The organism is Actinomadura sp. NBRC 104412, from assembly GCF_030269515.1.
GTDB lineage: Bacteria > Actinomycetota > Actinomycetes > Streptosporangiales > Streptosporangiaceae > Spirillospora.
This window is the reverse complement of the sequence record NZ_BSTM01000029.1, coordinates 1-86,661: the sequence shown is the minus strand read 5'-3', so window position 1 is coordinate 86,661 and position 86,661 is coordinate 1. Positions and strand designations below refer to the sequence as shown.

Genomic DNA, 86,661 nt, shown 5'->3' with positions numbered 1-86,661 from the left:
GCGAAACCCTTCATCTGGACCGCCAAACCCAAAGAGATCATCGCCAAGGTCCGCGTTCTCCAACGCGACTACAAGAAACTGCTTGCCAACAACTTCAAGTAAGCGATCTTCAGTTACAAGACACTAGCACGCTGATGCCGGTGACCTCGGTCTGGCCGGCGGTGTACCGCGTGCAGTTGCAGGCTGTGGCCATGGGTGAACGAGTGCCGGCGTCGAGGGCGCCCGGATGTGATCGAAGGCCACGCCACCGTGCCATGCCGCAGCCGGTCGCTGTCGGCGCCCGCGCACATCAAGTCGCGTCCCAAGCCCTATGACGCGATCGTCCCGTCGGGGCGGCCCGCGCGCCTGGACGTACGCGAGCGGCGCCGCGGAGTTGGCCTGCGCGGCCGCGGTCGCCCTCCCGCAGGCCAGGCGTGCCGGGGCTCTCGCCACCGCGGCCCTGTTCTTCGCAGTCTTCCCGTGAAGATGGTTTACACCTGGCGACGGCGTCCTCTCCCGCAGCGCGCGACCGCCTACGGACGACTCCCGCTGCAGGCGCCGCTGGTGCTCTGGGCGGATCGCGCCGATCAGATGTTGTCCGTACACCTCGACATGCTGGATGGGGACGGCAGCGCGGTCGAAGTCGATGCCGGAGGCGCCGCCCACCAGGAAAGATGCCGCGTTCGTCTTGGACGTGCCTTCGCTCCCATTGCGGCCCGGACGCTACGAGTGGCGTCTGCGGCTTGCTGACCTTGAGATCAGTTCTTCGTTCCAGGGCGGTGAGGTGTCCAGGATCAGCGAATGGTGATGATGGCGGAGCCGTGGCCGAAGAGGCCCTGGTTTACGGCTATGCCGGTGCGGGCGTTCTCGACTTGGCGGCCTTCGGCCTGGCCGCGGAGTTGCCAGGTCAGCTCGCAGACCTGCGCGATCGCCTGGGCGGGTATCGCCTCGCCGAACGAGGCCAGGCCGCCCGAGGGGTTCACCGGGATGCGGCCGCCCAGGGCGGTGTCGCCGGAGCGCAGCAGTTTTTCCGCGCCGCCCGGCTCGCACAGCCCGATGTCCTCGTACCAGTCCAGTTCGAGGGCGGTGGACAGGTCGTACACCTCGGCAAGGGACAGGTCGTCGGGGCCGATGCCCGCCTCCTCGTAGGCGGCGCGCGCGATGGCGGAGCGGAACGGCACGTCGGGCGGCTCCACCGCCATGGCCGAGTCGGTCGCGAAGTCCGGCAGGTCGAGGACGGTCTTGGGGAAGGTCGGGGTGACCGTCGAGAGTCCGGCGACCCGGACCGGATTCCGGACGCCGCGGGCACGCGCGAACTCCATGGACGACAGCACCAGCGCGGCGCCGCCGTCGCTGGTGGCGCAGATGTCCAGGAGCCGCAGCGGGTCGGCCACGACCGCGGACTCGCGCACGTCCTCAAGGGTCACTTCCTTGCGGTAGCGCGCGTTGGGGTTGGCCAGGCCGTGCCTGGCGTTCTTGACCTTCACGGCCGCGAAGTCGTCCAGCGTGGCCCCGTACATGGCCATCCGGCGCCGCGCGTACAGGGCGAAGTAGATCGGGTTGGTTGCGCCGAGCAGGCGGAACCGCAGCCAGTCGGGGTCATTGGGACGGTCGCCGCCGACGGGTTTGAAGAAGCCCTTGGGCGCCGCGTCCGCGCCCAGCACCAGGGCGACGTCGCACAGCCCGGCGAGGATCTGCGCGCGCGCCGCGTTGATCGCCTGCGCTCCGGACGCGCAGGCCGCGTAGCTGCTGGAGATCCGGGCGCCCGACCAGCCCAGCGCCTGCGCGAACGTGGCGCCGGCGATGAACCCCGGGTACCCGTTGCGGATGGTGTCGGCGCCGGCCACGTACTGGATCTCGGGCCAGGACAGCCCGGCGTCCGCCAGCGCCGCCCGCGCCGCCGCGAGCCCGTACTCGACGAAGTTCCGCCCCCACTTGCCCCACGGATGCATCCCGGCGCCCAGGACGGCGATGTCAGTGCTCATTCGGCTCGCTCCGCTCGCCGGGTCATTTCACGGGCCTCCACATCCAGACGGTGTACTCGGCGTCGTCGTCCTCGTAGAGCGTGCCCTCGGTCAGCTCGACCTCCATGCCCACCTCGAGGTCGGCGACGCCCACCTCCGGGACGACCTGGCCGAGGACCACCATGCGTTCGGTTTCGAGCTCGACGGCCGCCACCGCGTAGGGGCGGAACGGCTCGGCCGCGACGTACGGGGGCGGTGGCTTGTAGCGGGCATCGGCGTAGGACCAGACGCGGCCCCGGTTGGAGAAGGCGTAGTCCTCCAGTTCCGAGCCGTCCTTGGGGCCCGTGCAGCCGGGGTTGCGGCAGGCGAGGTCGTTGCGCGGGAAGTACGGCGTGCCGCAGGACGTGCAACGCGTCCCCAGGAGCCGGACGCCCTCTCCGCCGGACCCGGTGGAGAACCAGCCGTCCACCGCGGGCCGCCGTTCCTTGATCGTGCTCAACCGCCACCTCCGGGACCGCGCCGCCGACATCCGCAGCATACCAACCAAGCGCACGTTCAAATCAAGACAGGTCTGGACATCTCGCCATTCCTCCGGCCTACCTAACTGACGCGTCAGTCACTTCGGTACAGTGAGCCGAGCGGGATTCTGCTCAGCGGCAAGGAGTGCGCATGCGGACTGGACTGGAGGGCAAGACCGCCCTCATCACAGGGGCCTCCCGGGGCATCGGCAAGGCGATCGCGTTCGCGCTGGCGGCCGAAGGCGCGAACGTCGTGCTGTCCTCCCGGAAGCAGGAGGGCCTCGACGCGGCGGCCAAGGAGATCGAGGCCGCCCACCCCGGGGCGGGGGTGCTGGCCAAGGCCGCCCATGTCGGCGACGCGGACGCCGCCGCGGCCTGCGTGGAGGCCGCCGTGGACACCTTCGGCGCCGTGGACGTGCTGGTCAACAACGCCGGGACCAGCCCGCACTTCGGGCCCATGGTCGACATCACGCCCGCGGCGGCCGAGAAGACCGTCCAGGTCAACCAGTTCGCGGTGGTGCTGTGGACGCAGCTCGCCTGGAAGCGGTCGATGAAGGAGCGCGGCGGCTCGATCATCAACATCGCCTCCGTCGGCGGCATGATCACCGAGCACGGTATCGGCTACTACAACACGACCAAGGCCGCGGTCATCCATCTGACCCGCCAGTTCGCGATGGAGCTCGCCCCCCGCGTCCGGGTCAACTGCATCGCGCCCGGCCTCGTCAAGACGGCCCTGGCCCGCGCGCTGTGGGAGAACAACGAGGAGCAGATCGGCAAGCACATGCCGCTGGGACGGCTGGGTGAGCCGGAGGACATCGCCGGCACCGCGGTGTTCCTGGCCGGCGAGGCCGCGTCCTGGATGACCGGGCAGACCCTGGTGGTGGACGGCGGCGCGACCATCCGTCCCTCGATCGCGTGAGCGCACGGCGTTAGGAGCATGCCCATGAACCGCTGGGGAATGACCGTGCCGCTGACCGGCGTGCCGCTGACGGAACAGCGGAAGATCATCGAAGAGCTGCCGGGGCTCGGCTACACCGACGCCTGGTCCGCCGAGACCAACGGCACCGACGCCTTCACACCGCTGGCGCTGGCCTCGCAGTGGGCGCCCGGGCTGCGCCTGGGCACCGCGATCGTGCCCGTCTACACGCGCGGCCCCGCCCTGCTCGCCCAGCAGGCCGCCACCCTGGCCAACCTCGCGCCGGAACGGTTCGTGCTGGGCATCGGCACCTCGTCCGACACCATCGTCGAACGCTGGAACGGCATCCCGTTCACGGAGCCCTACAAGCGCACCCGCGACACCCTCCGCTTCCTCCGCAGGGCGCTGGCGGGGGAGAAGGTCACCGAGGAGTACGAGACCTTCGCCGTGCGCGGCTTCAAGATCGATGGGGCGCCCGGGACGCCCCCGCCGATCGTGCTGGCGGCGCTGCGCCCCGGCATGCTCCGGCTGGCGGCCCGCGAGGCGGACGGCGCGATCACCAACTGGCTGGCGCCCACGGACGTCAGGACGGTGCGGGGCGAGCTGGGCGAGGAGCCCGAGCTGATCGCCCGCCTGTTCGTCTGCCCCACCGGCGACGCCGAGAAGGCCAGGTCGATCGGCCGGTGGATGATCGCCGCGTATATGAACGTGCCCGTGTACCAGGCGTTCCATCAGTGGCTCGGCCGCGGCGAGGCGCTGCGCCCGATGAACGAGGCGTGGGCCGCCGGCGACCGCAAGAAGGCCCTTGAGGTGATCCCCGACGAGGTCGTGGACGACCTGGTCGTGCACGGCACGCCGGAGGCGTGCCGCGCCCGCATCCGCGAGTACGTGGCCAACGGGCTCACCACGCCGGTGCTGGCGATCGTCCCCGGCGGCGGGCTCTCCCCGGCCGAGGCGGTGCGCGCGCTTGCGCCCGACGCCTGACCCCGGTGGTTTGCCGAGCCCGGTGCGGTCACGGTTCGTTCCATGATTTCTCGTGGATCGAGGTTTACCGGCTGTGGGTCCGGGGAGGGTGGGGCGAACGGGTCCACCGGGCGGCGGGGACACGTGGCTCTCCGCCCGAGGGGTCCGGGAACTGCACCCTAGAGACGAGGAGCCGATAGTGCTCACCCTGACCAGCGGCGCCGTCCAGGTGATCCGCACCGTGACGGCCAATCCCGAGATGCCGCCCGAGACCGGCATCCGCATCGAGGCCGGGGTCGACGGTTCCGACGCGCTGCGGCTGTCGGTGGCCCCGGCGCCCGAGGCGGGAGACCAGGTCGTGGAGTCCGAGGGGGCCCGCGTCTACCTCGCGCCGACCGTCGCTTTGATGCTCGACGACAAGACCCTGGACGCCCAGGTCGACCCGCAGGGCGACGTGGCGTTCACCATCGCCGAGGTCGCCGGGGGGCCGGGCCTCTGACCGGCGCCTGACCAGCGCCCGACCGGCGAGACCGGACCGGGACGCCGGCCCGAGCCAGGTGCCGGCGTCCCGGTCTTCGCATGTCGAGCGGGCTTCTCTCTGGGAGACTGAGGCATGTGACATCCTCGTCCGGGCCGGGAGAGCCGCACGAGCCGCGCTCGTCCAGTGACCCCGCCGACCCGCCCTCGCGGGAGGAGCTGGACCGGCAGGTGCGCGACCACTACGGGACGTGGCGCGACCAGCCGCGCGGGCTGGCCTGCGCCGTGATCGCGGGGTTCCTGGTGCTCACCACGGTCGCGTTCGGCCTCGGCCTGCTGTGGGTGATCATGATGGCCGGGCGGTGAGCCGGACCCACCCCTCAATCCCTGAACGAGGGATGCGGCCCCAGCGCCCAGTACTCGTACAGCCCGTAGCCCGTGTCGTGGGACGTCGGCGCGGCGCCGTCCAGGTACTCGTAACGCCCCACCGCGTCCACCATCCCCCACATGCGGGCCGCGTCCTCCTCCTTGCGCGTGTCGTACGAGACGCCCTGCACCTTGAGGTCGGGCCCCTGGTACATGCCGTGCCTCCAGTCGGTCTCCAAGCCGTACCCGGTGCCCACCATCATGTGGACGGGCAGGATCGGTGTGGCCCGTACCGCGAACGGACGCCCGCCGGGAGGGCTGAACCCGATCGTGGCCGTGCTGACCTCCCGCGTGCCGCCCACATAGACCGGGCGGTACTCGGGACGCCCCAGGTACTCGGGCTCGCGTGACTCGTCCTGCCACACCCGCGTCGCCTCTTCGAGCAGCCGCCGGCCCTTCTCGTCCTCCTGGACGATGCACAGGATCGCGTGGTCCTCGAACTGCATGGGCGCGTAGAGCCAGTAGAACGTGCCCGCGTTCTTGGACTGGATACCGGGCGGCTCGGGCTCGCCGACCGGGCGGATGCCCCAGGACCGGTCCCGCGACCCCCACCACCGGTCCGGTGTGACGTCGATCCGCTCGCCGTCCACCGTGATCGTTCCGGACCAGCGGCCGGTCTGCGCCAGCCGCCGCGAGTCGAACATCACGCGCTCCTGCCAGCGCAGGTAGTGCGGCGGCTCAAGCTGGGCCGGGATGGCGCCCTCCCAGTCCAGGTCGAACGACAGCCCGTGCTCGTTGTCGTCCAGAACGACCCGCAGCCGCCGCAGGCCCTCGACGACCTCCACCCGGAACGGCCCGACCCTGGTGTCCATCCGGTCCAGCCCCAGCTCCCGCGAGGCTCGCACGACCTTGTGCGCGGGACCCCTGCGGACCAGCGCGAAGGCGTCCATCACGCCCAGGTTGGGGTACTGCCCGAGCCCGACGATCAGCATCAGCTCGTCGGAGCAGCCGTGCAGGTTGAAGTAGTACCGGTCGTAGAAGTTGCGGTCGGAGGTGGTGACGTGCCGCATCACCTCGGGTGCCTGGTGGATCGGGTAGTCGTCGAGCGGCGAGAGCGTCATGTGAGGAGGCCCCTTTCTGTGCTGTTCCCGGGGACGGCGCCGGACGCCCCGGGCTCGCGCCCGATCACAGGATCGTGGCCAGCAGGCGGGTGCAGTTGTTGTCGTGCGGGAAGGGGTTGTCGGGTTCGATCCAGCCGAAATCGATCATCGCCTGCCCGATCCGGGCCATGATCACGGAGAACTTGAAGCCGGACAGGATCTCGTAGTAGGCGAGGTCGCGCATTGGCCGCCCCAGCAGCTCCTCGTAGCGCGCGATCGTCTCCTCGTAGGAGGGGAACCCCGTGAGCCTGGGCACGCCCATGCCCTCGCTGTGGTGGCGATCGAGGAACATGAACCAGGCCAGGTCCTCCTCGGGCGCGCCCAGCACCGCCATCTCCCAGTCCAGGACCGCCTTGGGCATGCCGTCCTGGAAGATGACGTTGCCGATGCGCGAGTCGCCCCACAGCAGGACCGGAGGCTCGGGTTCCTCCGGCAGGTTGGCCTTCAGCCAGGTGAGCGCTTTCGCCACCACGTCCTGCGGCCCGTTGTACCCCCAGTGCATGAAGTGCTCGTAGTAGGCGAGGCGCTGCGGCAGCCCGGTCGGACCCCAGGCGGGCTGGTCGAGGAAACCCAGGCCCAGGGCGAGGGGGTCGAGCCTGTGGATGCGGGCGAGGATCTCCAAGGCGGACCACCACATCGCGGCCCGTTCCTCCGGCGGCACCTCGGTCACCCAGCCGTCGGTGTGGTACGGGGGCATGTCCGTGGGAACGCGGCCCTCGACATGCTCCATCACGAAGAACGGAGCGCCGAGCGGATCCGAGGACGCCTCGTACCAGAGGATGGGCGGGACCGGGATGTCGGTGCGCTCATCCAGGATCCGTATCAGCCGGTACTGCTCCTCGAAGCGCGGCTCGGGGAAGACCTGGTACCGGACGGGGGCGACCCTGGCGACATAGGTGCCGTGGCGGTCGGCGCCGTCTTCCGGGTCGGTCCAGTTCGCCTCGAACATCAGCGTCTCGTTGGAGAAGCCGCTGGTCGCCGGGGTCTCCAGGGTGGTAATGCGGGCGCCGGGCAACCGCCCGTCCAGCCAGCCCGCCAGGCCGCGCAGGGTGATCTCCGGATCGCGCTGGTCGGGTACGGGCATGCCGGCTCCCTCGTGCCGCCGGGTCGGGGGGTGGTCCGCCCCCGGACAGCGAAGTAGAACGTGTTCTATCAATGCCCCGGGTGGCGGTCAATGCCCGGCGTGAAAAGATCGAGGGATGCGACTGACCAAGCTCGGACACGCCTGCGTGCGGCTGCAGAAGGACGATCGGACCCTGGTCATCGACCCCGGGGCGTTCACCCCCGAGGAGGACGAGCCACTGGCCGGCGCGGACGCCGTCCTGATCACGCACGAGCACGTCGACCACTTCGTCCCCGACCGGATCCGCAAGGCGATGGCGGAGAACCCGGCGCTGGAGGTGTGGACCTCGCGCGTCGTCGCCCAGACCCTGGCCGACCTGGGCGGGCGGGTACACGAGGTCGGGCACGAGGACACCTTCACCGTCGCCGGGTTCGACGTGCACGTCTACGGGGAGTCCCACGAGATCCTGCATCCGGACGTGCCGCCGATCCCCAACACCGGCTTCCTGATCGACGGCGAGGTGTTCCACCCGGGCGACGCGCTGACCGTGCCGTCCGAGCCCGTCCGGACGCTGTGCCTGCCCGGCAACGCGCCGTGGATGAAGGTCCCCGAGCTGTACCAGTACACCCGGGAGGTGCGTCCCGAACGGGCGTTCGTGGTCCACGACGGGCTGCTGAACGACAACGGCCTGGGCGTGATGATCAAGCATGTCGAGGCCGCGGGCGAGGAGCTGGGCAAGGACTTCCGGCGGCTCACGCCCGGCGAGTCGGTCGACCTCGGATGACGGCGGGCACGGAGGACGCCGGGGCGCCGCGGATCCGCGCGGTCTTCCTCGACATCGGCGAGACCCTGATCAACGAGGGCGAGATCTACGGCCGGTGGGCGGACTGGCTCGGCGTCCCCCGGCACACCTTCCTGGCCAAGCTGGGCGCGGTCCTGGCGGGCGGCGGCACCAACCGGGACGTGCTGGAGTACTTCCGTCCCGGGTTCGACCTGGCGCTGGAGCGGAGGCGGCGGGCCGAGGCGGGCCTGCCGAACGGCTTCGGCCCGTCCGACCTCTACCCGGATGTCCGGGACTGCCTGGCGGGCCTGCGCGACCTGGGCCTGTTCATCGGCATCGCGGGCAACCAGCCGATGGAGGCCGAGGCGCAGCTCGCCGCGCTGGACCTGGACGCGGACGCGGTCGGGATCTCCGAGGTGTGGGGCGTGGAGAAGCCCGCTCCGGAGTTCTTCGCCCGCTGCGCCGAGCTGGCGGGCCGCCCGCCCGGCGAGATCCTCTACGTGGGCGACCGCATCGACAACGACGTGCGCGCGCCGCTCGGTTTCGGCATGCAGGCGGCGTTCCTGCGGCGCGGCCCCTGGGGCGTGATCCAGGAGGAGGAAGGGGTGCCGGCGAGCGCCACGTTCGTCCTGGACGACCTCGCGGGCCTGCCCGCCCTGATCGCCGCGCACAACAAGAACCCCGGTGGCCGAGGCGGCCGGAACCCCTAAGGGATCTCCCCTAATCCGCGAGTAGGGTCCAAAACCGGTCCCGAGGGCGATCCGGTGCGTGTTTCCGGTTCCTAGCGTGGGTGATGAATCCAAGAACCCGATCGGGGAGACATCACCATGAACGGAATCTACCGCCCCCGCGAGGGGCGGGTCATCGCGGGCGTGTGCGCCGCGCTCGCCCGGCGGTTCGGGATGGCCCCCTGGACCGTCCGGATGCTGGCGCTGCTCTCCTGCCTGCTGCCCGGACCGCAGTTCGTGGTCTACATCGTCCTATGGATCATGCTCCCGGACGAGGGACGCCACCCGGCGCACTCGCGCTGACGCCGCGCGCCCCGAGCCCCTTGGACGGCGGGTCCGCACGGTGTTAGATCGGGCTGGTGACCCGGTGCGTTTCTCGTCAGTCGTCGGAGGGGAGCCGCGGTGCCTGAGGTGGTCCCAGGGCTCGACGGGGCACGGGCGCTCCTCGGGTACCTGCGCGACCTGGCCGCGGCGCGCCGCGAGACCGGCCGCGAGCGTGCCGCCAACGACGAGGTGCACTGGCTGGCCGACCTGCCCGGCGAGGTCTACGTGGAGACCGACGCGGGCCCCGGCGACGCGCTGTTCAGCGTCCCGGTGATCCCGCTGACGCCGCCCGCGGTGCTGGAGGAGTTCGACGGCTGGCTCGCGATGCGGCACTGGTACCGGACCCTGCGCGGCATGGCCGGCCGGGCGGCCGCGCACGGCGCCGAGGTGTCGCTGGTCACGGGCCTGCTGACGTGGCGTCCCGCCAGCGGCCGTCCCGTCCGGGACCACCTGCTGTCCACCCCCGTCCGGATCGTGGTGGACGAACGGTCCGGCCGCGTGGACGTGGTGCTCGCCGGGCCCGCCGCGCCCAGGGACCGGCCGCTGCCCGCGGCCCTGCCCGGATACAGCGCCGACCGCGCCGACTGGGTGTGGGACGCCGTCCGGTCGGGACAGGCGATCGGACTGCGGCCCTCGGTGTCGGACGTCCTGCGCAAATGGTGCTCGGCCGCGTTCGGCGACCGTGGCGAGACGGTCGGCTTCCGCGAGGACTGGGCGCCGGTCCCGCCGGACGCGCCCGCGCCGTCCGTCCCGCAACTGAGGCTGGCGCCCGCGCTCGTGCTGCGTGCGCCGGGACGCGCCGCCGTGGCGGGCCACTACGAGACCTTGCTGGCCCATCTCGGGGACGGGCCAGTGCCGGGAGGCGTCGCGGCCTTCCTCGAACCCGGGCCGCGCTCACCCCTCCTGCACGTCGCGGAAAGCGGTCCGGCGACGATCGCCGACATGATCGGCGGGATGCTCACCCGGGGCCGCCGGGTGCTGGTCGCCGTCCCGGACGGCGCGGCGGCGCGCGACTTGCACGCCACCCTGCCGGAGGGCATCGCGGGGCTGTGCGCGGCCGTCACCGACGCCGAACCGGCGGGCGAGGCGGGCGACCCCGACCGCGTCGTGGCCGGGCTGCTCGCGCGGGCCGCCGACCACGACGCCTACGGGCACGCGCAGCACGTGGACGACCTCGCGGCACGCGAGGCCCGCGCGCGGGAGACGGCCGCCGGGCTCGCCGACCGGCTGCGCGACGCCGAGGGCGCCGGCTCCCACGATCTCGGCTCCGGGTACGGAGGCGGCCGCTCCGACCTGGACCTGCGGCTGCGCGCCGAGGCCGCCGACCACGGCTGGCTGCCGCCACGGCACGGGCTGCCCGAACGGCCCCCGATCTCCGGTGCCGAGGCCGCCGAGCTCGTCCGCCTCCTGGCCACGGCGACACCGTCCCGCCGTGCCCGCACGGCCCAGCGGGACGTGGACCCGGCCACCCTGCCGACCCCGCCGTACCTGCGGACGCTGATCGAGGCGGAGGCGACCGCCAACGCCCGCGCCGAACGCGCCGAGACCACCCTCTCCCGCCGGTTGCGCCGCTGCGATCCGCGCCTGCTCGCCCGCCTCGACGGCTGCGCCGACACCATCGGCGCCGCGCTGCGCGAGCTCGGCCTCGAAGGGCATCCGGGCGGCTGGGACCAGGCGGACCACGCCGTGCGCGCGTTCGAGGACGCGCTCGCCCGGCGCCGCCCGGCCGTCTGGGACCGGGTCGCGGAGATGACGTCCCGCGCCGGTTGGGCCGAGCGCGCCATGCGGTCGCTCGCCGGGCACCGCGTCGTGCTGCCACCCAGCGAACCGAACCTTCGCAAGGTCGCGGGCGCCGCGCAGCAGCTCCGTCACTACCTCGCGGACGGCGGGACGCTGAAGCGCGGGCCGCTGCGGTCCGCCACCCAGCGCCAGACCGAGCCTCTGTTGCAGGGCATCACCGTCGACGGCGGGGCGCCCGTCACGCCCGAACAGCTCGACGTCCTGTTCACCCACCTCATGGTGCTGATCGCGTGCCGCGAACTGCAATATGTGTGGGAGGCCGCGGGCGTGTCGTTCCCCGCCGACGTCCCCCTGGAAGACCGGGTCGCCCGCTTCGCACGCGCGCATGCCCGCCTCAGCCGGATTCGGAATGTCCTGCCCGCCATCAACGAGACCGCCGAACTGCTCAGCCGCGCCGGGCTCGGCATCCAGCTCACCCACCCCGTCCAATGGCACGGATACGTGACCGCCTTGGAGAGCGCCCTGCTCGGCATCGGCGCGGGACGCGCAACGGCCGACATCACCACTCTCCGTGACGCGATCGCCGTCGCCGATCACGCCCCACCCGAGCTGGACGCCGCCCTCGCCGCGATCGACGCCCGCGACGCCGACGCCTACGCCCGCGCCCTGCGCGGCCTGGCCGAGGCACGGCACGAGCGCGCACTCCAAGCACGCTGTGACCAACTGCTGGCCCGCCTGCGCGCAGCCCACCCCGAACTCGCCGACCTCCTCGTGGCGACCGCCGGTGAAACCGCCTGGCCCGAACGCCTGGAACGCTGGGAAGAGGCGTGGGCCTGGGCGCGCGCCATGGCCGGTCTTGCCGAACTGCCCCGCTCCGCCACCGAACTACGCCTGCGCGCGGAGTTGGAGAAAGCGGGTGAACGCCTACGCGAGGCCAGTGCCCGCCTGGCCGCCGCGCAGGCATGGGGCGAATGCCTGGCGCGTATCAACCGTGCCTCCACCGAACCCACCGAGATAGTGCCGGTGTGGATCGTCCCCCTATGGCGCATCCCGGACGTTCTCCCGTCCACCCCGGACGCCTTCGACGTGGTCATCGTGGACGGCGAGCACGGCGCGGGCGCGGAAGCCCTGTTCCTGCTCTGGTACGCGCCGCGCACGATCCTCGTCGGTCACGGCGGCCCCGCGCTCCCGGCGCCCGGCACCGAGCCGCCCACGGCACCACCCCGAGACCTGGCCGACATCGTCACCCCCACCGCCACCCTCTTCGAGATCCTGCTGACCCGCTTCACCAACGAGACCCGCCCGAAGCAACCCCCACCACCCGAGCCCGAACCCGCACCCGCACCCGAGCCTGAACCCGCACCAGAGCCCGAACCCGAACAGGCGCCCTCGCCTCCGGAATCCATCCACCAGGGGCGCTCCATCGTCACCTACAAACGCGAGGAACTGGTCGCCCTGGTGGGACAGGTGGCCGCACGCGAGCCCGACCTCAGCGACGACCAACTGGTCGAAGTGGTGAGCAGGCTCCTGGACTGCCCCGCGGACGAGGCCCTTCTGGTCAGCGCCCGCATCCGCTACGCACTGGAATCGCATCGCGGCACCGGGATTCCATGACATCGCCACAGGTGTCGGTCGGCTTCTGTATATAGGACGTGTGGTCGATTGGGACGGGGACGCGCTGAGGCGGTTGCGTGTCGCCGTGAACCGGCGGGATGGACGTGCCGGACTGGATCTGCTGGCCGAGCGCCCGGCGTCGCCGGTACTGCAACTCGCGGGGGACGTTCTGATCGCGGCGTTGGGGGAGGGGATCGCAGGGGCGGAGCCGGTCGCGCGACGGTGCGTCGACGAGCTGACGAAACGCGGACGGGACGGCGACGCGGAATTGGCCGCCGAACTGGTCGCCGCCCTGGACGGAACGCACACCGGGTTAGTGGAGGTACCCGTCGACCTGGGTGTGCTGGGCGCCCGGTTGGCGGCCGACCCGTCCGAGGGGGTCCAGGTGGTGGACCTGCGGACGGGCGACATCGACGATCCGGGGCCGGAGTTCGACCCCGGATCCGAACATTACGACGCGGAGCGCTGGCTGACGTTCGTGCCGCACGGTGAGCCGCCGGACGAGGACGCGCAGCGTGGGCGGGCACGGCAATGGCTCGCCTCGCACGGCTACCGGCCGGGGCCGCGACCCTTCCTCTGAAGCCCTCCAGGACCTCCAGGAAGGGTCTCCTATTGGCCGGGGCGTACGAGGGGGAACGGGACGGTCTCCCTGATGCCGCGGCCGGTGAGCGTGATGAGCAGGCGGTCGATGCCCATCCCCATCCCGCCGGCGGGTGGCATGGCGTACTCCAGCGCGCGCAGGAAGTCCTCGTCCAGCTCCATGGCCTCGGGGTCGCCGCCCGCCGCTTGCAGGGACTGCTCGGTGAGGCGTTCCCGTTGCAGGATCGGGTCGATGAGCTCGGAGTACGCGGTGCCCAGTTCGAGACCGAAGACGATGAGGTCCCACTTCTCCGCCAGCCGGGGGTCGGCGCGGTGCGGGCGGGTGAGCGGCGAGGTCTCCGCCGGGTAGTCGCGGACGAACGTGGGCGCCGTGATGCCGTCCTCGACCAGCGCCTCGAACAGTTCCTGGATGAGGCGCCCCCTGCTCCAGCCGGGGTCGGTGGCGACCCCGGCGCGTTCCGCCATCTTGCGGATGGCGTCGGGTTCGGTGGCGGGCGTCACCTCCTCGCCGAGCGCGTCCGACACCGATCCGTACACGGTGATCTCGCGCCACGGCTCGGCCAGGTCGTACTCGGCGCCGTCGCGGACGACCACCGTGGTGCCGAGCGCCGCCCGCGCCGCGGCCGTCACCAGTTCGCGGGTGAGGGCGGCCATGGTGTCGTAGTCGCCGTACGGCTCGTACGCCTCCAGCATCGTGAACTCGGGGTTGTGCTTCGGGGAGACGCCTTCGTTGCGGAAGTTGCGGTTCAGCTCGAAGACCTTGCCGATGCCGCCGACCAGCAGCCGTTTGAGGTAGAGCTCCGGCGCGATCCGCAGGTAGAGCTGAAGGTTGTAGGCGTTCATGCGGGTGGTGAACGGGCGCGCGGCGGCCCCGCCGTGGATCGGCTGGAGCATCGGCGTCTCGACCTCCAGGTAGCCGCGGTCGCGCAGGCACTCGCGGACGGCGGCGATCGCGTCGCCGCGCATCCGCAGCATCCGCCGCGCCTCGTCGTTGACGATGTAGTCGACGTACCGCTGCCGCACGCGCGCCTCGGGGTCGGCGAGGCCGGTCCTCTTGTTGGGCAGCGGGCGCAGGCACTTGGACGTCAGCGTCCAGGACGCGGCCAGCACCGACAGCTCACCGGTCCTGGACGCGACGATCTCGCCGGTCACGCCGACCTGGTCGCCGAGGTCGACGAGCTTCTTCCAGCGCCGCAGGGACTCGGTGCCGAGCACGTCGGCGGTCAGCATGACCTGGAGGTCCCCGGTCTCGTCCCGCAGCGTCACGAAGACGAGACGGCCGTGCTCGCGGGCCAGCACGACACGCCCGGCGACGGCGGCGCGCTCACCGGTGTGGGCGCCGGGCGCCAGACCGGCGAACCGTTCGCGGACGCCCGCGGCGTCGTCGGTGCGGTCGAAGCCGAGCGGGTACGGGTCCATCCCGGCCGCGCGAATCTCGGCGAGCTTGGCGTGCCTGACCCGTTCCTGCTCCGACAGCCGCCGCTGCGGCGCGCGCCTGGACTCGGCCTCCCGCTCGATCTCCTCGAACCTGCGCACCAGGTCCGAGGACGGGACGAGCCGCGCCGCCCGGTCGAGCTTGGGACGGTTGAGGTTCGGCAGGAAGCCCTCGGCACGCGCGTAGGCGAGGCCGAGGCGGATGATGTCGCGGTTCTGCCGGTAGCAGATGAACCGGGGCCGCCAGTCGGGGTTGTACTTGGCGTTCGCCAGGTAGAGGGACTCCAACTGCCAGAACCGCGACGCGAACGACAGCAGGCGGTAGTAGAGCCGCGCCACCGGTCCCGCGCCGATCTGCGAGCCGCGTTCGAACGACGAGCGCAGCATCGCGAAGTTCAGCGACAGTTTCTGCGCGCCGATGGTGGCGGCCTTCTCCGCCAGTTTCGCCACCATGAACTCGTTGAGCCCGTTCTCGGCCGCGCGGTCGCGCCGCATCAGGTCCAGCGACAGGCCGGTGCGTCCCCACGGGACGAAGCTCAGCATCCCCCGCAGCTCACCGCGTGCGTCGAACGCCTCCACCATCACGCAGCGGCCGTCGGTGGGGTCGCCGAGACGGCCCAGCGCCATGGAGAAGCCGCGTTCGGCGGCCTCGCCGCGCCAGGCGTCCGCGCTGCGGATCAGCGTGGCCATCTCCCACTCGGGTATCTGCGCGTGCCGCCTGACCCGTACGGTGTAGCCGGCCCGCTCCACCCGCCGCACGGCCTGCCTGACCTGCCGCATCTCCCGTCCGTCGAGGTTGAAGTCGGACAGGTCCAGGATGGCCTCGTCGCCGAGCTCCAGCGCGTCGAACCCGTGCCTGCGGTAGATGTGCGCGGCGCGTTCGCCGACGCTGACCGCGCCGGGGATCCAGGCGTGCGCGCGGCACTCGCCGAGCCACGCCTCGATCGCCTGGTCCCATGACTCGGGGTCGCCCAGCGGATCGCCGCTGGCGAGGGAGACCGAACCTTCCACCCGGTAGGCGATGGCCGCCTTACCGTTGGGCGCGACGATGACGTCCTTGTCGCGGCGCAGCGCGAAGTAGCCGAGGGAGTCCTGGTCGCCGTACTCGGCGAGGAGCGTGCGCGCCGCGATCTCCTCGTCCGGCTCCAGCACCGCGTCCCGCCGCCCGGGACGGAACAGCGCCCAGAACGTGACGATCAGGAGCCCGGTGCCGAGCACGCCGATGATGGTGTCGACCCAGCCGGGCACGCGCACGCCGATCGGCTCGCCGGTGACGCCGGCGCCCAGGACCGTCTGCGCCGCCACGTACCAGGGATCGGCCCAGAACCCGCCGGACGGGTCCTCGTCGGTGAGGGTGACCAGGACCGTTCCGACGCCGCCGCTGACCACCACCAGACCGGCGAACACCATCGCGGCGACCCGCCGGTTGGCACGGTCGGGCAGCGTGGTGAACTCGCCGCGCGCCGCGACCAGCAGGCACAGCACCGCGAGGAACACGGCGGTGGTGATGCACTCGCCGATCGGCGTGGGCTCGTCCGGGTCGAGGATCAGCGCGACCAGCAGCGTCGTGGACGTGGCCGAGTACAGCCCGAACAGCAGCACCAGGATCCGCCAGGCCGCCTTCTTGCGCCGCCGCACCCCCATCGACAGCAGGATCAGCAGCAGGCCGAACGGCACGCTCGCGGTGAAGCCCAGGTAGTAGATCCAGCGCAGCGCCCAGATGTCGGCGACGCGCAGGATCAGGTCGGACGACAGCCACGCCAGGATCGACAGGACGCCCGACAGCCGGGTGTACCAGAAGAAGACCGCGGGCATCGCCTGGATCAGGCTGCGCCAGCCGCCGGTGAGGCCGCCTCCGGGGGCGGGCGGCCTGCTCGCTGTACCGGGTGTCACGTCCTCCACGTTCCTGATCTTCTGCGTTCCGGCGGCGTTCGCACGCGAACCTCCGCGACACGGTGGGCGTCGTACGGGTAGGGGTCGTGCCCGCAGGGGGATGATGTCGTATGGCGGGCGTCCCCGGTCGACGTCGGTCCCAAGGTTGTCAGCAAAAGTCGATATGGTCGCGGATATGCCAAATGAGACCACCGGGGAGCGGTTGCTCGCCCACCGCTACCGACTGGTGAGACAGGTCGGCCGCGGCGGTATGGGCACGGTCTGGCAGGCACACGATGAGGTCCTCGGTCGAGACGTCGCGGTGAAAGAGGTCATCCTGCCGCATGGTCTCACCGATGAGGAACGCGCCGTCCACCACAAGCGCACGTTCCGTGAGGCGCGCACCGCCGCGCGCCTCGGCCACCCCGGCGTGGTCACCGTGTACGACGTGGTCGAGGAGGACGACCGGCCCTGGATCATCATGGAGCTGATCCATGCCCGCTCGCTCGACCAGGTCATCAAGCAGGAGGGCCCGCTGGAGCCCAGGCGGGCCGCCGAGATCGGCCGGCAGATGCTGGCCGCGCTGCACGCCGCGCACGAGGCCGGCGTGCTGCACCGCGACGTCAAGCCCAGCAACGTGCTGCTGACCCGCGGCGACCGCGCGGTGCTCACCGACTTCGGCATCGCCATCGCGGCCGGCGACGCCACCCTCACCCAGACCGGGCTGGTCATGGGCTCGCCCGCGTACATCGCCCCCGAACGCGCACGCGGCCGCACCGCCGGGCCCGCCTCCGACCTGTGGTCCCTGGGCGTCACGCTGTACGCGATGACGCACGGCAAGTCCCCCTTCGAACGATCCGAGCCGATGGCCGCGCTGGTCGCCGTCATCTCCGAGGACCCCGACCCGCCCGAGAACGCCGGCCCGCTCGCCCCGGTGATCCGCGGGCTGCTGCGCAAGGACCCCGACCGCCGGATGGACGCCATCGAGGCCGGCGCGCTGCTCGACGACCTGGTGAGGCAGCAGACGATCGACAGCCAGCGCACGCTGGCGGTCGAGGTGCCGCCGCAGCTCCAGGGCCCCGCCGACGCGACCGTCCAGGACGAGGCGTACCCGCTCGCGGAACCGACGCGGTCGGAGGCGCCGCCCGTCCCGCTCGGCGACCCCGAGCGCACCGGTGACACCGATCCCACGTCGCGGTCGCGCGGCCGCCTTCCCAGCGTGCTGGCCCGGCGTCCGGGCCCGCCCACGGAGCCGGCGCGCGGCCTCGGCGGGCCGGGTCCGGCCGGCAACCGCAACGCGCTGGTCATCGGCGTGGTCGTGCTGATCCTCCTGGCGTCCGTCGTCCTGATCCTGCTGACCAGGGACGATGACGGCAGCCCCGCCCAGACGCGCGCCGGCACCGCCTCGCCGGGCGGCACCACGTCGGCCCGGCCCAGTTCGACCCGGTCGAGAGCGGAGCGCGGGAACGACGGCATACCCGCCGGCTTCCGCCTGCACAGGGATCCCACCGGCTTCTCGATCGCGATCCCGAGCGACTGGAAGGGCCCGAGCAAGCGCAGCTCGTCCCCGTCCAGCGTGTTCTTCGAGCCGCCGGACGGCGAGGGCTACATCCAGGTCGACCAGACCGACGAGCCCAGCGACAGCGCCATCGGCGACTGGCGCCGCTACGAGCCCTCCGCGCGCGGCCGGTTCCCCGGCTACCGGCTGATCAAGATCGCGCCGGTCGCCGAGGGCGAGCCGGTCCACGACGAGGACGGCGAGAAGGCCGCGGACTGGGAGTGGACCTACGACGGCAGGTCCGGCCGGCTGCACGCGCTCAACCGCGGCTTCGTCATGAAGGACACCGGCTACGCCATCGTCCTGGTCGCCCCCGACAAGGACTGGTCCAGGACGCTGAGCGAGATGGCCCCGATCTACGAGCACTTCGAGCCGAAGGATGACTGAGCCCGGCTCCGCCGTCCCCGACCCCGACGGGCGGCGGATCGCCGGACGCTACCGGCTGCTGTCCCAGGTCGGGCGGGGCGGCATGGGGATCGTCTGGCGCGCCAGAGACGAGATGCTCGACCGCGAGGTGGCCGTCAAGGAGGTGCTGCCGCGCCCCGAGCTCAGCGACGCCGAACGCGAGGACCGGCACAAGCGGACGCTGCGCGAGGCGCGGGCGTCGGCACGGCTCAACCACCCCGGCGTGGTCACCGTCCACGACGTCGTGGACGAGGACGACCGGCCGTGGATCGTCATGGAGCTGGTCCGGGCCCGATCGTTACAGGAGATCGTGAACGCCGACGGGCCGCTGCCGCCCGCGCGTGCGGCGGAGATCGGACGGCAGGTCGTGGCCGCGCTGCGGGCGGCGCACGCGATCGGCATCCTGCACCGCGACGTGAAGCCCGCGAACGTGCTCATCACCGGCGAGGGCCGCGCGGTCCTCACCGACTTCGGCATCGCGCAGGTCGCCGGTGACGCCACCCTCACCAAGACGGGACTGCTCGTCGGCTCGCCCGCGTACATGTCGCCCGAGCGGGTGCGGGGCGATGGCGCGATACCCGCGTCCGACCTGTGGGCGCTGGGCGCGACACTGTACGCGGCGTGCGAGGGCAGGCCGCCGCACCATCGCGGCGACACCATGGCCGTGCTCGCCGCCATCATGACGCAGGACCCGGACCCGCCCCGGAACGCGGGCGGGCTGACCCCCGTCCTGTACGGGTTGCTGGAGCGCGATCCCGTGCGGCGGCTCACGGCCGAGCAGGCGGAGGAGATGCTCGGCGCGATCGCGTCGGGGGACGAGCGCCGCACGCTCGGCATACCGGCGTCCATGCCCTTGCCCCTTCCGGACCCGCCTGGGCCGCCCGGCCTCAGCGGTCCGCCGGTCACGCCTCCGCCCTCCGGCGGCAAGAAGGGCGTCCTGCTGCCGATCCTGGCGGGCGCGCTGACCGCGCTCGTCATCGTGGGCGCCGCCGCGGTCCTGTTCTGGCCGGACGGGAAGCAGGGCACGAGCGGCGACGCCGCCCAAGGAACGCAGACTCGGCCTGCGCAGGCCCAAGCCCGGACCGGCGTCCCCGCCCAGCCGACGGACTCCGCCTCCACCCCGGCGAGCACGCCGACCGGCGGCGCGCCGACCGATGGCTCGCCGTCCCTGCCCGCCGGGCTCCGCCATGTGACCGGACCGGGGGGCTTCACGATCGGCGTTCCGGAAGGCTGGACGCGGCGGGAGGAGGGCGCCAGCACCTTCTGGACCGACCCCGCCACCGGCGCCTACATCCAGGTCGATCGAACCCCGTGGGACGGAGATCCGTACTACCACTGGCAGGAGTGGGAACGGCAGGTGATCGCCAAGAACGTGCTTCCCGGCTACCGGCGGATCGACCTCGTCGGCACCGGTGTGCGCGTCGGCGGGACCGTGTACAGTGCCGCCGACATCGAGTTCACCTGGAACGGCAAGCATGGGATAGATCGCGGAGTACGCGCCGGGGGGCGCACCTACGCGGTCTTCGTGGCGGTTCCGGAGTCTCGGTGGAACGACTACCGGCCGACCATGAACAATGTGATCGATTCGTTCCGGCCATGAACATGCGCGCGGGCGCTCCACTAGGCAGGGCCGCACGCGACGGGGGACCATTCAGCTATGGGAGAGGGTCATCTGCTCGCCAACCGCTACCGGCTGGACGCGGTGGTGGGCCGTGGCGGCATGGGCACCGTCTGGCGTGCCTATGACGTCATGCTGGATCGCGAGGTCGCCGTCAAGGAGGTGGAGCTGCCCCCCGGGCTGACCCGGCAGGAACGCGACATCCTCTACGAGCGGACGCTCCGGGAGGCGCGGGCGTCGGCGCGGCTCAACCATCCGGGCGTGGTGACCGTTCACGACGTGGTGGAGGAGACCGGCCGCCCCTGGATCGTGATGGAGCTGGTCAAGGCCCGCTCGCTGCAGGATCTGCTGGAGGAGGGGCCGCTGGAGCACCAGCGGGTCGCCGAGATCGGGCTTCAGATGCTCGCCGCGCTGCGGCACGCGCACGAGAAGGGGATCCTGCACCGCGACGTCAAGCCCAGCAACGTGCTCATCACGGACACGGGCCGGGTGGTGCTCACCGACTTCGGCATCGCCCAAGTGGAGGGGGATGCCACCCTTACGCAGACCGGCCTGGTCATGGGGTCGCCCGCGTACATCCCGCCCGAACGCGCCATGGGGGAGCGCGCGGTGCCCGCCTCAGACCTGTGGTCGCTGGGCGCCACGCTGTACGCGGCGCTGGAGGGCCGTTCCCCCTACGACCGGCCCGACGCCATGGCCTCGCTCCAGGCGGCGCTGACCGAGCCCGTCCCACCGGCGCGCAACGCGGGCCCGCTGGCGTCGGTGCTGGAGGGACTGCTGGCGCGCGAGCCCGCACGGCGGATCACCGCCGCGCAGGCCCAGCCGATGCTGACGCACGTGGCGACGATGCCCAAGCCGATCCCCCGCCAGCAGCCGGTGCCATCCGCCGAGGACACCATCCTCGACGAGCCGTCCGGCGGCTACTACGACCAGACCGTGGTGGACGAGCCGTCCGCCACCGTGCTGGACGAGACCGAGGTCGACGGCATCACCAGGGAGGACTCGGGGTCCGGCCAGTACGGGCGCTACAGCGCCGTCTTCAACGTGGACCGGCGACCGGGCGCCGACCGGCAGCAGCCGCCCGCCCAGCCGCGACCACCCTCTCAGCAGCCGCCCGCTCAGCAATCACCCGCTCAGCAGCCGGCGCTTGAGCGGACGTTGCTGGAGACCGAGTGGACGCCCGGCCCGCAGACCCCGCCGCCCTGGCAGCAGCCGGCGCACCCCCACCAGTGGCAGCAGCCACCGCCCCCGGGGATCCAGCGTTTCGGCACGCAGGACCGGGAGCGCCGCAAGACCGTTCTCATCGTCACGGTCGCGGTGATCCTGGTGGTGGCCGCCGTCCTGGCCGGGGCGTTCATCCTGCGGATGCGGCTGCAAGGCGCCTGACCCGGCCGGCCGCGGGTCAGGTTCCGGCGGACAGGGCGTCCAGGGCGAGCCGCAGGTCGGCGACATGGCCTTCGAGCGCGTCCAGCGGGTCGGCCGCGGTCTCGTCCGTGCCGTCGGCGCCCTCGCCGCGCAGCCGCGCGACATCGCCCTCCACCAGCGCCATCCGCTCGTCCAGCGCCTTGAGGATCCGGTCGCAACCGGGGCCGCCCCCGCCGTCCAGCGCCTCCCGCAGCAGCGCGGCCTGGCGCCGCAACTCGACGGTACGGCGGTGCAGATCGACGTAGATCGACACCTTGACCCGCAGCAGCCACGGGTCGAACGGCTTGGTGAGGTAGTCCACCGCGCCCGCCGCGTACCCCTGGTACGCCTGCTCGCCCGCCTCCCCGGCGGCGGTCAGGAAGATGATGGGGATGTCCCGGGTGCGGGGACGGCTCTTGATGTGCCCCGCGGTCTCGAAGCCGTCCATCTCGGGCATCACCACGTCCAGCAGGATGAGCGCGAACTCGTCGTTGATCAGTTCCCGCAGCGCCTCCCGGCCCGAGGTGACGCCGACGAGCTCGACCGGCAGCGCGTCCAGCACGGCCGCGAGGGCGACCAGGTTCTCCTCGCGGTCGTCCACGGCCAGGATCTTCGTGGCGTGCGGCACCGGCTCCTCCGCGTCGGGTGTCGACCTCCGTCTTCCCACCCTGTCACGCCACCGGGCGCCGCGACAGGGGATCGCGGCCCGAGCGGGCTCGCAGGCCGCGTCCCTCAGGCCAGCCAGCCCGGTTTGACCAGGCCGGACTCGTAGGCGAACACCACGAGCTGCGCGCGGTCGCGGGCGCCGAGCTTGACCATGGTGCGGCTCACATGGGTCTTGGCGGTGGCGGGACTGACCACCAGCCTGGCGGCGATCTCCTCGTTGGTCAGGCCCTCGCCGACCAGCGTCATCACCTCGCGCTCCCGCTCGGTGAGCGCGTTCAGCCGTGGCGAGGGCGAGGGCTCCTTGGCGCGGGTGGCGAACTCGGCGATCAGGCGGCGGGTCACGCTGGGCGACAGCAGCGCGTCCCCCGCCGCCACGGCCCGCACCGCGCGGATCAGCTCGACCGGCTCGGTGTCCTTCACCAGGAACCCGCCGGCCCCGCCGCGCAGCGCCTCGAACACGTACTCGTCCAGCTCGAAGGTGGTGAGGATGACGATCCGGACGCCGTCGAGCCGTTCGTCGGAGGCGATCCGCCGGGTGGCCTCCAGGCCGTCGAGCCCCGGCATCCGGATGTCCATCAGGATCACGTCCGGGCGCAGCCGTCTGGCCTGCGCCACCGCCTCCTCGCCGTCACCGGCCTCGCCCACCACCTCGATGTCGTCCTGGGCGTCCAGCAGGGCGCGGAACCCGGCGCGCACCAGGACCTGGTCGTCGGCCAGCACCACCCTGATCATCCGGGCCTCTCTTCGTCGATGGGGAGCGTCGCCCGCACGCCGAACCCGCCCTCGGGACGCGGGCCCGCGGAGAACGTGCCGCCCAGCGCCGCCGCCCGCTCCCGCATGCCGTTGATCCCGCTGCCTCCGGGATGGTCGTCCAGCAGGGACACCCCCCGCCCGTCGTCGTCGACCCGCACGGAGATCTCACGATCACCGTAGGCGATCCGGACCCGGGCCGTCACCGGGCCGGGCCCGGCGTGCCGCGACACGTTGGTCAGGGACTCCTGGACGATCCGGAACGCGGCCAGGTCGGTGCCGGCCGGCAGCGGCCGGCGCTCGCCGGTGATCTCGGCGTCCACCGTGAGCCCGGCCGACCTGGCGCGGCCCAGCAGCTCGTCCAGGCGGTCCAGCCCGGCGGTGGGCGCCCGTGGCGCGCTCTCGCCCTGCGAGCGCAGCACCCCGATCACCGAGCGCATCTCGGTCAGCGCCTCCTTGCTGGCCTCCTTGATCGCCGCCAGCGCGGTCCTCGCCTGGTGCGGGTCCTGGTCGATCAGATGCAGTGCCACCCCGGCCTGCACGTTGATCATGGAGATGTTGTGGGCGAGCACGTCGTGCAGTTCCCTGGCCATCCGCAGCCGTTCCTCGCTGGCCTGCCGGCGTTCCGCCTCGGCCCGGGTGCGGGCGGACGCGGCGGCGCGCTGGGCGCGCATCCGGATCAGCTCCCCGCTGATCAGCGGCACGACGGCCCAGGCGACGGCGAAGCTGAGCCCGGCCAGGCTGGGCTCCTCCACCGGGAAGAACTGGTCGGCCCGGCCGCGCTGCTCGAACGGCACGCCGATGACGGCCGAGACGGCGAAGTAGCCGCCCATCACCGCGAACGTCCCGGCCCAGGCGAACAGCCGCTGCCCCGCCACCACCGGGGCGACGATCGCGACGGCGAGGGAGAGGAGGCCCGGCCCCCAGGCGTACGCGCGCAGCATGAACAGGACGGTCACGGTCCCGACGCCCGCCAGCGTGACCGCCGGGTGACGGCGGCGCAGCAGCAGCAGCGCGGGCCCGGCCAACAGCAGCGCGAGACCGAGCCCGTCCAGCGGCTGGATGTGGGGCGCCACGTCCTCACCGGAGAGGTTCTGCCGGACCCACGGCGGTCCCTGGGTGTCTCCTCTCTGCGCCCCGAGCGTGCCCATCACCTGGAAGAAGGCGAGGACGGCGGGCACGATCCACACCGGCCACATGCTCGGGAGCGGCAGGTGCAGCCGCCCCTGGACGCCCGGCCGGTCGTCCGCGCCGCTCGGGGAACTGGTCATTTCTGCACGGTAAGGCACCGGCGGGCGGTCCGGCGTCGGCCGAGGGGAGTGATCGGCCGTACTCCCGGGGAGGTACGGGTCAGCCCGCGAGCCACTCCCCGGTCTCGACGCTGACCAGGCCGTGCCGCGCGGCCTCGATGACGGCCTCCCGCTGCGAGTGGACGCCGAGCTTGCTCAGCACGCTCTGCACATGGCTGCGGGCGGTGCTGCGGGTCACGCCCATCGCCTTGGCCAGCGCCTGGGTGGACTCGCCGCGGGCCAGCCGCGTCAGCACCTCCCGTTCCCTGGGGGTCAGGTACCGGGCCGCGTGCCGCGCCCGCCCGTCCGGCCCGTCCTGCCGGTCGTGCCGGTCCGGCGCGGCACGGCGGTTCAGGGCGCGGTCGACGACCACCTCGCCCGCGTCCACCCGCCGCAGCACGTCCAGGATGTCGCCGGCCTGCTGGCCCTTGTGCGCGAAGCCGTGGACGCCCGCCGCCAGGCCGTCCTCCAGCACCGTGTCCTCCAGGAACCCGGTCAGCACCACGAACCGGGTCGCGGGCGCCGCGGCGCGCAGCCGCGGCATCCACTCCAGCGCCGTCCCGGACGGGAACCGCAGGTCGATCAGGCACACGTCGGCCCCCGGCTCGCGCAGCACGGGCAGCGCCTCCCGCGGCGAGTACACCACCCCGGTCACGGTGTGGCCGGCGTCGGCCAGCACCAGCGACAGCGAGTCGGCGAACATGGCGTGGTCGTCGCAGATCAGGATTCTCATGGATGCGGCCGCCAGTCGTCGGCTCCCACGGTCTCGGCGGCGGCCATGGCCGCGGGCGGCGCCGCCGGCAGCAGCATCCGCACCCGCGCCCCGCCCAGCTCGCAGGTGCGGATCTCAAGCCCGCCCCCGTACTCGGAGATCAGGTCGTGCACGATGCCCAGCCCGAGCGAGGCGAGCCCGGCGGTGCCCTGGCCGAATCCCGGTCCGTCGTCGTCGACCTGGACGGTCACCCAGCCGCGGCCGGCGCAGACCTGGACGTCCACCCGTCCGGCCGCGACGCGGCAGGCGTTGTCGAGGACGTTGCGGAGCGCGCGCCACAGCGCCACCGGGTCCATGTGGGCCCACGCCTCCTCGCCCGCGAACCCGACCTCGTGGGTGGTGGCCAGGCGCATCCCGGTGACGACCTCGGCGGCCAGCTCGTCCACGCGGATCCGCTCGGGGGGTGGCAGCGGCTCGCGGGTGTCGCCGTCGTCGCCCTCTTCGTCCAGCCGGCGCAGCAGGTGGTCGAGCCACCGGGTCTCGCCCAGAAGCTGCTCGACGCGCCGGCGGCTGTCCGCGCCGATGTCGTCGGCGACCGCCACCGCGGACGCGAGCATGATGATCGTACCGAGTTCATGCCGGATGTCATGCCTCAGCCGGCGCCGCCAAAGGCTATTCATGAGGACCCCCGTCCATTGACCCCAGCACCGTTACGACGGTCGCCCGTGGATGGGCCCGTGTCTAGATAATTGGCCACAACATCCCTCTTACTGGCCAGAAGCGGTCATGCCATTACGGGATCGTAAACCCGGCCGTTCCGCGGTACGTCTCAGGAGGCATTGGCCCTCCATTGGTCCTTCTGGGCGCCGCATTTCTTTCATGCCTACGGCGTAGCCGCATTGCGCATTCCGCCGGGTGCCACGGCGGGCGCGGGAAGGCACCCTCATGGCATGCCGACGGTCACTTTTCTCGGGCACGCGGGCGTGTCGGTGCGCGCGCACGCGTTCCACCTGCTCGCCGATCCCTGGCTCGCTCCGACGGGCGCGTTCCTCGGTGCCTGGCACCAGTACCCGCGCAATGATCACCTGGACCTCGGCGGGCTGGTGGATGCCGACTGGGCCGCCGTCTCGCACGAGCATCTTGATCATTTCGACCCATGGTTCATCGCGCGGCTTTCCGCTCAGACGAGGATCCTCATTCCACGGTATCCGGGGCCGGCGTTCCGGGAACGGATGCTGGCGGCCGCCGGTGGCCGCCAGGTAATCGAGATCTCCCCCTGGGAGAAATTTTCACTCGACAATCGCGGCTCCTGGATCACGGTCATTCCCGAGCTGTCGCCGATGTGCCATGACGCCGCTTTTCTGATCGTGGCGGACGGGCGCGCGATCCTGCACTGCAACGACGCCAGGCTCACCGCCGCGCAGGCCCGCAGGGCCAAGCATCTGGCCGGTGGCCGCCTGGACCTGATGGCGTTGCAGACCTCCGGCGCGTCCTGGCATCCGATCTGCTACGAGTACCCGCCCGAGGAGATGGCCCGGGTGTCCATGGCCAAGCGCATCGCCAAACTGCGCGCGGCCCAGCGGCTGGTGCGCCAGACCGCGCCCGAGCTCGCCGTCCCGTTCGCCGGCCCGCCCTGCTTCCTGGACCGCGAGGTGGACCATCTCAACTGGGTGCTGCACCAGGAGACCGGCGCGTTCTGCGACCCGGACGTGTCCGTCACCTGGCTGCGCGAGCACCTGCCCGCCCAGCGATGGGAGCTGTTCAAGCCCGGCGACGTCCTCGACCTGGACGGCGGCGGGATCACCCGCGACCCGGTGTCGGCGCGGTTCGACTTCGCCGACCACGTCCGCGACGGCTACCTGCGGGAGTACGCCGCGGACCGGGCGGCCGCGATCGAGGGCGTGCTCGCGGAGTACCCCGACCCGGACGCGGGGCTGTTCGACCGCTTCGTCGCCCACTTCGAATACCTGGGCGGGCTCAGCGACTACTTCCTCACCCAGATCGACATGACCGTCCGGTTCGAGGTCACCGGGCCGAACGGCGGGGTCTGGGACGTGGACCTGTCGCCCGAGGGCGTCAAGGTGGGCGAGGCCGGGCCGGGTACGCGGCCGCACTACCGGATCACCACCGCGGGACGCTGGCTGGAGGGCGTGCTGAGCGGCCGGATCGCCTGGGAGGACCTGCTCATCTCCTTCCGGCTCAGCCTCTACCGCGACCCCGACGTCTACAACGACTACCTGGTCGGCCTGCTCAAGCACGCCAACGCCCCCGCGTTGCAGGCGGTGGAGGCGTACGAGACGGGGCGGGACGAGACCGAGCGCATCCTCGTCGAGGCCGACGGCCACACCTATGACATCCCGCGGTACTGCCCGCACGCGGGCGAGGACCTGTCGGTCGGCGCGGTCGTGGCCGAGGGTCAGTTGCACTGCCTCGCGCACAACTTCGCCTTCGACCTGTCGACCGGCAAGTGCGTCAACGCGCGCTGCGTCGACCTGGGCAGCCGCAGGGTCTCCTGAACCGTCTCCCGAACCGTCCCGAACCGTCCCGAACCGCAGAGATTCCTGAACGCCCCGGCCTTCTCGGCCGGGGCAGTCGATCATGCGTGTTACCTTCATTGCGGGTCAAGGGGGTCGAAGGGGGCTAAGGGGCCGACACGTGCGGAACTGGAAACAGGCGGGCCTGCTGGCCGTGGTGCTGGTGCTGGTCGTCGTCATGCTGGAGGTCTTCGCCCTCCGGCTCGGCTCGCTGGAGCTGCACATGCCCGACGAGCCCGCGATCGCCGAGAACCCCTAGCCGTGACCCCTAGCTCCGGGTGTTGCGCTCGCGCATGATCGACTGGAGATCGGGGTGCTCGCCGCCGTCCGCGTCGGCGAGGGTGGGGCACGCCCATTCGGACTGGTGGCCCCACGAGTAGGCGATGTCCATCGGCGGGTCGGGGACGAGCCGGTCCCAGCGCCGCAGGATCTGCCGTAGCTGGTCCTCGGTGGGGAGCCAGTACTGCTTGTCGCCTTCCGAGCAGGACTGCCCGAACGTCTGGTACACCGGCACCACCACGCTGCGGGGGATGCCGGCCTTGTCGGCCATCCGCACCATGCGGTCGATGGCGTTGATGTCGCAGCGCGACCTGGTGCGCGACGAGCCCTTGCACGGGTACGGGTCGAGCCCGACGAGGTCGACGTTCACCCGCTCCGGAGTGAGCGGCGCCATCGGCCAGTCGGTGAGGGAGATGAACGAGACCTGGCCGGGCGCCTCCCGCTCGATCAGGTCGGCGCGCCTTCTGATCTCCCAGGAGACGCGCGGGCACTCGCGCGGGTTGGGCTCGTCCGACAGGTACCAGCCGAACACCTTGGGATGCTTGGCGAGCCGCCGCACCGCCGCGGCGAACTCCCCGAACGGCAGCTCGAACTCGTCGCACGTGAAGTTGCCGACCCACAGCAGCGCCCGCATGCCGTCCGGGACGCCCGCGACCGACGCGGGGTCCGTCTTGACGTCCACCAGGTCGTAGCCGAGCGCGCGCAGCCGCGGATAGTCGGACGGCTGGGTGTTCAGCGCGATGTTGAGGGTCGGCGGGCGCTCGCCGGACGTCGCGCCCGGTGTCGCCAGCGGCCCCCGGTACGGCTCGTACCCGTCGGAGGCCACCTGCCGTACCGCGAAGGCGATCAGGCCCGCCAGCGTCACCGCGGCGACGATCACGAGCCCGGCTCTTCCGCGCCCCCTCATCTGACCTGGAAGCCGAGGATGTGCCGGACCGTGTCGAACAGCGCGCGGAGCGTCGCCCGCATCGTGGGGTCGCGCAGGTACACCGCGTCCAGCGCGACCCGGGCGGGCACGATCTTCTCGATGTAGCCGACGAGATCGACCTCCTGGCCGGGCGGCAGCACGTCGAAGTCGCGGAGCCGGACCTCGGAGTAGCCGGTGAGCCCCGGCCGATGGTCGAAGATCCAGCGGCTGGCCGGATCGTAGTGCTCGGCCAGGTCGTAGGTCTCCGGACGCGGCCCGACCAGCGTCATCTGCCCGCGCAGCACGTTCACGAGCTGCGGCAGCTCGTCCAGCGACCAGGCGCGCAGCAGCTTGCCGATGCGGGTGAGCCGCGGGTCGCAGTTGGCGGTGACGGTCAGGCCGCCGACGCCCTGCCGCATCGTGCGGAACTTGTACATGACGAACGGGCGCCCGCCCTGCCCCACCCTGGTCTGCCGGAAGATCCCCGGCCCCGGGCTGGACGCCCGCACCAGCAGGTAGATCATCAGCAGCGGGAAGCTCAGCAGCACCAGCCCGGCCAGCGCGCCCACGATGTCCAGCGCGCGGCGCGCGGCGGACGGGGCGATGCCGTCGGACACCTCGACCGGACGGCGTGGAAGATCGCTCTCGGTCATCGCCGTCACCCCCTCTTGCTCAGGACCCGGAACCACGCCAGCAGCGCGAGCGTGGTGGCGACGAACGACACCGCGGTGGCGATCGCGGCGCCCTCCGCCTCGTACAGCGGGATCAGCCACACCCCGGCCAGCACCACCACGACCAGCCCGATCGCCTGCCCGGCCGAGGCGGCGCCGGGACGGCCCACCCCGTACAGATAGGCCATGATCAGCCCGGTGACGCCGAAGGTGACCACGCCCGCGAGCCGGATGTAGGTCGGCACCACGGCGTCGTCGAAGACGTCACCGAACACCCAGGGCAGCGCCGTCCCGGCGATCAGCGCGAGCGGCAACGCGGCCACGGCCGACACGCCCAGCGCCGGCAGGATCATCCGGCGGGTGCGGCGGGTGGCCTCGGCGCGGTCGTCGCGGGCGAAGTCGGGGTAGAGCACGTAGTTCAGCGCCAGCCCCGGAAGTTGCACGAGCTCGGCGAACTTGCTGGCCACGGTGTAGACGCCCAGCACCTTCGGGCCCGCGAGCGCGCCCAGCAGCGCCATGTCGAAGCGGAGCTGGAGCAGGTCGATGAGCTGGCCCAGGTAGCCGCGCAGCCCGTACCCGGCGATGGTGCGGCCGAGGCGCAGGTCGGGACGGCCCCAGCCGCGGAAGAACCCGCGCCGCGCCAGCCGCGTCACGATCCACGCCGCCGCCGCCAGGTCGGCCAGCACCAGCCCCGTGACCAGCGCTCCCGGCCCGTACCAGCCGATCAGGATCACCCCGTAGATGGGCAGGAACACGAACTCCTCGACGGCGATCGCCAGACTGGCGCCGCGCAGGTCGTCGGTGCCCTGCAGCAGGCCCTTGCCGACCGACACGAACCCCTGGGTGAACGTCGGGATGGTCGCGGCCAGCGCCACCCACATCCCGAACGACTGGAAGAACGCCAGGTGGATCAGCGGGCTGAACAGGAGCCAGCCCGCCGCGCCCGCCAGCGCGCCCGCCACCGTGAGCGCCGCCAGCGTGGGACGCACCACCGACTGGTCGTAGTTCCTGCCCGCCCCGTCCTTGCCCGCGAGGAAGTACGGCGCGGCGGCGGGCAGCCCGGCGTTGGACAGGTGGCAGACCAGCCCCGGCAGGATCCGCACCAGCGTGAACGCCCCGACCAGCGCGGGCCCGCCGATCCGCGCCACCATGATCGTCGCCAGCCCGAGCGAGGCCAGCGCGCCGACCCGGCCCATCATGTTGCCCGCCATCAGCCCGACGATCCGCCCGGTGATGGTCCGCGCGGGGCCGGCGGTGTGCTCGGTGGGCAGCACCGTGTCCGGCACGGCCTCCCCGGTGTGCGGACGGGTCTCAGTCAACGGAACCGCCTCCCACCGGCGCGCCTTCGCGGGGACCGCCCTCCGCCGGTCGTCCGAAAAGATCCAGCGCCGCGATCAGGCCGAACATCGCCCAGCCGTGGCGGTAGTGGAGGGTCTCGTAGAACAGGCCCGACACCAGGAACACCAGTACCAGCGCGCCGAACAGCTCCGGTCTCGGCACCTCCCGCGCGTACGTGGGGGTGAGCGCGTTCCGGCGCGCTATGCGCACGCACTTGAGCAGCAGCACGAACACCAGCACGATCAGCGCGAACCCGCCGAGGACGCCGCGTTCCAGCACCGCCGCGATGTAGTCGTTGTGCGCCTCGCGGACGTAGGTCTCCTGGTTCTCGAACATCGCGGCCTCGGTGTGGCCGGGGCCGATGCCCCAGGGGTGGGGCTGCTCCTCCATCATCCGGATCGTGGTGGCGAACACCGTGCTGCGGGACTCGGTGCTCTCCCCGGTCGTCCGCCCGATCGAGTCGCGCAGGATGGGGGACGCGGCGCTGGCCCGGTCCAGCAGCGGCTGGATGTCGACCAGGGTGACCACCGCGATCCCGCCGCCGCCGGCGAGCGCGGCCAGCGACATCACCGCGACCGCCCGGTGCGCCCTGCCCTCGCGGAAGAGCCGGAAGACGTGCCCGGCCACGATCGCGATGCCCAGCGCCAGAGCGCCGCCGTTGGAGCCGGTCAGCAGCTCGGCGACCAGCAGGATCCCGCACACCCCCCAGCGCCGCCACGCGGTGTCCGGATAGTTCGCGGCGCGGGCGATGAAGAACACGCAGATGAACCAGTTGGAGGCGTAGTTGGCGTCGCCGAAGGTGAACATGGCGCGCTCGCCGTCCACCTGCTTGCCGGACAGCGTGTCGTTGCCGATCACAAAGCCCGTGATCATGATCAGGGCGTACAAGGTGCCGATCAGCACCCAGGAGCGGATCGCCGGCCGCAGCAGCCGGGGGTCGCGTGCGAGGTTGGCGAGGCTGACGCCCCACAGCAGCACGAACAGGTCCTTGACCAGCGTGAGCTGACCGGCGTCGTTAATGATCGCGGCGATGCCGCCGGCGATGATGGTCAGCAGCGTCGGGATCAGGAACGGCCACCTGATGGGGTGCCGGTGCGTCGCGGCCCACAGCACCGCCGTCACCGTCACCACGATCAGCAGCACGTCCGGCAGGCCGGTGTTGCCCGGACCCGGCGGCAGCCCGAACGGCATCAGCATCGGCAGCGACGCGATGCCGACCACCAGGACCGCGCCCACGAGGCCCCGCCCCCGCTCCGCGCGGGGCTCTCGCTCATCCGCGGGCGCGGGCTTCGGAGCCGGCCGCTCGACCGTGGTCACCGTCATGGCCGCTGGGAACTCCCCCGGTAGGTCTCGTCCAGAACGGCGCCCAGGTACTCGGGCGAGAACCAGTCGCCGACCCGTTCACGGGCGCGTTCGGCCATGCGGGAGGCGGCGGCCGGATCGTCGAGCAGATGCGTGATCGCGCCGGCCATCCCCTCCGGGTCCTCCGGGCGGACCAGCAGCCCGGTCTCGCCCGCCAGCACCAGGTCCTGGTTGGACGGGACGGCGGTCGCGACCAGCGGGATCCCCGCGCCGATGGCCTCGACCAGCACGCACGGCAGGCCCTCCCACCGGCTGGCCATCGCCATCACGTCGAACGCCGGCATCACGTCGGCCACGTCGTCGCGGTGGCCCAGCCACCGCATCCGGTCCTGGATGCCCAGCCTTTCGGTCAGCTTCTCCAGCTCGCCCGCCATGGGGCCGCCGCCGACCCACAGCCCGAACACGTCGTCCGGGAGCCGCGCGATCGCCCGCGCGAAGATCTCCGGGCCCTTCTGGAACGTCAGCCGCCCGACCGACCCGACCACCTTCACCCCGAGCGGCAGGTCGAGCCGCCGCCGGGCCTGCGCGCGGGACCCCGGCGCCGCCGCGTAGGCGTCCACGTCCACCGCGGGCCACGACAGCCGGACGCGTTCGGGCGTGGTCAGTCCCAGGCGCAGCGCGGTCGTCACCGTCTCCGACCCGATCGCCAGGAACGCGTCGGTGTGCTTGGCCGCTGCCTTCTCCAGTCTTATATAGGTGTAGCGCCGCAGCCACGACTGGAACTCGTTGAACGGGAACCCGTGCCAGGTGTGCACGATCCGCGGCACGCCCGCACGCGCCGCCGCGATCCGCCCGATCACCCCGCCCTTGGCGCTGTGCGTGTGGACGACGTCGTACCGGCCGTCGGCCAGCACCCGCGTCAGCGTGCGCAGCGCCGCCCGGTCGTCGCGCGGCGAGATCTGCGGCACCAGCGGCCCGACCTGCACGATCTCCATCCCGGCGCGGTGGGCGCGCGGGGTGAGGTCCCCGGCGGCGGCGTTGGCGACCGCGTCCTCCCCGTACCGCACCTCCACGCCGGTGGACGCGGCCTTGCTGTCGATCCCGACCCCGCCGGTGATCACGGCCCGCTCGTAGCAGGACGGGTCGAGGGCCAGCGCCCCGTTGAGCGCCACCTGGCCGGCGCCGCCGTTGAAACGGGTGATCACGGTGGCCACCCTGAGCTTGCGGCTTGTCCTCACGTGCACCTCACAGCGTCACCGAGCGGGCGGGCGCCGGCTCTCCGGGCGGCCGGGACCGGCGCGGCGGCCGGTACTCGGGCAGCAGCCGGCGCAGCACCAGCCGTACCTCGTCCTCGTCGCCGCGCGCCGCGGCCCGCTCCAGGGCGTCCAGCAGGAGCGGCAGCCCGGCGGGCGGCGGCGCCGGGCGGGTGCCCCAGACCTTGGGGTGGGCCGTGCGGATCCGCCGCTCGGAGTCGGCGAACGCCTTCTCGGCCAGCTTCTCGCCGGGCCCCAGGCCGCAGAACCGGATCGTCACCTCCGGCAGCCGTAGCTGCGCCGCGTACCGCTGCACCAGCTCGATCACCGGCACCGGGTTGCCCATGTCCAGCACGAACGTCTCGGCCTCCTCGGTCAGCGCCGCCGCCTCCAGCAGCAGCCCCGCCGCCTCGGCCACGGTCATGAAGTGCCGCGTCACCTGCGGGTGGGTGAGGGTCACCGCCTCGCCCGAGGCGATCCGGCTGGCCAGCGAGGACAGCAGCGAGCCCGGCTCGCCGATCACGTTGCCGACGCGCACCGCCGCGAACCGGGTCGGTCCCGGCGTGGCCGTCTGCAGCAGCAGCTCGCCCAGCCGCATCGTCGCCCCGAACACCGAGGTCGGGTCGGCGGCCTTGTCGGACGAGACCAGCACGAGCCGTTCCACGCCGTGCCGCACCGCCGCGTCCACCATGTGCCGGGTGCCGAACACGTTGGCGGCCACGCCCTGGCACGGGTCGTCCTCGACCTGGCACAGCTTGTTCCGCCCCGCGGTGTGGAACACCAGGTCGGGACGGGCGGCGGCGACGATCTCGCCGATCCGGCCGCGGTCGCGGACATCGGCCTCGGCCGCCACGACCCCCTCCTCGACACCGGCGCCCTCGCCGGTACCGGCGCCCAGCTCGTCCGCGAGGGCGCGCAGGCCCGCCGCGTCCCGGTCCATCAGGAACAGCGCGGCCGGGCCGAGCCGCGCGAGCCGCCGGCACAGCGCCGAGCCCACCGTCCCGCAGGCGCCGGTGACCAGCACCCGGCGCCCCGCCACGAGCATCCGCACCCGCGCGCCGGCCACCGCCACCTCGTCCCGTCCCATGAGCAGCTCCAGCGGGCCGCTGCCGGGCGCCTCACGTTCGGACGGGGGGACGGGACGCCGCGCGCGGGGACGGGTGAGCCAGCGCACGGTCATCCCCGCGTCCGCAGCGCCTCGGTCAGGGCGGTGATCACGCGGTCCTGGCCGTCGGCGGACAGGCCCGGATACAGCGGCAGCGACAGCAGCTCCTCACCGACCCGGTCGGTGACCGGCACCGACCCGCACTCCTCCTCGCCGAGGACCGACCGGTAGGCCGTCATCTGGTTGGCCGGGATGAAGTGCACCGACGTGGCCACGCCCGCGGCCTCCAGCTCGGCTATCAGCGCGTCCCGCTCCGGCACCCGGATCTGGTACAGGTGCCAGGCGTGCCGGACGCCGTCCAGGTTCCGCTGCGGCAGCACCAGGCCGGGCAGCCCCGCCAGCGCCTCGTCGTACCGGGCGACCAGTTCGGCCCGCCGCCGCTGCCACCGCGGGAGCATGGTGAGCTGGGCGCGTCCGATGGCCGCCTGGATATCGGTCATGTTGGCCTTGAGGCCGACGTTCCTGACGTCGTACCGCCAGCTTCCGCCGGGCAGGTAGCGGCGCCAGGAGTCCTTGCTCATGCCGTGCAGGCGGGTGGCGCGGATCCGGTCGGCGAAGTCCTGGTCGCTGGTGGCGACCGCGCCGCCCTCGCCGATCGGCAGGTTCTTGGTCGCGTAGAAGCTGAAGCACGCCGCGTACGAGGACGACCCGGCGTGCGCGCCGTCCCGTCCGGCGCCGGGGCCGTGCGCCACGTCCTCGATCACCCGGGTCCAGTCGAGTCCCGCCGCCTCCGTCAGCGCCGGCACGTCCACCGGGTAGCCGCCCTGGTTCTGGACGACCATCGCGGCGGGGCGCCCGGCGCGTTCCGCCGCGGCGGCGACCGTGGCCGGGCTCGGCACCAGCGTGTCCTCGTCGATGTCCACCAGCACCGGGCGGTGGCCCGCGTGCAGGATCGCGTTGATCGCGCCGCAGAAGGTCAGGCTCGGCGTCAGCACCGCGGAACCCGGCGGCAGGTCCATCGCGCGCAGGCACAGCTCCAGTGCCGTCGTGCAGGACGCGACCGCGACCACGTGCGCGGCGCCGAGGTAGTCGGCGAAGTCCTGCTCGAACGACGCGGTCTGCGGCCCGGTGGTCACCCACCCGGAGTCCAGCACCTTCACCACCGCGTCGGACACGTCGTCCGCGAAGGACGGCACGGTGAACGGGACGGTGGTCTGTTCGTGACCCATGGCTACCTCTTGATCTTCCGGGTGGTGGCGACGACTCCGAGCAGCGGCCAGCCGGCCGCGGTGACCAGGTCGCGGACCGAGTCCAGGCCCGACGCCGCGGTGACGGGACCGGCCACGGCGACCACGCCGGCGGTCTCGTCGGAACCGGGATCGATGTCCTCGAAGGCGTGCACGCGGCACACCGGCCGGCCGGTGACCGGCGGCTTGGGAGGCACCGGGGTGTGCGGCGCCGGCGAGGCGACCTCGCCCGTCGCGGGCGCCTCCACCTCGCCCGCCTTCTTCGGGATCACGGCGGTTCCGGCGCCGCCGCCGGTGCCCTTCCCGATAGCGCCGGAGCCCGCGCGCACGACCGCGCCGGCGCGCTTCTTGAGCGACGGGGTGTGGCTGTTCGCGCCCTTGCGCGCCTTGCCGGTCTCGGGCGCGGCCGTGACGACCTTGGTGTCGTCGCCGTACACGGCCGCCGCGATCCGCGACATCAGCTCGGCGGGCAGCGGCCCGCCGGCGCCGACCAGGGCGACCCGGTTCAGGCCCTCGCGCTTGGCGGCGAGCCGGATCCGCCGTCCCAGGTCGGGCAGGTCGACGTCGCGCCCGTCCGCCCAGCCGAGCAGCGGCACGCCCAGCCTGCGCGCGACCCGCGCCTGCCCCGGCACGGTGGGCCGGAACATCTCGATCACGACCGCGATCAGGATCCCCGCGATCAGCCCGACCAGCGCCGCGACGATCATCATCATCTGCGCCGGGTTCGTGCGCGGCGCCATCACCGCGGGCTGCACGACCGCCGCCGTCCCCGACGTGGCGAGCTGCGTGCGCAGCTCGGTGCGGCTGGTGCGCAGGTCGCTCAGCTCCGCCGCGACCCGCTCCCGCTCGTTGGCCGCGCCGATGTCGGGCACCGGCACCGCCCCGGCGCGCCGCGACAGCGGCCCCAGCTCCTTCTGCAGGGCCCTGATCCGCCGCTCGATCGTGGCCAGCTGCTCCTTGATCGCGCCCTGGTTGGACTGGTTGATCTCCGCGACCACCGCGGCGCCGATCGCGTCGGTCAGCCGCCGCGCCACCGCCGGATCCGAGTCCTTGATCGTCAGCTCGACCACCGTGGAGGTGCCCAGCCCGGCCACCGAGATGTTCTTGGCCAGCTTCACCGGGTCGCGCCGCACGCCCTGCTGGCGCAGCACCCGGTCCATCAGGTTCCGGTTCGTGGCGAACGCCTTCACCTGGCTCACCACGATGCTGACGCCCGCGTCCCCCACGGCCGCGTCGGTGGCCCGGCTGCTGGCCTGGATTCTGGACGTGGCCGCGTGCGGCGGCTCCTGCCCGCTCGTGATCAGCGCCACCAGCAGCACCGGCAGGACGGTCATGGCCAGCAACAGCGCCCAGTAGCTGCGCACGACCCGGGCGGCGACTTCGTCGATCTCCACGCGAAACTTCCCTCCGGCGGCGTCGGTAGGGCGAGCGTAGGAACGCCGTGCGAAGATCGAATCGCCAATCGGGACGAGCCCGGATGCGCCGTTTGCTGGGTCTGTCCCCAGCGGGTCAGGGGGCCTCAGGCGGGGGAGAGGGCTTCATCCCCGCGCGCATCGCCAGGGTGATGGCTTCGAGGGCCGAATGCAGGTCCAGCTTGGCCAGCAGGTTCTGGGTGTGGGTGCGCACGGTGTTGGCCGACAGCCCGAGCCGTTCGGCGATCTCGGCGCGGTTCAGGCCGTCCACCATGCACTGGAGCACCTCGCGCTCGCGCGGCGTCAGCTCCGCCAGCGGCTTGGCGGCGGCGTCGGCCTCCGGCGTCTCGTCCAGGAGCCTGCGCAGGACGTCGCCCATGATGTCGGGCGGGATCCACCCGCCGCGCCGGGCCGCGCTCCGGATCACGCGCGCCACCAGGTCCGCGCTCTCGGTCTTCGACAGCCAGCCGACCGCCCCGCGGCGCAGCGCCGCGACGATCGCCTCGACCTCGCTCATCGCCGACAGGACCACCACCCGCACGTCCGCGTGTCGGTTCCGGAGGGCGTCCAGGACGTCCAGCCCGTTCTCGCCGGCCAGCATCATGTCCAGCACCACGACATGGGGCCGCTCGGTGGCGGTCAGCGCGAGCGCTCGCCGCTTGTCCTCGGCGACCGGCAGGATCACCAGATCGGGCTCGCGGCCCAGCCGGGCGGCCAGGGCCTCGGCGAACAGGGCGTGATCGTCCACGATGAGGACGCGGATGGGTGACCGCATCCCTCGACCATGGCGGGCGCCGCGCCGCGGCGGAACCCGCAAACGCTGTAGTTCCACTTTTGGACATGACAGCTGTTCTGGACATGCCTACCGCATGCGGTCAACGGTGCGTAATCGCCCCGTCGGGATCCGTGCGGACGGCGCAGGTCGGCCGGGCCCGCGCCGCACGGGAGAAGAACCGTGCGCGGACGCACGCCACCGTCCCGGAGTTCACGGCAGTCCGGAGCCGGTCAGGCGGCGGCCGTGCCGTTGACCGCCCGCGGGCGGCTGCTGATCCTGTCCGTACCGATTCGTGCCCACCGACCGAGGGGGCGCCATGCGTTCAGGGGAAGCGTCATGAAGGTCCTGATAACGGGGGGAGCGGGCTTCATCGGCAGCACGATCGCGTCCGCCTTCGCCGAACGGGGGGCCACCCCCGTCGTACTCGACAGCCTGGTCACCGGGCGGCCCGAATTCACCGACGGAAAGATCTTCTACCGGGGGGACATCGGCGACGGCGAGCTGATCGACGAGATCTTCGCCGCGCATCCGGACATCGCCGCGACCGTGCACTGCGCGGCGCTCATCGTCGTGCCCGACTCGATGGCCGATCCGCACCGGTACTACCAGGTCAACCTCACCCGCACGCTCGATCTCGCCGGCCATCTGCTGCGCAACGGCTGCGACCGGATGATCTTCGCCTCGACGGCGGGGATGTACCGCCCGGAGCCGGACCTGTCGGTCACCGAGGAGTCCGCGCTGGAGCCGCAGAACCCCTACACCCGCTCCAAGATGATGGCGGAGCTGCTGCTGGAGGACCTGTGCGCCGCCTACGGGCTGCGCGTGATCTCGCTGCGCTACCTCAACCCGATCGGGGCCGACCCGCGGATGCGCACCGGTCTCCAGAGCAGCAAGCCCACGCACGCGCTGGGCAAGATGATCGAGTCCTACGAGCTGGGCGTGCCCTTCACCATCACCGGGGTCGACTGGGACACCCGCGACGGCACGGCGGTCCGCGACTACATCCACGTCTGGGACATCGCCCGCGCGTTCTGCCTGGCCGTGGACCGCTTCGACGCCATCGTCCCGCCCGGTCGCGACGACCGCCGCTCCGGCTACGAGGTGATCAACCTTGGCACCGGCGGCGGCACCACCGTACGGGAGCTGGTCGAGGCGTTCCGCGGCGTGGTCGGCGAGGACTTCCAGGTCCGTGAGGCGCCGGCCCGTCCCGGCGACGTGGTGGGCGCGTACGTGAACCCGGCCAAGGCCCTGCGGGTGCTCGGCTGGAAGCCCGAATACACGATCGAGGACGCCATCCGTCATTCGCTGGAATGGGCGTCCCACCGGGCGAGGCTGGACGTGGCGTGAGCCGGATTCGGCCGACCGGAAACCCCGCGGGCCGAATCGGCCGGTCTGGATTTCCGAGATAATGCGCGGCGGGATCGCGGAATCGTGGCGCGGCGATTCCGCGATCCCGCGTGCCCCCGGCCGACGTCGCCTCGGGCGGCGTCGCCTCGGGCGGCAGGTGGTGCCGGTAGCGGTGTCGGTAGGGTGTGCCCGGACGACCGCGAGGAAGGGTTCGCCGTGACCGCGCCGCTCACGACCACGTCCCCGGTGACCGCGGGACGGGACAGGATCGAGGACAAGCAGGGCCGGACGCTCGCGTTCGTCCGGTGGTCCGAGACTCCCGCGCACCAGAGATGGCTCAGGCGGGCTGCGCTGCGGTCACAGGCCAAGAAGTTCGAGCTGGTCGAGCCGGACGGCACCGTGCTGTGCCGGGCCGTCGAGGGCAGTCTCCGTCCCGGCAAGGAACCCTCCAAGGTGCTGCGGGCCGACGGCACGGAGATCGGGAGCATTACGGTCGTCCGCCTTAGCGCCCGGAACCTCGGCTATGTGCTGTGGGACGCGGCGGGAGAGCGGCTGGCCGAGGGACGTTTCGTCACCAAGGTCAAGTACGGGGACGTCCCCAAGAAGCTGACCCACGCGTTCGAGGACGCCGGCGGCAGGCGCCTCGCCACGGCGGACCGGAAGCCCGCCGGGGGACCGCAGCGCATCGGCTTCGACGGCAGGGCATCGGAAGACCTGCGCCTCCTGGTCATCTGCTTGATGATCATGCTGCCCAACGCGGAGATCGGGGGAGACCCGGGGCGACGCCCGCCCAGGCTGGAGCCGGAGGACTTCACGGAGACGCGGCCCGGCGCCGACGGCGGGCCGTTCACGGGGTCGCGCCTGGTGTTCCACCGTGACCGGCTCAGCGGGCCCGACGGGCGGGTACTCGCCACGGTCAGGGAACCGTCCGTGGCGCCGCATCGCGGCCTCAGCAGGGCGCTCTCGGCGCACCCCCAGGGCGGCCGGTACGAGTTCGAGGTCGCCGGGCCCGCGGGCGAGACCCTGTTCACCATCGAGAAGTCCAGCGGCGCTTTCCGGTACGAGGTGGTGGTGTCCCTCCCGGACGGCGGACGGCTCGGAACGATCGACCGGACGGGCGGGCCGGCCCGCGCCGTCCACACGATCAGCGCCGGGCCCGGCGACACCCTCGCGACCGTGACCGCGACGGGCGCGTTCGGCGGCGACTTCGCCGTCACGGTTCCCGGCGGCGCCCAGGTGGCCGCCGTGAGCCGGGTCCAGGCGGTGGACGAGCCCTGGGAGATCGGGCTGTCCGGCGGCTGCGACGAGCGCCTCAGGATGCTCCTCGTGGCGTTCGTCGTCGTCCAGGAGCTCATGCTCGACCTGTAGCGCGGCGTGAGATCCTCGTTGCCGGAGACCCTCCAGCGGGAAAGGTGAGATCGATGTCGGAGCCGGGGCCGGAGTTCGACCCGGAGATTCTGTTCCGCGAGGCGAGGTCGCAGTTCGACCAGGTCGCCGGCATGCAGCGGGCGATGGCCGAGCTGCGGGGGCGGGCGGAGTCGCAGGACGGCAGGGTACGGGCCGTCTACGCCCAGGACCAGGGGCTGGCCGAGGTCCAGCTCGACCCGCGCGCCATGCGCATGAGCGCCGCGGACCTGGGCCGGTTGATCGTCGAGGTCTCCGGCGCGGCCAAGCGGGACCTGGAGCGCCAGATGAAGGAGCTCATGGACGAGACCTTCGCCCAGCAGGACATCACGCCGGACGATCTCAAGGACATGTTCGACGAGCCGTCGGGGCTGACCGAGACCCTCGGCTCCATGGGGCGGATCTTCGAGGGCGCGACCAAGGAGGTCGAGGGGATGCTCGACCAGATCCGCCGGGTGATGGGAACCGCCGGAGCCGGCTCGCCGGGCGGCACGCCGGGGTCGGGTGTGCCGGGGCCTGGAAACGTCCCGATGGCCCCGCCCATGCCTCCGGTACCTCCGCCCCCGCCTCCCGCGCCTTCCACTCCTCCGCCCGCACCGCCCGCGCCGCCCGTACCGGGGCCTGGTGGGGGGCCGACCCCCGGGGAGCCGTGGCCTTGGGGAGGTAAGCCGCCCGAGACCGGCGACCCGTCCGGCCGCGACCGGCGCGGCTGACGGAACGGGCAAAGGGGGCCGTCAGACCTCCGGGTGGGTCCGGTCGACGTACTCGTCGCCGTACTGCCGCTGGCCGTAGATCAGGCTCGAGAACACGGGGTCGCCGACGGCGGTGTCGACGCCCCCCTTGCCACCGGCGAGGGGGGCCACCCAGGGCCGGGCGGTCCGCGGGATCGACTGGGTGGGGATCGTCCACTTGAACAACTGCTGGCCGCCCAGCCTGCCCTTCATGAGCCCGGACGTCAGCGACTGCTCCAGCTTGCCGAGGCTGCCCGCGATCACGTCGTCGATCGAGTTCCAGGCGCCCTGGCCCAGGTCGGCGAGCGCCCTCCAGTTGCCGCTCATGACGTTGCCGCCCACGCCGACGCCCAGGGTGAACAGCCCGGTCAGGACGGCCGCGGCCACCCGCATGATCGTCTCGAACATGGTGGCGACCGACTTGAGGAACGCGTAGCACTGACCGGCGATGATGTTGGCCTTGGCCTGCGCGGCGGCGGCGGACGCGCCCGCGGTGAAGAACGACGCGACGTACATCGCGATCACGTACATGGCCAGGGCGAACAGGATCGCCGCGACCACCGCCATCATCGCGATGAACACCATGAGCATCGCCATCACCCCGAACAGGGACATGCTGATGGCGGCGGCGTGCATCGACGACCACATGCACTGGTTCTCGTACTCCGACAGCTTCGCGTCGTAGTTCTGCCGGTCGTCGCCGCTCCAGGACCTCTCGTCCAGGCCCGCCCGTAGCTGCCGGCTGAGCTGCATGACCTCGCCGAGCTTGTCGTTGACCTTCCACCAGTCCTGGGCGGCGTGCAGGATCTGGTCGGGGTCCCCCTGCCCCTCGTAGATGATCGAGACGGCGGGCCAGGCGTTCGGGATGAGCAGCGCGGAGCCCGCCGAAACGTAGTAGGCGACCTGCGCCGTGGTCTTGAAATGGCTCACACCGCACATGGGCAGGCTCTCCTGGCTCGATCGGGGGCTTGAAGGGGGTGTTTCCGGGCCCGGTTCAGATCTCTCGGTTTAGATCTTGAGCGTGTTGCGCTGCTCGGTCGCGTCGTGGCAGGCGGCGGTGGCGTTCAGGCGCTGCCGGAAGTCGGCGAGCTGCTCGGCCTTGGTCTTGAGATCCTCGTCGGCCCATTCGATGGCGAGGGTGTGGGACATCGCCAGTTCGAAGCCGTACATGGTGAAGGCGGCGGTGGCGGCCTTGCGCGGCTCGCCGTTCAGCAGGTAACGGGCCTCTCTGAGCAGGTCACCGCACCTGGCTTCGTGCTGCGCCCCGTGGTCTCTGATCGAGGTCGTCTGGTGCTGGATCTCGTTGCCCACCGTGGCTCCTGAGCGTGAGTGTGGTCGCCCGGGACCCGGCGCCGACACCCGTCGGTGAGCGTCGAGGCGGAGGGGCGCCCCTGGTGACCGGTCGTACCGCGCAGAAACGCTAGCATACGGCGATCATCGTGATCATGCGGGTGCGGTGCGCGAAGGTCGAGGATGGGAACGTTTGTGACGCGTGGGCTGAGCGGGGCGCAGGCGGCACGGCGGGCGCGGCTGGTCTCGGCGGCCCGCGCTCTCGCGCTGGACGGCGGGTACGGGGCCGTGACGATGCATGACGTCGCCGACCGCGCCGAGGTGGGACGGGCGACGGTCTACCGGTACTTCGCCTCCAAAGATCACCTGCTGACCGAGGTGGCCACGGACTGGGCGCGCGGGGTGACCGAGGACCTGGACGCCGTGGCGGTGGGCGAGACCGCGGCGGAGCGCCTGACCGCCGTCCTGGAGCGCATCGTCCGGACGGCCGCGGCGGAGCTGACGCTGACCTCCGCGATCGTCCAGGCGGTGACCGCCGACGATCCCAGCGTGGACGAGGCGCGGACGGTGCTGTTCCTGCTCGTACGGGACCGGCTCGCGGCGGCGATCGGGGAGCCGGTGCCGGGGTGGGACCAGGCCGAGGTCGTCCTGGGGCACGTGCTGCTGGCGGCCCTGGTCAGCCTGACCTCGCTGCACCGTCCCGTGGACGAGGTGGCCGAGGTGGTGCGGACGTCGGGGCGGCTGGTGCTGGCCGGGGCCCTGGCGACCGCGGAGGACGGGACCGTTACGAGGGCTGCCTCCGCCGCGGGAGCGTGACGCTTCTCACTTTGTGGCCTTGACCTGGGCTTTGTGTAATTTTCGGCTCAGGCGGGCGGCGGCGCGTGGGCAGGGGCGCGCCCTCGGACCGTACGGGGAGGCGCTCGGCCAGGGACCGGGCCAGCATCAGCCCTCCCACCACCATGAGCGCCAGGCACAGGATCGCCAGCCCCGCGATGGCCAGCAACGAGATCATCAGCAGATCCGGATCCGGCAGGTCGGGCAGCATCGTTCCCCTCACTGGAGCGCGCGTGGCCGCGCTCCGTCGACGTTCGATCCGCCTGCCCCGTGGCGCTTCCGCGCCCTTGGGCACCTCCCCGGGGGCGGGGAGTACTGGTTCATGCCCGTATGTCTGGAATAGATGCACCCTAGGACGGGTTTTTATCCCCTGGACAGCATGCTTGCCCTGGATTTGACCAGGCCCAGAACTTTGATACCGTCTGTCCGCAACCGGTGACACCCAGACACGTCACCCACCCGGGGCCCACCCCCCATCACGGGACGCCCCCACCGGCCACGCCACCAGCACCACCCAGCACCACCCAGCACCATCCGCGCGTGGCCCACAGACCATCTGATCGCACCCGGCGGCCACCGGCCGCCGGACCGCCGAGTCCTACCGCACCCCCGCCAGCCACACCGGCCACAGCCGGGCACACCGGCCGCACAGGCCGCACCGGCCACAGGGGGCGCGCGGGAGCCGGGGACCCACCTCCCCCCACAGGGGTGAATCGGCACGCACCCACATGCACGCCGTAGGGCGACTTCCACGCCCGAACCCGACAGCTAACCCGGTAGGCGGACTGGAAGGAATCAGGAGATCCCAGTGCAGTTCCGCACCACCAACCCCATCAAGCCCACCAAGCCCACCGTTGCCAAGACGTTCTCGCAGACGTTCGCGCAGGTGACCTCGCTGCGCGGCCGCGCCGCCGCCGGCGCGCTGGGCGCGGCCGCCCTGGGCGCGCTGACCTTCGGCTCGGCCGCCACCGCACTGGCCGACACCACCCCCCAGCAGGCCACCACCACCGCCGCCATCGCCACCCAGCCCACCGGCACCACCCAGCCCACCGGCACCACCACCGCCGGTGCGGGCGCGGGCGCGGGCCTTGCTGGCCCGGCGCAGGACCTGTCCGGCTTGCAGCGCGGTAAGGCCGCCGTCAAGGACCTGGCCGAGCAGGCCCGGCCCGGCCCGGCCGGCAAGACCTTCGCCGGCCAGGGAGCGGAGAAGAAGACCGGCGCGACCGCGCGTGATGTGATCAAGCTGGCCGAACAGCAGGTCGGTATCACCGAGGGCGCCGACGGCAACACCAAGTTCCACCGCTGGTACATCCACAGCGACCACGCCAAGCGCACTGCCGAGCGCGACGGCGGCACCGTCGCCGACTACAACGGCGCGTCCTGGTGCGACATGTTCGTCACCTGGGTCGGTGACAAGGCCGGCGCCCGCGGCATGGGCGGCGACGCCTACACCGTCTCCCACGCCCAGTGGTTCAAGGACCACGACCGGTGGGGCACCAAGGCCCGCCCCGGCGCCGTGGTGTTCTTCAACTTCGACGGCGACAAGAACATCGGCTCCATCGAGCACGTCGGCCTGGTCGTCAAGGACAACGGCGACGGCACCGTCCGCACCGTCGAGGGCAACACCGCCGACTCCGTCCAGGACCGCGTCCGCGACAAGTCCACCATCGTCGGCTACGGCTACCCCGAATACCGCAAGTAATCACAACCCGGGAAACCACCCGACAACCACATAGCACCACCAACCCCCAGGGCGCCCCGCCACCACCGGTGGCGGGGCGCCCTTTGTCGTTTCGGGCGTCGATGGACCCGTTCCCCGGGGACGGATTGGACCTGTGCCAGGCGCCGGTCCGCCTCATACCGTTCGGGCCATGACCCATCCGCTGCCGTTCCTGCTGGCCGCCACCGCCCTGATCGCGATCCCGGGTCCGAACCATCTCTACATCGCCGCCCGCGCCGCCGCGGATGGGCGGCGGGCCGGGCTCGCCTCCGCCATGGGGGTGGAGACCGGCACGCTGGTGCATGTCGCCGCCGCCGCGGCCGGGCTGTCGGCGCTGGTGGCGGCCTCGGCCGCCGCGTTCGGCGCCCTCCGGTACGCGGGCGCCGCGTACCTGATCTACCTGGCGATCCGCACCTGGCGGGACAGCGCCGATCGGGACGACCCGGTGCCGGCGCCCAAGCCGCTGGGCCGCGTCTACCTCGACGGGCTGCTGGTCAACCTGTTCAACCCCAAGGTCGTGCTGTTCTTCCTGGCGTTCCTGCCGCAGTTCGTGGACCAGGAGGCCGGTGCCGTCCCCGCGCAGATCGTGGTCATGGGCCTGGTGACCGGCCTGATCGGGCTGGTCAGTGATGTGCTGTACGCGGTGGCGGGAGGCGCGATCGGAAGCCGGTTGCGGGCCCGGCCGCTGTTCCGGCGCCGCCAGCGGTACGCGACCGGCGCGATCTACCTCGGCCTCGGGGCCGCCACCGCGCTCACGGGCCCCGGCCCGCGGCGCCTCTGATCGTCCTGGACGGCGGGTCAGGTCTGGGCCGGACGGGGCGTTCCGGAGATCGGGGAGTCCACGGGTGCCGGTCCTGATTCCGGCGCCGGTTCGGGGGTGGCGCCGCCGGCGACGCGGCGCCGGCCGTGCTGGACGGCGAAAGCCTGACGCAGCTCGCACACCACGTCCTCGGCGGGCCGGGTGATGATGCCCGCGACACGTCCCGCGGCCAGGAACATGACCCGGTCGGCGAGCGCCGCGGCGTCGGGGCGATCGGTCACGGCGACGACGGTGGTGCCGAGCTCGCCCGTGCAGCGCCGCAGCACCTCGAACGTGGCGGCGGTCATGGCCTCACCGGACTCGTTCTCGTCCACGAGGAGCACGCTCGGATCCGGCAGGAGCGCGGCACCGCACATGGTGAGGTGACGCAGGCCGTCCGGCAGGTCTTCCACGGGGGTGTTCAGGTGCTCCCGCAGGCCCATCACCTCGGCCACGTGCTCGATCTGTTCGGTGCGGGACCCCACCGGAAGGCCCGCCAGGGCGCCCGCCCACTCCAGGTTCTCCATCACCGTGCGGTCGAGGAAGGGTTGCGAGTGGGAGAGCGTGAACCCGACCTCGTCCCGGCAGATCTGCCGTACCTGCTGCGGCATCCACGGCCGGGCGCCGCCGCGTCCCACATAGACCCGTCCCACGCTCGGGGGCTCGTGACCGGCCAGGCAGGCCAGGAGCGTGCTCTTGCCGGAGCCGGAGGGTCCCATCAGAGCGCACAGCTCGCCCGCCCGGAAGGCCACGTTCACGTTGTCGAGGGCCGGGTCGCCGCCGGGGTCGTAGGTCTTGGTGAGGCCGGTGGTGTACGCGGCCACCAGGCGATTGTCGGCGCGCTGCCGGAAGGTCCGTTTGCGCGTCCTGACCGGGTGGGTGATGCGTGGCATCGTCGTCATGCAGTCCCCCGAGTGCATGGCTGGCTACGTGCGGATTCAGAGCTATGGCCAGCTTGCACGAATCTTCTGTTTCGTCGTGTAACCGCCGCGGAGATCTATGACAAAGACGACCTGCGGAAACACCCGCCGCGCGGGCCGGCCCGGGCGGGTCTCAGGGCCGCGCGCCGGGCGTCGGCTGGGCGCACCTGTCCGCCGGGCGGTGGCCCTGGACACCGGCGGGGACGAGCACGGCGATCGCGCCGATCAGGAGGGCCAGCGCGGCGCTCGGCCGGCTCGGCTCCAGCCCGATCCAGGACGCGTCGACATAGGTTGCGTGCGAGGAACCGGCGGCGGCGAAACCGAGCGCGAAGCCGAACACCCCGGTCGCCAGCCCGCCCAGCGCGGCGAACTGCGACGTCCGCCAGCGTCGCTGATCACGACGGGACCGCAGGCCGCGGCAGCCCGCCCATACCAGCAGGAGCCCGGCCAGCGACGCGCCGGTGACGGCCAGCGGCCTGAACAGGATCTGCGCCGCCTCGCTCACGGCCTGTGACCCCGAGGAACCGGGGGACTCCGTGGGGGGCGTGCCCGTGCCCTGCCCGTTCGCCGTCGTCACCACATCGGGCGGAGGTTCCAGCAGCCAGCCCACGCCCTTGACCGCCGCGGCCACGTAGAAGAGTCCCGCGGCCAGGACGAGCATGCTCACCAGCGTCCGTGTCGCGGTCATGAGGGGCGGGAGGCGGCGGAGCGAATCCCGGGGTTTCCTCGACGCCATCGGGCCGCGGACGCCCGTCACCTGGCGCGGGTCACTCACAGTCCGTCCCCCCGAAACGCTCGTCGGCCGGCGCGTTCCCACGTCGGCTCCCCGTTCCCGCGTGCGGCCGATGACCTGCGGAACCATCGTCCGGCGCGGTCAGAGGCTGCAATGCCCGGAGGCGGCCCGGAGTAGGCTCGGACTAACCGAAAAAGAATCTCAAAGATCCACTCGGGCGGGCACATCGCCGCGGTGGATAAAGGCCCGGGCGTCAGCCGAGGCGGGTGAGGCGCTTGTAGAGAGAAGGTTCCTTCAATTCCCGTCCGAGGACGAGCGGGAAGCTGGATGTGCCGGCCTTTACCGTCCCGATGCGCGTCCCTTGCGCGCCCGTGTGCGGCGCATTGCCCTCGATTCCGATCCGTACGGTCAGGCCCGGCCAGCCGACGAGGGTAATGGCAGAACCCGCGTTTACCGGAGTACGACCGCCCAGTCCGTCGAGGACCTGTCCCACTTGGGCGCCGCTGGGCGCGAGCGTGACCGTGGTCAGGTGATTCCGGGCCACGGCCAGTAGGGAGCGGGTGGCCTCGAGCGCGCCCATCGCGCTGGTCGACCGCTGCCCCATCACCGCGCCCAGCAACATCACGTTCGACCCGCCGACGCGGGCGCGCGCCGCGAAGACGAAATTGCCGCCCGCCGCGTCGGTGAAGCCGGTCTTGCCGCCCATCACCCCGTACTGGCCGAGCAGCACGTTGCCGCCGATCCGGGGCGCGCCGCCGTCGTCCGGGACGTACGTGCGCTTGGCCACGATCTCCCGGAAGGCCGGGATCTTCATGGCGGCGCGCATCAGCTTCACCTGGTCGGCCGCCGTGCTCACGGTGCCCGCGTGGTAGCCGCTCGGATCGGTGTAGGTGGTGCGGGTCATGCCCAGTTCCCGCGCGGTCTCGTTCATCTTCCGGACGAACGCCTGCGGGTCGCCCGCGTCCCAGCGGGCCAGCTCATGTGCCACGTCGTTCGCCGAAATGATCATCAGCGCTTCGAGCGCCTTACGCTCGGTCAGCCGCATTCCCGCCTTGACATCGAGAATCGACTCGCCGCGCTGCTTGCGCGCGGGAATCTGCGCGGCCGCCTGCGGGGACACGGTGTAGGTGGGTCCGGACCGGCCCGGCGCCAAGGGGTGGCTGCGAAGGAAGACATAGGCCGTCATCACCTTCGCCACACTCGCGGTCGGCGTGGGCGCCGAACCGCCGGACGACGCCATCCTGCCGACGCCTTCCACGTACAAGGCAGACTGTCCCTGCACGGGCATCGGAAGTGCGGGCGGTGTCCCCGGAAAAGTGTGGCTGGTTTTCGCCAGCGTGAGCCGCATCGTCGGCTCGGGAAGCGGCCGGACGAGCTGCCCCACCGCCGTTCCCGCGACAAGGACCAGCACCATGATGACGGCGTAGAGCGCGACCCGGCCCTTCTTCTTACGCCGTTTCTCCTCGCCGGTCGCGGCTTGGTAGGCCGCTTGGAATTCCTGTTCCCTGCCTTCCCCGCCGTATTCGTCGTGGGCGGGCGGCCCGTAATACGGCGGGGCGGCACCGGAATTCTGAGGCTGTTGAGGCCGGGGGTATTGGGACTGGGCGGGCGCCGTGCCATATTCGGGCGGCGCCGCGTACCCCTGTGGCGGCTGCGGGTTGACCCGCGACGGATTGACCCGCGGAGGCGCGGGAGCCTGCGGCTGCGCCTGGCCCCAGGACTGCGGTTGCGGCTGAGGCCGGGGCTGGACTTCAGGCCGGGGCTGGGCATGCGCCTGCCGCTGCGCTGGAGGTTGCTGCGGTGGGGCTTGCCGCTGAGGTGGTGGTTGAGGTGCTGGTTGCTGCGGAGGTGCTGGTTGCTGTTGGGGTGTCGGCTGCTGCTGAGGTCGCCGCTGCGGCAACGGTTGTGACTGAGGCCGAGGCTGCGGCTGTATCGGGGGCTCGACCCTGGTCGGAGGAGCCGCCGCGGGCGGAGGCATGGGCGCGGGCGGAGGCGAGGGTGGCTGGACGGGTCCTCGGTAGGCATGGCGAGGCTTGTAAGCCTCTGGCTCCCGTTCAGCCGGAGGTGAGGAGGGTGACGGAGCCGGGGGCGGAGCCGGAGCCTGGGGCGCGGGCTTGGGTGCCTCTTCGCCGTCGTCCCGTTCGGCTGCACCGTCGTCCGGTTCCTCGTCGGACGGGGACGGTTCGGGCCTCAACGCGGCCACGTCGATCTCCGGCACCGTGACGGCCGGGGTCTGTGGAGCGATCTTCGGATCGATCTCCGGGACGGTCGGCGCCGACGATGGCGCGGACGGCTGAGAAGAGGGCGGCGCAGAAGAGGGCGGCGCAGAAGAGGGCGGCGCAGAAGAGGGCGGCGGGGGAGGCGTGGACGGAGGCGCGGGGATCGTCCACTGCCCGGTGTTGTTCAGGGTCACCTTGACGGACGCCGGAACTTCGGAGTCCTCGGAGCCCTCCGAACCTTCCGAACCCTCCGAACCCCCGGAGTCCTCGGAGCCTTCGGAGTCCTCGGAGCCTTCGGAGTCCTGGGAGCTGTCAGAGTCACCAGAGTCGTCCGAGCCGTCGGACGTCATCGGCTCCGTGGCCGGAGCCTCGGGCTCGACGACCTCTTCCGTGGCGTCTTCGGCTGCCTCTTCGTCTTCGGCGACCTCGTCAGAAGCGCCGTCGACGACCTCGGAGGCTTCCTCCGTGGTGGTCGCGGTCCCCGCGGTCTCATCCTGGTCGTCGATGTGTCCCGGGGGCTCCACTGGATCCTGCGTGGGCGCCGAATCCGTCACGGCGCGACCTCCTGGGCTCGTGTGAACGGGCGGGTGGGAGCGGTCTCGCCGGCAACTCCCCGTATACCTCCGAAGGATGCGTAGTTTAACGGGAAAGTTCGCACGAGCAGGTTCGGGCCCCTAAGGCGGCACTACCCGGCATGGCCGTAACCGAACGCCGTCCCACCACACCGCCCTTCTTCCATGAGTGAGCCTGGATCTGCCGGGTAGGGCGTGGGTGTCCCTGGGGCTGACGTGAACTCGACCCGGAAGGAGAAGAGGCCGATGGCCACGAAGGTGCGTGACATCATGACCGGGTCGCCGACCGCGGTGTCCCCTGACCTCGACATCGTCACCGTCGCGCGGGCGATGCGCGACGAGGACATCGGTGCCGTGCTGGTGGCCGACTCCGAGCGGCTCCACGGGCTGGTGACGGACCGCGACCTGGTGGTGCGCGGGCTCGCGGCGGGCGGCGACCCCACCCAGATCAAGGTCTCCTCCATGGTCAGCGACGCGCCGGAGACGGTCCGCCCGGACGACTCGCTCGACACCGCCGTGAAGCGCATGCGGGAGCGTGCGGTGCGGCGGCTGCCGGTCGTGGACGACGGGCAGGCCGTGGGGATCATCTCCCTGGGCGACCTCGCCATGGAGCGGGACGCCGATTCCGCGCTGGCCCAGATCAGCGCCGCCAGGCCCAACACCTGAGACACTGTCCGGCCAGGGTCGGACCAGGGGCCGGATCAGGGGCCGGATCGGGGGCCGGACCAGGGGCCGGATCAGGGGCCGGATCAAGGGACGGGGACGGCCGCCACCAGGCGGTCGATCTCCTCCTCGGTGTTGTAGTAGTGGGCCGACGCCCGGATGGCGGCGGGCGCGGCCTTGGAGTCGTAGTGCTGGGTGGCGCCATCGGTGACGCTGACGTTGATGCCCTGCTCGCGCCAGGACAGCTTCAGGTCCCGCGCGTCGTGCCCTTCCACGGTGAACGTCACGATGCCCGACCGCCGTTCACCTCTGTCCAGGACGGTGACGCCCGGACGTTCCGCGAGGGCGTCCCGTAGCCGGGTGGCCAGGCCGGTCACCCGCTCCTCGATCGCGGGCAGGCCCAGCTCGGCCGCGATCTCGGCGGCCACACCCAGACCGATCTGCCCGGCGACGTAGCGTTCCCAGTTCTCGAAGCGGCGCGCGTCGTCCCGTATCTCGTACGTGTCCGGCGCGGTCCAGGACGCCGAATGCAGGTCGAGGAACGGCGGTTCCAGAGTGCGCAGGATGGACCGCCGGACATACAGGAATCCCGTTCCGCGCGGGCCGCGCAGGAACTTGCGGCCGGTCGCGGACAGCATGTCGCAGCCGATCTCGCCGACCTCCACCTGGATCTGGCCGATCGACTGGCAGGCGTCCAGGAGGTACAGGACGTTCGCGTCCCGGCACAGCCGCCCGACCTCCTCCGCCGGGTTGACCAGGCCGTTGTGCGTCGGCACGTGGTTGAGGGAGACCAGCCGGACACCGCCCTTGTCCAGCTCGGCCTGGAGCGCGTCCAAGGAGATCTGCCCGTGCTCGTCGTCGGGAACGACATCGACCTTGACCCCGCGCCGCCGCGCCATCTGCATGTACGGGATCGCGTTGCTGGGGTACTCGCTGGTGGTGGTGAGGATGCGGTCTCCGGGTGCGAACGGGATCGAGTAGAAGGCCATGTCCCAGGCGCGGGTGGCGTTCTCCACGTAGGCGATCTCGTCCCGGTCCGCGCCGATCAGGCCGGCCACGGCGTCGTAGAAGCGTTCCCGCGCGGGTTCGGCCTGGTCGGACGCCTCGTACCCGCCGATCGTCGCCTCCAGGTCCAGATGCTCGGCGACCGCGTCGATGACCTGCCTCGGCGGAAGCGCCGCCCCCGCGTTGTTGAGGTGGACGACCTGTGCGCAGCCGGGTGTCTCCGCGCGCAGCCTGCCGATGTCCACGTCCGCTCCTCCCGCCGGGCGCCGGGTTGTCTGTCGTACCCGGATGGGACTCTAGCCGGGACCGTGGAGAGGTTGACCTCGACCAAACTTGAGGTCGCATGCTCCTGGTGAGCGGCCGCCGTGCCGGGCGGCGGCGCCCACGATCCCGGAAGGCGGTCCGAGCAGCATGGACATGGAGGTCACGGCGTGGATGTCGCTGCACCACGCCATGAACGCCAAGGACGACCGCAGGCCCTTCTCCAAGGCCACGCTGAAGCGCATCGCGCGGTTCGCGCGCCCGCACGCCCGCCTGCTGGCCCTCTTCCTGGTGTCGAGTGTGGTGCTGGCGGTGCTCGCGGTGGCGACGCCCGTCCTGGCGGGGCGCGTGGTGAGCGCCATCGTCGACGGGTCCGACACCGGCACGGTGGTGTGGCTGGCCGTGCTCATCGCCGGGCTGGCGCTGGCCGAGGGAGGGCTGGGGCTGGTCAACCGGTGGCTGTCGGCCGGCATCGGCGAGGGGCTGATCCTCGACCTGCGCACCGCCGTGTTCGACCATGTCCAGCGGATGCCGGTCGCCTTCTTCACCCGCACCCGCACCGGCGCGCTGGTCAGCAGGCTCAACAACGACGTGATCGGGGCGCAGCGCGCGTTCAGCGACACCCTGTCCGGGGTGGTCAGCAACCTTGTGACGGTGCTGCTCACGTTCGCCGTCATGGTGCGGATCTCCTGGCAGATCACCCTGCTGGCGCTGGTCCTGCTGCCCGTCTTCGTGCTGCCGGCCCGCCGTATGGGCTCGCGCCTGGCCCGGCTGGAACGTGAGGCCGCCCGCCACGACGCCGCGATGAGCACCCAGATGACCGAGCGGTTCTCCGCGCCGGGCGCGACGCTGATCAAGCTGTTCGGCCGTCCCGACCGGGAGTCCGCCGAGTTCGCCGCGCGGGCCCGCCGCGTCCGCGACATCGGCGTGCGCACCGCGATGGTGCAGCATGTCTTCATCACCGCGCTGACCATGGTGTCCGCGCTGGCCCTGGCGTTGGTCTACGGCCTGGGCGGCTTCTTCTCGCTGCGCGGCCAGCTCGACGCCGGCGCCGTGGTCGCGCTCGCCCTCCTCCTGACCCGGCTGTACGCGCCGTTGACCGCGCTGGCCAGCGCCCGCGTCGAGGTGATGAGCGCGCTGGTCAGCTTCGAGCGGGTGTTCGAGGTGCTCGACCTCAAGCCCCTGGTGGCCGAGCCCGCCAAGCCCGTCCCGATCCCCGACGGGCCGGTGTCGGTGGAGTTCGACAGGGTCCGGTTCTCCTACCCGTCCGCCGACAAGGTGTCGCTGGCCTCGCTCGAAGAGGTCGCCACCCTCGACACGCGGGGCGGCGTCGAGGTCCTGCACGACATCTCGTTCCGTGCCGAGCCCGGCGAGATGGTCGCGCTGGTCGGCTCGTCCGGCGCGGGCAAGTCCACCATCGCGCAACTACTGCCCCGCCTCTACGACGCCGACTCGGGAACGGTGCGCCTGGCGGGCGTCGACGTCCGCGACCTGAGCTTCGCCTCGATCCGCGCGACCCTGGGCATGGTCACCCAGGACGGCCACCTGTTCCACGAGTCGATCCGCGACAACCTGCTGCTGGCCCGCCCCGAGGCCACCGACGACGAGCTGTGGGACGTTCTGCGGCGCGCCCGCCTCAAGGACCTCATCGAGGCGCTCCCCGACGGCCTCGACACCGTCGTCGGCGAGCGCGGCTACCGCCTGTCCGGCGGCGAGCGCCAGCGCCTCACCATCGCCCGGCTGCTCCTGGCGCGCCCCCGCGTGGTGATCCTGGACGAGGCGACCGCGCACCTCGACTCCACGTCCGAGGCCGCCGTGCAGGAGGCGCTGACCGAGGCGCTGGACGGCCGCACCGCCGTGGTGATCGCCCACCGGCTCTCCACCATCCGCGCCGCCGACCACATTCTGGTCGTGGAGGACGGCCGCATCGTCGAACGCGGCACCCACGACGCCCTCCTCACGGCCGGTGGCCGCTACACCGAGCTGTACCGCACGCAGTTCGACCAGCAGCCGTCCGAACTGGAACCCATCCGCTGACAGTCCGTGTAACGGCGAACGTGCATGCCGCGACCAGACTCGCATCTTGTTCTGTCCGCGTTTGTAGGGGTAATCCGCGCAGGACCCCAGCGGACGGCGAGGTGAAGAACGGAAGACCTTCCGGACGGAACCGGCTCTCGGCGCCACCGCCTACCTGGCCGGACGGTCGCTGCGCGCGCGGCGCTGCGGCGGCTGAATCAGGTCCGCAGGCTCGTCGATCACTACGAGGCGAAACTCGAACACGCGCTGCGGTCATTGGCGGGCAAAGCCGAACGGGGCGGGCCGCTCACCAAGGCCGGCCTCGCGGGTGTCCGCGCCCTCAGCGAAGGCCGGTCACCCGTCCGGGCACTGCTGAGCGTGAGTTGACTACTGGTCGTTAAAGCAATCTCGGGCTGGTTGGGGTGATTGGAATTGGTTCAGGTTCGGGGCTTGATTTTCGCTTTTGTCAGGTGGAAGAAGTTGAAGGGGCGGAGGGCGTCGGAGCGGGTCCATAGGTGGGGTGGGACGGTGGCTTGCATGGGAACGTGTTCTGTGACTACGAAGCCGTGGGTTTCGAGGAGGGTTGATACCTCATCTGGGTGGAGGAAGGTGAGGTACGGCTCGTGTCTGTCGGAGACGACCTGGGTGGCGAAGTCGGCGTAGGTCTTGCCGATGGTGTCGCGGAGGTCGGGTGGGAGGGCGTATTCCATGATGAATTCGGTGCCGGGGCCCAGGCGGGATATGGCGGCGATGGTGGATTCTATGGCCTCGAGTGTGAGGTACATGCTGACGCCCAGCCAGCTGACCAGCGTGGGGAGGGGGGTGGTGGGGATTTCGGGAAGGGGTTCTGATTCGAAGTCGGTGGGGAGGAAGGTGAGGTGATCGGGGATGGGGATGTCGGCGGAGGCCAGGAGGGTGCGTTTCCATTCCTGGGTGGCGGGGTGGTCTATCTCGATGACCTGGATATCGCGGTCCGGGGCGGTGCGGTAGGCGAACGTGTCGAGGCCGGCGCCGAGGATGATGTAGCGGGACGGGCGGTTCCTGGGGAGGTGGCTCTCGGTGTAGTGGCTGCGGGTCGTGGTCAGGGCCCGGGTTCCGGAGAGGATGACGTGGTCGCCGTGGGTGCGGTGGTAGGCGATCGTCTCGGCGGCGAGGTCGCCGAGGAGTTTCGCGGCGAGGGTGTCGCGGAAAAGGTGGGGTTCGTGGTCCACCACGAGGTGGGCGGCGCGGGCGGCCGCGGCGGACAGGGCCGTCTGGCTGGGCTGTCCTGTTTGCATCGCCGGTTCCCTTCGTTGAATGCCGGGAACGGCGATGTTAGCCATGAAATGACAGGCTTTACAGCCAGCATATCAGATGAAAATCAATTTCGGATAACAGTTCATCTGGGGGTGAGGGTGGTCGCGTTGATGCGTTCGCCGGTTTCCAGGGAAAGGGTGGCGAGGTGGGCCACGCCGAGGCGGCACAGGGTTCCGGCGATGCGGTGGAGGGCCTCGTCGCGGTCGAGGTCATGCGGGAGCGGTCCCTCCAGGCCCGATTCGATGAACATCAGGTCGGCTCCTCCGGTGACGGGACGGCGGATGAGCCCCTGAGGTACACCCAGGCGCCGTTGTGCCTGATGAAGCGGCTGGTCTCGTGGAGTTCCGATCGACGGCCGCGCTGGAGGTAATGGGCGCGGAACTCGACCGTTCCCCGGGTGTGGAAGGGGCTGCCTTCCTTGGTGTGGACGATGTCCAGTCGCTGCCAGCTCAGGCCCGGTTCGAAAGTGATGCGGGACGGGCGGGTGGCGGGGTGCCAGGTGGCCAGCAGGTACGCGGCGTCCCGGACGGCGAAGGCGCTGTAGCGGGAGCGCATCAGCACTTCGGCGGTCTTGGCGCGGGACTCGCCGCGGTGCAGGCGTCCGCAGCAGTCCTGGTAGGTGGCGGGAAGGCCGCACGGGCACGGCCGGGACGAGCGTTTGGGCATGGCACCAGTCTGGAGGACGCGCGCCGGCGATCATCACGCGGTGGTCGCCGGCGCGCGTCCGGCCTGCCCGTCCAATTGAGATGTGGCAGAGCCGAGCGGCGGTTAGCATGGGGGGCATGAACTCGTTCGCGTGCACGATGATGGCCCCTTCGCGGGGCCGCTGACGCTGCACGGACGTTTCCGATCCGAGGCCCTGCACCGGGGCCTCGATTCATTTCCGCGGTCGAAGGCCCCAGGGGCGTACTGGAGGTTTCCATGACCGCGCCGCACATCTACATCACCACCACGATCCCTTATGTGAACGCGCGTCCCCATCTGGGGTTCGCGCTGGAGCTCGTGCAGGCGGACGTGCTCGCCCGGCACCATCGGCGGATCGGCGACCGCGTCAGGTTCCAGACCGGCACCGATGAGAACGCGCTGAAGAACGTGCTGGCGGCGGAGGCCGCGGGCGTCGGCGTCCAGGAATTCGTGGACACCAACGCCGCCGCGTTCCTCGGCCTGGCGGGGCCGCTGTCGCTGTCGGTGGACGACGTCATCCGTACCAGCCGCGACCCGCGCCACCGGGCCGGGGCCGAGCGGTTCTGGCGGGCCTGCGCCGACGCGGGAGATCTGTACCGCAAGCAGTACGAGGGGCTGTATTGCGTCCAATGCGAGCAGTTCTATGCGGATGCCGAGCTCGCCGGCGGCCGCTGTCCCGAGCATGACACCGTGCCGCAGCGGATCTCGGAGGAGAACTGGTTCTTCCGCCTGTCGCGTTATACCGACCGGCTGTACGAGCTCGTGGAGTCGGAAGCGTTGCGCATCGAACCCGCGGGCCGGCGCAACGAGGTGCTGTCCTTCATCGCGGGCGGGCTGGAGGACTTCTCGGTGTCCCGCTCGTCCGAACGGGCGCGCGGCTGGGGCCTTCCCGTTCCCGGCGACCCCACCCAGGTCATCTATGTGTGGTGGGAGGCGCTGACCAACTACGTGAACGCCCTCGGATACGGCACCGGCGGCGACGATTACGAGCGCTGGTGGACGGGCGCCGACCGGCGCGTCCACCTGCTCGGCAAGGGGGTTCTCCGGTTCCACGCCGTCTACTGGCCGGCGATGCTGCTGTCGGCCGGTGAGCCGCTGCCGACCGACCTCCTGGTGCACGACTACCTCACGGTGGGAGGCCGGAAGCTGAGCAAGTCCGGTGGCGTGACGCTCGACCCGGCCGGGCTCGTCGAGCGGTACGGCACGGACGCGGTCCGCTGGTGGCTGCTGCGTGAGGTGCCCCGGGTGGGGGACGCCGACTTCACGCCGGAACGACTCGTCGACCGTGCCGACGACGAGCTGGCCAACGGCGTCGGGAACCTCGTCCATCGCGTCGTCACGCTGATCCACCGTTACCGCGACGGCGTGGTGCCCGAGGCCGAGGCGGCGACCGCGGAAGGGCTGGACGAGGCGATCCGGCGGGCGCCCGGCCTGGTCGCCGATGCGGTGGAGGACGTGGACTTCCGGCGGGCGACCGGCGCGGTGCGGGACGTGGTCGACGAGGCCAACCGCTTCATCGAAAGCGTCCGCCCCTGGGAGATTGCCAAGACGGGGCCGCGGGACCACCTGGACGCCGTGCTGGTCGCGCTCATCGGGGCGTGCCGGGCGGTCGGCGGGCTGCTGGAGCCCTTCCTCCCGGACGCGGCCGGCCGCGTCGCCCGCCAGTGCTCGGCCGTGGACGGACGGCTGCCCGCGCCCGCCCCGCCGTTCCGCCGCCTCGGCGCCACGAAGGGTTAGCGGCGGCGGCCCAGGCGGGCCTTGGTCTCCTCCACGTCCATGCCGTGCAGGCGCAGCAGGTTCTCGCCGAGGATCTTCCGCTTGGCCTGGTCGGTCAGCTGCGGGTAGCCGTAGCCGTCGCACAGGTCCTGCGGGATCTGGAAGTCCATGAACGCCCTCAGCGCCCACTGCGGGTGGAAGATCGGCGCCTCCGAGCCGTACACGATCTTGTCCTCGCCGCACCAGAACAGCAGCTTGCCCAGGATCTCGGCGAACATCCGCGGGGCGCGCACCACGAAGTTGATGGTCGCGGCGAGCGAGGCGTACAGGTTCGGGTAGCGGATGAGCTGCCAGCAGGTCTCGTCGAGGAACGGCAGGCCGACATGGAAGATGACGAAGTTCAGGTCGGGGAAGTTGGCCGCGGCCCCGTCCATGTCCCAGGTCTGGGTGTGCTCGATGGGCTGCGGGCCGAGCGGCACGCCCTTGTGGACGCCGATGAGGTTCACGCCGAGTTGCTGGGCCTTCTCGAAGATCGGGAACGCCACCTGCGGGTCGTCCATCCGCCACGGGTAGGGCGACCCGTAGTCGTAGCGGACGTTGTAGAACTTGAACGCGCGCGCGCCGAACTCGCCGACCTGCCGTTCCATGAGGTCGAGCGCGCGGCGGCCTTCGAGCGGGTTGACCGAGCCCCAGAAGATGGTGCGGTCCGGGTCGCGGGCGGCGAGGTCCGCGCACCGCTCCCAGGGGGACAGCCCGTCGTGGTAGAGGTCGGTGAGCGGCAGCGGCATGGCCACGAGCATGTCCGTGTCGGACTCCTCGTAGACCATCTGGTGGATGTCGGGCACCGTCCACTCGCGCAGGAACTCCTCCGGCGGCAGCTTGGGCTTGTCGTCGGGGGTGAGCGCGTTGTGGAAGGCGTAGAGGTGGTTGGAGAACATCTCCCCGGGCGTGCCGAACGCGTTCTTCTTCTCGAAGTTGAACACGTGGGCGACACCGTCGAACACGAACGCGTCGTCGATCATGGCGGGGGCTCCTTCCGGGCCTGGACGGTGCGGGGCCGGTGCGCGTCGAGGTAGGCGTCCCGGTCGCCGATCTCGGCGGGGGCCGGGAGGAAGCGCAGGGCGGACGCGGCCTTGGGCGAGAGGCGGTCGGTGGTCCACGCCTCGTCCCAGACCACCTCGACCTCGGCGTCGGTCACGCCCGGCTGTGCCGCCACCCGGTCACGTATCTCGGTCAGCAGCGCGCTCGCGAACGGGCACCACCCGGTGGTGAGCAGCAGCTCGATCCGGGCCCGTCCCCCGTCGAGGCGGGCGGAGCGCACCAGCCCCATGTCCAGGACGGAAATCCCTTTTTCACGGCAGCATGGGTCATAGACGTCACCAAGGGCGTTCGCCGCCCACAGCGGCACATCTGAGGGCACATCGGCCATGCCGCCATCATGAACCGCGTTCGGTCCCCGAGAAAGACATCGAGATTTCAACCATCTGAAATGACGCCGCCCAGCGCGTCCCGTGCCGCCTCGGCCAGGCGGACGCCCACTGCGGCACGGGCCTCGGCCTCCTCGCGGTAACCGTCGTCGGCCATGTGACCGGCCAGATAGCGGGCGCGGACACCGGCGCTGATGCACGCCAACCGCCACCGCGCGAACGCCACCCAGTACGGGACGTCCGACACGTCACGTCCGGACAGCCGCGCGTAGCGGGCGACGACCTGCTCACGCGTCCCGAACCCGGGCACGGTGGTGGGACCCGGCGGGGACGGGTCGTCGCCATCGTCCGGCTCCTGCCAGGACGCCACCAGGTAGCCGAGGTCGGCCAGCGGATCGCCCGAGGTCGCCAGTTCCCAGTCGAACACCGCGCGTACCGTGCCGTCCGGGCCGAACGCCAGGTTCCCGGGCCGGTAGTCGCCGTGCACGATGCCGCCGGCCTGCGCGGGGACGCGGGCCGCCAGCAGGTCGTGCACCTCGTCCAGCAACGGCAGCTCGGCGGCGCCCGACTGCCGTGCCTGGTGCCGCCAGCGCCGCAGTTGCCGTTCGGCGTACCCGGTGCGGCGCACCAGATCGCCGAGCCCGGCCTTGTACGGGTCGACGTCGTGCAGCGCGACCAGCACCTCGACGAGGTTCCTCGCGGCCCGCCCGCGCGCCGGGGGCTCCAGCCGCAGCGCGGACGCGGGGTCGGCGAGGACGAGCCCGTCCACGAAGCCCGTCACGTAGAACGGGGCGCCCGTGACCGAGGTGTCCTCGCAGTACGCCAGCGGGGGCGCCACCGGAACGCCCGTCCCGGCGAGCGCCGAGACGAACCGCCACTCGCGGCCCATGTCGTGCGCGGTCTCCAGCACCCCGCCCAGCGGGGGCCGGCGCAGCGCGTACTCCGCGCCCGCCGCGTCGGTGACGCGATAGGTCAGGTTGGACCGGCCACCGGAGACCAGCGCGAAGGAGACCGGCCCGGTGAGCCCGTCCACATGGGACGCCAGCCAGCGTCCGACGCGTTCGGTGTCGATGCCCGGGGGTTCGGGGGAGGCGGCCATGCCAGCGACCGTACTGCGCCACACGACCCCCGAGAAGCGGGCGCGTCGATCATCCGGGCACGGGAGGACCCTGCGCCGCGGGCCGTCCCAGATAGGCGGCGCGGACCCGTTGATCCGCGGCGATCTCCGCGGGGGTGCCGGCGGCCAGGGTCCTGCCCATGTCGAGGACGGTGACGCGGTCGCACAGGCGCATCACGAACGAGACGTCGTGCTCGACGAGCAGCACGCTCGTGGCCGAGCCCGCCAGCCCCTCGATCGTGCGGACCACGACGTCGGTGCTCGCCTGGTCCATGCCCGAGCACGGCTCGTCCAGCAGGAGCAGGCGGGACTCGACGGTCAGCGCGCGGGCGATCTCCAGGGACCGCGCGGGGCCGATCGGCAGCGAGCCCGCGTACCGGTCCCGGACGTCCTCCAGACCGCACCGGCGCAGCACCTCTTCGGCGCGTTCCCGGCGTTCCCTCTCCCTGCGCCGCGAGCGGGGAAGGGCCAGCAGGTCGGCGGCCAGGCCGGTGTCCCGGCATTCCTGCGGGACGAGCAGGTTCTCCATCACGGTGAGCGGCGCGAAGACCTGCGGGACCTGGAACGTGCGCCGCAGCCCTCTGCGGGCGCGCCGCAGGGCGGCCTCGCCGGTCACGTCCGTGCCGCCGATCAGCACCCGTCCGGAGGCGGGACGGCGCAGCCCGCAGACCACGTCGAACAGGACGCTCTTGCCCGCCCCGTTGGGCCCGATCAGCCCGTGGACCTCCCCCTCCGCGACCTGGAGGGAGACTCCGCGCAGCGCGTGCACGCCGCCGAACCGCACATGGACGTCCTCCACGGTGAGGGCAGGGGTCATCGCCCGGCCTCCTTCGCCCCGGCCAGGCCGAGATAGGCGTCCGCGAGACGGCCGGGGTCGGCCTCGGCGGACGGGCCCGACCAGATGATCGTCCCGCCGCGCAGGACGGCGACGGTGTCGGCGACCCGCAGCGCCTCCCCGGGCTTCTCGGCGGTGAGCAGGATGGCCGTCCCCCGCTTCTTGAGCTCGCGGAACAACTCCAGGATCTCCTCCACGATCAGCGGGGCCAGCCCGAGCGACGGCTCGTCGGCGACCAGGACCCGGGGCGGGCGGACGAGCAGCGGCGCGAGCGCGAGGATCTGCTGCTCGCCGCCCGACAGCACCCCGGCGGGCTGGGCGCGGCGCTGCGCCAGCCGGGCGAAGCGGTCGTAGACGCGGTCGCGGTCGGCCGCGTCCGGCAGCCGGACCCGCAGGTTCTCGTCGGTGGTCAGCCCCGGGAACACGCCACGGCCCTCGGGTACGAGCAGCAGGCCCGCGCGGGTGCGGCGGGGGACGCTCCAGCCGGTGACGTCCCGGCCGTCCAGGTACGTGCGCCCGCCGGAGGACGGCAGCGTGCCGGCCAGGCAGCGGCAGAGTGTGGACTTGCCGGCTCCGTTGGGTCCCAGCAGGGTGATGCAGCGGCCCTCCTCCACGCGCAGGTCGATGCCGTGCAGGACCTGGCCTGAGCCGTATCCGGCCACCAGGCCCCGCACGTCCAGCAGGGCGAGGCCGTCAGGGGAGGGCGTTGCGGGAGGGTCCGCGGCCCGAACGGGAGACCGTGGCCCGCGCCGTGGCCCACGCCGCAGCCGTGACCGCAGGCCGGCCATCATGTGCATCGCCCCGTCCGGATTGCGGGCCAGGCCGATGCCGCCGAGGCCGAAGAGCAGGGCGGCCAGGTGCGGCGACTCGCTCACGTACTCGCCGAGCACGGCGGGGAAGACGGCGAAGAACAGGCCCGCCAGGACCGCGGCCCCCGGGCTGCGCACGCCCATGACCACGACGATCGCGAACCAGGTGAACCCGGCGACGGCGGTGAAGTCGGTGGCGATGACCTGCTGGTTGTACATCGCCAGCAGCACGCCGCCCAGCCCGGCGACGGCGGCGCCCAGGGCGAACAGCGACAGCTTGACACGGACGAGCGAGACACCGGTCATCACGGCGGCGGCCGGGGCCGACCTGACCGCCAGCGCGGCGCGCCCGGTCCGCGACCGCGGCAGGTTGCGGACCATCCACACCAGCGCGCAGACCAGGGCGAGCAGGCACAGCGCGAAGACACGGTCGTCGGCCAGGTCGACCGGGCCGAGCGCGGGACGCGGGATCGTCCAGCCCGCGGGCAGATTGCCGACCGCCTCGATCTGGAAGATCAGGTAGTCCCCGATCAGCGCGAGCGCCAGCGTCGCCAGCGCGAGGATCAGCCCGCCGAGCCGCAGCGCGGGCAGCGCGACCAGCAGTCCCGTCGCCGTGGCCACCACGACCGCGGCGAGCAGCGCGAGCGCCAGGGGCCAGCCGTGGTGCAGGAGAAGGCCCGCCGTGCAGCCGGCCACCGACACGAACGCCGCCGTCGCCAGGTTGGCCATGCCGCCGATGCCGGTGACGATCGTGAACGACATGAAGACGATCGCCATGGCCAGGCCCTGGACGATCAGGCCGGCGGCGTAGTCGCCGGCGGCGAGGGTGATGTAGGCGGCCAGCAGGGCGGCGGCCACGCCCCACGGCAGGGCGCGGCGCCGGCCCGCCAGGTGCGCCAGCGGGTCGGGCGGCGGCGCGTCCTCGGCACGGGTCCCCGCGACCCGTCCCGCCGGCTTGATGACGAACAGCAGCGCGAACAGCAGGAAGAACGGGACGGCCGTGCGGAACCCCAGCACGTCCCGGGCGAAGGTCGCGTACCCGGCGACGAGGTTCTGCACGACGCCGAGGGCGAGCCCGCAGCCGAACGCCAGCGGGATCGAGCGCAGCCCGCCCAGGATCGCCGCGGTCGCCGACACCATCGTGATCATGATGAAGTCGCGGGCGCTGAGCCCGAGGACCGGCGCCGCCGCCATGCCCGCGACCGCCGCGATGGTGCCGCTCAGCATCCAGGCGGTGGTGGTGGTCCGGTCGGTGTCGACGCCGCGCAGGGACGCCAGCTCGCGGCGGTCCACGGTGGCGCGCATCGACAGGCCCAGCCTGGTGCCGTGCAGGACGAGCCACAGCGCCATCGCGGTCACCGCGGCCAGGGCCAGGATCACGACCTGGTTGGAGTCGATGACGACGCCCTCCATCGGCGTCCAGTGCCGGGTGGGGGACGGGCCGAGCCCGGGCGCGCGGGCCACGTCGTGCCCGGACTCCAGGTCGAGCCCCAGGTCGACCACCAGCCGTTCGACGCCCCACAGGCCCAGCGCGGGCAGGGCGATCAGCAGGCTGATGGTGCCCACGACCCGCCCGGTCTCGTCGGCCTCGGCCAGACGGTGGAACATCAGCCGGGCCAGCGCCCAGCCCAGCAGGACGCCGACCACGGCGACCACGGTCACCGCCGACAGCCACACCGGCCAGTGCAGGCTGGCCACGAGCTGGAACAGGACGAAGGCGCCGAGGAACGCGACCGCGCCGTGGCCGAAGTTGAAGACCCCTGAGGCGGAGTAGGCCAGCACCAGCCCCGACGCGAGCAGCGCGTACAGGGCGCCGGACACCAGCCCGCTGAGGATGTAGCCGATCAGCTCGGGCATCGGGTCAGTTCCCCGCCGGGGTCACCGGGACGTTCGGGTGGCAGGTCAGCTCGCTGGCGACGCGGTACGCGCCGTCCTTGATCTGGACGAGCGCGCTGCATCCGGTCGGGGCCAGGCGCATCGCCCTGCCGTTCAGCGCGCCGACGCCGGGACTGCTGCCGGTGAGCCGGTCGGCGGCGGCCGAGAACGTCTCGGGGGTGAGCTCGGGCCCGGTCTGCCGCAGGATGCGCAGGAAGAGGTCGGCGGACCAGTAGCCCTGCCCCACGGAGGTGTCGAGTTCGGCGCCCGGCGAGGACTTGGCCACGTCGTCCCTGAGCTGTCTGGCCGCCGCGGAGTCCGACTCGAACGGGACGAACGGCACGTTGACGTAGACGCCGTCCAGGGCGCGCACCAGCTCGGGGTTCTTGAGCAGCTTGGCCTGGTAGTCGGTGGCGTTGGTGAAGGCGCCCGTGAATCCGGCGGCCTTCAGCGCGCCGTACAGGCCCGCGTTGTTCGGGGTCTGCGTGGCGGAGAACACCACGTCGACGGGCTTGCCGCCGTTCGCGGTCATCAGCCGCCGCACCCAGGGCGTCCAGTCCGACGGGACGGACGTGGCCGGAAGCGGCGCCTCGGCGTACACGACGCGGAACCCGGCGGCGGTCGCCGCCTGCCGGATCGGGGCGACGCCCGCCTTGCCGCCGACGCTGTCGTGCGCGATCACCGCGGCCGTCTTCCCCTCCGCGCCGCCGATGACCTTGGCGATCATCCGCTCCCAGGCGGTCTGGGTCATGCCGTTGGGCGGCGCGGTGTAGCAGCCGCCCATGCCCATGCCCCAGGCGTTGCCGCAGAACGGCGGGCTCACCGCGTGCCCGATGAACGGGACCTTGTTCTGCACGAGGTACGCGGCGCCGCTGAAGGTCGTGGAGTAGGCCGGCACGATGGCGAACACCCTGTCCTGGGTGGTCAGCTTGCGGGCGCCCGCCAGGTTGCGTCCCGGGTCGTTGCCGTCGTCCTCGGCGCCGCCGTAGTCGATCAGCCGGCAGTGCACGCCGCCCTCGCGGTTGGCGCGGTCGAACCGGGCCTTGGCGCCGATGTCGTTGCCGGCGAAGCTGACCCCGGCGGGGCTGGTCTTCAGGAGCAGACCGCGGACCTTCACGCTGGTCTTGGTGACGCCCCGCGCGCCCTCGCTGTTGCGCGAGGGGTCGCAGTCCAGCTTGGCCGACGGGCCCGTGGACGCGCGGTTGCCCGCGTCACTGCAAGCCGTGAGGCTTGCCAGGGGCAGCGTCAGGCAGGTGGCGAGGACGGCCGCTCTCTTCATGATGGGGTCTCCGTTGTTCGCAGCACGGGGTGGGTGGGGGCACGGTGCTTCACCAATGCCATTGGTATGTTGGCCACGCCTAGTCGGAGCGAGTGTCGAGGAGTTCCATGGCCGGGACGGGAAAGCCACGAGCCGATCGCGCGGCGGTGCTGGAGGCCGCCTGCCGCGTCACCGACCGCGACGGGATGGACGGGCTCACCCTGGCGTCGGTGGCGGCCGAGCTCGGCCTGCACTCCTCGTCCCTCTACAACCACGTGGACGGCCTGGAGGGGCTGCGCAAGAGCGTCACGATCGCCGCGCTGGCCGAGCTCAGCGAGCGGCTGCGGGACGCGGTGCTGGGACGCGGCGGCGCCGCGGGGATGCGGGCGATCGCCGACGCCTACCGCGCCTACGCCGCCGAGCGCCCGGAGCGGTTCCGCGCCGCCACGAGCTGGCACCTGTGGTGCGGCTGGGAGGAGGTCCAGGACGCCGCGGACGGAGGGCTGCGGGCCATTCACGCCGTCATCTCCTCCTTCGGTCTTGAGGGGATCGCGCTGCGGCACGCCGCCCGCGCGTACACCTCCGCGCTGATCGGGTTCATCCAGGCCGCGGACCACGCCTTCACGGCTCCGCCGAGCGCCGAGGGGACGTTCGACTACCTGGTGAGCCTGTTCTCCGATGCGTTCGCGGCGGGCCGCTGGCCGATGTCCAACGGCTAGCCGGATCTTTACCATGGCCATTGGTTGATTTCCCAGGACCGTACCCCAGCCTGCTCGACCGAGCAAGAGCTTGTTTTTTCTGCGCGACCGTCCTACCGTCCTGGTCAACGCGTTGTACGCCGCGAAACTCGAGCCCTCGCAGCGACTGAAGCGATGTTGGGAGATCACCAGTGTCCTTGGCCGTCACCTACGCCCGCGAGGACGGCGTCGCCGTCGTCACGCTCAACCGCCCGCACGCGCGCAACGCCCTCAACCGGGCCGTTCTGGACGGGTTGTGGGAGGCGCTGCACAGGTTCGACGCGGACGACGACGCGCAGGTCATGGTCCTCACCGGCGCGGGCGACGCCTTCTGCGCCGGCGCCGACCTGCGGGAGCTGCGCACGCTCGGCGGCCGGGAGGAGATGCCCGACTACCCCGTGCTCGGGACCAACGTCCACGTCGCCAAGCCGGTCATCGCCGCGGTCAACGGCGTCGCCTACGGGGGCGGCTTCGTCCTGGCGCAGATGTGCGACCTGTGCGTGGCCGCCGACCGCGCCCGCTTCGCCGTCGCCGAGGCCCGCTGGGGACGCACGATGGTCGGCAACGCCCCGCTGCTGCCGATGATCCCGCCACGCGTCGCGATGGAGCTGTTCCTCACCGCCGAGCCCATCGACGCGGCGCGGGCACACCAGATCGGCCTGGTCAACCGGGTCTTCCCGGCCGAGGGACTGCGGGAGGGCGCGCTCGCGATGGCGCGGGTGATCGCGGGCAACGCGCCGCTGAGCGTCCGCGCGGCCAAGGCCATGGTCGCGGCGGCCGTCAACGGCCCGGCCAAGGAGCTGCGGGCCGTCGCCGAGGAGGTGTTCGCGCCCGTCTTCGCCAGCGAGGACGCACGGGAGGGACCGCGCGCGTTCGCCGAAGGGCGTCCGCCGCGATGGACGGGACGGTGACGCCGTGACCGGACGCGACGCCAACATGCGTCTCCTGCTCCGGCCTTCGTCGGTCGCGATCGTGGGCTGCTCGCCCGTCGCGTCCGGCAAGCTCAGCTCCTGGCCGCTGCGCGGGCTGCTGCGGCACCGGTCGCCGGTCGACATCTACCCCGTGAACCCGCGGTACGAGGAGATCGACGGGCTGCGGGCCTACCCCTCGCTGCGCGAGCTCCCCGTGACGCCCGATCTCGCGCTGGTCGTCGTCCCGGCCGGGGCGGTGATGGACGTCCTGGAGGCGGCGGAGGAACGCGGCGTCCCGGCGGCGGTCGTGTACGGGGCGGGACCCGCGGGGGAGCCGCCGCCGACGCTGGACGACCGGGTCCGCGCGTTCGCCGCGCGCTCGTCCATGGCGGTCTGTGGGCCCAACACCAACGGGATCGTCAACGTCACCGACGGGATCGTCTGCGGCCTCGCCCCGTACGCTCAGCTCGGCGACCGCCTCCCGGCCGGCGACATCGCCCTGGTCTCGCAGAGCGGCGCGCTGATCAGCTCGCTGGTGCTGCGGCTGACCGCGGCGGGACTCGGGCTGACCTGCTCGATCGCGGTCGGTAACGCCGTCGTCCTCGGCGTCGGCGACTACCTGCGGCTGCTCGCGGCCGACGAGCGCACCAAGGTGATCGTCGTCTATGCCGAGGGCGTCGCCGACCGGGCCGGGTTCCTCGCCGGGGCGGACGCCGCGATCGCCGCCGGAAAGCCGGTGATCGTGTTCAAGGCCGGGCGTTCGGCGGAGGGCGGCGCCGCGGCGGCCGGGCACACCGGGGTGCTCGCCGGGCCCTACGACGCCTTCGCCGCGGTGTGCGAGCGCCACGGCATCGTCCTCGCCGACTCGGTGGAGGAGATCGCGGCGCTCGCCGCGCTGCTGCGGCAACGGTCGCGCCGCGGCGGCGGACGGGTCGGGATCGTGTCCGGGTCGGGCGGCGTCGGGGTGATCCTGGCGGACGAGGCGAGACGGGCCGGTGTCGAGGTGCCGCCGCTCGCGGGGGCGACCGCCGGCCGGCTGTCGGGCCTGCTCGCGCGCAGCACCCCGCGCAACCCGCTCGACCTGACCGACCAGGTCGTCGGGGACGTGGAGCTCACCAGGCGGGTGCTGGCGGCCGTCGCGGACGACCCCGGCGTGGACCATCTGGTGTTCGGCGTCCTGCACGGCCCGCAGGCGATCCAGGACCGGATGAAGCGGGACCTGGAGGCCGTGGCCGCGTCCGGCGCCGACGTCATCGCGTACACGGCGACCGGCACGACCGCCGACCGGGAGCCCATCTTGGCGGGCGCCGGGATCCCGGTCATCGACAACGCCCCGGCGCTGTTCTCGGCCCTGGCCAAGGTGACCGCCCCGGAGCCCCGTCCGGCGCGGCCGGTGCCTCATGACCCGGCCGCCGCCGAGGAGGCCCGCGCGCTCTGGTCCGCCGTGCCGCCCGGCGGCCGGATGCCGGGGGACGCGGCGTGGCGGCTGCTGGAGCTGTACGGGATACCGGCGGCGCGCGAGCATCCCGTCACCGATGCGGCACACGCCCGCGAGGTCGCCGGCAGGCTCGGATATCCGGTCGCCCTCAAGGCCGGCGAGGTCGCGCACCGCACGGACGAGGGCCTGGTCCGCCTGGGACTCGACGGCCCGGAGGCCGTGGAGCGCGCGCATGACGAGCTGGCGCCCGCCGGGACCGTCGTGGTGCAGAAGATGACCGCCGCCGGACACGAGCTGATCGCGGCCGTGCGCCACGAACCCGAATCCGGACCGTACGTGCTGGTCGGGACGGGCGGCATCTACACCGAGGTGCTCCGGGACACCGTCCTGATCGCCCCGCCGTTCGACCGCGACCACGCCCTGGAGGCGATCGGCCGGATGCGCGGGGCCGCCCTGCTGAACGGCGTGCGCAACACCGGGAAGGCCGACGTGGGCGCGGTCGCCGACGTGCTGGTGTCCCTCGCCGGGCTCGGCGCCGCGATGACCGGCGCGCGGGCGTCCCTGGAGCTCAACCCGCTGATCGTCGGCGGCCGCGGCGCCATCGCCGTCGACGTCCTGGCCACCAAGGGGAGATGAGAGTGCAGTACACCGAGGAGCAGGAGGCGCTGCGCGCCGCGGTCCGCGACTTCGCCCGGAGGGAACTGCCGCCGGGCTTCGCGCGGGAATGCGACGAGCGCGGGCGGCCGCCCCTCGACGTCTACCGGCGCTTCGCCGACGCCGGGTTCCTCGGCATCGGGATCCCGGAGGAGTACGGCGGCGCGGGCGGCGACATCGTCGAGATCACCATCGTCCTGGAGGAACTGGCGAGGGCCATGCAGTCCTTCGCCAGCCTCGTGTACCGCAGCCCCATCCACGCCGGGCAGGGCCTGCTCACCTACGGGACCGAGGAGCAGCGCAAGCGCTATCTGCCGGGGATCGCGTCCGGCCGGCTGCTGTTCTGCTTCAGCCTGTCGGAGCCGCAGGCCGGATCGGACGCCGCCGCGATCAGGCTGCGCGCCGAACGGGACGGCGACTCCTACGTCATCAACGGCCAGAAGCAGTTCTCGACCGGCGCCCACTACAGCGACTACGTGATCCTGGCCACCCGCACGTCCGACGGGGCGCGCAGGCACGAGGGCATCAGCCTGTTCGTCGTCGATCTGAAGAGCCCGGGGATCACGATCGACCCGATCCCGACGCTGGGCGACCGCGCCAACGGCACCAACATGGTGTTCTACGACGACGTGCGGGTGCCCGCGTCCAACCTGCTGGGGGAGGAGGGCGAGGGCTGGCGGCTGCTGATGGTCAACCTGGAGCGCGAGCGGCTGAGCAGCGCGCCGATCAGCGTCGGGGCCGGCGCCGCCGTCCTGGAGCAGGCCCTGGAGCACGCGCGGACGCGCGAGCAGTTCGGCAGGCCGATCGGCGCCTTCCAGGCGCTCGCGCACCAGCTCGCCGACGTGGCCGCCGACCTCTACATCGGGCGGCTGCTCACCCACGACGTCGCGCACAGGATCGCGCGGGGGGAACGGTGCGTGTTCGAGGCGTCGGTCGCCAAGCTGTTCTGCACCGAGATGTTCAACCGCGCCGCCTACACCGGCATGCAGGTGATGGGAGGCACCGGCTACACCATGGACAGCGACATGCAACTGCACTTCCGCAACGCCCGGCTGGGCACCATCGGCGCCGGCTCGTCCGAGGTCATGCGGAACGTCATCGCCAAGGAGATCGGACTCCCCCGCGCCTGAGGAGGCACCATGACCGACCGCGGCGAAGGACCGGCCGAGCGGAGCGCCATCGGAGACGTGACGGTGATCGGCATCGTGGAGACCACGATGACCTTCCCGATGACCCAGGCGTTCGTCGGCCTGGACGGGGAGGAGGACGCGCTCGGCACCCTGCGCGAGGACCTGCCGCCGTCCCTGTTCGACGAGCAGGGGACGCCGCTGATGGTCTTCCGCAGCCATGTCCTGCGCACCCCGCACAGCCTCATCGTCGTCGACACCTGCTGGGGGAACGGCAAGGAACGCCGGCTGGACCCGTACGCGCACATGCTCGACACCGGCTACCTCACCGCGCTCGCCGGGGCGGGCGTCGACCCGGCCGACGTGGACTACGTCTTCAACACCCACCTGCACCAGGACCACGTCGGCTGGAACACGCGGTGGACGGGCGACGCGTGGGAACCGACCTTCCCCAACGCCACGTACCTGTTCGTCCGGTCCGAGTACGAGCACTGGACGACGGTGCCGTCAGGGCAGTACGGGCACGACTCGTTCGCCGACAGCGTCATGCCGGTGGTGAAGGCCGGACGACACCGTTTCGTCGACCCGGGCTTCGCCATCGACGGCACCGTGCGGATCGTCCCGCTGACCGGCCACACCCCCGGCCACTGCGGACTCCACGTCACCTCGGGCGGGCAGGAGGCGGTGTTCAGCGGCGACCTGTTCCACACCGCCTACCAGTTCCCGCGCCCGCATTGGCGGATCGTCTCCGAGCACGACCCGGCGGAGGCGCTGGCCACCAGGACCGCCTTCCTGGAACGCTTCGCCGGCACCGACGTGCGCGTGTTCCCGGCCCATTTCAACGCCCCCGGGGGCGGCAGGATCACCCGCCGGGGGGAGCTGTACGGGTTCGTCCTCTCCGGTTAGGGGGTGTCGGCCACCACCGTGTTGGTGAGCTCGCCCAGGCCCTCGACGGCGACGGTGATGGTGTCGCCGACCTGGACCGGGCGGACGCCCGGCGGGGTGCCGGTCATGAGGAGGTCGCCGGGTTCGAGACGGGTGAACTCCGAGACGTACTCGATCAGCGTGGGGATGTCGAAGAGGAAGTCGCCGGTGCGGCCGTCCTGGCGGATCTCGCCGCCGACCGTGCAGGTGACGCGGACGTCGGTGGGATCGAAGCCGGTGTCGATCCAGGGGCCGAGGGGGCAGAAGGTGTCGTACCCCTTGCCGCGCGTCCACTGCGGGTCGCTTTTCTGCAGGTCGCGCGCGGTGACGTCGTTGCCGATGGTGTAGCCGCCGACCAGGGACATCGCCGCGGACCTGGGCACGCGCCGTCCCGCGCGCCCGATCACGACGACCAGCTCGGCCTCGGGGTCCAGCCGCCGGGAGAGGGACGGGTGGACCACGTCGTCGCCCGGCCCGACGATCGAGGACGGCGGCTTGAGGAAGATCAGCGGCTCCTCGGGCACCGGGTTGCCGAACTCGGCGGCGTGGTCGGCGTAGTTGCGGCCCACACAAATGATCTTGCTCGGGGTGGCCGGGGCGAGCAGGCGCACGTCGGCGAGGTCGCCCACGACCTCGCCGGCACGCAGGTCGTGCCACGGCCGTCCCTCGGCGGCGTGGACCTTGTCGTCGTCGCCGAGCACGCCCCATCGCGCGGCGCCGTCCGAGGAGTATCTGACGATTCGCATGAGCCCTCCGTCAACAGGCGTTGTACTTGTTGGTCCACAGCTCGCCCTCGGCGGCGTCGGCCCTCTCGTCGAAGATCCTGAGCTGGAGCATCCGGTCGAGGGTGCGCCGCACCATGCTCGGGTCGAAGCACCCATCGGGTGACAGCGCGGTGTTCATGCCCTGGACGGTGCGCAGGATCGACGCGCGGTCGTCACTGCCGAGGTCGTCGAGGATCTGATCGGTCACCGCCCGGGGGTCGCTCCGCACCTTCCGCGTGGCGGCGGTCAGTGCCCGCCCGAACGCCGCGACGGTCTGCGGGTTGTCCTCCGCCCATTTCCGCGCGGCGCCCCATGCGGTGTAGGCGAAATCGTTCAGATCGGGGACCTCGCCCTTGACGCCGTCGATGAGCACCGTACCGAAGCCCTGCTCGGCGGCGACATACGGGGTGGGCGGGGACAGATGGTAGGCGTCGATCTGGCGCTTCTGGAGGGCCGCCAGCAACGACGACGCGCCGCCCACCGGGATCAGCTGGACGTCGCGTTCCGGGTTCATGCCGACCGAGCGCAGGTAGTACCGCATGTAGGTGTCGGTCGGCGCGCCCGGGGAGGTGATGCCGATCTTGAGCCCGCGCAGGGCCTGGAGCCGGGCCCGCAACGGTGACTCAGGGGTGACGCCCTTCCGCGCGGCGACATCCTTGCGCATGACGAGGGTCAGCGTGACCCGGTCGAGGATGTCGCGCACCAGCACCACCGAGGTGTCGCCCTGCCCGCGCATCTCCACCAGGTCCTCGAACCCGATGTCGGCGAACTGGGCGCCGCCCGAGGCGAGCGCCGCGATGCTGTCGTTGCCGCTCTCCACCTGGGCGATGTCGACCTTCAGCCGCTCCTTGGCGAACAGCCCGTCGTCGCGCGCCACGTACAGGGCCGCCAGGAAGACGTTCGGGGCCGAGGCGACCTTGAGCGTGGTGATCGCGCCCGCGCTCCTGGACGCGTCGCCGCTGGGGCCGCCACCGCCTCCGCACCCCGCCGCCAGCATCAGGACGGCGGCCACGGCCGTCGCCAGGATGGTCTTCATGAGCCCTCCTTGCCGGATCTCCCTGCCGGTTTGTCCTGCCGGTTTGTCCTGCCGGGTCTTCTTGGTCGGGTCGTGGGTCAGGAGGTCCCGCCCCCGCGGATCCTGACGTCGGGCTGCCAGCGCAGCGCCCGTGACAGCGGCCGCAGCGTGACGCTGAGCAGCAGGACGATCGCGGCGAGGACGATCGTCCCCGCGATGACCCCGGCCGTCTGGTAGCGCCCGGCCGCGGCCCTGGTCAGGTAGCCGATGCCGCGGTTGGACGCGATGAACTCGCCCACCACCGCCCCGATCATGGAGGCGGGGAGGGTCGCCCTGAACGCGGCGAGGATGTACGGCAGCGCGCTGGGCAGCATGACCTGCCGCATCGTCCGCCAGGTCGAGGCGCCCATCACCCGGGTCACGTCCAGCAGTCCCTGGGGCACCTGCCGGATCCCCTCGACCGCGTTGATGAACACGACGAAGAACACGAAGTAGGCGGCCAGCAGCACCTTGGGCAGCAGGCCGATGCCGAACCAGAGGATGAACACCGGTCCCAGCGCCACGGCGGGGATCGAGTAGGCCACCAGGAAATATGGCTCGGCGATTCGGTAGGCGGCGCGGCGCAGCGCCAGCGGCCACGCGAGGGCGACGCCCAGCGCCGCGCCGAGCAGGAACCCCAGCCCCGCCGAGGTCATCGTGAACCGGGCGTGGAACCAGAAGTCGGACGAGCCGAACCACTCGGCCAGTTGCTCGCCCACCGCCCGCGGCGTGCTGATGAAGAACGGGCGGACGAGCGTGCCGGACGCGGCGTGCCAGCACACCAGGATGACCGCGACCAGCCCGATCCGGCTGAGCAGCACGGTGACGCGCCTGACCCGGCGGGCACGGACGACCCGCCGCCTCTCCCTTTCCGGCAGCCCGCCGTCCATCACCCGCGCACCTCCACCGTGCCGCTCCACGGCATCAGGCGGGCCTCGACCAGGCGCAGCACGCCGCCCACCGCCATCACCAGGGCGGCCACGACGAGGACGCCCGCGTACACCGTCGCCGTGTCGAACTGCCGCGACGCGCGGACGATCAGGAAGCCCAGCCCTTGCTGCGCGGCGATGAACTCGCCGAGGATCGCGCCGACCATGGCGCGCGAGAACGTCAGCCGGATGCTGGCCACCACGGCGGGGGCGGCGCCCGGCAGCACCACCGTGCGCACCAGCGTGAGCCCGCCCGCGCCCATCACCCGGGCGGAGTCGACCAGCCCGGGGCTGATGGACCGCACCCCCGCCACCGTGTTGATCAGCACGATCAGGAAGACCATCAGCGCGGCCAGCAGCACCTTCGGCAGCGCGCCCAGGCCGAACCACATGATGAACAACGGCCCCAGCGCGATCTTGGGGATGGAGTAGAAGCCCGCGACGAACGGCGCGGTCACCTCCTCCAGCAGCGGCGAGGACACCAGGACGATCGCGACGGCCAGGCCGACGCCCACGCCGAGCAGGTAGCCGAGGCCCGCCTCGGTCATGGTCGCCGACACGTGCGGCCACAGCGCGCCCTCCGTGAGCAGGTCGGCCAGCCTGGCGGCGACGGCGGAGGGACGGCTCACATAGCGCTGGTCGACCACGAGCCCGATGCCGTACTCCCAGAACAGCAGGAGGAACGCGCCGGTCAGCACGATGCCGCCGTAGACGAGGGTCCGCTCCCGGCGCGCGGCCAGCCGGGCGCCGCGGGCGTCGGCGGCCAGCACCTCCTCCGCCCGCCGCTCGTCGCTCGTCCCGGCCCGGCTGGAGAGGACCGTCATGGCCGCGCGTCCCGACGCTCGGCGATCTCGTCCCTGATGTCGTTCCAGAGCGCGTCGTAGAGCTCCTTGAACCGATCGAGCTCGTGGATGCGGAACACGTCGCGGGGACGCGGTAGCTCCACCACGTGCTCGCGTTTGATCCGTCCGGGCCGTCCGGTGAACGTCAGGACCCGGTCGCTGAGCGCGATCGCCTCCACCAGGTCATGGGTGACGAAAAGCACCGTGGGCCGCTGCCTGTCCCAGAGCCGCAGCAGCTCGTCCTGCATGATCACCCGGGTCTGCGCGTCAAGCGGGCCGAACGGCTCGTCCATGAGCACGACGGGGCTGTCGTAGGCGAGCGTGCGGACGATGCTGGCCCGTTTCCGCATGCCGCCCGACAGCTCGTGCGGGTAGTGATCCTCGAAGCCGCCGAGCCCGACCAGGTCGATGAACTCGCGGGCGCGCTCGCGCCGCTCCCGCCTGGGGACGCCGCGGAGCTCCAGCCCGAACTCGACGTTGCGCAGGACCGAGCGCCAGGGCAGCAGGTTGTCGTCCTGGGTGATGTAACCGATCTGCCGGTTGATGCCCTGCACGGGCAGCCCCTGGTAGAGGACCGTTCCAGCGGACGGCCGGATCAGCCCGGCCAGCAGGTTCAGCACCGTCGACTTCCCGCATCCCGAAGGGCCGACCAGCCCGATGAACTCGCCGGCCCGCGCCCCCAGCGTCACGTCCTCCAGCGCCATCAGAGGCCGCGCCGCCCGTCCGCTGGGCACGAACGCCTTGTAGACGCCCGTCAGGCGCACGGCGTCGCCGTCGGTCACTCGATCGGTCACGGGGGCGGGAGACGAGGGGGCCACGGGACGCTCCTCACGAACAACCGGTCTTCCGTCGACCGTATCCCGTCCTTTGTATACCGTCGACACCCATTTTCGATAACCGGCTCAAAAGAACGCGACGGTCGCGATCCGTCCCATACCATACGATGCCCATCGGCCGCCCCCCGGGTCGCCCTTCGGCTCCCGCGGGCGCGCCCTGCCGTCCCCCTCGTTCGTGGGAGGTTGTCATGAGCAGCGACGAGTCTTCGCGTCCACCGGACCGGCAGGAGAAGGAGCCGATGGAGGACATCGACACCAGCGTCCCGCAGTCGGCCCGCATCTGGAACTACTGGCTGGGCGGCAAGGACAACTACGCCGTCGACCGGGCGGCCGGCGACCAGGTGTTGCAGGTCTACCCGGAGATGCCGGACGCGGCCCGCGCCGCCCGGCACTTCATCGCCCGCGTCGTCCGGTACCTGGCGGGGGAGGCCGGGATACGCCAGTTCCTCGACATCGGGACCGGGCTGCCCACGGTCGACAACACCCACGAGATCGCGCAGCGCGTCGCCCCCGACGCCAAGATCGTGTACGTGGACAACGACCCCCTGGTCCTGGCGCACGCCCGCGCCCTGCTGACCAGCTCCGCCGAGGGCGTCACCGTCTACATCGACGCCGACCTGCACCAACCCGAGACGATCCTGGAGCAGGCGGGGCGTACCCTCGACTTCGACCGGCCCACCGCCCTCATGCTGATGGGCATCCTCGGCCACATCGACTACGACGCGGCCCTGTCGATCATCCCGCGCCTCATGGACCGCCTGGCGCCGGGCAGCCACCTCGGCATCTACGACTTCACCGACACCAGCGAGGGGGTCAGGAACGCCGAGCGGCTCTACGAGGAGAGCGGCACGCTTCCCTACCACCCCCGCCCGATCGAGAAGATCGAGGGCTTCTTCCGCGGCCTGGAACTGGTGCCCCCGGGGGTGGTGCACGTCCCCGACTGGCGGCCCGACCCCTCCCCGTTCACCGGCCCGCGCGTGGACGTGGCGGGCGGCGTCGCCCGCAAGCCCTGACCCCTCAGGCCACCGGGACGCGCTGGGTCAGATAACGCTCGAACCAGCGGACCGCCAAGCCCGTCACCACGTCGAGCGTGCCGGGCTCCTCGAACAGGTGCGATGCCCCCGGCACCACCTCCAGCCGGTGCATGGCGTTGTGCATGCGCCCGGCCGCGTCGTCGTTCAGCCTCAGCACCTGGGGATCGCGCGCACCGACGATCAGCAGCACCGGTGCGCTCACCCGTTCCAGCGCGGGTCCGGCCAGGTCGGGACGGCCGCCGCGCGACACCACGGCGGCGACGTGCTCGGCACGCTCGGCGGCGGCGGCCAGCGCGCCCGCCGCACCGGTGCTGGCGCCGAACAGCCCGATCGGGAACCCGGCCGTCGGCGGCGCGTCCACCAGCCAGTCGATCGCCCCGACCAGCCGCCGGGTCAGCAGGCCGATATCGAAGCGCAGCTCGCCCGTCCCGCGGTCGATCTCCTCCTCCTCCGCGGTGAGCAGGTCGATCAGGAGGGTGCCGATCCTCGCCTGGTTGAGCCCCTCCGCGACGGCGCGGTTCCGCGGGCTGTGCCGGGAGCTGCCGCTGCCGTGCGCGAAGAGCACCACGCCGAGCGGCTGGTCGGGCAGGGCCAGATCGCCCGGCAGCGCGGCGTCCTCAAGATCAATGGTCACGTCGGCGATGTTCATACCTCGGGGCTACCCCTCCACCCATGGCCCATGCCGCACGTCCCACCTGCGAAGACCTGCCTGACCGGACGACCAGGGGGCGTGCATGCATGGAGGGACGGAGGGTAGCCCGGCGATATGGACATCGCCGAGGAGGCGCCGTACCGGTTCAAGATCGAGCCGTCCGGCGCGATGCGGGTCCCGGGTGTGGTGTTCGCGTCACGGGAGCTGCTGCGCTCAGCGGGTCAGGCGCTCGACCAGGTGGCCAACGTCGCGACGCTGCCGGGGGTGGTCGGCGCCTCGTACGCCATGCCGGACATCCACTGGGGGTACGGCTTCGCCATCGGGGGCGTGGCCGCCACCGATCCGCGGGAGGGCGGCGTGGTGTCGCCCGGCGGCGTCGGCTTCGACATCTCGTGCGGGGTCCGGCTGCTGGCCGCCGACCTGGACTTCTCCGGCCTCGAACCGGTGCTGGAACGGGTCATGGACGGGCTCGACCCGGCCATCCCCCGCGGCATGGGACGGGGAGCCGTGCGGCGGCTGTCCGGCAGTGAGGAGCTGACCGGCATCCTCACCGGCGGATCCCGGTACGTGGTGGAGCGGGGCCACGGCGACGAGCGCGACCTGCTGCGCTGCGAGGACTCCGGAGCGGTCGCCGACGCCGACCCCGGCCAGGTCGGCCGGCGGGCGCTGGAACGGGGCGGCCGGCAGGTCGGCAGCCTCGGCTCGGGCAACCACTTCCTCGAACTCCAGCGGGTCGCGGAGGTGTACGATCCGGAGGTCGCCGAGGCGTTCGGGCTGAGCCTGGACCAGATCTGCGTCATGATCCACTGCGGGTCGCGCGGTCTCGGCCACCAGATCTGCACCGACCACGTCCGGGCGATGGAGAGGCGGATGCCCGCGCACGGCATCCAGGTGCCCGATCGGCAGCTCGCCTGCGCCCCCGTCGAGTCCGACGAGGGCCGCGCCTACCTGGGCGCCATGGCCGCGGCGGCGAACTACGGCCGCGCGAACCGGCAGTACCTGGCCCAGGCGGTGCGGGAGGTGTTCAAGCGGATCGCCGGTGCGCGGCTCGACCTGGTGTACGACGTCTCGCACAACCTCGCCAAACTGGAGGAGCATCCGGTCGACGGGGAGCGGCGGCTGCTGTGCGTCCACCGCAAGGGCGCCACCCGGGCGCTCCCGCCGGGCCATCCCGACCTGCCCGCCGATCTCGGCGCGGTCGGGCAGCCGGTGCTGATCCCCGGGAGGATGGGCACCTCGTCGTACGTCCTGGTCGGCGTGCCGGGCGCGCCCGCGTTCGCCTCGACCTGCCATGGCGCCGGGCGTGTCCAGAGCCGCCACAAGGCCGCCCGCGGGGTCAGCGGCAAGCGGCTGCGGGCGACGATGGAGGCCGACGGCATCGCGGTGCGGCCGTCGTCGTGGCGTGGCCTGGCCGAGGAGGGGCCGGCGGCGTACAAGGACGTGTCCGCGGTCGTCGAGGCCAGCGAGGGCGCGGGCCTGTGCCGCAAGGTCGCGCGCCTCGCCCCGGTCGGCGTCGTCAAGGGCTGACGGACGCGCCCGTCCCGGCGCTCACACGTCGATGGTGACCGCGCAGGACCAGCCGCCGTCGTTCCGGCCGAAGCGCAGGTCGTGCAGCGACACGGCCTTGGGCACCGCGCCGACCGGCCGGGCCTGCGCGGCGTCGCCGACCGTCAGCCCGCCCGAGATCCCGCCGTCCGGCGTCGGCTCGAACCGGCCCTCCAGGACGATCTCACCCGCGACCTCCAGCAGGTAGATCACCTCGTCCAGGACGGTCACGAGCAGGTCCGCGTCCGGCCCCGGCGGGACGTCCAGCGGCACACGGCGTCGCGGGCGGACCCCGGCGGTCTCGGCGAAGCACTCCACCAGGCCCCGCACCGCTTCGGCGACGCAGGACTCCCTGGACGGTCCCCATGCCTCGATGCGGACGTCCGCGGTGTGCGGGACGGCGCGGTGCCCGGCCTCGCCGCCCCGACCGCCCTGACCGCCGCGACCGGCGGGGCTCAGCGGCGGCTCCCCGTCTCGCGCAGCTCCGCGACCGGGTGCTCGCCCTCGGTGGACAGCCGGTACTCGCCGCCGTACATCTGCCGGTGCTGGTCGATCACGCGCTCGCTCGGCGGCCTGCCGTCCCCGTTGATCTCCCGCTGCATCCTCTCGAACCGCTCGTGCGCCTCGTGGACGTACCCGGCGCCCAGGGTGGTCAGGTCGATCTGGGTGGCCAGCAGGTTCCGCACGAGCTCCTTGTTCGGCTCGAAGGTGACCGGGGCGGGCAGCTCGGCCGCCAGCACGCTCTCCGGGTCGCGGCCGTCGTGGCGGCGCATCAGGTCGCAGGCGATCCGCAGGTGCTCCAGCTCCATGTTCAGGTGCAGCTCCCAGATCCCCTTCACGCCCGGGTCGGTCTCGGTCTCCATGAACGAGTGGTACAGGTAGCACTCGTTGTACTCGTGGTTGACCAGCCGCTCCCACCAGGTCTCGCCCGGGTCCACCAGGGACTCGTAGTGGGTGACGTGCTCCTCCTCCACCAGCCCGATCTCCTGGTAGAGCTGGCGCGCGATCGGCTCCATGTACATCGGGCCGACGTTCATGTAGAAGTTCATCGTCTGCTGCTCGGCCGACATGATGGTCAGCGCGTGCAGCTTGGAGATCGGCGCCGTGGTGTTCCGGTCGTAGGGGTCGCGGACGTTGTCGGCCGGGTCGCGGTGGTGCCGGGCGGTGGGCCGTCCTGGGATCATCTCGGTCAGGTCGCCGATGACCTTCTCGGCCTTGCGGTGTTCGATCATCTCGTACAGGTTGGCGTACCGGTACAGGTGGTCGAAGTCCTCCAGCACCCCGAACTCGTACGCCTGCCTGAGGTACGGGTCGGGTTCCATGCGCGCGACCCAGCCGGTGAGGTCCACCGCTACCTGCTCGTAGGCGATGGTGGTCTCCAGGACCGAGGCTTGTCCGGGCAGCAGCCAGTTGACCGCCTTCTGCTGCTGTTGCTCGATGTAGCGCACCTCGGCGAGTTGCCGTTTGACCTCCGGATCCGGGCAGACCCGGTTGAAGTGGTGGCTGAACATGATCGCCTCCACCTCGATGCCGTTCATCGTGATGATGCGGCACTTGGTGTACGGGTCGGCCCGGTCCGGGTCGACGGGCGCCACGTTGAGCTCGCTCCAGTTGCGGATCTGCCGGTCGAGCGGGATGCCCCGGTGTTCGAGCGGGTTGAAGGCCACGGTTTCACCTTTCTTCGCCGGGACGGTGGGTCGCCCGGAGGCCGATGCATGCGCGCCCGTACCCCCGGCTCGTCCTTCCTCACGCGCCGCCGCCGCGCTTTGCGCAGTGTTTGCCTTGCCGCCGGACGGGGGCGCCGTTTCCGCGGGTACGGGGCACGCACCGATCGACGCGCCGATCAACGTGTGCAAGGGAGCACCGATGACCACGACACCCGCGGTTCCGCAGACCGACGACATCGTCGGGCTGCTGCGCGAACAGCACGGCCGCATCCGGGACCTGTTCGACCTGACGCTCCGCTCGTCCGGACAGGCCCGCGCGGACGCCTTCCAGGACCTGGTCCGGCTGCTGGCCGTCCACGAGACCGCCGAGGAGGAGATCGTGCACCCCATGGCGCGGCGCAGCCTGCCCGGCGGCGAGGGCATCGTCGACGACCGGCTGAAGGAGGAGCGGCAGGCCAAGGAGATGCTGGCCGAGCTGGACGGCATGGACACCGCCGACCCGGCCTTCCTGGACAAGCTGGACCGGCTGCGCATCGAGGTGCTGACGCACGCCCGCGCGGAGGAGCGCTACGAGTTCGAGCGGCTCGGGGACGAGTTCACCGACGGCCAGCGCCGCGGCATGGCGGCGGCGGTGCGGGCGGCCGAGTCCATCGCGTCGACCCACCCGCATCCGGGGACGGAGAGCGCCACCAAGAACCTTCTCGCGGGGCCCGCGGTGGCGATGGCCGACCGCGTCCGCGATCTGATCCGCGCGGCCCGCGACGGCGGGTAGCCCCGGCCGACGGCCGGGTGCGGGGCGGCCTCACCAGCGCAGCAGGACGAGTTCGGCCGAGAAGCCGGGGCCCAGGGCCATGAGCAGGCCGGGCTCGTCCGCCGGCGGGCGCCGCCGCGCGATCGTCTCCTGGAGCACGTTCAGCACCGACACCGAGGAGAGGTTGCCGATCCTCTGCAGCGAGTCCCAGGTCAGGTCCAGCTCGCCGTGGTCGAGCGCGAGCACCTCGGCGATCTTCTCGATGACCTTCGGCCCGCCGGGATGGCACACCCACGAGGACACCCGGCCCGGCGACAGCCCGTGCTCGCCCAGGAAGGAGGAGACGTCGTCGGCCAGGCACGCCTCGACCTGGTCGACCAGGTCGGCCGCCAGCACGATCCGGAAGCCGTGCTCGCCGACGTCCCAGCCCATCAGCCGCGCGGTCTCGGGATAGAGCCTGCTGCGGGTCGCCACCACCCGGGGACCCCGGCGGGCCTCGGCCGCCCGGCCCCGCCCGGCCGCCTCGGCCTCCTCGCGCCGCCCGCCGATCGCCACCGCGGCCGCCGCGCCGTCCCCGAACAGGCCGCTGGCCACCAGGTTCGCCACCGAGTGGTCGTCCTGCTGGACGGTCAGCGAGCACAGTTCCACGCAGACCAGCACCGCCACCTGGTCCGGCCAGGCGCGCAGGTAGTCGTGCAGGCGGGACAGCCCGGCGGCCCCGGCGGCACAGCCCAGCCCGAAGATCGGCACCCGCTTGACGTCCTCGCGCAGTCCGACCCGCTGTGCCAGGGCCGCGTCCAGCGAGGGGGTGGCCACTCCGGTGGACGAGCAGAAGACCAGTTGGTCGACCTGTTCGGGCGCGATCCCGGACGCCTCCAGCGCGCCGCGCACGGCCTGCTCTCCCAGCCGCAGCGCGGTGCCGATGTAGAGGTCGTTGGCGGCGGTGAAGCCCTTGAGCTTCTCGTACTGCTCGATCGGCAGCGCCAGGTTCCGCCCCGACACCCGGGTGGCGTCGTGGAAGCGCCGCAGAAGCCGCTCGTCGGCCTCCGTCCACGCCGCGACCGCCTCGGTGATCTGGTGCTGGTCGTAGTGATGCTCCGGTAGGACGGTCTCTACGGCTGCCACACGCATGAATTCCCCCCGAAATGCCTGCGCTCGATTACTGGTCGTCCGGCCCGTGTCAGCTCTCACCTTCGAAGAGCGTGGTCACCGACCCGTCGGTGAAGACCTCCCGGATGGCGCGGGCGACCAGCGGCGAGATCGACAGCACGGTGAGGTCGTCGAAGTGGAACCCCGGGGGGAGCGGCAGCGTGTCGGTGATGATCAGACGGGAGACGGCGGACGCGGCCAGCCGCTCGGCGGCGTCCCCGGAGAACACCCCGTGCGTCGCCGCGGCGATGATCTCGGCAGCGCCCCGGGCCGCGAGCGCCTCGGCCGCCCGCACGATGGTGCCACCCGTGTCGATCATGTCGTCGACGATGACGCAGGTGCGCCCGGCGATCTCGCCGACCACGTCCTGCACGCTGATCTCGCCGGGACGGGCCGGATCCCGGCGCTTGTGGATGATCGCCAGCGCGCAGCCGGCCCGGTCGGTCCACCGCTCGGCCACCCGCACCCGTCCCGCGTCCGGCGCCACGATCGTCAGCTCGGACGACCCGACCAGTCGCGCGACATGGTCGGCCAGCAGCGGCATCGCGTGCAGATGGTCCACCGGACCGTCGAAGAACCCCTGGATCTGGGCGGTGTGCAGATCGACGACCATGAGCCTGTCGGCCCCCGCCGCCGTGAACAGGTCGGCCATCAGCCGGGCCGACACCGGCTCCCGGCCCCGGTGCTTCTTGTCCTGCCGCGCGTACCCGAAGAACGGCGCCACCACCGTGATCCGCTCGGCCGACGCGCGCTTCAGCGCGTCCACCATGATCAACTGCTCCATGATCCGGTGGTTGATCGGCGCGGTGTGGGCCTGGAGCACGAACGCGTCGCAGCCGCGGACCGACTCCTCGTACCGCACGTAGATCTCGCCGTTGGCGAAGTCCTTCAGCTCCGCCGGGGTCACCCCGGTGCCGAGCCGCCCGGCCACGTCCTCGGCGAGTTCCCGATGCCCGCGGCCGGAGAACAGCATCAGCTTCCGCTCACCGGTCGCCTTGATCCCAGTCATCCGGATGCTCCGCTCGGCGTCCGTTCGGGCCGGCCATTGTCCTCCCTTGAACGATGGTCTGCTCGGCGTTGGTCTGCGATCACGTCACCGAAGGATCGTTGCCCGCGAGTCCGATTACGGCAGCCTCCTACCCGGGTGACCGCCCATAACACCGCGCGGCCCCCTCCCCAGGTGGGTGAGGTCGTTGACATCACGGCGCCGGGCCGGAAATGCTCGGAGCGCATAAAAACGCTGGTCCGCCTGTTCGGCGACCGGGCCGCCGCGCCGGTGGGCCTCGTCGAGCGCGACTGGAACGGTGAAGCCTTCACGCGGGGTGCGTACTCGGCGGTGTTCCCGCCGGGTGCCTGGACGTGGCACGGCTCCGCGTGGCGCGCTCCCGTCGGGCCGATCCACTGGGCGGGGGCGGAGACCTCACCGCGCTGGTACGGCTACATCGAGGGCGCCGTCCGTTCCGGCGGGGCCGCAGCGGAGGCGGTGGCACGGGCCTGCCGAAGGGACGGCGCCGACCGGACGCTCTAGTCCGCCCGCTTGGCGACCTCGTCCAGCGACCGGAGGAACGCCTGGGTCGCGGGGCTGGGGTTGAACTCGCTCCAGATCAGGTACTCGACCCGGGAGGGCCCGTCGACGACCGGGACCGTCGCCAGGCCGGGGTAGTTCCCGGTGATGGCCGAGGGCAGCAGCGCGATCGCCAGCCCCTGGCGCACGATCCGGACGAGCAGGTCCGGCACCGTGACCTCGAAGGCGACGTCGCGCACGAGGCCGGCCGCCGCGAAGGCACGGTCGCTCTGGGCGCGGCCGGGGGAGCGGGCGGGGAAGTCGACGAAGGTCTCCTCGGCGAGCCGCCGAAGACCGACCCTGGCCTCGCCCGCCAGCGGGTGCGTGGCCGGGACGACGGCGACGAGCCGGTCGACGGCGAGCCGCCGCACCCGCACGCCACGGGGCCGGTCGCCCTCCGGCAGCCCGAGCGCCGCGACATCCAGCTCGCCGGACGCCACCTGGGCGGTGAGCAGGTCGCTGCCGCCCACGCGCAGGCTGACCCGCACCTCGGGATGCCGTTCGCGGAAATGCTGGAGCACGGCGGGCATGTCAATGGCCGCGACGGTGGGGATGACGCCGACCGCGAGCCTGCCTCGTACCAGGCCCACCGCGGCGGCGGCCTCGGCCACGGCGCGCTCCGCCGCTTCGAGCGCCTGCCGCGCCGACGGGAGGAACGCCTCCCCGGCGGGGGTGATCTCGACCCGGCGGCTGGTGCGCGCGAACAGCTTCACGCCGAGCTCGCGTTCCAGGTTCGCGACCCGCTGGCTCAGCGCGGACTGCGCGATGAAACACCGCTCGGCGGCACGGGTGAAGTTGCGGGTCTCCGCCACGGCGACGACGTACCGCAACTGCTGAAGATCCATCCAACTATCTTAGAAACAGATAGATGCGATATGAACCATATGTTGGACAGATGGTCGGAAGCGGCCGAGACTTCCGTGCATGACCACCATCACGGCCCCCGACCAGCGGCGGGCGCGGCTCGGGGGCGGGGACGGCCGAGTGCATCCCGGCCGCCACGCCGCGCTCGTCGTCGTGACCGCCCTGGCCCCGATGGCGTGGGGCACCACCTACTCGGTGACCACCGAGCTCCTGCCTCCAGGCCATCCGCTCTTCGCGTCGCTGATGCGCGCGCTGCCCCTCGGCCTGCTCGCCGTCGCGCTCTCCCGGACGCTGCCGCGCGGCGACTGGTGGTGGAAGGCCCCGGTGCTCGGCGTCCTCAACATCGGCGCGTTCTTCCCGCTGCTCTTCCTCGCGGCCGAGCGGCTGCCCGGCGGTGTCGCGGCGACCCTGGGCGCGGCACAGCCGCTGATCGTGGCGGGGCTGGCCGTCGCCGTGCTGCGGGAGCCGCCCTCGTCCTGGCGGTTCGCGTGGGGGACGGCCGGAGTCGTCGGGGTCGGCCTCGTCGTGATCGGTCCCGGCGCGGGCCTCGACGCGACGGGCGTCCTCGCGGGGCTCGGCGGAGCCGCGGCCATGGCGACCGGCGTGACGCTCACCAAGCGCTGGGGACGACCGGCCGGGGTGGGTCCGTTGACGCTCACCGCCTGGCTGCTCTCCAGCGGCGGGTTGTTCCTTCTCCCTCTGGTGTTGCTCTTCGAGGGCGTGCCCGCCCATATCGGCGCGCCGGCCGCCGCGGGCTATCTCTGGCTCGCCACCATCGGGGGCCTGGTCGCCTACGTGCTCTGGTTCCGGGGCATCGGGCGCCTGCCGGTCACCGCGACCGCGCTCCTGGGGCTGCTGTCCCCGCTGGTCGCCGCGCTTCTGGGCATGGTGCTGCTGGGCGAGGTCTTCACGCCCCTCCAGGTCGCCGGGTTCGTCCTGGCGCTGTCCGCCCTGGTCGCGGGCCAGTTCAACCCCTCGTTGAACGGGCGCCGGCCATGAGCTCGCGGGACCTCCCGGCCGGAGGGGCGACCGGGAGGGGACGTTCGGGGCCGCTCACAGGAGACGACGCTGGGGAGCGGCCTACAGGCCGGGCGTGCGGGCGGCCTCGGCGCCCTCGGCGAACATGGCGCGGAAGGTGATGGGCCCCACCAGGCCGTCACTGTCGATGGACTTGCGCGTCTGGAAGTTCCTGACGGCCGTCGTGGTGCGGCTGCCGTAGATCCCGTCCACCGGGATGGCGTCGCCCAGCATGTTCAGCGCGTGCTGGAGGCCCCTGACCAGGTGGGAACGGCGGTCTCCCGGACCGGCGACACCGTGGTCGTAGCGCATCGCGAGCCAGGTCTCCGCGTCGATCCTCCCGGTCCTCGGAAGGTCCCGGGCGTCCTGGTACCTGCCGACGGCGGCGGCCAGCTCCGCGTCGAAGGTGTCGGCATCGGTACGGCAGTCGTCGAAGAAGCCGAACTGGGTCAGGAAGCACCGGGCCGAGGTGACCCGGTAGCCGGTGTCGCCCTGCTGGAGCACGACCCACGGCTGGGCCTCGATGGCCGCCACGACCCGCCGGTCGGTCTTCGGGCCGTCCGCGTGCGCGGCCCCCATCGTCCCGGCGCCCAGCGCGACCGCGACCAGGATCGCGGCCAGGCGCAGTGCGATCTTCATGCATCCTCCTTTTTCCGAGTTGCCCTGCGTACTCAGAAAGGGGGACGCGCTATCGCCTCGGCGGGTTCATGGGAATGGCTGGATAATCTACCTAAAATTGACCTTGAGTATCTTCGATGTCCGATCTTGTCGGGAGGTTTGCCGATTTACAAGATCTTAGGCTGAGTTGATCGTCGAAGCCGCTAGGAGCCCACTGAATAAGGCGTGGTTGGGGCGGGAAGGGCGCCGACAAGGCCGTCTGAGCGGCGGTTCAGGTCAGACCTCGAAGGGCCGACACGTGGTCGCCCTTCCCGCGTGGTCCAGCTTGG

General features: G+C 71.9%; 79 protein-coding genes, 1 pseudogene and 1 riboswitch. Of the genes and pseudogenes, 34 read left to right on the top strand and 46 right to left on the bottom strand.

Going from position 1 to position 86,661, the window contains the following annotated elements:
• The first annotated feature begins 310 nt into the window (after window positions 1-310).
• Window positions 311-729 (top strand): annotated as a pseudogene (locus tag QSK21_RS36380) (DoxX-related protein).
• 44 nt (window positions 730-773) lie between these two features.
• Here QSK21_RS36380 and QSK21_RS28845 read toward each other — a convergent pair.
• Window positions 774-1,964 (bottom strand): lipid-transfer protein, encoded by a 1,191-nt coding sequence (locus QSK21_RS28845; RefSeq protein ID WP_285700492.1) that lies wholly within the window; start codon window positions 1,962-1,964, stop codon window positions 774-776.
• Window positions 1,965-1,986: 22 nt separating this feature from the next.
• On the bottom strand, window positions 1,987-2,442 hold the full coding sequence (locus QSK21_RS28840) for a Zn-ribbon domain-containing OB-fold protein (RefSeq protein ID WP_285700491.1): 456 nt from the start codon (window positions 2,440-2,442) through the stop codon (window positions 1,987-1,989).
• 170 nt (window positions 2,443-2,612) lie between these two features.
• Here QSK21_RS28840 and QSK21_RS28835 point away from each other — a divergent pair, with 170 nt between their 5' ends.
• From QSK21_RS28835 to QSK21_RS28820, 4 genes are all read left to right on the top strand, one after another.
• Window positions 2,613-3,380, top strand: a complete 768-nt coding sequence (locus QSK21_RS28835; RefSeq protein ID WP_285700489.1) for an SDR family oxidoreductase — start codon at window positions 2,613-2,615, stop codon at window positions 3,378-3,380.
• 24 nt (window positions 3,381-3,404) lie between these two features.
• On the top strand, window positions 3,405-4,361 hold the full coding sequence (locus QSK21_RS28830) for an LLM class F420-dependent oxidoreductase (protein ID WP_285700488.1): 957 nt from the start codon (window positions 3,405-3,407) through the stop codon (window positions 4,359-4,361).
• Between the two features lie 178 nt (window positions 4,362-4,539).
• The gene (locus QSK21_RS28825) at window positions 4,540-4,839 is read left to right on the top strand and encodes a Fe-S cluster assembly protein HesB (RefSeq protein ID WP_285700487.1); all 300 of its coding nucleotides are present in this window, start codon (window positions 4,540-4,542) and stop codon (window positions 4,837-4,839) included.
• 116 nt (window positions 4,840-4,955) lie between these two features.
• Window positions 4,956-5,183 carry a hypothetical protein gene (locus QSK21_RS28820; protein WP_285700486.1) on the top strand — a complete coding sequence of 76 codons (228 nt, stop codon included), beginning with the start codon at window positions 4,956-4,958 and terminating at the stop codon, window positions 5,181-5,183.
• Between the two features lie 14 nt (window positions 5,184-5,197).
• Here QSK21_RS28820 and QSK21_RS28815 read toward each other — a convergent pair whose 3' ends face one another.
• Window positions 5,198-6,304: an Rv3169 family protein gene (locus QSK21_RS28815; RefSeq protein WP_285700485.1), complete on the bottom strand. Its 1,107-nt coding sequence runs from the start codon at window positions 6,302-6,304 to the stop codon at window positions 5,198-5,200.
• Between the two features lie 64 nt (window positions 6,305-6,368).
• Window positions 6,369-7,427, bottom strand: a complete 1,059-nt coding sequence (locus QSK21_RS28810) for a phosphotransferase family protein (protein ID WP_285700484.1) — start codon at window positions 7,425-7,427, stop codon at window positions 6,369-6,371.
• A gap of 115 nt (window positions 7,428-7,542) precedes the next feature.
• On the opposite strand from QSK21_RS28810, the gene QSK21_RS28805 reads away from it, so the two are divergent.
• The 5 genes from QSK21_RS28805 (at window position 7,543) to QSK21_RS28785 (ending at window position 13,173) form a co-directional block, all read left to right on the top strand.
• A complete protein-coding gene (locus QSK21_RS28805; protein ID WP_285700483.1) occupies window positions 7,543-8,190 on the top strand; it encodes an MBL fold metallo-hydrolase in 648 nt (215 codons plus the stop codon).
• Window positions 8,187-8,897: an HAD family hydrolase gene (locus tag QSK21_RS28800; RefSeq protein ID WP_285700482.1), complete on the top strand. Its 711-nt coding sequence runs from the start codon at window positions 8,187-8,189 to the stop codon at window positions 8,895-8,897. The genes QSK21_RS28805 and QSK21_RS28800 overlap by 4 nt, the downstream gene beginning before the upstream one ends.
• A 117-nt stretch (window positions 8,898-9,014) precedes the next feature.
• A complete protein-coding gene (locus QSK21_RS28795; protein WP_285700480.1) occupies window positions 9,015-9,218 on the top strand; it encodes a PspC domain-containing protein in 204 nt (67 codons plus the stop codon).
• Window positions 9,219-9,317: 99 nt separating this feature from the next.
• Window positions 9,318-12,593: a hypothetical protein gene (locus tag QSK21_RS28790; RefSeq protein WP_285700479.1), complete on the top strand. Its 3,276-nt coding sequence runs from the start codon at window positions 9,318-9,320 to the stop codon at window positions 12,591-12,593.
• A 40-nt stretch (window positions 12,594-12,633) separates the two neighbouring features.
• Entirely contained in the window at window positions 12,634-13,173 is a 540-nt protein-coding gene (locus QSK21_RS28785) for a hypothetical protein (RefSeq protein WP_285700477.1), read from the top strand.
• Window positions 13,174-13,202: 29 nt separating this feature from the next.
• Here the strand turns inward: QSK21_RS28785 and lysX are convergent, their stop codons facing one another.
• Window positions 13,203-16,442, bottom strand: a complete 3,240-nt coding sequence (gene lysX, locus QSK21_RS28780) for a bifunctional lysylphosphatidylglycerol synthetase/lysine--tRNA ligase LysX (protein WP_502871606.1) — start codon at window positions 16,440-16,442, stop codon at window positions 13,203-13,205.
• 253 nt (window positions 16,443-16,695) lie between these two features.
• On the opposite strand from lysX, the gene QSK21_RS28775 reads away from it, so the two are divergent.
• Genes QSK21_RS28775 through QSK21_RS28765 form a run of 3 tightly spaced genes read left to right on the top strand, consistent with a single transcriptional unit; the run spans window position 16,696 to window position 21,466 of the window.
• Window positions 16,696-18,444, top strand: a complete 1,749-nt coding sequence (locus QSK21_RS28775) for a serine/threonine-protein kinase (protein ID WP_285700474.1) — start codon at window positions 16,696-16,698, stop codon at window positions 18,442-18,444.
• Complete coding sequence (locus tag QSK21_RS28770; protein ID WP_285700472.1) at window positions 18,437-20,062, top strand: serine/threonine-protein kinase; 1,626 nt, start codon at window positions 18,437-18,439, stop codon at window positions 20,060-20,062. The genes QSK21_RS28775 and QSK21_RS28770 overlap by 8 nt, the downstream gene beginning before the upstream one ends.
• A 57-nt stretch (window positions 20,063-20,119) precedes the next feature.
• The gene (locus tag QSK21_RS28765; RefSeq protein WP_285700471.1) at window positions 20,120-21,466 is read left to right on the top strand and encodes a serine/threonine-protein kinase; all 1,347 of its coding nucleotides are present in this window, start codon (window positions 20,120-20,122) and stop codon (window positions 21,464-21,466) included.
• A 16-nt stretch (window positions 21,467-21,482) separates the two neighbouring features.
• On the opposite strand, the gene QSK21_RS28760 is transcribed toward QSK21_RS28765, so the two are convergent.
• The 5 genes from QSK21_RS28760 to QSK21_RS28740 form a co-directional block, all read right to left on the bottom strand.
• Window positions 21,483-22,112 (bottom strand): response regulator, encoded by a 630-nt coding sequence (locus QSK21_RS28760; RefSeq protein WP_285700470.1) that lies wholly within the window; start codon window positions 22,110-22,112, stop codon window positions 21,483-21,485.
• A 104-nt stretch (window positions 22,113-22,216) separates the two neighbouring features.
• Window positions 22,217-22,882, bottom strand: coding sequence for a response regulator (locus tag QSK21_RS28755; RefSeq protein ID WP_285700469.1), 666 nt, complete (start codon window positions 22,880-22,882; stop codon window positions 22,217-22,219).
• Window positions 22,879-24,171 carry a sensor histidine kinase gene (locus QSK21_RS28750; RefSeq protein ID WP_285700468.1) on the bottom strand — a complete coding sequence of 431 codons (1,293 nt, stop codon included), beginning with the start codon at window positions 24,169-24,171 and terminating at the stop codon, window positions 22,879-22,881. The genes QSK21_RS28755 and QSK21_RS28750 overlap by 4 nt, the downstream gene beginning before the upstream one ends.
• A 79-nt stretch (window positions 24,172-24,250) precedes the next feature.
• Window positions 24,251-24,922, bottom strand: a complete 672-nt coding sequence (locus QSK21_RS28745) for a response regulator (protein ID WP_285700467.1) — start codon at window positions 24,920-24,922, stop codon at window positions 24,251-24,253.
• Window positions 24,919-25,518 carry a sensor histidine kinase gene (locus QSK21_RS28740; protein ID WP_285700466.1) on the bottom strand — a complete coding sequence of 200 codons (600 nt, stop codon included), beginning with the start codon at window positions 25,516-25,518 and terminating at the stop codon, window positions 24,919-24,921. The genes QSK21_RS28745 and QSK21_RS28740 overlap by 4 nt, the downstream gene beginning before the upstream one ends.
• Before the next feature lie 333 nt (window positions 25,519-25,851).
• Between QSK21_RS28740 and QSK21_RS28735 the strand changes: the two genes are divergently transcribed.
• Both QSK21_RS28735 and QSK21_RS28730 read left to right on the top strand, forming a co-directional pair.
• A complete protein-coding gene (locus QSK21_RS28735) occupies window positions 25,852-27,417 on the top strand; it encodes a Rieske 2Fe-2S domain-containing protein (protein ID WP_285700465.1) in 1,566 nt (521 codons plus the stop codon).
• A gap of 139 nt (window positions 27,418-27,556) precedes the next feature.
• On the top strand, window positions 27,557-27,694 hold the full coding sequence (locus QSK21_RS28730) for a hypothetical protein (protein WP_285700463.1): 138 nt from the start codon (window positions 27,557-27,559) through the stop codon (window positions 27,692-27,694).
• 9 nt (window positions 27,695-27,703) lie between these two features.
• On the opposite strand, the gene QSK21_RS28725 is transcribed toward QSK21_RS28730, so the two are convergent.
• The 9 genes from QSK21_RS28725 to QSK21_RS28685 all read right to left on the bottom strand — a co-directional run bounded on the left by QSK21_RS28725 (window position 27,704) and on the right by QSK21_RS28685 (window position 37,724).
• Window positions 27,704-28,594 (bottom strand): hypothetical protein, encoded by an 891-nt coding sequence (locus QSK21_RS28725; protein WP_285700462.1) that lies wholly within the window; start codon window positions 28,592-28,594, stop codon window positions 27,704-27,706.
• A gap of 23 nt (window positions 28,595-28,617) precedes the next feature.
• Window positions 28,618-29,274 (bottom strand): sugar transferase, encoded by a 657-nt coding sequence (locus QSK21_RS28720; protein WP_285700461.1) that lies wholly within the window; start codon window positions 29,272-29,274, stop codon window positions 28,618-28,620.
• Between the two features lie 5 nt (window positions 29,275-29,279).
• A complete protein-coding gene (locus QSK21_RS28715; RefSeq protein WP_285700460.1) occupies window positions 29,280-30,611 on the bottom strand; it encodes a lipopolysaccharide biosynthesis protein in 1,332 nt (443 codons plus the stop codon).
• A complete protein-coding gene (locus QSK21_RS28710; protein ID WP_285700459.1) occupies window positions 30,604-31,953 on the bottom strand; it encodes an O-antigen ligase family protein in 1,350 nt (449 codons plus the stop codon). The genes QSK21_RS28715 and QSK21_RS28710 overlap by 8 nt, the downstream gene beginning before the upstream one ends.
• Window positions 31,950-33,137, bottom strand: coding sequence for a glycosyltransferase (locus QSK21_RS28705; RefSeq protein WP_285700458.1), 1,188 nt, complete (start codon window positions 33,135-33,137; stop codon window positions 31,950-31,952). Before QSK21_RS28705 ends, QSK21_RS28710 begins: the two co-directional genes overlap by 4 nt.
• Before the next feature lie 40 nt (window positions 33,138-33,177).
• Entirely contained in the window at window positions 33,178-34,365 is a 1,188-nt protein-coding gene (locus tag QSK21_RS28700; RefSeq protein ID WP_285700457.1) for an SDR family NAD(P)-dependent oxidoreductase, read from the bottom strand.
• The gene (locus QSK21_RS28695; RefSeq protein ID WP_285700455.1) at window positions 34,362-35,519 is read right to left on the bottom strand and encodes a DegT/DnrJ/EryC1/StrS family aminotransferase; all 1,158 of its coding nucleotides are present in this window, start codon (window positions 35,517-35,519) and stop codon (window positions 34,362-34,364) included. The genes QSK21_RS28700 and QSK21_RS28695 overlap by 4 nt, the downstream gene beginning before the upstream one ends.
• 2 nt (window positions 35,520-35,521) lie before the next feature.
• On the bottom strand, window positions 35,522-36,931 hold the full coding sequence (locus tag QSK21_RS28690; RefSeq protein ID WP_285700454.1) for a YveK family protein: 1,410 nt from the start codon (window positions 36,929-36,931) through the stop codon (window positions 35,522-35,524).
• Between the two features lie 115 nt (window positions 36,932-37,046).
• On the bottom strand, window positions 37,047-37,724 hold the full coding sequence (locus QSK21_RS28685; protein ID WP_285700453.1) for a response regulator: 678 nt from the start codon (window positions 37,722-37,724) through the stop codon (window positions 37,047-37,049).
• Window positions 37,725-38,060: 336 nt separating this feature from the next.
• Between QSK21_RS28685 and galE the strand changes: the two genes are divergently transcribed.
• The 3 genes from galE (at window position 38,061) to QSK21_RS28670 (ending at window position 41,188) form a co-directional block, all read left to right on the top strand.
• Window positions 38,061-39,071 (top strand): UDP-glucose 4-epimerase GalE, encoded by a 1,011-nt coding sequence (galE, locus tag QSK21_RS28680; protein ID WP_285700451.1) that lies wholly within the window; start codon window positions 38,061-38,063, stop codon window positions 39,069-39,071.
• 216 nt (window positions 39,072-39,287) lie between these two features.
• Window positions 39,288-40,439: a hypothetical protein gene (locus QSK21_RS28675; protein WP_285700450.1), complete on the top strand. Its 1,152-nt coding sequence runs from the start codon at window positions 39,288-39,290 to the stop codon at window positions 40,437-40,439.
• Between the two features lie 53 nt (window positions 40,440-40,492).
• The gene (locus QSK21_RS28670; protein ID WP_285700449.1) at window positions 40,493-41,188 is read left to right on the top strand and encodes a YbaB/EbfC family nucleoid-associated protein; all 696 of its coding nucleotides are present in this window, start codon (window positions 40,493-40,495) and stop codon (window positions 41,186-41,188) included.
• A 21-nt stretch (window positions 41,189-41,209) separates the two neighbouring features.
• Here QSK21_RS28670 and QSK21_RS28665 read toward each other — a convergent pair whose 3' ends face one another.
• On the bottom strand, window positions 41,210-42,136 hold the full coding sequence (locus QSK21_RS28665) for a hypothetical protein (protein WP_285700447.1): 927 nt from the start codon (window positions 42,134-42,136) through the stop codon (window positions 41,210-41,212).
• A gap of 78 nt (window positions 42,137-42,214) precedes the next feature.
• A complete protein-coding gene (locus QSK21_RS28660) occupies window positions 42,215-42,517 on the bottom strand; it encodes a hypothetical protein (RefSeq protein WP_285700445.1) in 303 nt (100 codons plus the stop codon).
• A 174-nt stretch (window positions 42,518-42,691) separates the two neighbouring features.
• Here QSK21_RS28660 and QSK21_RS28655 point away from each other — a divergent pair, with 174 nt between their 5' ends.
• From QSK21_RS28655 to QSK21_RS28645, 3 genes are all read left to right on the top strand, one after another.
• Window positions 42,692-43,312, top strand: coding sequence for a TetR/AcrR family transcriptional regulator (locus QSK21_RS28655; protein WP_285700443.1), 621 nt, complete (start codon window positions 42,692-42,694; stop codon window positions 43,310-43,312).
• Window positions 43,313-43,994: 682 nt separating this feature from the next.
• Window positions 43,995-44,128: riboswitch (cyclic di-AMP (ydaO/yuaA leader) on the top strand.
• A gap of 10 nt (window positions 44,129-44,138) precedes the next feature.
• Window positions 44,139-45,032 carry a CHAP domain-containing protein gene (locus QSK21_RS28650; protein WP_285700441.1) on the top strand — a complete coding sequence of 298 codons (894 nt, stop codon included), beginning with the start codon at window positions 44,139-44,141 and terminating at the stop codon, window positions 45,030-45,032.
• Window positions 45,033-45,201: 169 nt separating this feature from the next.
• Window positions 45,202-45,831 (top strand): LysE family translocator, encoded by a 630-nt coding sequence (locus QSK21_RS28645; RefSeq protein ID WP_285700440.1) that lies wholly within the window; start codon window positions 45,202-45,204, stop codon window positions 45,829-45,831.
• A gap of 17 nt (window positions 45,832-45,848) precedes the next feature.
• Here the strand turns inward: QSK21_RS28645 and QSK21_RS28640 are convergent, their stop codons facing one another.
• From QSK21_RS28640 to QSK21_RS28630, 3 genes are all read right to left on the bottom strand, one after another.
• The gene (locus QSK21_RS28640; protein WP_285700438.1) at window positions 45,849-46,751 is read right to left on the bottom strand and encodes an ATP-binding cassette domain-containing protein; all 903 of its coding nucleotides are present in this window, start codon (window positions 46,749-46,751) and stop codon (window positions 45,849-45,851) included.
• A gap of 151 nt (window positions 46,752-46,902) precedes the next feature.
• Window positions 46,903-47,457, bottom strand: a complete 555-nt coding sequence (locus tag QSK21_RS28635) for a hypothetical protein (protein ID WP_285700437.1) — start codon at window positions 47,455-47,457, stop codon at window positions 46,903-46,905.
• 298 nt (window positions 47,458-47,755) lie between these two features.
• The gene (locus tag QSK21_RS28630; RefSeq protein WP_285700435.1) at window positions 47,756-48,916 is read right to left on the bottom strand and encodes a D-alanyl-D-alanine carboxypeptidase family protein; all 1,161 of its coding nucleotides are present in this window, start codon (window positions 48,914-48,916) and stop codon (window positions 47,756-47,758) included.
• 1,623 nt (window positions 48,917-50,539) lie between these two features.
• Here QSK21_RS28630 and QSK21_RS28625 point away from each other — a divergent pair.
• Window positions 50,540-50,959 (top strand): CBS domain-containing protein, encoded by a 420-nt coding sequence (locus tag QSK21_RS28625; RefSeq protein WP_285700434.1) that lies wholly within the window; start codon window positions 50,540-50,542, stop codon window positions 50,957-50,959.
• An 83-nt stretch (window positions 50,960-51,042) separates the two neighbouring features.
• Here QSK21_RS28625 and QSK21_RS28620 read toward each other — a convergent pair whose 3' ends face one another.
• Window positions 51,043-52,206: an aminotransferase class V-fold PLP-dependent enzyme gene (locus QSK21_RS28620; RefSeq protein WP_285700431.1), complete on the bottom strand. Its 1,164-nt coding sequence runs from the start codon at window positions 52,204-52,206 to the stop codon at window positions 51,043-51,045.
• Window positions 52,207-52,372: 166 nt separating this feature from the next.
• On the opposite strand from QSK21_RS28620, the gene QSK21_RS28615 reads away from it, so the two are divergent.
• Window positions 52,373-54,259 carry an ABC transporter ATP-binding protein gene (locus tag QSK21_RS28615; RefSeq protein ID WP_285700429.1) on the top strand — a complete coding sequence of 629 codons (1,887 nt, stop codon included), beginning with the start codon at window positions 52,373-52,375 and terminating at the stop codon, window positions 54,257-54,259.
• A gap of 416 nt (window positions 54,260-54,675) precedes the next feature.
• Here the strand turns inward: QSK21_RS28615 and QSK21_RS28610 are convergent, their stop codons facing one another.
• The 3 genes from QSK21_RS28610 to QSK21_RS28600 form a co-directional block, all read right to left on the bottom strand.
• A complete protein-coding gene (locus QSK21_RS28610; RefSeq protein ID WP_285700428.1) occupies window positions 54,676-55,515 on the bottom strand; it encodes a class I SAM-dependent methyltransferase in 840 nt (279 codons plus the stop codon).
• Window positions 55,516-55,616: 101 nt separating this feature from the next.
• Window positions 55,617-55,784 carry a hypothetical protein gene (locus tag QSK21_RS28605; protein ID WP_285700426.1) on the bottom strand — a complete coding sequence of 56 codons (168 nt, stop codon included), beginning with the start codon at window positions 55,782-55,784 and terminating at the stop codon, window positions 55,617-55,619.
• A complete protein-coding gene (locus tag QSK21_RS28600; RefSeq protein WP_285700425.1) occupies window positions 55,784-56,200 on the bottom strand; it encodes a YchJ family protein in 417 nt (138 codons plus the stop codon). The genes QSK21_RS28605 and QSK21_RS28600 overlap by 1 nt, the downstream gene beginning before the upstream one ends.
• A 255-nt stretch (window positions 56,201-56,455) precedes the next feature.
• Between QSK21_RS28600 and metG the strand changes: the two genes are divergently transcribed.
• Complete coding sequence (metG, locus tag QSK21_RS28595) at window positions 56,456-57,955, top strand: methionine--tRNA ligase (RefSeq protein WP_285700424.1); 1,500 nt, start codon at window positions 56,456-56,458, stop codon at window positions 57,953-57,955.
• On the opposite strand, the gene QSK21_RS28590 is transcribed toward metG, so the two are convergent.
• The 6 genes from QSK21_RS28590 to QSK21_RS28565 are packed head-to-tail and all read right to left on the bottom strand — an operon-like array spanning window position 57,952 to window position 65,276.
• Complete coding sequence (locus tag QSK21_RS28590; RefSeq protein ID WP_285700423.1) at window positions 57,952-58,956, bottom strand: amidohydrolase family protein; 1,005 nt, start codon at window positions 58,954-58,956, stop codon at window positions 57,952-57,954. The genes metG and QSK21_RS28590 overlap by 4 nt on opposite strands.
• On the bottom strand, window positions 58,953-59,363 hold the full coding sequence (locus QSK21_RS28585; protein ID WP_285700422.1) for a metal-sulfur cluster assembly factor: 411 nt from the start codon (window positions 59,361-59,363) through the stop codon (window positions 58,953-58,955). The genes QSK21_RS28590 and QSK21_RS28585 overlap by 4 nt, the downstream gene beginning before the upstream one ends.
• Window positions 59,364-59,410: 47 nt before the next feature.
• Complete coding sequence (locus tag QSK21_RS28580) at window positions 59,411-60,460, bottom strand: phosphotransferase family protein (RefSeq protein ID WP_285700421.1); 1,050 nt, start codon at window positions 60,458-60,460, stop codon at window positions 59,411-59,413.
• Between the two features lie 49 nt (window positions 60,461-60,509).
• Entirely contained in the window at window positions 60,510-61,295 is a 786-nt protein-coding gene (locus tag QSK21_RS28575) for an ABC transporter ATP-binding protein (RefSeq protein WP_285700419.1), read from the bottom strand.
• Entirely contained in the window at window positions 61,292-63,979 is a 2,688-nt protein-coding gene (locus QSK21_RS28570; protein ID WP_285700418.1) for an ABC transporter permease subunit, read from the bottom strand. Before QSK21_RS28570 ends, QSK21_RS28575 begins: the two co-directional genes overlap by 4 nt.
• A 4-nt stretch (window positions 63,980-63,983) precedes the next feature.
• A complete protein-coding gene (locus tag QSK21_RS28565; RefSeq protein ID WP_285700416.1) occupies window positions 63,984-65,276 on the bottom strand; it encodes an ABC transporter substrate-binding protein in 1,293 nt (430 codons plus the stop codon).
• Between the two features lie 107 nt (window positions 65,277-65,383).
• Between QSK21_RS28565 and QSK21_RS28560 the strand changes: the two genes are divergently transcribed.
• The 5 genes from QSK21_RS28560 (at window position 65,384) to QSK21_RS28540 (ending at window position 71,028) form a co-directional block, all read left to right on the top strand.
• Entirely contained in the window at window positions 65,384-65,974 is a 591-nt protein-coding gene (locus QSK21_RS28560; protein WP_285700415.1) for a TetR/AcrR family transcriptional regulator, read from the top strand.
• A gap of 170 nt (window positions 65,975-66,144) precedes the next feature.
• Complete coding sequence (locus QSK21_RS28555; protein WP_285700413.1) at window positions 66,145-66,903, top strand: enoyl-CoA hydratase/isomerase family protein; 759 nt, start codon at window positions 66,145-66,147, stop codon at window positions 66,901-66,903.
• Window positions 66,904-66,907: 4 nt separating this feature from the next.
• The gene (locus QSK21_RS28550) at window positions 66,908-68,977 is read left to right on the top strand and encodes an acetate--CoA ligase family protein (RefSeq protein WP_285700411.1); all 2,070 of its coding nucleotides are present in this window, start codon (window positions 66,908-66,910) and stop codon (window positions 68,975-68,977) included.
• Window positions 68,974-70,125, top strand: a complete 1,152-nt coding sequence (locus QSK21_RS28545) for an acyl-CoA dehydrogenase family protein (protein ID WP_285700410.1) — start codon at window positions 68,974-68,976, stop codon at window positions 70,123-70,125. Before QSK21_RS28550 ends, QSK21_RS28545 begins: the two co-directional genes overlap by 4 nt.
• A gap of 9 nt (window positions 70,126-70,134) precedes the next feature.
• Window positions 70,135-71,028, top strand: a complete 894-nt coding sequence (locus tag QSK21_RS28540) for an MBL fold metallo-hydrolase (RefSeq protein ID WP_285700409.1) — start codon at window positions 70,135-70,137, stop codon at window positions 71,026-71,028.
• On the opposite strand, the gene QSK21_RS28535 is transcribed toward QSK21_RS28540, so the two are convergent.
• From QSK21_RS28535 to QSK21_RS28515, 5 genes are all read right to left on the bottom strand, one after another.
• Window positions 71,025-71,792, bottom strand: a complete 768-nt coding sequence (locus QSK21_RS28535; protein WP_285700408.1) for a fumarylacetoacetate hydrolase family protein — start codon at window positions 71,790-71,792, stop codon at window positions 71,025-71,027. The genes QSK21_RS28540 and QSK21_RS28535 overlap by 4 nt on opposite strands.
• A 10-nt stretch (window positions 71,793-71,802) precedes the next feature.
• Complete coding sequence (locus QSK21_RS28530; RefSeq protein WP_285700407.1) at window positions 71,803-72,846, bottom strand: ABC transporter substrate-binding protein; 1,044 nt, start codon at window positions 72,844-72,846, stop codon at window positions 71,803-71,805.
• Between the two features lie 77 nt (window positions 72,847-72,923).
• Window positions 72,924-73,754: an ABC transporter permease gene (locus tag QSK21_RS28525; protein WP_285700406.1), complete on the bottom strand. Its 831-nt coding sequence runs from the start codon at window positions 73,752-73,754 to the stop codon at window positions 72,924-72,926.
• Window positions 73,754-74,617: an ABC transporter permease gene (locus tag QSK21_RS28520; RefSeq protein WP_285700405.1), complete on the bottom strand. Its 864-nt coding sequence runs from the start codon at window positions 74,615-74,617 to the stop codon at window positions 73,754-73,756. Before QSK21_RS28520 ends, QSK21_RS28525 begins: the two co-directional genes overlap by 1 nt.
• Complete coding sequence (locus QSK21_RS28515; protein ID WP_285700404.1) at window positions 74,614-75,429, bottom strand: ABC transporter ATP-binding protein; 816 nt, start codon at window positions 75,427-75,429, stop codon at window positions 74,614-74,616. Before QSK21_RS28515 ends, QSK21_RS28520 begins: the two co-directional genes overlap by 4 nt.
• A gap of 230 nt (window positions 75,430-75,659) precedes the next feature.
• Between QSK21_RS28515 and QSK21_RS28510 the strand changes: the two genes are divergently transcribed.
• Window positions 75,660-76,484, top strand: a complete 825-nt coding sequence (locus QSK21_RS28510; protein ID WP_285700402.1) for an SAM-dependent methyltransferase — start codon at window positions 75,660-75,662, stop codon at window positions 76,482-76,484.
• A 4-nt stretch (window positions 76,485-76,488) separates the two neighbouring features.
• Here QSK21_RS28510 and QSK21_RS28505 read toward each other — a convergent pair whose 3' ends face one another.
• Complete coding sequence (locus tag QSK21_RS28505) at window positions 76,489-77,154, bottom strand: dienelactone hydrolase family protein (protein ID WP_285700400.1); 666 nt, start codon at window positions 77,152-77,154, stop codon at window positions 76,489-76,491.
• Between the two features lie 117 nt (window positions 77,155-77,271).
• On the opposite strand from QSK21_RS28505, the gene QSK21_RS28500 reads away from it, so the two are divergent.
• Window positions 77,272-78,684 carry an RtcB family protein gene (locus QSK21_RS28500; protein ID WP_285700399.1) on the top strand — a complete coding sequence of 471 codons (1,413 nt, stop codon included), beginning with the start codon at window positions 77,272-77,274 and terminating at the stop codon, window positions 78,682-78,684.
• 21 nt (window positions 78,685-78,705) lie between these two features.
• Here QSK21_RS28500 and QSK21_RS28495 read toward each other — a convergent pair whose 3' ends face one another.
• Together QSK21_RS28495 and QSK21_RS28490 are read right to left on the bottom strand one after the other, a co-directional pair.
• Window positions 78,706-79,161, bottom strand: coding sequence for an archease (locus QSK21_RS28495; RefSeq protein ID WP_285700493.1), 456 nt, complete (start codon window positions 79,159-79,161; stop codon window positions 78,706-78,708).
• A complete protein-coding gene (locus QSK21_RS28490; RefSeq protein WP_285700397.1) occupies window positions 79,158-80,369 on the bottom strand; it encodes a hypothetical protein in 1,212 nt (403 codons plus the stop codon). Before QSK21_RS28490 ends, QSK21_RS28495 begins: the two co-directional genes overlap by 4 nt.
• 199 nt (window positions 80,370-80,568) lie before the next feature.
• On the opposite strand from QSK21_RS28490, the gene QSK21_RS28485 reads away from it, so the two are divergent.
• Window positions 80,569-81,141 carry a hemerythrin domain-containing protein gene (locus tag QSK21_RS28485; protein WP_285700395.1) on the top strand — a complete coding sequence of 191 codons (573 nt, stop codon included), beginning with the start codon at window positions 80,569-80,571 and terminating at the stop codon, window positions 81,139-81,141.
• 30 nt (window positions 81,142-81,171) lie between these two features.
• On the opposite strand, the gene QSK21_RS28480 is transcribed toward QSK21_RS28485, so the two are convergent.
• Both QSK21_RS28480 and QSK21_RS28475 read right to left on the bottom strand, forming a co-directional pair.
• A complete protein-coding gene (locus QSK21_RS28480; RefSeq protein ID WP_285700394.1) occupies window positions 81,172-82,311 on the bottom strand; it encodes a type III polyketide synthase in 1,140 nt (379 codons plus the stop codon).
• The gene (locus QSK21_RS28475) at window positions 82,301-83,278 is read right to left on the bottom strand and encodes a ribose-phosphate diphosphokinase (protein ID WP_285700393.1); all 978 of its coding nucleotides are present in this window, start codon (window positions 83,276-83,278) and stop codon (window positions 82,301-82,303) included. Before QSK21_RS28475 ends, QSK21_RS28480 begins: the two co-directional genes overlap by 11 nt.
• A gap of 171 nt (window positions 83,279-83,449) precedes the next feature.
• On the opposite strand from QSK21_RS28475, the gene QSK21_RS28470 reads away from it, so the two are divergent.
• Window positions 83,450-83,797: an FAD-dependent oxidoreductase gene (locus QSK21_RS28470; RefSeq protein WP_285700391.1), complete on the top strand. Its 348-nt coding sequence runs from the start codon at window positions 83,450-83,452 to the stop codon at window positions 83,795-83,797.
• On the opposite strand, the gene QSK21_RS28465 is transcribed toward QSK21_RS28470, so the two are convergent.
• Complete coding sequence (locus QSK21_RS28465; RefSeq protein WP_285700390.1) at window positions 83,794-84,678, bottom strand: LysR family transcriptional regulator; 885 nt, start codon at window positions 84,676-84,678, stop codon at window positions 83,794-83,796. The two genes, QSK21_RS28470 and QSK21_RS28465, sit on opposite strands and share 4 nt — an antisense overlap.
• Window positions 84,679-84,757: 79 nt before the next feature.
• Between QSK21_RS28465 and QSK21_RS28460 the strand changes: the two genes are divergently transcribed.
• The gene (locus tag QSK21_RS28460) at window positions 84,758-85,696 is read left to right on the top strand and encodes an EamA family transporter (protein ID WP_285700388.1); all 939 of its coding nucleotides are present in this window, start codon (window positions 84,758-84,760) and stop codon (window positions 85,694-85,696) included.
• Window positions 85,697-85,777: 81 nt separating this feature from the next.
• On the opposite strand, the gene QSK21_RS28455 is transcribed toward QSK21_RS28460, so the two are convergent.
• On the bottom strand, window positions 85,778-86,353 hold the full coding sequence (locus QSK21_RS28455) for a peptidoglycan-binding domain-containing protein (protein WP_285700387.1): 576 nt from the start codon (window positions 86,351-86,353) through the stop codon (window positions 85,778-85,780).
• Between the last annotated feature and the right edge of the window lie 308 nt (window positions 86,354-86,661).

What these genes read in the sequence shown, in the direction of transcription:
- QSK21_RS28845 (WP_285700492.1), bottom strand. Translation starts at nt 1,964, where the DNA reads ATGAGCACTGACATCGCCGTCCTGGGCGCCGGGATGCATCCGTGGGGC.
- QSK21_RS28835 (WP_285700489.1), top strand. Translation starts at nt 2,613, where the DNA reads ATGCGGACTGGACTGGAGGGCAAGACCGCCCTCATCACAGGGGCCTCC.
- QSK21_RS28830 (WP_285700488.1), top strand. Translation starts at nt 3,405, where the DNA reads ATGAACCGCTGGGGAATGACCGTGCCGCTGACCGGCGTGCCGCTGACG.
- QSK21_RS28815 (WP_285700485.1), bottom strand. Translation starts at nt 6,304, where the DNA reads ATGACGCTCTCGCCGCTCGACGACTACCCGATCCACCAGGCACCCGAG.
- QSK21_RS28810 (WP_285700484.1), bottom strand. Translation starts at nt 7,427, where the DNA reads ATGCCCGTACCCGACCAGCGCGATCCGGAGATCACCCTGCGCGGCCTG.
- QSK21_RS28805 (WP_285700483.1), top strand. Translation starts at nt 7,543, where the DNA reads ATGCGACTGACCAAGCTCGGACACGCCTGCGTGCGGCTGCAGAAGGAC.
- QSK21_RS28800 (WP_285700482.1), top strand. Translation starts at nt 8,187, where the DNA reads ATGACGGCGGGCACGGAGGACGCCGGGGCGCCGCGGATCCGCGCGGTC.
- QSK21_RS28795 (WP_285700480.1), top strand. Translation starts at nt 9,015, where the DNA reads ATGAACGGAATCTACCGCCCCCGCGAGGGGCGGGTCATCGCGGGCGTG.
- lysX (WP_502871606.1), bottom strand. Translation starts at nt 16,442, where the DNA reads ATGCCCGCGGTCTTCTTCTGGTACACCCGGCTGTCGGGCGTCCTGTCG.
- QSK21_RS28775 (WP_285700474.1), top strand. Translation starts at nt 16,696, where the DNA reads ATGCCAAATGAGACCACCGGGGAGCGGTTGCTCGCCCACCGCTACCGA.
- QSK21_RS28770 (WP_285700472.1), top strand. Translation starts at nt 18,437, where the DNA reads ATGACTGAGCCCGGCTCCGCCGTCCCCGACCCCGACGGGCGGCGGATC.
- QSK21_RS28765 (WP_285700471.1), top strand. Translation starts at nt 20,120, where the DNA reads ATGGGAGAGGGTCATCTGCTCGCCAACCGCTACCGGCTGGACGCGGTG.
- QSK21_RS28755 (WP_285700469.1), bottom strand. Translation starts at nt 22,882, where the DNA reads ATGATCAGGGTGGTGCTGGCCGACGACCAGGTCCTGGTGCGCGCCGGG.
- QSK21_RS28750 (WP_285700468.1), bottom strand. Translation starts at nt 24,171, where the DNA reads ATGACCAGTTCCCCGAGCGGCGCGGACGACCGGCCGGGCGTCCAGGGG.
- QSK21_RS28745 (WP_285700467.1), bottom strand. Translation starts at nt 24,922, where the DNA reads ATGAGAATCCTGATCTGCGACGACCACGCCATGTTCGCCGACTCGCTG.
- QSK21_RS28740 (WP_285700466.1), bottom strand. Translation starts at nt 25,518, where the DNA reads ATGCTCGCGTCCGCGGTGGCGGTCGCCGACGACATCGGCGCGGACAGC.
- QSK21_RS28735 (WP_285700465.1), top strand. Translation starts at nt 25,852, where the DNA reads ATGCCGACGGTCACTTTTCTCGGGCACGCGGGCGTGTCGGTGCGCGCG.
- QSK21_RS28720 (WP_285700461.1), bottom strand. Translation starts at nt 29,274, where the DNA reads ATGACCGAGAGCGATCTTCCACGCCGTCCGGTCGAGGTGTCCGACGGC.
- QSK21_RS28710 (WP_285700459.1), bottom strand. Translation starts at nt 31,953, where the DNA reads ATGACGGTGACCACGGTCGAGCGGCCGGCTCCGAAGCCCGCGCCCGCG.
- QSK21_RS28700 (WP_285700457.1), bottom strand. Translation starts at nt 34,365, where the DNA reads ATGACCGTGCGCTGGCTCACCCGTCCCCGCGCGCGGCGTCCCGTCCCC.
- QSK21_RS28695 (WP_285700455.1), bottom strand. Translation starts at nt 35,519, where the DNA reads ATGGGTCACGAACAGACCACCGTCCCGTTCACCGTGCCGTCCTTCGCG.
- QSK21_RS28685 (WP_285700453.1), bottom strand. Translation starts at nt 37,724, where the DNA reads ATGCGGTCACCCATCCGCGTCCTCATCGTGGACGATCACGCCCTGTTC.
- galE (WP_285700451.1), top strand. Translation starts at nt 38,061, where the DNA reads ATGAAGGTCCTGATAACGGGGGGAGCGGGCTTCATCGGCAGCACGATC.
- QSK21_RS28670 (WP_285700449.1), top strand. Translation starts at nt 40,493, where the DNA reads ATGTCGGAGCCGGGGCCGGAGTTCGACCCGGAGATTCTGTTCCGCGAG.
- QSK21_RS28645 (WP_285700440.1), top strand. Translation starts at nt 45,202, where the DNA reads ATGACCCATCCGCTGCCGTTCCTGCTGGCCGCCACCGCCCTGATCGCG.
- QSK21_RS28640 (WP_285700438.1), bottom strand. Translation starts at nt 46,751, where the DNA reads ATGACGACGATGCCACGCATCACCCACCCGGTCAGGACGCGCAAACGG.
- QSK21_RS28635 (WP_285700437.1), bottom strand. Translation starts at nt 47,457, where the DNA reads ATGACCGCGACACGGACGCTGGTGAGCATGCTCGTCCTGGCCGCGGGA.
- QSK21_RS28630 (WP_285700435.1), bottom strand. Translation starts at nt 48,916, where the DNA reads ATGGTGCTGGTCCTTGTCGCGGGAACGGCGGTGGGGCAGCTCGTCCGG.
- QSK21_RS28625 (WP_285700434.1), top strand. Translation starts at nt 50,540, where the DNA reads ATGGCCACGAAGGTGCGTGACATCATGACCGGGTCGCCGACCGCGGTG.
- QSK21_RS28615 (WP_285700429.1), top strand. Translation starts at nt 52,373, where the DNA reads ATGGACATGGAGGTCACGGCGTGGATGTCGCTGCACCACGCCATGAAC.
- QSK21_RS28610 (WP_285700428.1), bottom strand. Translation starts at nt 55,515, where the DNA reads ATGCAAACAGGACAGCCCAGCCAGACGGCCCTGTCCGCCGCGGCCGCC.
- QSK21_RS28605 (WP_285700426.1), bottom strand. Translation starts at nt 55,784, where the DNA reads ATGTTCATCGAATCGGGCCTGGAGGGACCGCTCCCGCATGACCTCGAC.
- QSK21_RS28600 (WP_285700425.1), bottom strand. Translation starts at nt 56,200, where the DNA reads ATGCCCAAACGCTCGTCCCGGCCGTGCCCGTGCGGCCTTCCCGCCACC.
- metG (WP_285700424.1), top strand. Translation starts at nt 56,456, where the DNA reads ATGACCGCGCCGCACATCTACATCACCACCACGATCCCTTATGTGAAC.
- QSK21_RS28590 (WP_285700423.1), bottom strand. Translation starts at nt 58,956, where the DNA reads ATGATCGACGACGCGTTCGTGTTCGACGGTGTCGCCCACGTGTTCAAC.
- QSK21_RS28585 (WP_285700422.1), bottom strand. Translation starts at nt 59,363, where the DNA reads ATGGCCGATGTGCCCTCAGATGTGCCGCTGTGGGCGGCGAACGCCCTT.
- QSK21_RS28580 (WP_285700421.1), bottom strand. Translation starts at nt 60,460, where the DNA reads ATGGCCGCCTCCCCCGAACCCCCGGGCATCGACACCGAACGCGTCGGA.
- QSK21_RS28575 (WP_285700419.1), bottom strand. Translation starts at nt 61,295, where the DNA reads ATGACCCCTGCCCTCACCGTGGAGGACGTCCATGTGCGGTTCGGCGGC.
- QSK21_RS28570 (WP_285700418.1), bottom strand. Translation starts at nt 63,979, where the DNA reads ATGCCCGAGCTGATCGGCTACATCCTCAGCGGGCTGGTGTCCGGCGCC.
- QSK21_RS28565 (WP_285700416.1), bottom strand. Translation starts at nt 65,276, where the DNA reads ATGAAGAGAGCGGCCGTCCTCGCCACCTGCCTGACGCTGCCCCTGGCA.
- QSK21_RS28560 (WP_285700415.1), top strand. Translation starts at nt 65,384, where the DNA reads ATGGCCGGGACGGGAAAGCCACGAGCCGATCGCGCGGCGGTGCTGGAG.
- QSK21_RS28545 (WP_285700410.1), top strand. Translation starts at nt 68,974, where the DNA reads ATGAGAGTGCAGTACACCGAGGAGCAGGAGGCGCTGCGCGCCGCGGTC.
- QSK21_RS28540 (WP_285700409.1), top strand. Translation starts at nt 70,135, where the DNA reads ATGACCGACCGCGGCGAAGGACCGGCCGAGCGGAGCGCCATCGGAGAC.
- QSK21_RS28535 (WP_285700408.1), bottom strand. Translation starts at nt 71,792, where the DNA reads ATGCGAATCGTCAGATACTCCTCGGACGGCGCCGCGCGATGGGGCGTG.
- QSK21_RS28530 (WP_285700407.1), bottom strand. Translation starts at nt 72,846, where the DNA reads ATGAAGACCATCCTGGCGACGGCCGTGGCCGCCGTCCTGATGCTGGCG.
- QSK21_RS28525 (WP_285700406.1), bottom strand. Translation starts at nt 73,754, where the DNA reads ATGGACGGCGGGCTGCCGGAAAGGGAGAGGCGGCGGGTCGTCCGTGCC.
- QSK21_RS28520 (WP_285700405.1), bottom strand. Translation starts at nt 74,617, where the DNA reads ATGACGGTCCTCTCCAGCCGGGCCGGGACGAGCGACGAGCGGCGGGCG.
- QSK21_RS28510 (WP_285700402.1), top strand. Translation starts at nt 75,660, where the DNA reads ATGAGCAGCGACGAGTCTTCGCGTCCACCGGACCGGCAGGAGAAGGAG.
- QSK21_RS28505 (WP_285700400.1), bottom strand. Translation starts at nt 77,154, where the DNA reads ATGAACATCGCCGACGTGACCATTGATCTTGAGGACGCCGCGCTGCCG.
- QSK21_RS28500 (WP_285700399.1), top strand. Translation starts at nt 77,272, where the DNA reads ATGGACATCGCCGAGGAGGCGCCGTACCGGTTCAAGATCGAGCCGTCC.
- QSK21_RS28485 (WP_285700395.1), top strand. Translation starts at nt 80,569, where the DNA reads ATGACCACGACACCCGCGGTTCCGCAGACCGACGACATCGTCGGGCTG.
- QSK21_RS28475 (WP_285700393.1), bottom strand. Translation starts at nt 83,278, where the DNA reads ATGACTGGGATCAAGGCGACCGGTGAGCGGAAGCTGATGCTGTTCTCC.
- QSK21_RS28465 (WP_285700390.1), bottom strand. Translation starts at nt 84,678, where the DNA reads ATGGATCTTCAGCAGTTGCGGTACGTCGTCGCCGTGGCGGAGACCCGC.
- QSK21_RS28460 (WP_285700388.1), top strand. Translation starts at nt 84,758, where the DNA reads ATGACCACCATCACGGCCCCCGACCAGCGGCGGGCGCGGCTCGGGGGC.
- QSK21_RS28455 (WP_285700387.1), bottom strand. Translation starts at nt 86,353, where the DNA reads ATGAAGATCGCACTGCGCCTGGCCGCGATCCTGGTCGCGGTCGCGCTG.